General features: G+C 41.3%; 106 protein-coding genes and 2 tRNA genes (1 of these 108 running past the window's edge). 47 read left to right on the top strand and 61 right to left on the bottom strand.

Going from position 1 to position 115,343, the window contains the following annotated elements; all coding sequences use genetic code 11:
* Both JFU56_RS16140 and JFU56_RS16135 read right to left on the bottom strand, forming a co-directional pair.
* Window positions 1-435 carry the 5' portion of an acyl-CoA desaturase gene (locus JFU56_RS16140; RefSeq protein ID WP_198438300.1) on the bottom strand. It extends 696 nt beyond the left edge of the window, so the window shows 435 of its 1,131 coding nt (coding positions 1-435); the start codon lies at window positions 433-435; its stop codon lies beyond the left edge, outside the window.
* 10 nt (window positions 436-445) lie between these two features.
* The gene (locus tag JFU56_RS16135; RefSeq protein ID WP_198438299.1) at window positions 446-1,558 is read right to left on the bottom strand and encodes a ferredoxin reductase; all 1,113 of its coding nucleotides are present in this window, start codon (window positions 1,556-1,558) and stop codon (window positions 446-448) included.
* Window positions 1,559-1,969: 411 nt separating this feature from the next.
* Here JFU56_RS16135 and JFU56_RS16130 point away from each other — a divergent pair, with 411 nt between their 5' ends.
* The 8 genes from JFU56_RS16130 (at window position 1,970) to JFU56_RS16095 (ending at window position 10,159) form a co-directional block, all read left to right on the top strand.
* Window positions 1,970-2,323, top strand: coding sequence for a multidrug efflux SMR transporter (locus JFU56_RS16130; RefSeq protein WP_198438298.1), 354 nt, complete (start codon window positions 1,970-1,972; stop codon window positions 2,321-2,323).
* Window positions 2,324-2,401: 78 nt separating this feature from the next.
* Window positions 2,402-3,319 (top strand): LysR substrate-binding domain-containing protein, encoded by a 918-nt coding sequence (locus tag JFU56_RS16125; RefSeq protein ID WP_198438297.1) that lies wholly within the window; start codon window positions 2,402-2,404, stop codon window positions 3,317-3,319.
* A 116-nt stretch (window positions 3,320-3,435) separates the two neighbouring features.
* A complete protein-coding gene (locus JFU56_RS16120) occupies window positions 3,436-4,356 on the top strand; it encodes a carbohydrate ABC transporter permease (RefSeq protein ID WP_198438296.1) in 921 nt (306 codons plus the stop codon).
* An 11-nt stretch (window positions 4,357-4,367) separates the two neighbouring features.
* Window positions 4,368-5,306, top strand: coding sequence for a carbohydrate ABC transporter permease (locus tag JFU56_RS16115; RefSeq protein WP_198438295.1), 939 nt, complete (start codon window positions 4,368-4,370; stop codon window positions 5,304-5,306).
* Window positions 5,307-5,312: 6 nt separating this feature from the next.
* Window positions 5,313-6,593: an extracellular solute-binding protein gene (locus tag JFU56_RS16110; RefSeq protein WP_198438294.1), complete on the top strand. Its 1,281-nt coding sequence runs from the start codon at window positions 5,313-5,315 to the stop codon at window positions 6,591-6,593.
* 152 nt (window positions 6,594-6,745) lie between these two features.
* Window positions 6,746-8,248, top strand: a complete 1,503-nt coding sequence (locus tag JFU56_RS16105) for a CehA/McbA family metallohydrolase (protein WP_198438293.1) — start codon at window positions 6,746-6,748, stop codon at window positions 8,246-8,248.
* Window positions 8,238-8,990: an HAD family hydrolase gene (locus tag JFU56_RS16100; protein ID WP_198438292.1), complete on the top strand. Its 753-nt coding sequence runs from the start codon at window positions 8,238-8,240 to the stop codon at window positions 8,988-8,990. Before JFU56_RS16105 ends, JFU56_RS16100 begins: the two co-directional genes overlap by 11 nt.
* A 29-nt stretch (window positions 8,991-9,019) precedes the next feature.
* Window positions 9,020-10,159, top strand: a complete 1,140-nt coding sequence (locus JFU56_RS16095; RefSeq protein WP_198438291.1) for an ABC transporter ATP-binding protein — start codon at window positions 9,020-9,022, stop codon at window positions 10,157-10,159.
* Window positions 10,160-10,260: 101 nt separating this feature from the next.
* Here JFU56_RS16095 and JFU56_RS16090 read toward each other — a convergent pair whose 3' ends face one another.
* Window positions 10,261-11,073: a TauD/TfdA family dioxygenase gene (locus JFU56_RS16090; RefSeq protein ID WP_198438290.1), complete on the bottom strand. Its 813-nt coding sequence runs from the start codon at window positions 11,071-11,073 to the stop codon at window positions 10,261-10,263.
* A gap of 5 nt (window positions 11,074-11,078) precedes the next feature.
* Entirely contained in the window at window positions 11,079-12,242 is a 1,164-nt protein-coding gene (locus tag JFU56_RS16085; protein ID WP_198438289.1) for a hypothetical protein, read from the bottom strand.
* Window positions 12,243-12,548: 306 nt separating this feature from the next.
* Here JFU56_RS16085 and JFU56_RS16080 point away from each other — a divergent pair, with 306 nt between their 5' ends.
* Both JFU56_RS16080 and JFU56_RS16075 read left to right on the top strand, forming a co-directional pair.
* A complete protein-coding gene (locus tag JFU56_RS16080; RefSeq protein ID WP_198438288.1) occupies window positions 12,549-12,938 on the top strand; it encodes a diacylglycerol kinase in 390 nt (129 codons plus the stop codon).
* A gap of 2 nt (window positions 12,939-12,940) precedes the next feature.
* Window positions 12,941-14,554 (top strand): phosphoethanolamine transferase, encoded by a 1,614-nt coding sequence (locus JFU56_RS16075; RefSeq protein WP_198438287.1) that lies wholly within the window; start codon window positions 12,941-12,943, stop codon window positions 14,552-14,554.
* Between the two features lie 119 nt (window positions 14,555-14,673).
* Here JFU56_RS16075 and JFU56_RS16070 read toward each other — a convergent pair whose 3' ends face one another.
* Window positions 14,674-16,272 (bottom strand): trypsin-like serine protease, encoded by a 1,599-nt coding sequence (locus JFU56_RS16070; protein ID WP_198438286.1) that lies wholly within the window; start codon window positions 16,270-16,272, stop codon window positions 14,674-14,676.
* 338 nt (window positions 16,273-16,610) lie between these two features.
* On the opposite strand from JFU56_RS16070, the gene JFU56_RS16065 reads away from it, so the two are divergent.
* The gene (locus tag JFU56_RS16065; RefSeq protein ID WP_198438285.1) at window positions 16,611-17,177 is read left to right on the top strand and encodes a porin family protein; all 567 of its coding nucleotides are present in this window, start codon (window positions 16,611-16,613) and stop codon (window positions 17,175-17,177) included.
* A gap of 229 nt (window positions 17,178-17,406) precedes the next feature.
* On the opposite strand, the gene JFU56_RS16060 is transcribed toward JFU56_RS16065, so the two are convergent.
* A complete protein-coding gene (locus JFU56_RS16060; RefSeq protein ID WP_198438284.1) occupies window positions 17,407-18,354 on the bottom strand; it encodes a carbon-nitrogen hydrolase family protein in 948 nt (315 codons plus the stop codon).
* A 142-nt stretch (window positions 18,355-18,496) separates the two neighbouring features.
* Window positions 18,497-18,844: a helix-turn-helix domain-containing protein gene (locus tag JFU56_RS16055; RefSeq protein ID WP_198438283.1), complete on the bottom strand. Its 348-nt coding sequence runs from the start codon at window positions 18,842-18,844 to the stop codon at window positions 18,497-18,499.
* A gap of 102 nt (window positions 18,845-18,946) precedes the next feature.
* On the opposite strand from JFU56_RS16055, the gene JFU56_RS16050 reads away from it, so the two are divergent.
* The gene (locus JFU56_RS16050) at window positions 18,947-19,714 is read left to right on the top strand and encodes an SDR family NAD(P)-dependent oxidoreductase (RefSeq protein ID WP_198438282.1); all 768 of its coding nucleotides are present in this window, start codon (window positions 18,947-18,949) and stop codon (window positions 19,712-19,714) included.
* 92 nt (window positions 19,715-19,806) lie between these two features.
* Here JFU56_RS16050 and JFU56_RS16045 read toward each other — a convergent pair whose 3' ends face one another.
* The 5 genes from JFU56_RS16045 to JFU56_RS16025 all read right to left on the bottom strand — a co-directional run bounded on the left by JFU56_RS16045 (window position 19,807) and on the right by JFU56_RS16025 (window position 23,672).
* Window positions 19,807-20,400, bottom strand: coding sequence for a YceI family protein (locus JFU56_RS16045; RefSeq protein WP_198438281.1), 594 nt, complete (start codon window positions 20,398-20,400; stop codon window positions 19,807-19,809).
* A 649-nt stretch (window positions 20,401-21,049) separates the two neighbouring features.
* Window positions 21,050-21,193: a type B 50S ribosomal protein L36 gene (ykgO, locus tag JFU56_RS16040; RefSeq protein WP_045111930.1), complete on the bottom strand. Its 144-nt coding sequence runs from the start codon at window positions 21,191-21,193 to the stop codon at window positions 21,050-21,052.
* 1 nt (window position 21,194) lies between these two features.
* A complete protein-coding gene (locus JFU56_RS16035) occupies window positions 21,195-21,455 on the bottom strand; it encodes a type B 50S ribosomal protein L31 (protein WP_198438280.1) in 261 nt (86 codons plus the stop codon).
* A 262-nt stretch (window positions 21,456-21,717) separates the two neighbouring features.
* Window positions 21,718-21,802 (bottom strand) — tRNA-Leu (locus JFU56_RS16030).
* A gap of 283 nt (window positions 21,803-22,085) precedes the next feature.
* Window positions 22,086-23,672: an AbgT family transporter gene (locus tag JFU56_RS16025; protein ID WP_198438279.1), complete on the bottom strand. Its 1,587-nt coding sequence runs from the start codon at window positions 23,670-23,672 to the stop codon at window positions 22,086-22,088.
* Window positions 23,673-24,102: 430 nt separating this feature from the next.
* Between JFU56_RS16025 and JFU56_RS16020 the strand changes: the two genes are divergently transcribed.
* On the top strand, window positions 24,103-24,660 hold the full coding sequence (locus tag JFU56_RS16020; protein ID WP_198438278.1) for an RDD family protein: 558 nt from the start codon (window positions 24,103-24,105) through the stop codon (window positions 24,658-24,660).
* Window positions 24,661-24,783: 123 nt separating this feature from the next.
* On the opposite strand, the gene lptG is transcribed toward JFU56_RS16020, so the two are convergent.
* On the bottom strand, window positions 24,784-25,851 hold the full coding sequence (gene lptG, locus JFU56_RS16015) for an LPS export ABC transporter permease LptG (protein WP_198438277.1): 1,068 nt from the start codon (window positions 25,849-25,851) through the stop codon (window positions 24,784-24,786).
* Complete coding sequence (gene lptF / locus JFU56_RS16010) at window positions 25,844-26,962, bottom strand: LPS export ABC transporter permease LptF (RefSeq protein WP_198438276.1); 1,119 nt, start codon at window positions 26,960-26,962, stop codon at window positions 25,844-25,846. The genes lptG and lptF overlap by 8 nt, the downstream gene beginning before the upstream one ends.
* Before the next feature lie 195 nt (window positions 26,963-27,157).
* On the opposite strand from lptF, the gene pepA reads away from it, so the two are divergent.
* From pepA to JFU56_RS15990, 4 genes are all read left to right on the top strand, one after another.
* Complete coding sequence (gene pepA, locus JFU56_RS16005) at window positions 27,158-28,681, top strand: leucyl aminopeptidase (protein WP_019442205.1); 1,524 nt, start codon at window positions 27,158-27,160, stop codon at window positions 28,679-28,681.
* Window positions 28,682-28,924: 243 nt separating this feature from the next.
* Window positions 28,925-29,368 (top strand): DNA polymerase III subunit chi, encoded by a 444-nt coding sequence (locus tag JFU56_RS16000; protein WP_198438275.1) that lies wholly within the window; start codon window positions 28,925-28,927, stop codon window positions 29,366-29,368.
* A 33-nt stretch (window positions 29,369-29,401) separates the two neighbouring features.
* Entirely contained in the window at window positions 29,402-32,263 is a 2,862-nt protein-coding gene (locus JFU56_RS15995; RefSeq protein ID WP_198438274.1) for a valine--tRNA ligase, read from the top strand.
* A gap of 237 nt (window positions 32,264-32,500) precedes the next feature.
* A complete protein-coding gene (locus tag JFU56_RS15990; protein ID WP_198438273.1) occupies window positions 32,501-34,618 on the top strand; it encodes a GGDEF domain-containing phosphodiesterase in 2,118 nt (705 codons plus the stop codon).
* On the opposite strand, the gene rraB is transcribed toward JFU56_RS15990, so the two are convergent.
* Entirely contained in the window at window positions 34,613-34,975 is a 363-nt protein-coding gene (gene rraB / locus JFU56_RS15985) for a ribonuclease E inhibitor RraB (RefSeq protein ID WP_198438272.1), read from the bottom strand. The two genes, JFU56_RS15990 and rraB, sit on opposite strands and share 6 nt — an antisense overlap.
* A gap of 267 nt (window positions 34,976-35,242) precedes the next feature.
* On the opposite strand from rraB, the gene mrdA reads away from it, so the two are divergent.
* A complete protein-coding gene (mrdA, locus tag JFU56_RS15980; RefSeq protein ID WP_242065984.1) occupies window positions 35,243-37,186 on the top strand; it encodes a penicillin-binding protein 2 in 1,944 nt (647 codons plus the stop codon).
* Window positions 37,187-37,251: 65 nt separating this feature from the next.
* On the opposite strand, the gene JFU56_RS15975 is transcribed toward mrdA, so the two are convergent.
* The 10 genes from JFU56_RS15975 to JFU56_RS15930 form a co-directional block, all read right to left on the bottom strand.
* The gene (locus JFU56_RS15975) at window positions 37,252-37,665 is read right to left on the bottom strand and encodes a phosphate ABC transporter substrate-binding protein (RefSeq protein ID WP_198438271.1); all 414 of its coding nucleotides are present in this window, start codon (window positions 37,663-37,665) and stop codon (window positions 37,252-37,254) included.
* Between the two features lie 11 nt (window positions 37,666-37,676).
* Window positions 37,677-38,831, bottom strand: coding sequence for a porin (locus JFU56_RS15970; protein ID WP_198438270.1), 1,155 nt, complete (start codon window positions 38,829-38,831; stop codon window positions 37,677-37,679).
* Between the two features lie 397 nt (window positions 38,832-39,228).
* A complete protein-coding gene (locus JFU56_RS15965; protein WP_198438269.1) occupies window positions 39,229-39,642 on the bottom strand; it encodes a phosphate ABC transporter substrate-binding protein in 414 nt (137 codons plus the stop codon).
* An 11-nt stretch (window positions 39,643-39,653) separates the two neighbouring features.
* Window positions 39,654-40,835 carry a hypothetical protein gene (locus JFU56_RS15960; RefSeq protein ID WP_198438268.1) on the bottom strand — a complete coding sequence of 394 codons (1,182 nt, stop codon included), beginning with the start codon at window positions 40,833-40,835 and terminating at the stop codon, window positions 39,654-39,656.
* A 388-nt stretch (window positions 40,836-41,223) separates the two neighbouring features.
* Window positions 41,224-41,640, bottom strand: a complete 417-nt coding sequence (locus JFU56_RS15955) for a phosphate ABC transporter substrate-binding protein (RefSeq protein ID WP_242065983.1) — start codon at window positions 41,638-41,640, stop codon at window positions 41,224-41,226.
* Window positions 41,641-41,708: 68 nt separating this feature from the next.
* Window positions 41,709-42,125, bottom strand: coding sequence for a phosphate ABC transporter substrate-binding protein (locus tag JFU56_RS15950; RefSeq protein WP_242065982.1), 417 nt, complete (start codon window positions 42,123-42,125; stop codon window positions 41,709-41,711).
* Window positions 42,126-42,132: 7 nt separating this feature from the next.
* The gene (locus JFU56_RS15945) at window positions 42,133-43,488 is read right to left on the bottom strand and encodes a hypothetical protein (protein ID WP_198438267.1); all 1,356 of its coding nucleotides are present in this window, start codon (window positions 43,486-43,488) and stop codon (window positions 42,133-42,135) included.
* A gap of 51 nt (window positions 43,489-43,539) precedes the next feature.
* On the bottom strand, window positions 43,540-45,159 hold the full coding sequence (locus JFU56_RS15940) for a methyl-accepting chemotaxis protein (RefSeq protein ID WP_198438266.1): 1,620 nt from the start codon (window positions 45,157-45,159) through the stop codon (window positions 43,540-43,542).
* A gap of 321 nt (window positions 45,160-45,480) precedes the next feature.
* Window positions 45,481-46,473, bottom strand: a complete 993-nt coding sequence (dusA, locus tag JFU56_RS15935; protein WP_198438265.1) for a tRNA dihydrouridine(20/20a) synthase DusA — start codon at window positions 46,471-46,473, stop codon at window positions 45,481-45,483.
* A gap of 233 nt (window positions 46,474-46,706) precedes the next feature.
* Window positions 46,707-47,612, bottom strand: coding sequence for a LysR family transcriptional regulator (locus JFU56_RS15930; RefSeq protein WP_198438264.1), 906 nt, complete (start codon window positions 47,610-47,612; stop codon window positions 46,707-46,709).
* Between the two features lie 178 nt (window positions 47,613-47,790).
* On the opposite strand from JFU56_RS15930, the gene JFU56_RS15925 reads away from it, so the two are divergent.
* The 4 genes from JFU56_RS15925 (at window position 47,791) to JFU56_RS15910 (ending at window position 50,458) form a co-directional block, all read left to right on the top strand.
* Window positions 47,791-48,477 (top strand): pirin family protein, encoded by a 687-nt coding sequence (locus tag JFU56_RS15925; protein ID WP_198438263.1) that lies wholly within the window; start codon window positions 47,791-47,793, stop codon window positions 48,475-48,477.
* A 61-nt stretch (window positions 48,478-48,538) separates the two neighbouring features.
* A complete protein-coding gene (locus JFU56_RS15920) occupies window positions 48,539-49,159 on the top strand; it encodes an isochorismatase family protein (protein ID WP_198438262.1) in 621 nt (206 codons plus the stop codon).
* A 371-nt stretch (window positions 49,160-49,530) separates the two neighbouring features.
* Window positions 49,531-49,971 carry a zinc uptake transcriptional repressor Zur gene (gene zur, locus JFU56_RS15915; protein ID WP_242065981.1) on the top strand — a complete coding sequence of 147 codons (441 nt, stop codon included), beginning with the start codon at window positions 49,531-49,533 and terminating at the stop codon, window positions 49,969-49,971.
* Window positions 49,972-49,993: 22 nt separating this feature from the next.
* Window positions 49,994-50,458 (top strand): chemotaxis protein CheX, encoded by a 465-nt coding sequence (locus JFU56_RS15910; protein ID WP_198438260.1) that lies wholly within the window; start codon window positions 49,994-49,996, stop codon window positions 50,456-50,458.
* 132 nt (window positions 50,459-50,590) lie between these two features.
* Here the strand turns inward: JFU56_RS15910 and JFU56_RS15905 are convergent, their stop codons facing one another.
* From JFU56_RS15905 to JFU56_RS15875, 7 genes are all read right to left on the bottom strand, one after another.
* Window positions 50,591-51,193 carry a peroxiredoxin C gene (locus JFU56_RS15905; RefSeq protein WP_017222837.1) on the bottom strand — a complete coding sequence of 201 codons (603 nt, stop codon included), beginning with the start codon at window positions 51,191-51,193 and terminating at the stop codon, window positions 50,591-50,593.
* 255 nt (window positions 51,194-51,448) lie between these two features.
* Window positions 51,449-52,336: a radical SAM protein gene (locus tag JFU56_RS15900; RefSeq protein ID WP_198438259.1), complete on the bottom strand. Its 888-nt coding sequence runs from the start codon at window positions 52,334-52,336 to the stop codon at window positions 51,449-51,451.
* A gap of 89 nt (window positions 52,337-52,425) precedes the next feature.
* Window positions 52,426-53,073 carry a TetR/AcrR family transcriptional regulator gene (locus tag JFU56_RS15895; RefSeq protein ID WP_198438258.1) on the bottom strand — a complete coding sequence of 216 codons (648 nt, stop codon included), beginning with the start codon at window positions 53,071-53,073 and terminating at the stop codon, window positions 52,426-52,428.
* Between the two features lie 358 nt (window positions 53,074-53,431).
* On the bottom strand, window positions 53,432-54,505 hold the full coding sequence (alr, locus tag JFU56_RS15890; RefSeq protein ID WP_198438257.1) for an alanine racemase: 1,074 nt from the start codon (window positions 54,503-54,505) through the stop codon (window positions 53,432-53,434).
* 9 nt (window positions 54,506-54,514) lie between these two features.
* Window positions 54,515-55,942 carry a replicative DNA helicase gene (gene dnaB / locus JFU56_RS15885; RefSeq protein WP_198438256.1) on the bottom strand — a complete coding sequence of 476 codons (1,428 nt, stop codon included), beginning with the start codon at window positions 55,940-55,942 and terminating at the stop codon, window positions 54,515-54,517.
* 179 nt (window positions 55,943-56,121) lie between these two features.
* Window positions 56,122-56,439 carry a cytochrome c gene (locus JFU56_RS15880; RefSeq protein WP_017222833.1) on the bottom strand — a complete coding sequence of 106 codons (318 nt, stop codon included), beginning with the start codon at window positions 56,437-56,439 and terminating at the stop codon, window positions 56,122-56,124.
* A gap of 119 nt (window positions 56,440-56,558) precedes the next feature.
* Window positions 56,559-57,587: an AraC family transcriptional regulator gene (locus tag JFU56_RS15875; RefSeq protein WP_198438255.1), complete on the bottom strand. Its 1,029-nt coding sequence runs from the start codon at window positions 57,585-57,587 to the stop codon at window positions 56,559-56,561.
* Window positions 57,588-57,760: 173 nt separating this feature from the next.
* Here JFU56_RS15875 and JFU56_RS15870 point away from each other — a divergent pair, with 173 nt between their 5' ends.
* From JFU56_RS15870 to JFU56_RS15860, 3 genes are read left to right on the top strand one after another with little or no spacing between them, the layout of a single operon-like run.
* A complete protein-coding gene (locus JFU56_RS15870; protein WP_198438254.1) occupies window positions 57,761-59,482 on the top strand; it encodes an FAD-binding oxidoreductase in 1,722 nt (573 codons plus the stop codon).
* Window positions 59,483-59,493: 11 nt separating this feature from the next.
* Window positions 59,494-61,173, top strand: a complete 1,680-nt coding sequence (locus tag JFU56_RS15865) for a glycerol-3-phosphate dehydrogenase/oxidase (protein WP_198438253.1) — start codon at window positions 59,494-59,496, stop codon at window positions 61,171-61,173.
* A 20-nt stretch (window positions 61,174-61,193) separates the two neighbouring features.
* Window positions 61,194-62,840 carry an FGGY-family carbohydrate kinase gene (locus tag JFU56_RS15860; protein WP_198438252.1) on the top strand — a complete coding sequence of 549 codons (1,647 nt, stop codon included), beginning with the start codon at window positions 61,194-61,196 and terminating at the stop codon, window positions 62,838-62,840.
* Window positions 62,841-63,007: 167 nt separating this feature from the next.
* Here JFU56_RS15860 and rplI read toward each other — a convergent pair whose 3' ends face one another.
* The 4 genes from rplI to JFU56_RS15840 all read right to left on the bottom strand — a co-directional run bounded on the left by rplI (window position 63,008) and on the right by JFU56_RS15840 (window position 65,108).
* Window positions 63,008-63,460 (bottom strand): 50S ribosomal protein L9, encoded by a 453-nt coding sequence (gene rplI / locus JFU56_RS15855; RefSeq protein WP_198438251.1) that lies wholly within the window; start codon window positions 63,458-63,460, stop codon window positions 63,008-63,010.
* Between the two features lie 48 nt (window positions 63,461-63,508).
* On the bottom strand, window positions 63,509-63,736 hold the full coding sequence (gene rpsR, locus JFU56_RS15850) for a 30S ribosomal protein S18 (protein WP_006030173.1): 228 nt from the start codon (window positions 63,734-63,736) through the stop codon (window positions 63,509-63,511).
* 82 nt (window positions 63,737-63,818) lie between these two features.
* Window positions 63,819-64,193: a 30S ribosomal protein S6 gene (gene rpsF / locus JFU56_RS15845; protein WP_198438250.1), complete on the bottom strand. Its 375-nt coding sequence runs from the start codon at window positions 64,191-64,193 to the stop codon at window positions 63,819-63,821.
* A 438-nt stretch (window positions 64,194-64,631) separates the two neighbouring features.
* Window positions 64,632-65,108: a GNAT family N-acetyltransferase gene (locus JFU56_RS15840; RefSeq protein ID WP_198438249.1), complete on the bottom strand. Its 477-nt coding sequence runs from the start codon at window positions 65,106-65,108 to the stop codon at window positions 64,632-64,634.
* A gap of 186 nt (window positions 65,109-65,294) precedes the next feature.
* Here JFU56_RS15840 and JFU56_RS15835 point away from each other — a divergent pair, with 186 nt between their 5' ends.
* Window positions 65,295-65,861 (top strand): RDD family protein, encoded by a 567-nt coding sequence (locus tag JFU56_RS15835; protein WP_198438248.1) that lies wholly within the window; start codon window positions 65,295-65,297, stop codon window positions 65,859-65,861.
* Between the two features lie 152 nt (window positions 65,862-66,013).
* Here JFU56_RS15835 and rlmB read toward each other — a convergent pair whose 3' ends face one another.
* From rlmB to artP, 8 genes are all read right to left on the bottom strand, one after another.
* Entirely contained in the window at window positions 66,014-66,766 is a 753-nt protein-coding gene (gene rlmB, locus JFU56_RS15830) for a 23S rRNA (guanosine(2251)-2'-O)-methyltransferase RlmB (protein WP_198438247.1), read from the bottom strand.
* 26 nt (window positions 66,767-66,792) lie between these two features.
* Complete coding sequence (rnr, locus tag JFU56_RS15825) at window positions 66,793-69,312, bottom strand: ribonuclease R (protein ID WP_198438246.1); 2,520 nt, start codon at window positions 69,310-69,312, stop codon at window positions 66,793-66,795.
* Window positions 69,313-69,494: 182 nt separating this feature from the next.
* On the bottom strand, window positions 69,495-70,331 hold the full coding sequence (locus JFU56_RS15820) for a tetratricopeptide repeat protein (protein WP_198438245.1): 837 nt from the start codon (window positions 70,329-70,331) through the stop codon (window positions 69,495-69,497).
* Window positions 70,332-70,507: 176 nt separating this feature from the next.
* Entirely contained in the window at window positions 70,508-71,446 is a 939-nt protein-coding gene (gene mdh, locus JFU56_RS15815; RefSeq protein ID WP_198438244.1) for a malate dehydrogenase, read from the bottom strand.
* A gap of 275 nt (window positions 71,447-71,721) precedes the next feature.
* Entirely contained in the window at window positions 71,722-72,387 is a 666-nt protein-coding gene (gene artM, locus JFU56_RS15810) for an arginine ABC transporter permease ArtM (protein WP_198438243.1), read from the bottom strand.
* A complete protein-coding gene (gene artQ, locus JFU56_RS15805; RefSeq protein ID WP_198438242.1) occupies window positions 72,384-73,058 on the bottom strand; it encodes an arginine ABC transporter permease ArtQ in 675 nt (224 codons plus the stop codon). Before artQ ends, artM begins: the two co-directional genes overlap by 4 nt.
* Window positions 73,059-73,193: 135 nt before the next feature.
* Window positions 73,194-73,937: a transporter substrate-binding domain-containing protein gene (locus JFU56_RS15800; protein WP_198438241.1), complete on the bottom strand. Its 744-nt coding sequence runs from the start codon at window positions 73,935-73,937 to the stop codon at window positions 73,194-73,196.
* 71 nt (window positions 73,938-74,008) lie between these two features.
* Window positions 74,009-74,749: an arginine ABC transporter ATP-binding protein ArtP gene (artP, locus tag JFU56_RS15795; RefSeq protein WP_198438240.1), complete on the bottom strand. Its 741-nt coding sequence runs from the start codon at window positions 74,747-74,749 to the stop codon at window positions 74,009-74,011.
* A 333-nt stretch (window positions 74,750-75,082) separates the two neighbouring features.
* Here artP and argR point away from each other — a divergent pair, with 333 nt between their 5' ends.
* Window positions 75,083-75,544, top strand: a complete 462-nt coding sequence (gene argR, locus JFU56_RS15790) for a transcriptional regulator ArgR (protein ID WP_198438239.1) — start codon at window positions 75,083-75,085, stop codon at window positions 75,542-75,544.
* A gap of 131 nt (window positions 75,545-75,675) precedes the next feature.
* Here argR and JFU56_RS15785 read toward each other — a convergent pair whose 3' ends face one another.
* The 9 genes from JFU56_RS15785 to nudF form a co-directional block, all read right to left on the bottom strand.
* Complete coding sequence (locus tag JFU56_RS15785; RefSeq protein ID WP_198438238.1) at window positions 75,676-76,755, bottom strand: ABC transporter ATP-binding protein; 1,080 nt, start codon at window positions 76,753-76,755, stop codon at window positions 75,676-75,678.
* A complete protein-coding gene (locus JFU56_RS15780; protein WP_198438237.1) occupies window positions 76,755-78,386 on the bottom strand; it encodes an iron ABC transporter permease in 1,632 nt (543 codons plus the stop codon). The genes JFU56_RS15785 and JFU56_RS15780 overlap by 1 nt, the downstream gene beginning before the upstream one ends.
* A 145-nt stretch (window positions 78,387-78,531) precedes the next feature.
* Entirely contained in the window at window positions 78,532-79,551 is a 1,020-nt protein-coding gene (locus JFU56_RS15775; RefSeq protein WP_198438236.1) for a Fe(3+) ABC transporter substrate-binding protein, read from the bottom strand.
* Between the two features lie 250 nt (window positions 79,552-79,801).
* A complete protein-coding gene (locus JFU56_RS15770; RefSeq protein WP_198438235.1) occupies window positions 79,802-82,813 on the bottom strand; it encodes an efflux RND transporter permease subunit in 3,012 nt (1,003 codons plus the stop codon).
* 2 nt (window positions 82,814-82,815) lie between these two features.
* Window positions 82,816-83,634 carry an efflux RND transporter periplasmic adaptor subunit gene (locus JFU56_RS15765; RefSeq protein ID WP_242065980.1) on the bottom strand — a complete coding sequence of 273 codons (819 nt, stop codon included), beginning with the start codon at window positions 83,632-83,634 and terminating at the stop codon, window positions 82,816-82,818.
* 227 nt (window positions 83,635-83,861) lie between these two features.
* On the bottom strand, window positions 83,862-85,745 hold the full coding sequence (gene parE, locus JFU56_RS15760) for a DNA topoisomerase IV subunit B (protein ID WP_198438234.1): 1,884 nt from the start codon (window positions 85,743-85,745) through the stop codon (window positions 83,862-83,864).
* Between the two features lie 21 nt (window positions 85,746-85,766).
* Complete coding sequence (gene yqiA, locus JFU56_RS15755) at window positions 85,767-86,354, bottom strand: esterase YqiA (protein ID WP_198438233.1); 588 nt, start codon at window positions 86,352-86,354, stop codon at window positions 85,767-85,769.
* 124 nt (window positions 86,355-86,478) lie between these two features.
* Window positions 86,479-87,303: a 3',5'-cyclic-AMP phosphodiesterase gene (gene cpdA / locus JFU56_RS15750; RefSeq protein ID WP_198438232.1), complete on the bottom strand. Its 825-nt coding sequence runs from the start codon at window positions 87,301-87,303 to the stop codon at window positions 86,479-86,481.
* Window positions 87,304-87,526: 223 nt separating this feature from the next.
* Window positions 87,527-88,162, bottom strand: a complete 636-nt coding sequence (gene nudF, locus JFU56_RS15745; protein WP_198438231.1) for an ADP-ribose diphosphatase — start codon at window positions 88,160-88,162, stop codon at window positions 87,527-87,529.
* A 279-nt stretch (window positions 88,163-88,441) separates the two neighbouring features.
* Between nudF and JFU56_RS15740 the strand changes: the two genes are divergently transcribed.
* Window positions 88,442-89,785, top strand: a complete 1,344-nt coding sequence (locus JFU56_RS15740; RefSeq protein WP_198438230.1) for a TolC family outer membrane protein — start codon at window positions 88,442-88,444, stop codon at window positions 89,783-89,785.
* Window positions 89,786-89,962: 177 nt separating this feature from the next.
* Window positions 89,963-90,919 carry an LpxL/LpxP family Kdo(2)-lipid IV(A) lauroyl/palmitoleoyl acyltransferase gene (lpxL, locus tag JFU56_RS15735; RefSeq protein ID WP_198438229.1) on the top strand — a complete coding sequence of 319 codons (957 nt, stop codon included), beginning with the start codon at window positions 89,963-89,965 and terminating at the stop codon, window positions 90,917-90,919.
* Window positions 90,920-91,068: 149 nt separating this feature from the next.
* On the opposite strand, the gene glnE is transcribed toward lpxL, so the two are convergent.
* Window positions 91,069-93,936, bottom strand: a complete 2,868-nt coding sequence (gene glnE, locus JFU56_RS15730; RefSeq protein WP_198438228.1) for a bifunctional [glutamate--ammonia ligase]-adenylyl-L-tyrosine phosphorylase/[glutamate--ammonia-ligase] adenylyltransferase — start codon at window positions 93,934-93,936, stop codon at window positions 91,069-91,071.
* Window positions 93,937-94,127: 191 nt separating this feature from the next.
* Here glnE and JFU56_RS15725 point away from each other — a divergent pair, with 191 nt between their 5' ends.
* The 5 genes from JFU56_RS15725 to JFU56_RS15705 all read left to right on the top strand — a co-directional run bounded on the left by JFU56_RS15725 (window position 94,128) and on the right by JFU56_RS15705 (window position 97,497).
* Window positions 94,128-95,024 (top strand): DUF350 domain-containing protein, encoded by an 897-nt coding sequence (locus JFU56_RS15725; RefSeq protein ID WP_198438227.1) that lies wholly within the window; start codon window positions 94,128-94,130, stop codon window positions 95,022-95,024.
* 204 nt (window positions 95,025-95,228) lie between these two features.
* Window positions 95,229-95,642 (top strand): YjfI family protein, encoded by a 414-nt coding sequence (locus tag JFU56_RS15720; protein WP_198438226.1) that lies wholly within the window; start codon window positions 95,229-95,231, stop codon window positions 95,640-95,642.
* A gap of 22 nt (window positions 95,643-95,664) precedes the next feature.
* Window positions 95,665-96,357 carry a PspA/IM30 family protein gene (locus JFU56_RS15715; protein WP_198438225.1) on the top strand — a complete coding sequence of 231 codons (693 nt, stop codon included), beginning with the start codon at window positions 95,665-95,667 and terminating at the stop codon, window positions 96,355-96,357.
* A gap of 154 nt (window positions 96,358-96,511) precedes the next feature.
* Complete coding sequence (locus JFU56_RS15710) at window positions 96,512-97,153, top strand: hypothetical protein (RefSeq protein ID WP_198438224.1); 642 nt, start codon at window positions 96,512-96,514, stop codon at window positions 97,151-97,153.
* Window positions 97,154-97,176: 23 nt separating this feature from the next.
* Window positions 97,177-97,497: a hypothetical protein gene (locus JFU56_RS15705; protein ID WP_198438223.1), complete on the top strand. Its 321-nt coding sequence runs from the start codon at window positions 97,177-97,179 to the stop codon at window positions 97,495-97,497.
* Between the two features lie 83 nt (window positions 97,498-97,580).
* Here the strand turns inward: JFU56_RS15705 and JFU56_RS15700 are convergent, their stop codons facing one another.
* Window positions 97,581-99,089 carry a CYTH domain-containing protein gene (locus JFU56_RS15700; RefSeq protein ID WP_198438222.1) on the bottom strand — a complete coding sequence of 503 codons (1,509 nt, stop codon included), beginning with the start codon at window positions 99,087-99,089 and terminating at the stop codon, window positions 97,581-97,583.
* Between the two features lie 277 nt (window positions 99,090-99,366).
* Between JFU56_RS15700 and JFU56_RS15695 the strand changes: the two genes are divergently transcribed.
* The 3 genes from JFU56_RS15695 to JFU56_RS15685 all read left to right on the top strand — a co-directional run bounded on the left by JFU56_RS15695 (window position 99,367) and on the right by JFU56_RS15685 (window position 102,151).
* Complete coding sequence (locus tag JFU56_RS15695) at window positions 99,367-100,047, top strand: TIGR00153 family protein (RefSeq protein WP_198438221.1); 681 nt, start codon at window positions 99,367-99,369, stop codon at window positions 100,045-100,047.
* 22 nt (window positions 100,048-100,069) lie between these two features.
* The gene (locus tag JFU56_RS15690; protein ID WP_198438220.1) at window positions 100,070-101,344 is read left to right on the top strand and encodes an inorganic phosphate transporter; all 1,275 of its coding nucleotides are present in this window, start codon (window positions 100,070-100,072) and stop codon (window positions 101,342-101,344) included.
* A 159-nt stretch (window positions 101,345-101,503) separates the two neighbouring features.
* Window positions 101,504-102,151: a TIGR04211 family SH3 domain-containing protein gene (locus JFU56_RS15685; RefSeq protein WP_198438219.1), complete on the top strand. Its 648-nt coding sequence runs from the start codon at window positions 101,504-101,506 to the stop codon at window positions 102,149-102,151.
* A 163-nt stretch (window positions 102,152-102,314) separates the two neighbouring features.
* Here JFU56_RS15685 and yaaA read toward each other — a convergent pair whose 3' ends face one another.
* The 3 genes from yaaA to JFU56_RS15670 all read right to left on the bottom strand — a co-directional run bounded on the left by yaaA (window position 102,315) and on the right by JFU56_RS15670 (window position 105,342).
* Window positions 102,315-103,094: a peroxide stress protein YaaA gene (yaaA, locus tag JFU56_RS15680; protein ID WP_198438218.1), complete on the bottom strand. Its 780-nt coding sequence runs from the start codon at window positions 103,092-103,094 to the stop codon at window positions 102,315-102,317.
* A 66-nt stretch (window positions 103,095-103,160) separates the two neighbouring features.
* The gene (locus JFU56_RS15675) at window positions 103,161-104,276 is read right to left on the bottom strand and encodes a PilT/PilU family type 4a pilus ATPase (protein WP_305798250.1); all 1,116 of its coding nucleotides are present in this window, start codon (window positions 104,274-104,276) and stop codon (window positions 103,161-103,163) included.
* A gap of 31 nt (window positions 104,277-104,307) precedes the next feature.
* Window positions 104,308-105,342, bottom strand: coding sequence for a type IV pilus twitching motility protein PilT (locus JFU56_RS15670; RefSeq protein WP_198438216.1), 1,035 nt, complete (start codon window positions 105,340-105,342; stop codon window positions 104,308-104,310).
* 31 nt (window positions 105,343-105,373) lie between these two features.
* Here JFU56_RS15670 and JFU56_RS15665 point away from each other — a divergent pair, with 31 nt between their 5' ends.
* From JFU56_RS15665 to hemW, 6 genes are all read left to right on the top strand, one after another.
* Window positions 105,374-106,069, top strand: coding sequence for a YggS family pyridoxal phosphate-dependent enzyme (locus tag JFU56_RS15665; protein ID WP_198438215.1), 696 nt, complete (start codon window positions 105,374-105,376; stop codon window positions 106,067-106,069).
* Between the two features lie 57 nt (window positions 106,070-106,126).
* Window positions 106,127-106,954 (top strand): pyrroline-5-carboxylate reductase, encoded by an 828-nt coding sequence (gene proC, locus JFU56_RS15660; RefSeq protein WP_198438214.1) that lies wholly within the window; start codon window positions 106,127-106,129, stop codon window positions 106,952-106,954.
* A 109-nt stretch (window positions 106,955-107,063) separates the two neighbouring features.
* Window positions 107,064-107,609: a YggT family protein gene (locus tag JFU56_RS15655; RefSeq protein ID WP_198438213.1), complete on the top strand. Its 546-nt coding sequence runs from the start codon at window positions 107,064-107,066 to the stop codon at window positions 107,607-107,609.
* 90 nt (window positions 107,610-107,699) lie between these two features.
* The gene (locus tag JFU56_RS15650; protein WP_198438212.1) at window positions 107,700-108,128 is read left to right on the top strand and encodes a DUF4426 domain-containing protein; all 429 of its coding nucleotides are present in this window, start codon (window positions 107,700-107,702) and stop codon (window positions 108,126-108,128) included.
* A 156-nt stretch (window positions 108,129-108,284) separates the two neighbouring features.
* The gene (locus JFU56_RS15645; protein WP_198438211.1) at window positions 108,285-108,911 is read left to right on the top strand and encodes an XTP/dITP diphosphatase; all 627 of its coding nucleotides are present in this window, start codon (window positions 108,285-108,287) and stop codon (window positions 108,909-108,911) included.
* Between the two features lie 56 nt (window positions 108,912-108,967).
* Window positions 108,968-110,104, top strand: coding sequence for a radical SAM family heme chaperone HemW (gene hemW, locus JFU56_RS15640; RefSeq protein WP_198438343.1), 1,137 nt, complete (start codon window positions 108,968-108,970; stop codon window positions 110,102-110,104).
* Between the two features lie 113 nt (window positions 110,105-110,217).
* On the opposite strand, the gene glsB is transcribed toward hemW, so the two are convergent.
* From glsB to trmB, 3 genes are all read right to left on the bottom strand, one after another.
* Complete coding sequence (gene glsB / locus JFU56_RS15635; protein WP_198438210.1) at window positions 110,218-111,135, bottom strand: glutaminase B; 918 nt, start codon at window positions 111,133-111,135, stop codon at window positions 110,218-110,220.
* A 156-nt stretch (window positions 111,136-111,291) separates the two neighbouring features.
* The gene (locus tag JFU56_RS15630) at window positions 111,292-111,630 is read right to left on the bottom strand and encodes a 50S ribosome-binding protein YggL (protein ID WP_019442120.1); all 339 of its coding nucleotides are present in this window, start codon (window positions 111,628-111,630) and stop codon (window positions 111,292-111,294) included.
* 13 nt (window positions 111,631-111,643) lie between these two features.
* Entirely contained in the window at window positions 111,644-112,384 is a 741-nt protein-coding gene (gene trmB, locus JFU56_RS15625; RefSeq protein ID WP_198438209.1) for a tRNA (guanosine(46)-N7)-methyltransferase TrmB, read from the bottom strand.
* Between the two features lie 151 nt (window positions 112,385-112,535).
* On the opposite strand from trmB, the gene mutY reads away from it, so the two are divergent.
* The 4 genes from mutY to JFU56_RS15605 all read left to right on the top strand — a co-directional run bounded on the left by mutY (window position 112,536) and on the right by JFU56_RS15605 (window position 115,341).
* Window positions 112,536-113,630 (top strand): A/G-specific adenine glycosylase, encoded by a 1,095-nt coding sequence (gene mutY / locus JFU56_RS15620; RefSeq protein ID WP_198438208.1) that lies wholly within the window; start codon window positions 112,536-112,538, stop codon window positions 113,628-113,630.
* A 1-nt stretch (window position 113,631) separates the two neighbouring features.
* The gene (locus JFU56_RS15615) at window positions 113,632-113,901 is read left to right on the top strand and encodes an oxidative damage protection protein (RefSeq protein WP_017222783.1); all 270 of its coding nucleotides are present in this window, start codon (window positions 113,632-113,634) and stop codon (window positions 113,899-113,901) included.
* Window positions 113,902-113,966: 65 nt separating this feature from the next.
* Entirely contained in the window at window positions 113,967-115,124 is a 1,158-nt protein-coding gene (locus JFU56_RS15610; protein WP_198438207.1) for a murein transglycosylase domain-containing protein, read from the top strand.
* A gap of 144 nt (window positions 115,125-115,268) precedes the next feature.
* Window positions 115,269-115,341: transfer RNA gene (locus JFU56_RS15605), tRNA-Phe, on the top strand.
* Window positions 115,342-115,343 lie beyond the last annotated feature (2 nt).

Raw genomic sequence — 115,343 nt, 5'->3', positions numbered from 1 at the left:
ATAACCAAAATCACGATCTTTGCCGACAATATTAGTGTAAGTATGGTGTTCGTAATTATGCACGCGCTTCCATGATTCCGAGCTACACGCATTATCCCATTCAAACGTTTGCGAGTTCAGCGTTGGATCATTCATCCAATCATATTGACCATGCAGCACGTTATGGCCAATTTCCATATTATCTAAAATCTTCGATGCGCTTAATAGCAGCACGCCCACTCCCCAGAAATACAGCGACATAAAACCCAATACCAAGCAAATACGTCCCGCAATTTCTAAGCTACGCTGCAGACGAACAATCTTTTTAATATAACGTTCATCCGTACTACCTACTTGTTCCATGGCTTTGGCTTTTACGCCATCAAGATCTATTGCCAACTGTTCTAACTGCTCTTCATTTAATTTTTGACTAAATTTTGTATCTAACGTTGCCATCATCTTATCCCTATAAATTAATCACGACATCAGTCACTGGTACACTGATACAAGCTTGGATATCTTCTTCACCGGTATCTGAATATGTTTTTGTTTGGCTGTTATAAACCACGCCACTTACTTTTTTACATTTACATTCTTGGCAAATACCCATACGGCAGCCATATTTAGCTGGTACAACATTATCCTCGGCGAGCATTAACAGTGTTTTCTGATTGTCTTCATCAACAACCACATCTTTATTGGTTATAGCAAACGACACGTTACGCACGACATTCAAATCGACATTACGAAAACTGGCTAAACCAAACTGCTCAAGATGCAGTGCACCTTCAGGTAGACCCATGTCCAATAATAATTCTCGAGTACTATCCATCATGCTATTTGGACCACAAATATAAACTTCACTATGCTGTAAGTCGCTCGTCACGGCATTGATATGGGCTGCAGAACAATGGCCATCTCGCTCACGTTGTAATAATTTCAAGGTGAAGTTGTTATGCTCTAACTCTAATGCCACTAAGCTGCCGTTTAATGCATGTTGATTAGCACGGGCAAAATACAATAGAGTGAAGTTAATCGTCGGGTTATTCGCAACATGTGATAACAGCAAGCTATGAAAAGGCGTAATGCCACTGCCACCAGCAATAAATATCACCTCTTTCTTTGCTGCCTTTTTTGATAAACGGTTCAATACAAAGTCACCTTTCGCAGGTGAAATACCTAATAAATCGCCTTGCTTAATCGCACTTGATAACCAGGGGGTAACACGGCCTTCAAATTGCTTTTTAATGGTTAAGGTGATGGTTTTATCTTGCTGGAACTGCGCTAACGAAGATGAAATAGTAAAAGGACGTTTAATGTAACTGCCATTCTTTTTTACTTGCAGTTCAATATATTGACCAGGCTGGAATGAAAATCCCTGTTTATTCACTTTACCTGAAATCGCTAATGTTAATGAATACATATCATTATTTTCAGTCTGCATTTTGACGACTGTCGCAGCAAACATCTCACCCATAAGTACGGAAATCGGTTTAGCAGAAAATGGGGCGAAGTAAGCCTTAAACGTATCGTTATTAAATAACGTCAGTGATAATTTATTGGTTAAAACATTAAGCATATAGCGGTCTCCCTAAAAGTTGAAGTGAGCTTACACCCGTACTCTAGAATGATCCATCAGTATTTACACTTAAATTGAAAACTTACATAAATTGAAATTAGCCTGTTTATACAACACCTTATAAACAAGCGGTCAAATTAACAGCCTGAACAATAAGTGCACAAGTGTCCCCTCAAATGTTTACCAAGTGATTTCAGTGAGTTATTTATAACTAATTACTAAAAAACCAACTCACGGATGTACAAAATCAAGATCCTATATCAACATATACAAATCACTTACCGCTTATACCCAAGCATTAATTTAAATTAACAGCTACATCAATAAATCTAATACTGACGCGCTGGATACTGTCATGTTATTCAGGTATTGTGGCGCGCTCATTAATATTGATAGAAACGATAAAAAGCCATGCTGAAAATACTGACAACCATGCCACCTAATTTATTACTGCTGCTTGCGATAATCTTTGAGGTGATCGCGACTTCGCTATTACCAAAAACTCAGCAATTCAGTCAACCATTAATAAGTGCGATTGTATTAATTTGCTATGCGTTGGCATTTTTTTTACTGTCGATCACCATCAAATCAGTGCCGATTGGTATCGCATATGCGGTCTGGTGTGGGGCTGGTATCGTACTTGTCACTATGATTAGCTGGTTGTGGTATGGCCAACAGCTCGACTGGGTTGCCATCTTAGGAATAAGCTTGATCTTACTCGGCAGTGTCATTATTAATGTCTTTTCAACCACGATTAGCCATTAATAAGTAGTCGTATCAATGAGTTTCATCATACTGTCATAAAAATACACTACCTTAGCTATTTTATGGTTAAGGTTATGTATGCTTCCACCACAACGTTCATTATTAGCTTTCGAAGCAGTATCTCGGCTCGGCTCAATAGGCGCGGCATCGCGTGAACTGCACGTGACTCAAGCCGCTGTAAGCCAACAGCTAAAAAATCTTGAACTATTCCTTAATTGTACTTTGTTTATTCGTAATCAACGTGGCGTGACATTAACCCAAGCCGCACAGCAGTACTTACCCGTGGTATCTGGATCACTGCAACACCTTAAATTACAAACTCAAATACTATTTGGTCAACAACAATCTGATGTCTTGCGCATTAAAATAAATACATCATTTTGCCACAATTGGTTAATCCCCAAATTAGCTAATTTCACCAATAAATTTGCCTTTATTAAATTAGATCTGACGTTAGTTGATTGGCCATCTCGACAGCCCTGCAGTGATGCCGATGTTGAGATCACCAATGGTTTTATCGACAGCGAAGACACTCAAGCAAAACGCCTATGCCAAGAGCAATGGAGCATGGTGTGTAGCCCTGCATTCAAACAACAACATTTTGATGCACTAGAAAAAAATGATATTTCGCAACTGCCCGCCATTCAAGTCAAAGGTTATGAAGAAAGCTGGATGCAATGGTTATGTCATCATGATATTCCGCCCGTCTCACCTAATATTCAACTCGAAATAAGTAATTCACTACATGCTTTAGAAGCCGTAAAGCAAGGCATTGGCTTAATGCTAGTTCGCTCGTTAGTCGCGGAAAAAGCACTGGTATCTGGCGAACTGGTGCTGGCGATGGAAGGCAGTATGCCCTCAGATTCAAGCCATTACATCATTACAGCCAATAAGCGTAGCGCCAAAGTAAATTTTTTTTGCGATTGGCTAGAGCAACAATACAGCAGACAACCAAATAGCAATGATGCTAACCCAGTAGTTTTTTCTAATGCGTAATCGATATAGCCATCACTTTTTCTTATGTCTGACGATGGAAAATATGATGATGACACAAGCAAATTTGTCACAGTGCCACTCTATGATGCTTCCATACAGTTAAGGACAAACTCAGCATGAAGATTAATTCACACACACTATCACGTGCCACCTCCCACACTATGTCGCGTACTATGTCGGAGAAACTAAAGGTACTATTATTTATAGCGCCTTTATTGATCCCGCTATTGGCTTTTTGGATTGTGCCATTTGGTTGGAGCATCTACATCAGCTTTACTGACTGGGATTATATCTCCCCAGAATACAGCTACGTCGGTTTTGAAAACTATCAATATATGATTGAAGATAGTTACTTTACTGAGGCGCTTTACAATACCTTCCTGTTTTCACTGGGCGTTGTTATTCCGACGGTGATGTTAGGATTGGGCTTTGCCTTATTGCTGCATAAAAACTTTCGCGGCAGCCAACTTTACCGCGCAGTGATTTTCTCACCTTGGATCACGCCAACAGTGGCTGTATCTATCGTCTGGTCATGGGTATTTGAAACCAAATCAGGTTTAGCAAATTTACTGCTCGGCAAAGTGGGCATCGACCCGATACCTTGGTTAGAAAGTGGTGATACAGCAATGACTGTCGTGGTGATCGTAACAGTCTGGCAAGCAGTTGGCTGGACCATGTTATTTTTCATTAGTGCATTAAACAAGATACCAGAGTCACTCTATGAAGCATCATTAATTGATGGCTGTAGCCCACTAACTCGCTTCATTAAAATCACTTTACCACTGATTTCGCCAACCACGTTTTTCCTTATTATTGTCAACATGATCAATTCGGTACAAGCCTTTGATCAATTCCAAATATTAACGCAAGGCGGCCCAAGCGGCAGTACCCGTACACTATTATATTTGTTCTATCAGCAAGCATTTGAGCAATATGATATGGGCCCAGCAGCAGCAACATCACTCATCATTTTAGCTATCACCGGTGTATTAACATTGATTAATACCGAGATGGGTAAACGCTGGATATATTACTAAGGAAAATACGGATGAGCACTCAATCTATTGATTTACCCTTGGGACATGACCAAGGTAGCGAAGCAAAAATAACAGCAAATAGCAAAATGATAAAACCAGCAACACCGATGAATGCATTAATGAAATCATTCGCTAGCTTGATAGTAAAACACGGCTTTTTAAGCGCGTCTGGTTTGATTATGGTGTTCCCGTTTGTATGGATGATATCGGGTTCAATGAAAACCAACGATGAGATATTTAGTAATCCACTGAACATCTTGCCGGACACATTTCATTGGCAAACATTTGTCGACACATTTGAAAGTGCGCCGTTTGGTTTGTACATAATGAACAGTTTCAGCGTAGCATTTTTCACTACGCTAATCGTCATGATTAACTCGGCAATGTTTGCCTATGCCATCACCCAACTTAAATTTAAGTCGCGTACCGTGCTCTATTTCATCGTCATGGCTTGTTACATGCTACCCGGCGCCGTGACTTATATTCCGTCTTACATTACCTTGGCGAATATGGGCTTACTTGATAGCCACACCGGTTTAATCATCTCGAATGCCGCCAGTGTATTCGGGGTATTTTACCTGCGCCAAGTATTTTTAAAAGTGCATCCATCACTGATTGAAGCGGCCCGAATTGATGGCGCTGGAGAAATTAAAATTCTTTGGGCAATCGTGCTACCACAGTGCAAAGCAGCGTTAGCTACCTTGTTCTTGATTACCTTTATTACTAACTACAACAGTTATATGTGGCCAAGCCTACTTATCACCTCACAAGATCTTAATTTGATTGCAACGGGGATCAGGCAGTTCTTTATTGCCGAAGGTAACTACGGCTTAAACTGGTCACAGATTATGGCAGCAAGCACCATTGCAGTAATGCCACTGTTGATTCTATTCATTATTTGTCAAAAAACAATTTTGTCCGGCATTGCCGATAACGGCGTAAAAGAGTAAATAAACATGAAACTGAAAACATTAGCAATTGTATGTTCTAGCTACGCAGTGGGCGCATTTTCGTTCGCAGGTAGCGCAATGGCGAAAACCGAAGTGGACTTTTGGTATTCTGGTGGCTCAAAGCAGCAGCAGTTAATGACCTCTCTGGTATCTGAATTTAACAGTAGCCAGCAAGACTATGTCATTAAGAGTGCGCAGCAGGGTAATTACGATGAAACATATCAAAAATTACAAGCTGGTTTAGCATCAAAAACCGCACCTGAATTTGCCTTACTTTATTCTAGCCAAGCGAAAATGATGGTAGCGCGAAATCTGACTCGAGATATTCGCCCTTACATGGATAGCAGCTTTAACTATGCTGATTTTCTTGATGCATTTCGCGATCAAGTCACTGCCGAAAATGGTGAGGTCTACGGACTTCCCGCTTATGGCACCACGCAGATCTTCTATTACAACAAACAAGTATTAGCTGATCATGGTTTCACCGCAAAAGACTTAAGCACATGGCAAGGTGTAGCGAAAGTGTCTGCTGCTGTCACCAAAAAAGATGCTAAAGGTAACACGACATTTTATGGTTGGGAGCCGATGTGGGGTGAAGAAAATTTAATTGATGCGGCCTATTCTAATGGCGGAAAAATCATTAGTGATGACGGCAAAACAATTTTAATTAATTCTCCTGAGTGGATAACCGTTTGGAATAGTTTCCGTCAGTGGATCCATGAAGATGAAACAATGCGTATTCATCACGGTGGCCAAGGCTGGGAGTACTGGTACAAAACCATTGATGATGTAGTGAAAGATCGTGCGTTGGGTTATACCGGTTCATCAGGCGATCAAGGGGATCTTGATTTCACTAAACTCGGCGCGACGACGCAACCAGGTTGGGGGAATAACCCAGCGGCACCACAAGCGGGCGCAGTAAGTTTTGTGATGCCAAAAGGCACTGATGATAATGCTGCACAAGGTGCTTTCGAATTCATGAAGTTTTACACATCGGCAGAAAATACCGCTCGTTGGTCTATGACCACAGGTTATATCCCAGTACGTAAGAGTGTAAAACAAGTGCCAGCATACCAAGCTTACACGGCTAAGAACCCACAAGCCTTGATCCCATTGCTGCAAGCAAGTACAGCAAGTCAGGACTTCTTTGACCCAACGAAGGGCAAGATCACGGATGCACTTTCTATTGCTGCAGATCAGATCTTGATTGAAAATATTCCAGCTGAAAAAGCGCTTAAGCAAGCGGCTAAACGTGCGCAGCGCGCACTAGACCGTGCGAATCGCTAAACTTACCTATGCCTCTATATAAATAAAAAGAAATAGAAGCATAGATAAAAAAACTAAATAAATATAAGACTAAAAATAAAAGTAAAAGTAAATATTGGTGGTGAGTGTTCAACATTCATCACCAACATAACTAATAACAGCAAGGATTTACCATGTTGAATTTTACCGGTGAATTGGTCTTTGGCCATCGCGTTTTGAATTTTAATGTTAGCGCTAATATTAACACCCTCACCCTAACTGGTACGACAGTTAAAAAAGGCTTTTTATATGCTTATCTGTATGACAGTGAGCAGCAATTACGCGCTAATTTATTATTTCAAAAAACCGATAAAACGCTAATTTTAACGTCAGAATCTGCTTCACTTGGCGGTATTGCAGGAAACCTCCCTGCTGGTGATTGGCAATTACACTTATACAATCTTGAAGGTGAAAACCGCACACCAAAGGCGATGCACTATGCTATTGATATTAAAATAGATGTTGAGTTAAATGAGCCGTTCCCCCCTGAGTGCAGCAGCAACGACCAATTACTCGCAATACCGACTAAAACCTGCTTGCTCGCTAATACAGGCTCGCCGCTAGACCACAATATTCATTTTGATTACCAGCACAGTAAAAATAATAACGCAGCTTGGTATCGCGGTGATTTACACGCTCATACCTTATTATCCGATGGACATAATACCCTTGCAGCAGCGGCACAAATAGCCGAGCAACAAGCCCTCGATTTCTTTTTTATTACCGAACACAATATTTGCCACCCTGCATTACCCGCTACCGACAAAACATTAATTTTACCTGCGATTGAGGTCACGACAGACCAGGGGCATTTTAATGTTCACGGCCCTCGCCGTATGCTCAATATGTTCAATGCCGCTTATTCAAGTGCTGCGCTGATTGAACAAGGTCTTGGTTTAGTCGGCCGCGATGAAGGGAATATCAGCATTAATCATCCGATGATGAAACCATGGCATTGGCATTACCAAGACATCGCACTAAATAAAGTAAATACCTTGGAAGTTTGCTGTGACCCAACATGGCCGACATCACCGAAAGCCACAGAGGGCGCATTAACCTTACTCACACAGTTATGGAATTGTGGCCATCGCATTGCAGCCGTTGGCGGTAGTGACTCACACTTAGCACCTCATGAACGTAACGCTAATGCAACGGAACCGTCTATTTATGGCGATCCAAGTACGTTTGTCTATGCCGATACGCTATCAGGTAACGGTATTTTACAGGGCTTACGTCAAGGGCATATTTATCTAGAACGCCAATGTGGTTTGGATTTTCAAATTAATAATGGCACGGTATTACCGGGTCAGGATGTCGGTAATAAGGTTATCGATTATCACCTCGCCATTACAGATAAACGCACTGCATATTATGCCGAATGTATCGCTGATGGTGAGGTGATAAACCGTATAAAACTAACCAGCGAAGCGCGTCATTTCCAAGTGGATATGAGCAACTATGCTTGGTTACGTATTGATATTCGTCGCGCTACATTGAGTGAAAACAGCGACAGCTGCGTCGCAGCATTTGAAGGGCTCATAAACCCGATTTATAACGCGACCAAAACTATCTTTAGCCACCCTCAGGTAAATACTTGGGGCGAATTAATGGAAGAGAAAAATACCCATGGAAATTAAAGGATTACTATTCGACAAAGATGGCACCTTACTCGAATTTCATCAAATGTGGCTACAAGTAGCCAAAGGCGCCGCGGCAGATACCCTTAACGCTTATCCAACTGAAAGTAGCTGCGATAATCATCAAACCAACGTAGATATGACTACTTTGCTCGCAGCCATTGGCGTGTACGGTGACTATGTTGATAATCATGGACTGCTGGCTTCCAACCCTGTCGAGGACACAGCTGAAGCCTGGTATCAATTACTGCAATTAAGCAGTGATAAAAATATATTCTGTCAGACCGTAAAAAAACTATTCAATAAACAAGTAGAAGATAACCCAGCCCTGATCCAAGCTTTGCCCGAGGTTAAAGACAAGCTAATGGAACTAAAAGCACAAGGCTTCAAATTGGGTATTGCCACCGCAGATAGTAAAGACGCCACCCTCTACAGTTTAATGCAGACTCAACTACACGATTTATTCGACTTTGTTGGTTATTCCGATGGCGATATTGCGCCTAAACCAGCCCCCGCATTATTGAATGCTTTTTGCCAGGTCTGCGATTTAGCACCGCAGCAAGTGATCATGTTTGGCGACACCGTCTCTGATATGAAATTTGGCCGTAATGCAGGCGCGAGCACCATAGGTGTTTTAACGGGTACAGCAAGCGAAGACGAATTGCAGCCTTATGCGGATATCGTCTTGTATTCAGTTGCTGACTTTAATACTGATTTGTTGATGACAATTAATCAGCGCTAATAATAACCACAAATAATACGGAAATCATAATGGCTGAAGTAATATTACGTCAGGTAGAAAAAGTGTATCCAAATGGATTTAAAGCTGTTCACGGTATCGACCTTACGATCCATGAAGGTGAGTTTATGGTCTTTGTTGGTCCGTCGGGCTGTGCAAAATCAACGACGTTACGCATGATCGCGGGATTAGAAGACATCAGTGATGGCCAGATCATGATCGGTAACAAATGCGTCAATAATTTACCGCCGAAAGATCGCGGTATCTCTATGGTTTTTCAAAACTACGCTCTATACCCGCACATGTCTGTATATGAAAATATGGCGTTTGGTTTAAAGCAGCAAAAAATCAATAAACGCGAAATAGAACGTCGTATTAGTGATGCGGCTGAAACATTAGAAATTACACATTTATTGGACAGTAAACCCGGTGAAATGTCAGGTGGTCAACGCCAGCGCGTAGCATTAGGGCGAGCGATGGTACGTAAACCCGATGTATTTTTATTTGATGAACCTTTGTCTAACTTAGATGCTAAATTACGTGTATCCACCCGTATCAGTATTGCCCAATTACATCATAATTTAAAAGCCGAAGGCCAGAATGCAACGATGATTTATGTCACACATGATCAGGTTGAGGCAATGACACTCGGTGATCGCATTTGTGTGCTTGATCAAGGTAAAATAATGCAAGTTGATACGCCAATGAACTTGTATCACTCACCCGCAAATAAATTCGTCGCTGGCTTTATTGGTTCACCTGCAATGAATTTACTCCGCGCGACAGTAAGCCAAGAAAATAATGCAACTTACATCCAGTTAGATAATGGTGCTCAATTTTTATTACCCAGCGACAAAGCGGAAAAAGTGACGGATAAAATCGGTCAACAAGTTTGGTTTGGATTACGCCCAGAGCACATATCTCTCGTTGCGCCATCTGAAGAAGCAGCAACAGCTCAAGAACAGAATATTGAACTCACCTACATCAAAGTCGTGGAATCGATGGGTAATGAAATGTATCTCTATTGCGCATTAGGGCAAGAACAGATCATTGCCCGTTGTCATTTTGATCCAAAGATTAATATTCAGCATAGTGAAAGTCACTATATGCATTTTGATATGTCGCATTGCCATTTGTTTGATATTGATACTGAGCTCGCACTCGTTAATTAACCATCATTCATATTATATGAGCCAAAAAAAGAGCTGTACGGCCACCGTATTGCTCTTTTTTCACATCTAATGATGACATAATATTTATTACACGACGTAAATTAAACAACAGTCACGCGATGTAATTTACGCGGGTTATCGGCATAATCAATCACCGCATAATGTTGTGTACTGCGGTTATCCCAAATAGCTAATGAATTCGCTTGCCACTTAAAACGCACTTGATATTCGGGCTGTCTAGCCATGGTAAATAGCTTGGCGAGTAAAACATTACTATCCTCGCGATCCATACCAATAATATAACGGGTGAATTGCTCGTTAATAAATAAGATCTCTTCCCCGGTGTCAGGATTGCGCGTGATAACCGGATGCGCGACAGGTGGATTTTTTGCTGATACCGCAATGACATCTTTCTGCCAATCTTCAGTGATCTCACTACTTTCAATACCGTCAAAAGCAAACAATGCATGCATCGCGGATAATTGACGTAACAGGTTTTTGTCTTGTTCTGGCAATGCGTTAAATACTGCCGTCATCGAGGTCCACAAGGTATCACCGCCACAATGAGGGACATGCTGTGCATGCAGCAGCGAGGCGATTGAAGGTTGCTGACGCCAGGTTAAATCCGTATGCCAAAAACTTTCTAGCGGTGGCTTACCTTTAACAGTTTCAATAATACTGACTTGCGGCGCTTCCTCGACATGTGGGAAAAAAGGATGTGTCGGCTCCAACTCACCAAAACGTGCAGCAATTTTTAAATGTTGCTGCGGTGAAAACTTTTGATCGCGAAAAAAGATCACCTGGTGGGTAAACCACGCCTTATAAACGGCTGCAAATTCTGTGTCGTCACAATTAACCAGATCCACATTGTGGATCAAGGCGCCAATATGCGGAGTAAGCAACTCAATGTGCATGCAGATTACTCTTCAATCGATGACGTCATCGTTTCAACATCCGCATCCGTGGCTATACGATTTAAGTCCGTCACAATTTGCTGTTCAACTAATTCATCAGCTAAGTCATCACTCTCAGTCTCAGTCTCAACCAAAGCACCTTTGACTTTTTCTGTTAGGCTAATAATAAGCTCGGCCTGTTCGTCATTAAGCACTTTTTGTTGGTGTAATTTATTACGCAGGGCATTATCAAAATACGCAATTTGTTCGATATAAGTTAAGCTCGAAATATCTTTTGAAAATAACTTAAATGCCACTGTCGCAATCGCGTCACGATAACGTAAGGCAATTTTTTCACTTTCCGAACGATCGACACTGTTGATCCAATTAACTTCCGTTGTCACATTATTAGCACGACGCAGATCGTCTTCTACTTTGACAATAATGGCATCAAGAATATGCTGTTCACGTGGCGAAAATTCAATTGCATCTTTTAATTGCACGATACGCTGCTGGATTTGAGCATATGTTTCTGGGATCAAGTCTTGATCCAGCTTTTTCATTTTCTTTACCAACGGCGTATAAAGATTACTTTTTACAATTCTAATTTCAAGCTGTAACAAACGAGCTTGTATCTTCGCGCTACTTTTCTCATAACCGTCTGTTGACTCATCATCTTCAATATCTTCAATTAAGTCAGCAGTACTTTCATAAATATCATCTAATTCATTCTGCCATTGACCATGAACAAGCGGCGACAAGTAGTTCATATCCGCAAGTTGTTGGGTTAAAAATACAGATACTAATGTTTTGATACGCACAGCGTTATCTAACGCTTCTTGCGCTTCTTCAATTTTATCGGTTACTTTACTTTCTGATGGTCCACCAAAAAAGCCTTGATCGTTAGGATCAAATTTCGCCACTAAGGTACGCATTGAACGCACAGCTGAATTAATTTTTTTCCAGCTATCTGGTGCAAAGAACACATAGTCTTCATCCTTTCCGGCGTCATATTGCTGTTCAACATGTTCCGCTAGCGCTTTGACTTTTTGTATTGCCAGTGCCGCTTCATCCATGACTTCAACTGCAGCATTATTATCATCAACGCCACCTTGCGTTGATTCAGATGACGCACAACCTGACAGTCCTGCAGCCGATATAAGCATCGCTGCACACAGGGTTTTCTTCATGTTGTTCATCCCATCTTTACGATATAAAAATATGGATATTACCTAACAGATAGCAAGGTCACAATACAAAAACATGAAATCCGAGCGAATAACACATTTATAAGTACTAACCCCTACCTTTAGGGTAATCCCCTCGGAGTAAATTGACTTACATATATAGCCTATATCGTCGCTACATCGTCATTTTTATCTATATTACCGCTTACAGACGCTTACAGTTTCTAGCGATATATTACACGATCATGCTGTCTTAACTCAGAGTGTGAGCATGGTAGTGATTGAAATTAATATAAAGGCGATGAGCGAATGAACCAAAGTAATACAACAGACAATACCGGCAAACCAGGAACCACAGGGTTAACCCGTATTATTAAAGCGACTCAATATTCATTTAAAGGGCTATATGCTGCATTTAAATACGAATCAGCTATCAGACAAGAGTTATTATTACTGCTTATTTTAACGACCATAGCGCTGCTATTAGACGTTACAAATATAGAAAAGATACTATTGATAGCCTCATTGGTACTGGTGATTATTGTCGAACTCATTAATTCAGCCATAGAAGCCGTTGTCGATCGCATCGGTACTGAATACCACCAATTAAGTGGCCGTGCAAAAGACATTGGTTCTGCGGCGGTATTTGTTAGTTTATGCCTAAGTGTATTCGTCTGGTTGATGATTTTGGTGCTATAACAATGAAAAAATTCCGCATTAATATCAGTATGACTAAATTCCTATTATTGTATTCAGTATATTTTGGTTTTGTCCTCAACATCCCGATTATCTCTCGTTTAATAGATATCACCGCCAATAGTAACCTCGGTCTATTTGCCTATTCAGCACCGCTATTAATGACTTGTGCATTCGTGGTCATTTTTTCGTTATTTGCACTGCCTTATTTTGCCAAGCCATTTTTTATACTCGTTGTAATATCTTCCGCTGCAGCTTGCTATGCGACCTTAAAATATGGGGTGTTATTTGACTACAGCATGATTGAAAATTTGATTGAAACCAATTCCGGTGAAGTGATTTCCTATGTCAATTTAAGCTCCATGCTTTATCTATTTTTTGCGGGTATTGTGCCCGCGATATTAATTGCCTTCGTGCGATTTAATACCCAAGAGCCATTACTGACACGTATTTTAAAAAGGATCGTATTAGTCGTTATCGCGATGGTGATCGGATTGTTAATTATAATTTGTTTTTATAAGGATTATGCATCTGTCGGTCGTAACAATGCTTATCTCAATAAAATGATAGTACCCGCGCATATCTTTAATAGTGTCAAGTATCTCAAAAATGAATTCTTTACAGAAAAATTGGCTTACAAGCGCCAAGGTGAAGACGCAGTATTGTCTCCAGTAAAAAATGGCAAGCCAACTTTAATGGTCCTCATTGTTGGTGAAACAGCACGTTCAATGAACATTGGCTATAATGGTTATAAACGTAATACCAACCCTTACACGCAAGATATGGGTATCATTTCTTTTCAAGATGTCTCATCTTGTGGCACTGCAACCGCACATTCATTACCTTGCATGTTCTCAAATCTAAACCGCAGCAACTACAACAAAAGCAGAGCGAATAGCCAAGATGATGTGCTAGATGTATTAACGCATGCCAACGTTGACGTTCTTTGGAAAGACGATGATGGTGGTGATAAATCTGTCGCCAAAGGCGTCAAACTTATCAACATAGACATAAACCAAAAGACCAAGCTTTGTAATGGCGAGAGCTGTTATGACGAAGTCATGCTAAATACATTTGATGATGAAGTCGCCAGTATGCAAGGCAATAAATTAATTGCGATGCATTTAATTGGCAGTCACGGGCCCACTTATTTTAAGCGCTATCCCCAGCAACGAGAGTTGTTCACACCAGCATGTAATAAAAGTGATATTGAAAATTGCACTGACGAAGAAATCGTCAACGTCTACGACAATACCATTGCTTATACAGATTATATTATTGCTGAAACGATCAAAAAACTGCAGAGTTATGCAAAAGATTATAACGTGGCCTTGCTGTATATGTCTGATCACGGTGAATCATTAGGTGAAAAGGGGCTATATCTACACGGTACACCTTACGCATTTGCCCCTGAAGAACAAACTCACATACCTTTATTCATGTGGTTACCGCAGCAATATGCTGATGCAAAAGGCATTGACAGAGGCTGTTTAATGGCAAAAGCCAAACAAGGTAGTTTCTCACACGATAATTTATTCCATACTTTACTGGGATTGTATGGTGTTGAGAGTCACGTGATTAATCCGCGCTTAGATATGACCGCGAGCTGTCGATTGTAGGGTTCCGAGTTTATAACGAGCGTATTCGCCAGCGCAAACTTGCTAGTAAAAGACTCCCCGATAATTGCTTATTCCATTATCGGAGGGTCTTTTCACATGATAAAAATTACTCTACAAAGTTAAATAAAGCGTCGTCTTACTAAGGTTAATAAACCTAACGGAAGTAAATAGACCCAATTAATCGCCCCGCCACTACCGCTTGAGCTTCTTTCGACTGCATTACCGTCAGGTCGAACAGATTGACCAGTAACTGAGTGGGTTAAATTACTGATGATAACGCGATCACCTCCATGAGCAACACCTCTATCTTTCTTATATTCAAGTACCACCGTATTACTATGTCGTGGTAAATTAATACCCACGGATCTCGATTCTATGCCACTGAATCGAGTATACAAACTGCCATTCGTATATACGTTCAAGTAATCATAATTTTTTTCCGTGGATACATTCATGTCGAAAGATAAACTACCAACAGCTAAACCAGAAATGGTCATTTGTGCAAATTCATTATCATTTAATAGCGGACTTTGTAATGTATTACTATTGCCAATCCATGCATTAGGCGATGAATAAACGTTGGTATTAGCAATTCTCACAACGTTACTAACACTTACGCCAGCCACTTCAGTGCCAATATAGGATAAGGCAAGCGCTACGCTACTGATTTGTGGATGATCCGTAGAAAGACTTACTGACACCTTTTCAAAATCTAATGTACCTACCGTATAGAGGATCGTTACAGCGCAACTTTCATTAGATCTAAGCTCTGCGCAACTGTTCGCTGTAATCACACCACTAGAGCCATTAATCACCGCGCCAGATGTATGGATGCTTTGTCCTGTGGTATTACGGATAGAAAATGTATGGGTATATAACCCAGCAGTCTTAGCACCAACAAATTCTAATTGATGGAAGCTCAACCCCTGTGTCTTACCCGCTATCCAGTCGGTGAAATGGCTAACATTAGCATAAACACCATAATTACCCGCCTCAGCACAACCTTCGCCCCAACTAACGATCCCCAATTGTTCAAAACCACCAGCACTTGCAACTACTATCGGACCACCACTATCACCTTGGCAAGAGTCGTAACCGCCACTCACAAACCCAGCACAAAATGCATTATCTTCACTGCGAATAATATTAGGGCACAAGCTTTGCTCAACTAAAGGCACAGTAACTTGATATAACTCACTTTTAAATTGGGTGTAATCTCGACTCGGATCCTGATCACCCCAGCCCATCACCGTTAATAACTCCCCCGCAGAGAGGTTGTTACGTAAATACTGGTCAGCTAAATTAACCGCGGTATAATTGACATCATTCTCAAGTTCTAAAATCGCAATATCATTACCAGTGGAAACATCTACATAACCTTCATGCACGTAAACTTCTTTAACGCTATACCTGTGTTGTACAGCATCTACTTGCACTAAATCAGAAATGCCAATAACAGCATCCAAATCTTGTCCTTCTTTCCCCTCAACACAATGCGCAGCTGTTAATATATAGCGCTCGCCTATAAAACTAGCGCCACAAAATTGGCCATTATATACATCTCGGTTTTTAGACACTAAAGCAACCATAAATGGCCAACTATCGCTATCACTTTTCGTGCCGCTAATGATCCTTTGACTCATTTCTTCAGACGCATGAAGTTGACTCAGCGAGAGTGGTGCTAAAAACAAAAATGAAAGTATTCTCTTAAAATGCATAACCTAGTCCTTGGCCAAACGGTTTACGATTGATTTGATTTATATTACATACCCACCGATTATACATGAGAATGATTATCATTACCTATGATGTTAGTATAAACATATCTATACATGATTATTATAGGTCATTCATATAAAAGCAAAAAACTACCGTACTGCTAAGCATTAGCCCTAAAGTTAATTAAACCAGTATGAATAAACCAGCCTGTAGATTCACACAAACCCTGACAAATCCTGACAAAACTCCAGTTTCGTTAACTTGCTTAAAATTTGGTCTTATCTATAATCCACCACCATAAAATACTATATAAAAACATATAACCAGCAGGTATCTCATGAAATCGATTACTACATTAAGCACTTTAGCCGCGCTTCTATTAGCGACAAACGTTCAAGCAAACCAAGATGTTTCTGGTTTCTACATTGGCGCAGGTGCTGGTTCGACGCACGCTGAAGCTGAATACAATTCAATATCAAAATCGGCTTCAACTGATGGTTCAACGCTGAAATTCATTGGTGGTTATCAATTCAACCGCATCGTTGCAATTGAAGCTCAATATACTTCGTATGGTAAAGTGAAGGTTTGGTCTGACTATAAATGGGAACCTAAAACAGTATCTCTAGCAGCAAATCTGGGCTACACATTTGAAAATGGTTTACGTCCATTTGCTATAATTGGCCTGTCTTCTTTGGATTTAGATCAAAATACTAAATACTTAAATGATAGTAGCGCGACAGCTCTTCGTTTTGGTGCAGGTCTAGAATATACACCTGCAGCATTATCAGGCGTTAGTTTCCGCGCTGGTTATGAAGGCGATGCTTTTGCTATTGAGACTAACACTGCTTCAGATATAGATGTACTTATTGGTTCTGTATATGTAGCTGCATCTTACAAATTCTAATTTTGTAAATGTATAGAAATGGGACTAATATTGCATTAGTTCCATTTATTACATGAATTCCATTCTCTAAATTCTAGAGTTTGAAAACCTCCGAACCAACTTCCATACGCATCCAGACAGTTACAACAAAACACAATTCCGCTTCTATCAATACCAATAGTAATAAAGGAAATCTAAGATCAATACTATCACTTGAATCGCGCAGCTACCGCTTACTTGTATTGAATGCTCATTTAGGGTCGTCAATAAATTGAATTGGGGATTGAGTTCGACGATCTAATTCAAAATGGAAAATATCAGGTCGATTATAATGACCTGCGACATCCAGAGCTTTACGAGAGTCTCTTGCAGCTCCCAAATCAATATCAAAATATAAAAAACTTTTTTCCTTATGCAAAGGCCCTGCGACTACTCCGCCAAAAGGCTTAACCACCACAGCATCACCAGGGTTTATCCATTCTTCTGCAGGAAATAACTTATCTCGTTCTGGAAAAGAATCAGGAATATCTTTTCCTTGCAAAGCAGTTGCGGTACTAAGCACCCAGCAGCCCCCCTCTCGAGCAATATGATTCATCGACGCGATCCAGTTATCACCACTATCCCAGGTTGGGGCGATATAAATATCTATATCCTGAGCAAACAAACTATACCGTGCAAGAGGCATATAGTTCTCCCAACAGATCAAGCAACCTATCCGACCAACAGCTGTATCAACGACTCGTAAGCCACTGCCATCACCAAACCCCCATACCATTCGTTCAGGGTTTGTCGGCATGATTTTTCGGTGGCGATTGACAATTTCACCATTAACATCAATCACAACAACGGTATTAAATAATGTGCTACCGCTAAACTCGGAGTCAATCTCATTCATCCCTATAACCACAACAAGCTCACGTTTTAATGCCACCTCACAGATAGATTCAAGGCCACCATTCGCGATATCAACAGCATTATTTCTTAATTTAGTATGGAGAGTATTGCCAAGCGCCATATCACCACCGGGGCGAAGACGCCATATCCAAGAAGGATAACCAGGAAGAAACGTTTCAGGAAAGACGACAAGTTTGGCACCTGCGTCAGCGACCTCATTCATGATCTCTATCGCCTTATTAAGACTACTTTTAAGATCAAGAAGCACTGGTGGTTTTTGTGTGATAGCTACTTTGACAGTCATTTTAAATGAACTCTTAGCAGAGAAATATACAATAAATCTAGTTCATAAAACAGATATCGTAAATGACAGCTTGTAGGTGAGAGTCAATTAATGATCAGGCAATACTGCTAGCAACTTTATAACTGAGGCTTCAGTATGTTCATCACACATTATATTGGTGATCGATCTCATTTTGCAGAGCGTCGAGTTGCGTCAAAATATCGAGGAATTTTGTACCAAACTCCGTAACATGGTATTCCACTCTAGGCGGTAGTTCATTAAAGCTTACTTTCTCTAAAATACCAAATTCAACATTACGTTTTAAGCATTGGTTTAAGACTTTTGTCGTTAACCCTTCAACATTACGAACCATCTCACCCGGCCTGTTAATGTCATGCGCCAATAACTGATACACAGTCAATGACCATTTACAGCCATAAATACTTTCGACCATTCTAGCGCTATTTTCTGGTGCCGTTTTTCTTACAAATATTTTTTCTTTGTTATTCATAAAGATGTACCAATAAGTACCTGAGTTACCAATTTGTACTTACTATTTAATGAGTTAATTAGCATCTAAGATTACCACATACCAAAACTTAGGAGCAAGAAAATGACATTTACTCAATCAGGCATCGCACTCATCATTGGTGGCACAAGTGGCATGGGCTTTGAAACCGCAAAGCAACTTGCAGCGCAAAATATTCCTGTGGTCATTGTGGGTAATAATATCGACAAGCTAGATAACGCAGTATCTACGCTTAGCCAGATCGGTAACGTATCAGGTATTCAATTAAACCTTTACGATAACGAAAGTGTTGCACAATTTATTCAAAAACTAACCGAGCAAGAAACAAATATTGGTTACCTCGTTAATGCAGCGGGTTACTTTAACCCTAAACCTTTTACTGAGCATACAGAACTGGACTATGACCAATATCATGAGTTAAATAAAGCGACATTCAAAATCAGTCAAGCGGTATCAAAAAACATGATCAAAAATGGTGGCGGTAACGTGGTTAACATCGGATCCATGTGGGGGAAACAAGCAATTAAAGCCACACCGTCTTCAGCCTATTCAATGGCAAAAGCAGGATTACACGCCCTAACTCAACACATGGCGATGGAACTAGCTGAACATGGCATTCGCGTTAATGCGGTATCACCCGCTGTTGTTAAAACACCTATTTATGAAACATTTATCAGCCCTGAAGATATGGATGCAACATTAGCTAGCTTTAACGCTTTCCATCCCATTGGCCGCGTTGGCACGTCAGAAGATATAGCCAACAGCATCTGTTTTTTACTATCCGATCAATCAAGCTGGGTAACAGGCGCTATCTGGGATGTAGATGGTGGTGTTACTGCAGGTCGTAATTAAGTCGATATACCAAGAGTAGTAATACATTAAAAGAGTATTACTACTTTAACTATCTAATACTTACTATCTTTTAGCTTAAATTAAACATACGATTAAGACTCTACTTTTACCGCTTCGATTTCAATCGTGATTGTTACTTTATCACCGTTGCTAGGTACCGCGGTAATGCCGAAGTCCTTTCTACTAAGCTCTGTTGTAGCTGAGAACCCAGCCTTATAACCAGACGCTTGAGATTGCCCTGCTTTATTCATAGTCGCATCTAGGACTACACTTTTAGTAACCCCCATTAATGTAAAATCACCCGTAATCATCAGTTTACCATCGCCTTTATCTTCAACTTTTGTACTTCTAAAGTTGGCCTTTGGTAAGGACCCGTTTTTAAAGAACACCGCCAGCGTATTGTTGCTCCATGCTTCATTCCCAGCTAGATTCAAACTGGTGATATCTATAGTTGCTTCGACACTGGAATTTTTCAGGTTATCGGTATCAATCTCTATATTGCCCTCGAACGTCTTAAAGAATCCTATAGAGCGTGAATAACCCTGATGGTCAATTTGAAACATCAGCATGTTATGAGGTGCTGACTTAGTATCAAATGTAAAACTATCGACAGCATACGTAGATACACTGAATAGTAGAGAACTACCCAGTGCGACCAGGCTGAAACAAGAGTGGAGTGCTTTCATAATAATGATTCCTTATTCAGTTAAAAATAGGCCAATATAAGAGCAAGTTAACTGCCCATGTATATAGAAAATGGAAGATAGAAATGACATATTTCATCGTCTCTATATTCCAATAGCAACACCGTATACGTCGACCACTCCACAAACAACCCTCCGAATGGGTAGAAAGGCTGTTTTTACATTAAATTACAAGACCATACACTTCTTGAGGTTATATCGATTCCATTTCGAACATGCGACTCAATAAGCAATGAAATGAATGGTCAACTAAATAACAAAAGCTAATGACTGCGACAGTGTTGCATCAGTTCCTACAAGCTAGCCTTACGTAAAAATTATGCATGTGAAAGCACCTAGTGTGGATAGGATCAAATTATCTAGGAGTCATAAGGATAGTATATTGGGAAGTATGCATAAGCATATGGTGTAAAATAAAATGCAGATAATTTGTTTTGAACAATGAATAACATTGTGCCAAATATGACAAAGCCCCAACTTTCGTTGAGACTTTATTGTATCTGGTATGATGCCGAGGACGGACTTAAACCGTAACTCCTTTCGGAATAAGATTTTTAATACCTTGAGACGCCTTTCAGTAATGATACATCTTTGGGTCTGGTTAGATTACTGACTACAGTCGTATTAAGACTCAAGAACGTTTCTTCGTTCCTCCCTGAACAGCTTTGAATCTCGGATTGGCTTTACAAATAACATAAACACGACCACGACGTTTCACAATCTGGCAATCAGGGTGTCTCTGCTTGGCGCTTTTAAGTGAGCTTAAAACCTTCATATCAAACCTCCTTTTGACTCTTTAATCCACCAAAGCGGCGATTAAACTGTGCCACACGACCATCACTTTGGATCGTTTTTTGTTTTCCCGTATAAAAAGGATGCGATTCGCTTGATACATCCAGTGGGACGTATGGATATGTAATGCCCTCAATTTCTACAGTTCGATTAGTTTTCAACGTCGAACCAACAATAAAGAATTTATCTGCTGCGATATCGTGAAAAGCGACTTTCTGATAATCCGGGTGTATACCTTGTTTCATTACGACCTCAATTGCTATGTTATAACATAACAATTAGTCTACCACGCTGTAAATGAGAATCAATAACAATTAGAGCTGAAATTCATAGCGTAATAAAAAGCATTTATTACCTGCTTTGCCGGAGGGACATTTTAATCCGATGATTTCAGTATCAGATACTTCGAGTTCTGTTGATGATGAATTAAGGAAATATGAGGTAAGCTTTTCATTGTGCCAGATACAACAAAGCCCCAACTTTCGTTGAGGCTCTATTACTTAAATATGGTGCCCGAGGGCGGACTTGAACCGCCACTCCTTTCGGAAGAGGATTTTGAATCCACCGCGTCTACCGATTTCACCACTCGGGCATAGCTCAGTATTATACATAGCAAATGATGCCAAGCAAGGCGTTTCTCAATATCACCAAAGTAACTGCTCAAAATTAAAGCAAACTGTAACTTAAAGAGTAATCCTAAGTGGTATTCAATATTCAAAGCCTTAAATATCAACGATCACTAGCCACATAAAGACAGCTTTACTGCAGATATTAATTTGAACTAACAAATATATTTGGCATAAAAAAACCCGCAATAATCGGTTATCCAACTATTACGGGCCACTTAACACCTAGGCTTCAGCTAAGTTAAAGGGTTAAGGCGTATAGTAAGTTGCCGCACCAGGACCAACTGGTAAACCGAAGACAAATACCCAAAGGTAGAATAGGATACTCCAACCAACCATAAAGCAGATTGAATAAGGTAGCATAGTCGCGATCAGCGTACCGATACCTAGATTCTTCATATAGCGCGTTGCAACAGCTAAGATAAGACCGAAGTAGCTCATCATCGGCGTAATAATATTCGTTGCAGAGTCACCAATACGATATGCTGCTTGAATCGTTTCTGGTGCATAGCCAACTAGCATTAGCATTGGGATAAAGATAGGTGCTGTTACTGCCCACTGCGCAGATGCCGAACCAATCATCAGGTTAATGAAGCCACACATTAGAATGAATGCGAAGAACAGCATTGGACCTGTTAGACCGATATCTTGTAGGAAGGTTGCACCACCTACAGCAAATACTTGGCCAAAATTAGTCCACTTGAAGAAAGCCACAAATTGCGCAGCGAAGAATACAAGAACGATGTACATGCCCATAGAAGACATAGACTTAGACATTGCATCAATCACATCACGGTCAGTCTTCATTGAACCGGTTACTTTACCGTAAACAAAACCAGGAATAGCAAAGAATACGAAAATAAATGCCACGATACTCTTAAGGAATGGCGAGCCCGCAATCGTGCCAGCTTCTGAACGTAAAACACCATCTTCAGGAACAACAGTCCAAGCTAGAAGCGCTGATACAACCAGAACGGCAATACCTGCTAGTTTAAGACCTTTCTTTTCAATGCTCGTCAGTTTACCCATTGAATCATTTGATAGGTCTTCTGACGCATCTTCATCATTATATTTGCCTAATTTAGGCTCAACAATTTTTTCTGTTACGAATGCACCAGTGATCGCAATGAAGAAAGTAGAAACAAACATGAAGTACCAGTTTGCTTCAGGACCAACCGTATAAGATGGATCAATCATTTGCGCAGCTGTTTCTGTAATACCAGACAACAGTGGATCAACCGTACCAATCAGTAGGTTTGCAGAATAACCACCAGAGACACCAGCAAATGCAGCAGCAAGACCAGCCAACGGGTGACGGCCCAGAGAATGGAAAAGCATTGCAGCAAGTGGAATCAATACTACGTAGCCAAGTTCAGATGCCGTATTAGAAATGATACCTGCAAACACAACCGTCACAGTAACCATACGCTTAGATGCGCCCATGACCATACCACGCATAGCAGCAGACAATAGGCCTGAGTATTCAGCGATTGCAACACCAAGCATAGCAACAAGAACAGTACCTAATGGCGCAAAACCAACAAAGTTCTTCACTAGGTTGGTAACAATAAGCTCTAAGCCTTCTGCATTGAATAGACTCACAACGTGAATCATGCCATCAGCAGCGCGACCTTTAGCGCCTTCTGGACGAGGATCCATGACTGAAACCTCAAAGTAACCCGCGATACCGGAAGAGACTAGAATTGCAACACAGAAGATTGCGAAAAGCGTGATCGGGTGAGGTAATAGATTGCCTAAGTATTCAACTCCATCTAGGAACCGAGTAAATAAAGGCTTCTTTAGTGAGTTATTTTTAATTGAAGCAGATGAACTCATCTGTCTCTCCTTGTTATTGTTATCCTGATTTAACGACGATGTTTAAATTTCGGACGCAGGATACTGACAAACGAGCCAAAAAAGTATGCAAAATGTTAAAAAACATTGTTAATTGTGTGACAAATCATACTTCTAAACACTCATCGCACACAAAACAAGCAGAATACTTCACTGCCAAATGAGGTATAATCACACGTTTACACTAATTTACACATGAAAACCCAACGAAAACCCCAGCACTTGTTAAGTTTAATTTCATAAATAGCCCCCATCCTTGGTTATTACCAAAGTGCATATTCCCTGTGAAATAGAAATCCACTCTTTAGAATGTAACCCACCAGCACAATTTATTTATCACTACCAAGGGCATGTTTTTTTGCTACACTGTTTCCACTTTCGAGATAACCCTGAAGACATGGCTGGATTCATAATGGCGAAGAAAAACAAACTTAGAAAACCAAAACAAACTCCTGCAGCAGAAGTAGGTGAAACCGCATCAATTGCCACTTTTGGCCCACGTATAGGCGCACTCGTTTATGACGCATTAATTGTCATCGGTATCGCGGCACTTTCTAGTGCAATCGGACTTGGTATTGCCGAAGCACTTATTGCAACGGGTGTAGTAGATATTGCAGGCCGTTATGTTGATAGCGCCGCCTATGCTGGCAACCAGATTTGGTTTGCAATCTTAGTATGGGGTTCTGTCGCTGGATTTTACTTATGGTTCTGGACACACGGCGGTCAAACTGTGGGTATGCGCGCTTGGCGTCTACGCGTACAAAATGCTGATGGCAGTTCAATTAGCCTAACGCAAGCCGCGATTCGTTTAGCAACGTCAGCATGTGGTCTAGGTAACTTACAAGTACCGTTTGATATGAAAAATCGTGCCTTTCAAGACCACTGGTCAAACTGTAATGTATTACGTTTAAGCAAAGATCAAAACGGTTCATTATTACGTTATGCCGACAAATTAAAACAGAAAAAATAATCGCGTTACATTCTGCTCAATAGTACCTGTAATTAATCAGCAGACACAAAAATGGCAACCAATAGGTTGCCATTTTTATATTAATTCATCGATGATATATCATCAACGCAGTCTTATGCCTAGCTAACCGTGTTTTCTTAACTGCACAATAGCAATAAAGGTAAAGAGCGCACTGGGGACTACCGCGCCAAGAAATGGCGGCAGTGAGTACACCAGACTAATTGGGCCAAAGGTTTCACTGGCAAGATAAAAAGTAAAACCAGCAACTACGCCCATTAAAATACGCGCGCCCATAGTCACCGTTCTCAGCGGTCCAAATACAAAAGACAACGCCAACAACACCATCACACCAATCGATATCGGCTGGAATATTTTACGCCAGAAAGCTAATTCATAGGTGTCAGCATCCTGCTTGTTACTGTCTAAATAAGTAATATAAGAGTACAGGCCTGATATTGATAAATCTTCCGGTTCAATCGTTACCACATCTAACTTTTCTGGTGTCAGCGTTGAATCCCAACGCAATGAAGGCTCATCCGTCACAAAAATACGGTCCGGCTCAAAGTGAGTAATGCGAATACTGGTTAGTGCCCAGTGATCTTCAGTATAAACAGCTTTACCAGCCTGCGTAGTCTTAACTAACCGCTGGTTATCGGCAAACTCATAAATAGTGACATCATGTAATTCACTGCCGTTATTCACTTTACCGATATTAATAAAGTTTTCTTTATCCTTGGCCCAGACCCCTTTTTGAGCACGAATAATCGATTGACCTGAAATCGATTCGCCACGTAATTGCGCCGCTTTTTGCTCTGTATAAGGGGCAACATATTCGCCCATCAACATCACGATCAGCATCATCGGAATTGCCGTTTTCATTGCAGAAAGTACAATTTTAAAACGTGATTGCCCTGCAGCTTGAATAACAACGAGCTCAGAGGAACTAGCCATGGCACCTAAGCCAATTAGCGCGCCTAATAGCGCTGCCATTGGAAAGAAAATAGTAATTTCGCGTGGCATTTTCAGCATCACAAACATAAACGCTTCAAGTAAACCGTATGAACCACGGCCCACAGCCCTTAATTGTTCGACGTATTTAATTACCGCAGATAAACCCGTTAAGGTAAACAAACAGATCATAGTGGCAAATAAAATCGCTTTACCAATATAGATATCTAAAATTTTAATCACTGTTTTGACCTCGAGTAAAACGTAGTTTCAACTTATGCACCGCATGATGATACCAAGAGAAGTTAGCTAAATTAAACCAAACAGCCAAGGCCAGCACCCCGAGATGGACGATCCAAAAACCAAACGTTAGCGGTAATTTTTCATCTAAAATGGCAGAGCGGGCAGCACTGAGTAGCATAAAGTAAGTTAAAAACATCAATAGCGCAGGGAACAGTTTCGCATAACGACCTTGGCGTGGATTCACCATCGCTAACGGCACCACTAATAATGTTAACAGTGGAATAGCAACCACTTGCGCGATACGCCATTGCAACTCAACTTTATGTTCAAATTCATTTGAATTCCATAACGCTGATGTTGGTAAAGCTTTGGTCTTACGGCCTCGCTCGCTCACGTCTTGCTCTTGTATTAAGACCCGATAAGCACTGAAATCAACAATACGGAAATCCGGTTGTGATAACTCGCCTTCATAACGTAGCCCTTGGCTTAACTTAAGCCACTGTGACCCCTGTTTTCCAGACTCAACATTACCTTTATCTGCAAGCACCACAGATGGACGTTCACCTTCTTGTGATGGTGATTTCGCAATAAATATTTTACGCAACGCTTTATCATTGTCATAAGATTCAACGTACACCACAGCGCGGCCACCATCAAGTGACTCAAAACGGCCTTGTTTAAGGGTCGCTAAACCAGCATCTGCATCGACATTTTCTAATAATTGTACCCGACCTTCTTCCGCTGTTGGCGCATAAACAAATGCATTAAATGCCACCAGACCAATTGTCACAGAAGACAATAATAACGACGACATTAATATGCGACTAGGGGTGTAACCACAAGCCGTTAATATCACCATTTCACTTTCGGCATACAATCGCCCATGCGCAAATAAAATACCAATGAACAAACTCACGGGTAAAATTAATGTACCCAATGCAGGCATAGTGTACAGCAACATCTCCATCACTAAATTAGCAGGTAAAGAACCCGTCATTACCTTCGAGAGCAGCGCAACAAACTGCTGGCTCACAAAGATAAGTGATAAGATGAATAAAACAGCGATTTGTGATTTCACTGTTTCAGCAAATAAATATCGGAAAATTATCACTTAAAACCTATATTAGACTAATGTTTTGTATGAAATGCAGCTCATAATTAGGTAGACTCAGCTACAAAGGCAGTATAAATACTTAACTGCACACCCATTTTATCTGAAAATGTTTAGTTTTTGATTAACTAAATACGTATAACCCCCTATTATGTTATAAATATTTGATTTTGTCTTTAGGAAACCGGAGAGTCCATGGAGTTCAATGTAAAAAGTGGTAGCCCTGAGAAGCAACGCAGTGCTTGTGTTGTTGTCGGAGTATTCGAACCACGTCGTTTATCACCAGCAGCAGAACAACTTGATAAGATCAGTGACGGCTATTTAAGTTCCCTACTACGTCGCGGCGATATCGAAGGTAAACCTGGTCAAGTATTACTACTTCACCATGTACCTAACGTGCTAAGTGAACGTGTATTATTAGTTGGCTGTGGTAAAGAACGCGAATTAGATGAGCGTCAGTACAAGCAAATCATCAAAAAGACAATGGACACCTTGAACGAAACCGGTTCTATGGAAGCAGTTTGTTTCCTACCTGAACTCAATGTTAAAGGCCGCGATACCTATTGGAAAATCCGCTTTGCCGTTGAAACAGCACGCGAAAGTCGCTACCGTTTCGATCAACTAAAAAGCAACAAAGAAGAAACGCGTCGCCCATTACGTAAAATGGTGTTCAACGTTACTTCACGTCGTGATTTACCAACAAGTGAAAAAGCAATTGCTCACGGTCTAGCAGTCGCAAGTGGTATGCGTCTATGTAAAGACGTAGCAAACATGCCGCCAAACATCTGTAATCCTGTTTATCTTGCAAATCAAGCACGCCAACTAGCTGATGAAAGTGACAAGATCACGACTCAGATTTTGGGCGAACCTGAAATGAAAGAATTAAAAATGGAATCTTACCTTGCTGTATCTCAAGGTTCAGCAAACGAAGCTAAGATGTCGATTATTAATTATCAAGGTAACCCAGATAAAGATGCAAAACCTATTGTCTTAATTGGTAAAGGTCTGACATTCGATTCAGGTGGTATTTCATTGAAACCAGGCGCTGGCATGGACGAAATGAAATATGACATGGGTGGCGCTGCAGGCGTACTTGGTGCAATGAAATCATTAGCTAAATTAGATTTACCAATTAACGTTATTGGTATACTTGCTGGTTGTGAAAACATGCCAGGCAGCAATGCTTATCGTCCAGGTGACATTATTACGACAATGTCAGGTCAAACTGTTGAAGTATTAAATACCGATGCTGAAGGCCGTTTAGTATTATGTGACGTATTAACCTATGTTGAACGTTTTGATCCAGAATTAGTAATCGACGTAGCAACCTTAACCGGTGCTTGTGTGGTTGCACTGGGCCATCACATCACAGGTTTATTATCGACACACAATCCACTAGCACATGAATTGTTGAATGCTTCAGATCAAGCAGCCGATAAAGCATGGCGTCTACCTATCACTGACGACTTCCAAGAACAAATTGAAAGTCCATTTGCTGATTTAGCAAATATTGGTGGCCCTGGTGGCGGTACAATCACGGCAGCCTGTTTCTTATCTCGCTTTACTAAGAAGTACAACTGGGCGCATTTAGACATCGCCGGTACTGCTTGGGTAAGTGGTAAAAACAAAGGCTCAACGGGTCGTCCAGTGCCGATGTTGACACAGTTCTTACTTAACCGTACAGAGCGCAGTGAAGTACAACAAGCTGACGAAGCGTAATTACACTCTTGCATGAGAATATAAAAAATCACGCGGTGAGTATGTAGCCTAGTCTATAAAAAGCCTACGCTATAAATATCTAAAAGGTCGCTATTGCGGCCTTTTTTAGTTTCTGCGACAGAATAACCCCACAGTATATCCAGATATTACCCCAACAACTGTATTTTCCCGCCCCTGCTTTGTGTTATTATACGCAGTTATGTTTTAAACTTTAACTGTTCGTAATTTGGCGTAAAACTACCGATGAAAAAAGTCACTTTTTATATCATGCAAGAATCTAAAAATGACGTTGAGGCTAACATGCCACAGCATCATGAACTTGCGTGTAAACTGGCTGGTGAGTTTTATCAGCAAGGACAACGCGTCTATATCCATGCCAACGATGAATCGGCAGCCAATCAGGTTGACGAATACCTGTGGCAATTAGATGCGAACAGTTTTGTACCACATAATTTACAAGGTGAAGGTCCACGTAATGGCGCGCCCGTTGAAATTGGTTTTCAACCTCCCCGCCACCGCTATCAGGTACTTATCAACCTGCACGACCATACACCGCAATTTGCAGTTAACTTTAATCAGATTATCGATTTTGTACCGCATCAAGACGGCTTAAAACAACAAGCTCGAGAGCGTTACAAACATTATCGTCAAACAGGGTTACAGCTGTTAACTGTGAACGCCGAATAATCAATCAACCATTGAGAATTAGAAAGCAGACCTATGGAAAAAATATACAATCCCCAAGCCATTGAGCAAGCGCTTTACCAGAACTGGGAAGAGCAAGGTTACTTCAAGCCAAACGGCGATCTAACAAAAGATGCATACAGCATCATGATCCCACCGCCAAATGTCACTGGTAGCCTGCACATGGGTCATGCCTTCCAACAAACGATCATGGATGCGCTAACTCGTTACAAGCGTATGCAAGGTAACAACACGTTATGGCAAGTTGGTACCGATCACGCTGGTATCGCAACACAAATGGTTGTTGAACGTAAGATTGCAGCTGAAGAAAACAAAACGCGCCACGATTATGGCCGTGATGCTTTCATCGACAAGATCTGGGATTGGAAAAACGAATCAGGCGGTAACATCACGCGTCAAATGCGTCGTTTAGGCACATCTGTAGATTGGGATCGCGAACGTTTTACGATGGATGACGGCCTGTCTGAAGCAGTAAAAGAAGTATTCGTACGTTTATTTAAAGAAGATCTTATTTACCGTGGCAAGCGCCTAGTAAATTGGGATCCAAAATTCCACACAGCTATTTCTGATCTTGAAGTTGAGAGCAAAGAAAAGCAAGGCAGCATGTGGTACTTCCGCTACCCACTAGCAGACGGCGAAACAACTGCTGACGGTAAAGATCACATCGTTGTAGCGACAACACGTCCAGAAACAATGCTAGGTGACTCTGCGGTTGCAGTACACCCGAAAGACGAACGCTATGCAGCGCTTGTTGGTAAAGACATCATTCTTCCTATTGTTGGTCGTCGCATCAAGATTGTTGCAGATGACTATGCTGATATGGAAAAAGGCACGGGTTGTGTAAAAATCACACCTGCTCATGACTTTAACGATTACGAAGTTGGTAAGCGTAACAACTTAGTGATGTTCAACATCCTAACTGAAAACGCTGATATCCGTGAAGAAGCGGAAATCATCAACTCAGACGGCACAGAAAACACTGAACTAACGTTCACTATTCCTGCTGAATACCAAGGCATGGAACGTTTTGCTGCACGTAAAGCAATCGTAGCTAAGTTTGAAGAGCTTGAGCTACTAGAAAAAATTGAACCACATACACTACAAGTACCTTACGGCGATCGTAGTGGTGTTGTGATTGAGCCACTACTAACAGACCAATGGTATGTTAGTGTTGGTCCAATGGCGAAAGTAGCAACTGACGCAGTTAAAGATGGCGAAATTCAGTTCGTGCCAAAACAGTACGAAAACATGTACTTCTCGTGGATGAACGACGTACAAGATTGGTGTATCTCACGTCAACTTTGGTGGGGTCATCGTATTCCAGCTTGGTACGATAACGAAGGGAATGTATTCGTTGGTCGTGATGAAGCGGAAGTTCGTGCAGAAAACAACTTAGGTCCAGAGATCGCATTACGTCAAGACGACGATGTGCTTGATACTTGGTTCTCATCTGCGCTTTGGACATTCTCAACACAAGGCTGGCCACAGCAAACGCAAGATCTTAAAGTGTTCCACCCAAGTGATGTACTGGTAACAGGTTTCGACATCATCTTCTTCTGGGTTGCACGTATGATCATGATGACGATGCACTTCATCAAAGATGAAAACGGCAAGCCACAAGTACCTTTTAAAACTGTTTATGTAACAGGTTTAGTACGTGATGAAGCTGGCGATAAAATGTCAAAATCAAAAGGTAACGTACTTGATCCACTAGACATGATCGACGGTATCGACCTTGAGTCACTAGTAGAAAAACGTACTGGTAACATGATGCAGCCACAACTTGCTAAGAAAATTGAAAAAGCAACGCGTAAAGAATTTGAAGGCGGCATTGAAGCTCACGGTACTGACGCATTACGCTTCACATTAGCAGCAATGGCATCGACTGGTCGTGACATTAACTGGGACATGAAACGTCTTGATGGTTACCGTAACTTCTGTAACAAACTATGGAACGCAAGCCGTTACGTATTAATGAACACAGAAGAACATGATTGTGGCCAAAATGGCGGCGACATGGAATTCAGTCTTGCAGATCGCTGGATCCAGGGTCAATTCCAGGAATCAATCAAAGCTTACCGTGAAGCAGTTGATACTTACCGTCTTGATCTTGCAGCAAACATCGCTTACGAATTCACATGGAATCAGTTCTGCGATTGGTACTTAGAATTAACTAAACCAGTATTTGCACAAGGTACGGAAGCGCAACTGCGTGGTACACGTCATACGCTAGTAACGATCCTAGAAGAGTTACAACGTTTGATGCACCCAATCATGCCGTTCATCACTGAAGAGATCTGGCAGCGTGTTGCACCACTTGCTGGTAAGCACACTGAAGGCGCAACGATCATGCTACAGGCATTCCCTGAGTTTGATGCAGACAAAGTTGATGCGCAATCAATGCAAGATCTAGAATGGGTTAAGACATTCATTATCGCTGTACGTAATATTCGTGGCGAAATGGACATCAGCCCAAGTAAGCCTATTTCTATCTTGCTTAAAAACGTAGGACCTGAAGAGCAACGTCGTCTAGACGAAAACCAACAGTTCCTAAGTTCATTAGCAAAATTAGAAGCTATTACAATTCTTGATGATAACGAAGAAGCGCCAATCTCAGCAACCTCTCTATTAGGCGACATGGAAATCTTAATTCCAATGGCTGGTCTAATCGATAAAGATGCTGAAATTGCCCGTATCAACAAGCAAATGGAAAAAGTCCAAAAAGACTTAGACCGTGTTTCAGGCAAGCTAAACAACGAGAAATTTGTTGGTAAAGCACCAGAAGCAGTAATTGCCAAAGAACGTGAAAAACTAGCGGAATTTGAAAGCACTATTGCTAAACTTGATGCTCAAAAAGCACGAATTGAATCGATCTAATCGTTAAAATCGTACTTACCTAAAAAGGGACAGCTGATTAATCAGCTGTCCCTTTTTTATTTATTATTTCTAATCAATACGTCATAGACATCACAAATAACCCATCAACATCCCGTAAAAATATTCCCATCCCAACCCTTAAGATGTAAAATAATTGTTAACAAGGTTAAATTGTAGTTATAAACACATCAGCAGCTTAGCTATAAATGTCGACACCAAGGAATGGAGTGATAGGTTATGGGTAGCACAGACTCTCTGAATCATATATTGATCAATGCAATTCAACATCTGCCAATTGGCATTTTTTGGAAGGATATTCACGGTCAATACCTAGGCTGTAATCAACATTGCCTATCCTTATTTGATTTGCCATCAGAGCAATTCATTATTGGTAAAACAGATACACAACTACAACCCGCATTTAAAGAAAAACAGTTTCCCAACGAAGCGCTTATGCAAACCGATCAAGAGGCGCTAATCCACGGGCGCAGTGTCATTGCCAGAATGATGCAAATGGAAACGATCTATGGACAAGGCCAATTTGAGATTACCAAAATTCCACTGCACAGTAACAATGGCAACATAATAGGCTTACTGGGTATTGCGATTGATGTATCAAGTAAATTTCGTTCGGAGAAAAAATTACAAGAAAAAACAGCCTTACTAAACTCTATTTTTGATGCTCTACCTGACTTTGTTATTTATAAAGACATGCAAGGCCGAATCGTCGAGTGCAACCGTGCAGCACTCAAATTAGCGAAAAAGAAGAAGGCCGATGTAATCGGTAAAACCATTACAGAAGTGCTGCCTGCATCAACGGCAAAGGTCAGTATCGATTATGATAGCCAGTTAAAATCAAACTATAAAAGTGCTAATTACAAAATGGAATTTGAATTAGCAGGCCGACAAGTCTACGTCGATGTGCACAAACACCCTGTCATTCAAAATAATGAATTAGTCGGTACCGTCAGTATATCTCGAGATATAAAAGAGCGCCGTAATACCCTAGAAAAAATTGCAACACTAACCAAACACGATCAATTAACCAAACAATTAAACCGAGCCACATTTCTACAAGAACTTGAAAATATCAATCCGCAGCACGACTGGGGGATGATCCTCATTGATATAAAAAAACTGGGTAAATTAAACAGCCAGTACGGTACAACCATCGGTGATAAAGTACTTGTATATGTTGGTAAGATGATCAAGGAGATGGCACCTAACTCCGCCCATTTAGCCCGCATACAAGGGGATAGGTTTGCTATTTTAACCGACCAAGTTAGCTCGCCAAATCAGCTTAATTACCTGTGTAATAAATTGATCGACAGACTTAATAGACAAATAGAAATTCAAGGCCACGTCATTGATCTCGCGATATGCATTGGTGCGACTAGCTACCCTGATACTATTCAAAATACCAATCAATTACTCACTTGCAGTGAACAGGCATTACTGCGATCACGTAAACATATAGAACAAAGTTACACCTTATTTGATCCTATATTAGAAGCGCATGCAGAGGCAGAAAAATGCTTAATAGACGATTTAAAACAAACGATTAATGATAAATCTATCGATCTATATTACCAGCCAGTTATCGATGCAAACAGTAAAGTCGTACTTGGGGTTGAAGCACTAGCGCGCTGGCATCACCCAGAGCAAGGACTCATCATGCCCATTAAATTCATTGAACTTGCTGAAAAAAATAACTTAATCGGTCAACTCGGTGAAGTGGTATTAGAAAAAGCCTGTCAGCAACTTGCACAATGGCGAGCACAAGATATTGATATTTTTATGGCCGTCAACTTATCACCGATCCAATTTAACGATCCACAACTTATTAGCAAAATAAAACATTACATTGAATACTACGATATACCAGCACATCGGCTAGAAATCGAAGTGACCGAAAGTGCATTGATGGAGTCAAATCAAACCGCAGAACACATGTTAGAGGAATTAATTGAGCTCGGAGTGCGTTTGTCTATCGATGATTTTGGGACTGGATATTGCTCGCTATCTTATTTAAAAAATATGCCAGCGCATAAACTAAAAATTGATAAGTCATTTGTCGATGAACTTGAACTCGATAAAACCACAACGGCTATTACACGCTCAGTGATCAGTTTAGCGAGGGAATTAAATATTACCGTGACAGCGGAAGGTGTCGAGGAAGAGTCGCAGATGCAGTGGTTACAAGCACAGCAATGTGATCAATTTCAGGGGTATTTATTTAGTCGCCCGTTACCGAGCGACAAATTTTGTCTGTGGTATAAAACACACCATGCCACACACAATAATATTACTTATCAGCAACCAACAAAAACAGCGATGCCATTGCAGGTATTATGATGCATCTTCTTCGAAGAAAGTGCCCCAGCCGTCATAAGTAACATCTTGTTCGATAGACATTTTAAGTAGTGCTTCGATATCACGAGTGATGGTATCGATATCCAGTTCCGTTTCAACAATACAGTCGAATGCGAATACTTTTTGGCCGTCTTCTAGCTCAACTTCTTCAGGATCTGATACATCGTAGCCCAGCTTAAATGCAGCAATCGCCGCTTTTTCTAGCTGTGCAAAATCATCACCAGCAAAATGATGTTCAATAGAATAAACAGCATCAGGATCACTGCCATCTTCTAATAGGTTATCAATGATCTCTTCGGCTTCAACTTTCAGCTCGGCAAATTCTTTTTCAAAATCCACTAGGTTAATCTCTTTAGTTATGATGTATGAAGAATACTCTGGTTTTAATATTCATGCCATTAAATTATACCCAAAATAACGCCTCAAACATAGGGCAAGATAACCTGATAGAATGGCTTAAAGTGTATTATTATCACTATTTCATCGCTATTTCGGCACTTAATTAAGGCTAGCTTGTCTACAGCTAATATCGATATTATTTCAAATTTATCACACGCTAATATGAATGATTTAGCGTGTTGTATTATGTATTAGGTTAACCATATTGTGATCAAAACAACTGTAAGCACAAAACGTATTCCCATAGAGAATCCTGAAGATACCCTTGCACTTTTCTCACGTAGAGCTGCCGCGTCAGTGTTTATGATCGTAGCGATGACCGCTGTGCTACTCGCTAATTTATACCACTTGCAGGTATCTGGTTACAGTAAATACGTCGGACGAGCGAATAACAATCGCATTCGAATTGTGCCAATTCCGCCTAATCGAGGATTGATTTATGATCGCAATGGCATCCTATTAGCTAAAAATGTACCTATTTATTCACTTGAAATTATCCCAGAAAAAATAGTAAGCATAGACAATACCTTAGCAAAATTACAAACGCTATTTGAATTAAGTGATGATGATATCAGCGACTTTAAACAGTCAATGCAACACACTCGGCACTTTAAATCTGTGTCGCTTGTCGACCAGTTAACCGAAAAACAAGTCGCCATGTTTAGCGTACATAAATATCAATTTCCTGGCGTCTTTGTTGATGCTTTTCTCGAGCGTTATTATCCGTATAGAGAAAATTTAACCCACATATTAGGCTATGTCGCTAAAATTAATGATCGTGATATCAAACGATTAAAGCAGCAGCATAAATATAAGCAATATCGTGCGACCAGAACCATAGGTAAACTGGGCATTGAGCGATCTTATGAAGAAACCCTGCATGGCCAATCAGGCTTTGCAAAAGTCGAAGTCAATAACCAAGGCAGAGTGATCCGCACATTAGAGACTGTCGCACCAATCCCAGGTAAAGATATAACCCTCAATATCGATATTAACCTTCAGCTATATGCTAACAAGCTACTGACCGAGAAAAAAATAGATCCACTCACAGGCAAGCCTGTACTTAAACATAAACGTGGTGCCCTGGTGGTATTAGACCCTAGCGATGACTCCATTCTGGCTATGGTGTCCAGCCCAAGTTATGACCCGAACTTATTTGTGCATGGTATCTCATCAACCAAATACAAGGCACTATTGGCAGATCCCGACCGACCGTTATTCAATCGTGTCACGCTAGGTACTTATTCTCCGGGTTCTACAGCCAAGCCTATGATTGCTGCGGCAGCATTAGCTGAAGGTGTCATTACTCCTGATACCAAAAGAAACGATGCAGGTTGGTGGCGCATCCCCAATACCAATACTCGAAAATGGCGAGATGATATACGTTGGGGCTTTGGCGAAGTTGATATTTACAAAGCGATAGAAAAATCGGTAAATACCTACTTTTACCCTATCGCTTATGACATGGGGATTGATCGCTTATCCGCTTGGATGAACAAGTTTGGTTACGGCCTGCCTTCGGGCGTTGATATTAATGAAGATAGCCGCGCAAATATGCCAACGAGAGAGTGGAAACAGGCTCATTATAAACAATCTTGGTATCAAGGCGATACGATCCCAATTGGTATAGGACAAGGCTATTGGACAGCAACACCACTACAAATAGCCAAAGCGACCTCTGTTGTGGCGAATAAAGGCTTAGTGCATAGACCGCATATCGTTCGTAGCATTGTTGAAAATAGTGTTGATACCCCGATTACTTTCAACGACTTTGCTAAACTTAACGGCGTAAAACCTGAAACATGGGATATTGTCCAGGAAGGCATGCGCCGCGTGTTGGTGACAGGTACAGGTCGTAAAGCGTTTAACAATGTGGCTTATGACGCCGCGGGTAAATCAGGTACGAGTCAGGTATTTGGGCTCGCTCATGGCGAAAATTATAATGCCGAGGAGTTAACGGAGCGTTTACGAGATCATGCTTTATTCACTGCTTTTGCGCCACTGAAGTCGCCGAAAGTCTTGGTGACAGCGGTACTCGAAAATGGCGGCTGGGGTCGACGCGCTGCGCCCATGGTCAGAAAAATAATGGACTATGTATTAATCAAACCAACATTAGCACCGCAATCAGCGCAGCTACATAAATCCTCTTAGATAAAAAAAACCTCCGTGTTATGCGGAGGTTTTTATATTTATTCATTATGCACTGAACGTTAAGATTAAGGTGTAAATACGACTTTTACACTGTCATCTACTTCTGACGAGTCAATATAAGCAATCGCATTCGCATGTGATGCTACCTGGCTTTTAATCAGTGATGATGAGCCAATAGTCTTTGGCGGTTTACCTTTACCGGTAAACACTAAACGTGACCAATAAGCTTGTAGTTGTGAGTCACTTTTACCTGTCACACCACCGTGGAATTCGCCACGAATAGCACTGCCACTCGCTTGCTCAATCACTTGTGCTTTGGCGCCATTAGGTAATTTTTTCGATTTACCTAAATACAATTTAGATACTTGTGCTTTCGATAGTGAGTCAGGGCCTGTTGGGTTAACAATAACCACCACACCAGCTTGTGCTACACCCGAGATTAATGCTGCTGTTAAGGCAACTTTAGCTAATAGTTTCATCAAAGTTCCCCTTAAAATACTGCATCAAATGATACGGTGTAAACAATAGTATCTTCGTTAATTTGACTACCCAAACTATCGAGATTTGAACTCAAGCCGCCGGATGTGCCATCAAAGCCATCAGCATAAGTAACATCGGCTTTTAGTGCGAGGTTAGAGCTAATGTCATAACGCGTACCAATGCTGTAAGCATTACGCTTCCAGTTAAAAGCTGGTTCATAAGGAAGAGCTCTCTCACTATCATCCGTCGTTTTAAGGAAAGCATAAGTCACGTAGGGAGTGAAATCGCTAATACGGTAACCTAGGGTGATATAACCAGACTCTGTATCCGAGTATTGACCTTCAACATCAGAAACCGCAAACTCTGAGATCGCAAGTAATGAACCGTTATCATAACTCAAACCAACACCAGCAAAATAGCTATCTTCTTCATCAAAAAAGGTTGATCCGTCTTTACTATCAAGTGTTGTTTGGTAATACGTAGTACGGAAAACCCACTCTTCATAAGCAAACGATGCTGAAGCGCCGAGAATATCTTTGTAGTCCACTTCGCCGAGCGCTGCTCCAGTGTCACGGTCAGCATGACCATAACTTGCTTGTAGTGTGACAGCAACATCACCCATATCAAAATCGTAAATCGCATCAACCCCATCAAACGATGACAGTGGCACAATACTGTAAAGTTCACTTGGTGGTGAAGCCCAAGGTTGTGCGAAACCCACTTCTAAATAATCAGAATACATATACAATGGCACACGTAAGCGACCGATACGTGTAACAAAGCCATTATCAAAATCATGGCTTAAGAATGCCCATTCCATTTCAGTAGACCAATCATCACTACCGCGAGCAACGAGCTGAGCAACAATTTTTGTTTGCTCTGTTAATGCGAACGAACCTTGCAGGCCAAGTTTGCTGCCTTCAGAGAAGTCGGCATCTTTATCGTAGCCATTATATCCAGCATCGTTATTAGCCACACCAACTTTACCAGTGAAGAAACCATTAATAGACATCCGATCAGATAGCGAGTCATACGAGCTCTCTTCCTGTAACATTGCTAATTCCTGCTCAAGTTGAGCAAGACGCTGCGAATCAGTTGGTGCAGCCATCACAAATTGCGATGCACAAACAGCAGCCAGTGGTAGCATTATAAATGCTTTTTTCATCTAAAATCTCCTTATCCTAATACACTTAGTCCATTTTGGATTTATTCAAAACTGGTCATACAAGACTTAAATTCACGCTAAAAAATTCATAAATTAGTATGATGGTATTATTCATGCTTACAGATTTCTTTTAGTGATCTACATCTCACCGTTAAAACTTGTTGCGATAATGTGACTAGTTAAATTGAACTTTTCACCTATGCACATACCTATTAACATTAATTAAACATTGTAAATACCCCGAACGCTATAGATCCCGCAGATTTCAATAATGATTAATATCGTGCTTTACAGTAAGTGTTATTGCCTCACTGTTTAACTATAAAACGAAATTGCAGTTAAAAAAATACCGAACTTATAGCTCGGTATTTTTCAAATCAATTATGCAGTACAGTGATTAAGGTTTAAATACCACTTTCACTGAAGCATCAAGGTCGGCTTCATCAATATAACCAATCGCGTTGATATTCGACGCCACTGAGTTTTTAACCGACGCCGATGAGCCAAGTGCTTTTGGTGGCTTACCTTTACCTGTAAAGACTAAACGTGACCAGTAAGCTTGTAATTGTGCATCGCTTTTACCTGTGATTGCACCATGAAACTCGTCACGAACAGCATTACCTTTAGCTTGCTCTAGTACGCTTGCTTTACTGCCATTCGGTAATTTTTTCGATTTACCCAAATACAGTTTTGATACTTGAGATTTTGATAATGCATCTGGGCCATTTGGGTTACCAATAACCACAACACCCGCTTGTGCAACACCAGAAAATAATGCTGTGGTTAGCACAACTTTAGCTAATAAATTCATTATGCTATTCCTTAAAATACAGCGTCAAATGAGATGGTATAAACGATAGTGTCATCGAATTCTTGCGTGTTAGCATACGCAGGGCTTACGTTCGATGCTAATGATCCAGTGGTATCACCAAAGTCACCGGCGTAAGTTACATCTAATTTTAATGCTAAATTGGCGCTAATGTCATAACGTGTACCAACGCTATACGTACTGCGCTGCCAAGTTAATAATGTCGTGTCGACAGAACTAGCCGCTCGTTTTTCATCATCCGTGGTTTTCAAATATGAATAGCTAACGTAAGGCGTGAACGCCTCAACACGGTAACCCAGCGTGATGTATGCTGACTCAGTATCCGCATAAGCACCTTCAACTTTTGAGATGGTATATTCAGAAATAGCAATTAACGAACCATTGTCATAACTAACACCCGCACCAATAAATTGAGCTCGTTCATTTTCAAACGCTCCCAATAGCGGCAAACCAGTGTCAGCCGAACTTAGGTCTGTTTGAAAATAAGTACCGCGGAATACCCACTCTTCATAAGAAAGCGTGGCAGATAAACCGGCAATATCACTAAACTCAACATCAGTACCCACAGAGTTATCTTCAGCAGAAGAACTGTCATTACCATAGCTTGCTTGCAATGCTAATATTGCATCACCTAGATCATGCTGGTAAGTAACATCAACACCATTGAATGAAGTAATAGGTGCAATGGTGTATACGTCAGCAGGCGGTGTCGCCCAAGGCTGTGCATAGCCCACTTCTAAAAAGTCTGAATACATATATAGCGGTAAACGTAAACGACCGACACGCGTAACAAAACCGTTATCAAAATCATGGCTTAAAAAAGCCCATTCCATTTCAGGCGTCCAATCATCGCTACCACGGCCTACAAGCTGTGCAACAATTTGAGTTTGATCTGTTAAAGCAAATGTACCTTGCAGACCCAATTTGCTGCCATCAGCAAAGTTAGGTGTTGTCGTGGCATTATCAAAACCAGCATCATTGTTAGCAGCGACCATTTTACCGGTAAAGAAACCATTAATCGTCATACGATCTGCAAGTGAATCATAAGAACTCTGCTCTTGTAACATCGCAAGTTCTTGTTCAAGTTTCGCTAGGCGCTCTGCGTCCGTTGCTGCATAAGCAAATTGCGTTGCACAAACGACAGCCAGTGGTAACAACGTAAATACTTTTTTCATCCGTCAATCCTAGGTTAATAACCAATCATCATATTGTTTTATCATTTTTATTAAACATTAATAAAAACAGATAAAACCAAACAAAACAGGATCTTATAGTAACATAACGGCTTGAATTAGTGGATCTTACACACGCTGACAAAAATGTAGAATAATCGCTCTATTCGGTGCCTTCGCAACCAAAAAAATAGCTAAACAATTGAAGTTAACGCTACGCCGATAAATAGATTAAAAAGGTATACCCCTTAATAACCTAGCTAAGCTCGGTTTTTTAGTTTCGGTGTGGATGAAATAAAAATAAAAAAGAAATAATAACGAGATAGGAAGGAAAGTAATGAGTCAGCGGCGTTAATAAACACCGCGACTCAAACGTTATAACTTAATAATGTTACGGTCGGTAGACAATTTTGACTGAATCATCTGCTTCAGTAATATCTAAATAGCCAATCGCATTCTTATCACGGGCAATTTTACGACGTAATAAGTGACTAGAAGAGACTACTTCAGGCTTTTTGCCTAATCCCGTAAACACATTTTTAGACCAGTGGGCATTAACTTGTGCTGGCGTACGACCAGTCACTAAAGCATGAAAGTCTTTATGTAACCTTGACTGCTTTGGTAACTCATACACTTTAGCTAAGTCCCCGCTTGGCAATTTTTTAGTCTGGCCAAGATATATTTTTTTAACCTGAACTTTAGTCAGTTCATCGGGACCTAATGGATTAACGACCACAACTATCTCAGCCATTGCTGATGAGATAAAAAATGGTAATAGAAATAATATTCCCTTAATCATCTTCTGCATTTTTTCCTCCATGAAATTTGTAATCAATTATCCCCCAACCGCTAAATATTAAGGGGGAGAACATCGCGTTAAGGTCGGTAAGCAATTTTGACACTGTCATTCACTAACGATTCGTCAATGTAACCTATCGCATTCTCATTATTGCTAACCAACGACAATATCAATTCAGGTGTGCGTACTGTATGCGGCGGCTTGCCTTTACCGGTGAAAATAAGACGCGACCAATATGCTTGTAACTGTGATGTATTTTTATGCGTGACCTTCTGATGAAACTCACGTTTTATATCACTGTCATCTACCATATCGATGATATATGCCTTACCCTGGCCAGGAAGATGTTTACTCTTCCCTAAATACAGTTTGCTGACTTGTATTTCTGATAAATAATCTGGACCTAACAGATTAACGATCACCACAACATCAGCTCGCGCACTCGCAATTAACAACAACGACAATAATGCACCTTTAAGTAGAGCACTCATCATCCTCACCCTAAAACACCATGTTCAATGATGTGGTGTAAACCATCGTATCGTCTTCGATTACATTAGACTGATTAGCAAGAACGTTACCTAACTGGTTGACAATATTGTCACTTAGGCCACCGGTAGCACCTGAACTACCAAAGTTACCACTATAAGTAATATCAAATTTAAGCGCCATGTTGGCATTAATGTCATAACGAAGACCAGCGCTATAAGTTGAACGCTGTGCATCAAATACAATTTGATTCACGGGGTTTAATACGCGTTCATCATCATCCGTGGTATCCATCATTGCATAGGTCATATAAGGCGTGATATTACCAAATCGATAAGCAACTGATACATAGGCTGAGTCAACGTCTTGCCAGTTCCCTTCAGCGCTGCTAGCAGCATCAGGACCACCGCCATCTACCTGAGACTTAGTCCATTCGGCCACGACAAGTAGATCACCATCGTCATAGCTTGCGCCAAGACCAATGAAACTGGTATCAGCATCGGTGAAATTGACTAAAGGAATAGCCGTACCCGGTACAGTAGCATCGCCCGAATTCAGCGTTGTCATCACATAACTCGCACGTACGCTAAAGCTGTTATAACTAAAAGTACTCGCGAAACCGATAACATCGTCATATTCAACATCAGTACCGAAGTCTGTTTCTTCATCGGGATCAGAGCCAACGCCGGTATACGCTTGGAATTGCCACTCAGCTTCATCAAATGGGATGGTATAGACAAAATCAATGCCTTCGTATGAACTAACCGGTACGACGGCATAAACTTCTTCAGGTGGACGTAACCAAGGCTGAGCAAAGTTAACTTCTAGATAATCTGAATACATATACAAAGGCACACGTAAGCGACCCGCTCGCACCGTTAAATCGTTATCAAAAGTATGACTTAAAAAAGCCCACTCCATTTCAGGACGCCAATGTTGTTCTGCGCGAGAAACCAATTGCGCAACAAGGAAGGTACTTTCTGTCACTTCAAATGAGGCTTGTAGACCGACTTTCGTTTCAGGTACATAATCTAAAGTTTTATCATAGCCTGCGTAGCCTGCATCATTTGAAGCCATGCCTGCGCTTAAGGTGAAAAAACCATTCACAGTGACATTGTTAACACGATTAGTTTCTGCTTGCTGTTCTTCGAGTACAGATACCTGCTCTTCAAGTAATTGCACACGACGCAATTGTTCTGCAGAGGCGTAACTTGAGGATAGTGCAGCTGAGATACAAACAGCTAAAGATAGTGTTGCGGCAGGGGTTGTTAAGCGAGTTGATTGTCGGGTTAATAATCGAATTGGTCTAACTGTTGATACTGTCTTTGATATCGTGTTTGATCCATCAATAGCAATTTGCTTGCTCATAAAATTTCTCTCCTTAGAAATTTCGTGTAGCAAGCAAATTGTCGTTACTTACTACACACTAAATTGATTTGTTGCTTGTCTTAATTGTTGTGTAGCAGCCTCGATTGCTTGTGTTATCTCGTCCAGCACTTCGGTATCTTCAGACACTTGTGTTGCTATCGAATGAGTTTCATCGATATAACCATGTATCAGTTTTGTCGTTTGCGCCTGCTCTTCCGTCGCAGATGCAATTTGCTCATTGACGACATTGATGGCTTCAACTTTACCCGAAATACTGGTCAGAGAATCGCCCGCACTCGATGATTGCTCGACGCCCATATCCGCTTTACTCATCCCACGTTGCATCGCTTCCACAGCACCTCGTGAAGCACGTTGCAGTTCTTCCAATACTTGTTGGATCTCTTGAGTTGAGTCTTGTGTGCGAGAGGCTAAAGTTCGAACTTCGTCTGCAACAACAGCAAAGCCTCGTCCTTGTTCACCCGCACGCGCCGCTTCAATAGCTGCATTTAATGCTAACAGATTGGTCTGATCGGCGATACTGCGGATAGTGTCGAGGATCAAGCCGACATTACTAGTATGAGAGTCTAATTCGTCGATAACTTTTGAGGCAGTTTTCACCTCATCAGCCAGTTCGTGTATGGCTTCGATGGTCTTTTTAACAACCACGGTTCCAGTCTCTGCTTCGCTGTTTGCACTGCTCGCTTCTGCCGAGGCATTAGATGCATAATCAGCAATATGCCTTACAGTCTCAAACATTTCATTCATCGAGCGAGATACCTGATCAATCGACTGACTTTGCTCTTGAATACGAGATTTAGACGTACAGCTTGATGTCGCTAATTGTGTCGACGCTTGTGATAGTGAATCGATTGAATTAATCGTTTCGCTGATACTGCAATGCAGCTTGTCTAAAAATTGGTTAAACCAATAAACAAGATCACCCACTTCATCTTTATTTGCGTAATCAATACGCACAGTCAGATCACCGTCGCCTTCTGCGATTGCTTTTAACGAATCAGACACTTTACGAATACTGCCAGTGATCGATACTGTCAGCCAATAACACACTGCCAGCACTAAAATAATTACACCGACACCTAACATCACACCGCGGTTACGACTCTTATCAGAACTCGCTAATGACGTTTCAATCAAGGCTGTAAAATCTGCTTGGCTATCTTCTTTAAACTTGCCTAGGTCAGCTAATAACTTTTCTAAGTTAAGGCTATTTTTTTCTGCCAAATTAGATAAGTTATCCATAGATATAGAACCAGTAATCAAGCCATTAGCTAAGTATTTAGCAGAATTGTAATACTCTTTAGCTTCACTCTTAATTAACAATAACTCGCTACGTTTATCGGGATGAATAGAGTTAATAAAATCTAATTGGGTAATCAGATCAGCATAAACCTCATCAGCACTTAGCAGCATATCTTCATCACCAATGGTGACAGATGTTTCAATGGCTTGCGTTATCTCGGCAATCTTACTATTACTGATCGTTGCCGCTTCAAGTACTGGATAATAAATGGCAGAGAGTTGTGATAAACGTTCTTTATTTTCTTTCACCACCTGAATATTGGCGAACAGATAAGTTAAGAAACTAACGACAACAACCGCCGAAAGAATACCGATCTTATGCTTGATTTTTAATTGGGTGGAGAGTCCCATTTCATACCTCTGTAGCGTTTGTAAGTTAGTTTGATATATGATGACAATACCAATTCAGTCCCTTTGATCTAACTTATAGATCGGACAATATCCTCAAAATCTCTAATACCTTATCGGCCTTAAAATGAAAGTCATGACCTTTTTTTGTATATTAGATGTTATTAAACCGTTAGTATTAGACTATTTATACTACCTGAATAAATTAGCCCAAACGAGCCTCTGTAGTTAATAAGTAACCACATTCTTACAAATCATACAAAAAAAAAGCTTATTATATAAATCATAATAAGCTTTATTATTTTAGTTTTTCAAATCAATCTCTTAGCATCTAGGCACTAGTCGCAATGCCTCTTGTACAACCTCAACACCTGCGCCTTTTTTATGTCCTTGCTCACTCAGATGACGTTTCCACGCTCTTGCACCCGGTAAGCCAAGGAATAAACCCAGCATATGACGATAAATATGCGTTAAACTTCCGCCATTACGAATATGGTTTTCAATATACGGCAACATCAGTTCAGCATAATCATGACGGCTTAGCGTTGATTTTTCTGCGCCATAAACTTGTTCATCAATCTGGCTCAACAAGAAAGGGTTATGATACGCTTCACGCCCCATCATCACACCATCAACATGGCCTAGATGTAATTGCGTGTCTTCTAGTGTTTTAACACCGCCATTAATACCAATGAATAACTCAGGAAAGTCCTGTTTGATATCGTAAACGCGTTGATAATTCAGTTCTGGGATCTCACGGTTTTCTTTCGGGCTTAAACCACTTAACCAAGCTTTGCGCGCATGTAAGGTAAAGTCATTACAACCTGTTGCTGCAACCGTCTCGATAAACGTTTGTAAAAATTCATATGAATCTTGATCATCAATACCAATGCGGGTCTTAACGGTAACTGGAATATCCACCACATCTTGCATGGCTTTAACGCAATCAGCCACCAGCGTTGGTTCTGCCATTAAGCATGCGCCAAATTTACCGCTTTGCACACGGTCTGATGGACAGCCCACGTTCAAGTTAATTTCGTCATAGCCGCGTTCTTGAGCCAGCTTCGCACTTTGTGCTAGGTCGATAGGATTACTACCACCCAGCTGTAACGACACCGGATGCTCTTCTTGGTTGTAGGCAAGGTAATCACCGCGACCATGAATAATCGCACCTGTAGTGACCATCTCGGTGTACAACAGGGTATTTTTGGTTAGCAAGCGGTGGAAGTAACGGCAATGACGATCAGTCCAATCCAACATTGGCGCAATAGAAAAACGCCCAGGGGCATGAACACTGGTAATAGCTGGCTTGGTCATTGCTTTATTATCTCTTATCTGGATGCGTCAGTGCACTTAATGTAAGTGCGCTATATCGTGAACTTATTTAAAATCAGCGTTACAACGTAGCCATGGCCACGAAAAACAAGGGGGCGATCATACACCCTGAAGGCAGTACTTTCAAAAATAAAGATCGCTCTCACCTATTTACTCATATCAGTGCTAATACCAGTCCTAACAATATCCCTCATAACAGTGCTAATAACAGCAACTTATTTTAGCTTTAACGCATCGCCATAGATCTTGATGGCAAAATCAAGAAAGGCCCTCACTTTCGGTATCTTAGCGCGATGGCGTGGATACAAAGCATAGACATCAACAGACTCCATGCCCCAGTCTGGTAGCACACGCACTAACTGTCCGGAAGCCACTTCTTCACGGCTCATATAATCGGGCAATACCGCGATACCTAAACCATCCACTAAAGATTGTTTGAGGATAGCAAAATCATCCACCAATAACCGCGGCTTACAATTAACGTTAAAAGCCTCACCTGCTGTCGACACTAGGTTTAACGTTGGATCATTGTTCGTTGGGTTCATCACTAATAATTGATGGGTTAACAATTCGGTTACCGTTTGTGGTTTGCCGTGTTTGGCCAAATAAGCAGGACTAGCAAATAACGAGCGTGTGGCGGTACCGAGATTTTTAGCCATCAACATCGAGTCTTCTAATCGGCCAACGCGGATCACCACATCAAACCCTTCTTCGATAAAATCAACACGCCGGTTAACGAGATTAAGTTGCACGTTTAATTCTGGATATTGATGCATAAAGGTCGCTAAAGCCGGTCTTAATATCTGCTGCCCTGTCGATATTGATGCGCCAACTTTTAATTCACCTTTATAGCTATGTAATAATTCCGATACCGATGCCTTGGCTAAGTCCAGTTCTTCATGCACCCGCTTACAATGTACTAAATAGCGTTTACCCGCTTCAGTTAAATGCTGTGAACGCGTCGAGCGTTCTAACAAGGTGATATTTAATTGCTGCTCTAACCGTGAGACTTTACGGCTCACATTCGCTTTGGGGATACTGAGTCTGTCTGCTGCAAGGGTAAAACTGCCTGTTTCTACCACCGCTAAAAACACCATCATGTCGTTTAAATCATTTTCCATGTTATCAACGCCTGTCCATTGTTGTTGAATATGGAATTATCATATCAATAAGTCAGTATTTATCAAACAACCTTAACGTCCTATTATTAATTTCAACAACGCGATGTTAACAACCACACCAAATAACTTCCGCGTAAATAATACCAAAATAAAATAACTCAAAAACATGGAGCAGAACATGCAAATACTCAGTAGAAAATCATTACCCCTCGGCGGTTTTGCTGGTTTAACAGAACATCGCTTAGTCACGGATAGACGTGTATTTGGTCGTAATAAAGTAGCCAATACATTCGATGGTATCGGTAATTTTGTTTACCTCGCTGATGCGCAATTTAATCCTCGCGGTCAAACGCATATGCACCCACATAAAGAAATCGATGTAATTTCTATCATGATAGACGGCCGTGTAAGTCACGAAGGTTCGCTTGAACACGGCCAAAGCTTAAATGCGGGTGAAGCACAAATACAACGTGCCGGTGGCGAAGGTTTCTCACACAACGAAATCAATCCAGATAACAGCAAAAACCGTATGTTGCAGTTATGGGTACTACCCGATGAGTCAGGCCAACCTGCGGGATACAAACACTATAAATTAAATGCTAATGGCGTGACCCGTATCTATGGCGGTGCGAAGAATCAAAGCCAGACTTTTGATAGCAAAACAGCCATCGACATAGTGCGCTTGGCTGCAGGAGAAAGCATACATTTCACGCATGAAACACTCGCTTATGTCAGTAAAGGCAACGTGGCATTCGCGGATAAAAATAGCACCTTCGACGCTGAAGATGGCGATTTGATCCGGAGTTATCAAACAGATCTCACGGCGAACACAGATGTCGAGATAGTTGTTATTAGCAATCAATAACCCGTTATTTAATTATGCATTTCAACGATCAAATTTAACGATAAAGTAAAAGGAAATTACCATGAATAAATTTGCAGAAACATTAACGATTGATAATGCCGTATTGGCGATGATTGACCATCAAACTGGGCTACTCGTTAGCTGCCGCGATCAAGACCCACATTTGATGACCGAAAACATCAAAGGCTTATGCGCAATGGCAAAAACAGTCGGCATGCCTACGGTGACAACAGCAAGTATGCCAGATGGTCCGAATGGCCCAATCATGTCTGAAATAACCGATATTTTAGGCCATGACATTATAGAACGCGCAGGTGAAATTAATGCATGGAAAAGCCCAGCATTCAAACAGGCCATCGAGGCAACAGGGCGTAAGAAAATCATCATGGCGGGAATAGTGACCGATGTGTGTTTAATGTTCCCCGCTATTTCAGCCGTCGCAGAAGGTTATGATGTTTATGCTGTCGTCGATGCATCAGGTACATGGAATAAAGCGGTTGCAGACGCATCCATTCATCGCATGACACAAGCAGGTGTAAAAGTAGCAACGTGGGCATCGGTACTGGCTGAGGTGATGGATGATTGGCGCAGTGAAAAAGGCATGGAACTGGGGGGTATCTTAGGCCAGCACACCACTTATCGCTGGGTATACAACAGCTTTTTACAAGCGAACCAATTGTAAAGCTAATCGAACTTCATCATGTTGAGCGCGCATAAATATGCCCTGCATACAGCGTTCAACATGATCTTTTATTGAGGAATAAAATAAGGTAAATAGATTACAAAAAATAGCGTTGTAACCTAGTTATAATCATAATCTACCTATATTTTGCTAAAGCTATAGGTATAAATAGAGATAATAAAATATATCGTTATAAACGACTTATTAAGCAGTATATAATATTATGATACCGGTATCTTTTACACCTTGATTATATAACACTAAAAAAACCACTATAAAAGCCCGCCTCTAGGCTATTTTTAACGTATTCCAATTAGCAAACCCACCTCAATGTGTTAGCATTATCCTTTCTCAGCCATTTAATGATCCCTATGACAGATTCAGCGAACAATTTACTCTACAGAGCCCAACAGCTTTGTGTTACGCGTGCGGTTCGCTTCACCCCTATTAGGCAGCAGATCTTTTTATTAATGGCACAGCACAATGCCATGATCAGCGCTTACGATCTACTTGCTCAGCTGCAGCTATTAGAACCAAATGCCAAACCGCCGACGGTATACCGTGCCCTCGACTTTCTATTAGAAGAAGGTTTCATCCATAAAATAGAATCAAGCAATGCTTTTATTTTATGCCCGCATTTTGGAGAAAAACATCCTTCACAGCTACTCTTATGTAAGAGTTGTGGTGGCGTGATTGAATTGCACAATACCGAAATCGAAGAATTGCTGCAATCACTTGCAGATGAGCATGGTTTTGCAATTACGACCAAGACAGTAGAAGCACACGGTATCTGTGCCGATTGTCGTAAATAATTAAATTTCAGGAACAAGAACGATGCGCGTAGAATTTATTAATCCATTTATTTCATCTTTATTAAACGTATTGAATACCATGGCGCAAGTGGAGTTAACTCCAGGCAAGCCAAGACTTAAAAAAGATGATAAAGCGAAAGGTGACATCTCCGGTATTATGGGAATGATGTCTACTCAAGCTAAAGGTTCATTTGCACTGACATTTGATGAGCCACTCGCATTAGCTATCATGAATAACATGCTTGGTGAAAAGCCCGCTGCTATTGATGCTGAAGTCATTGATATGGTTGGTGAGATCACGAATATGGTTACCGGTGGTGCAAAACGTATTTTAGCCGATAAAGGCTTTGATTTTGATATGTCTACGCCGATCGTGGTATCGGGTAAGGGTCATACTGTGACACATAAATCAGAAGGGCCTAAATTGTTACTGCCACTCACAAGTAAATTCGGCAGTGCTTCAATTGAGATATGTTTCGATAATTAAGCTATTTCAATAATTAAGTTATATTGTGAAGCAAACGCCAATCAATACCAAATCCCAGATACTAAAAAGCCAATCTCAATGAGATTGGCTTTTTATTAAGACTTAATTTTTACTTAACAGAGTAAGTAAGAATTATAGGCTTTTAGCATTTTTAGTTAGGTATTTAGCAACGCCTTCTGGAGATGCGTCCATACCTTCTTTGCCAGCTTCCCATTGTGCAGGACAAACTTCACCGTTTTTCTCGTGGAAGTTTAGTGCATCAACCATACGTAGCATTTCATCGATGTTACGGCCTAAAGGAAGGTCGTTAACAACTTGGTGACGAACAACACCGTTTGTGTCGATTAGGAAAGAACCACGGAAAGCAACACCAGCTTCTGGATGTTCAACGTCGTATGCTTTACAGATTTCGTGCTTAACGTCAGCTACTAGTGGGTATTTAACTGGACCGATACCGCCATCTTCGATAGCAGTGTTACGCCATGCGTTGTGGCTGAATTGTGAATCGATTGAAACACCGATTACTTCAACGCCGCGCTTTTGGAATTCTTCAAGACGGTGATCAAAAGCGATTAGCTCTGATGGGCAAACAAATGTGAAATCAAGAGGGTAGAAAAATAAAACTGCTGATTTACCTTTAGTGAATTCAGTGAAGTTAAAGCTATCAACGATTTCGCCGTTACCTAGTACTGCTGCAGCTGTAAAGTCAGGTGCTTGACGTCCTACTAAAACCATTTTAATCTCCTAAATTAATTAAATATTTGCTTATTTACGGCATAATTTTTACATTAAATATAATCTTAAACCAATTGCTTTACCCAATCATTTTGATAGGTTAAAGCTATCGGTAATTAAGCGTTCATAAGATAAAATTTATTGAAATATAACCATAGCATCGCACTTTCTTGTTGTCATCTCGTGTCAGCTGTTTTTATTAAGCTTGTGATAATGACGACGTTTAATATGATGGACATAATGCAGAACCTAAACTTATAGTCCGCGCTGCCACTCTTTACGCAATTTACTGTGCTCTGGTGCTTCAATCGCACTGCGCACTTGCGCTAACAACTGCGCTTTATCTTTCCCTAACGTGCCCTTCAAAGACAAATAGTTAGAGGCATGGTCAGATCTGAATACCGTATTATTCAATTCCAAATTCTCTAGCAGCATCTGCATTTCCAGAAATAATCCGTGTTGATCGGGTAATTGGAAACCATTTTTAAAATTGTGCGCAAATTTAGCTTGGCCCAATGGAAAAGACACCACTAACGTGGATAAATAATCTGGTTGTGCTTCATTCATCAAGCGAGCTGAGTTTAATGCATGCTGTTTGGTAAATTCAGTACCACCAAGGCCATTTAATATCATCACCGAGGTTTTAATGCCTGCGCCTTTGAGTTTGTATAACGCATCAAGTTGTGAATCGTACGTTTCACCTTTTTCGACTAACGCCAGCACCTCATCATCACCACTTTCACAACCAACATAAACAATACCGAGTCCTAAATTACCTAACTCATAAAGCTCAGCCAATGATTTACTTTTGATGTTACGCGGCAGGCAATAGGCACTCACTCTTTGCACATCGGGCATGTGTTTACGGATCAGTAATAAGATCTCTTTTAAACGTTTAAACGGTAACGTCATCGCATCGCCGTCTGCTAGAAAAACACGCTGATGTTTTTGACCACTGGCAACAACACTTAAAATTTCAGCTTCGATGTCATCGATTTTTTTAGCGCGAAATTTTTTCTGTGGTTGCGTATACATATCGCAAAAAGTGCAGTTATTCCAAGAACAACCATTTGCGACTTGTAAGATCAATGAACGCCATTCACTCGGCGGACGAAATACAGGTTCAACATAAGAGATAGGCATAAAACAGTTCCATTATTTGAGGGTAAGCATCCGCTGCTAATTTAAGGAGGGTAGCAGTGTTATGGGCTCAACACTGCTAATTTATTCGATTATTCTGCGTTTAACTGACTCTTAAGGTCATAACCAGAAAGATGTGCGTAATGAGTCAAATATACAGTCGCTAGCACTTTTGCTTCACGAACGTATTTATCTGCTGATTCAGGCTCTTGTACTGCTAGACGTAAAATAGAGCCGACAGTACGTGGCAAGATAACCGAGATCATCTTAATCTGCTCAGCACTAATCTCATCAGAAACGATGCTTTCCATTTGCTTTTGAATCACTGCAGAATGGAAATCAAGCGCTGACTGATCAATACTTTTTAGCTCAGGTAAGGAATCTACACCCGACCAAACAGCCATATAACCCGGTTCTTTACGATAAAATTCAGCGTATACCTCAATAACCAATTCAATGCGTTCTCCAAGTGGTAAATCACTTGGTACAGCCGAGAATCGTAATTGCAGTGCTTGAAGGTGACGCTCTGCTAAAGCACGAATTATCGATGCTTTATTTGGAAAATAACGGTACAACGATGTTCTGGTTAAACCTGATGCTTTTGCTATATCAGAAGGCGTAGCATTAGCAATACCAATTTCATCAAACAAAGCTGCCGCAGAATCAATTATTTGCTTTACTCTTTCAAGGCTTCTTTCCTGCCTCGGAAGATTTCTTTGCGTCGTGTTATTTTCTGTCATATGCCCTCATCATTGCACAAATTAAATTATATAAAGTGGGATAAATTAAGCTTAATAATAACCTTTAGTTACATCAATCAAATTTACACTTATTCGCTAAATATCGCCGAAATAAAACAGTAATTTGCTATTATCGGTGCTGTTACAACCCTAATTGAGTATATAGAGTCGTGACTCTATACTATAATAGCCTAATTAATTCACAAAATGCAGATAATAAGTGCAGCTAATACCTAATATACTGCATTAATATTCATGACCATCTGTTATTTATGCATATAATAGCTTGATATAACTTGACTTTCTTTAGCTTACAAAGCGGTAACATCAATATGACAATTCACTAATTTTTATAAATTTATAAATATTTTAGCGATACCCGTTGCGTAAGCTTAGTGACGAGTTCATATGCGATGGTACCTATGTGTTCAGCCACTAATTCAGCGGGTAACCCGGCGCCCCACATGATCACTTTATCACCGACTTGGTCTTGGCAATCAGCGCCTAAGTCCACCGTTAGCATATCCATCGATACACGGCCAACAATCGGTACGATACGGCCGTTAATTAAAACAGGTGTGCCTTCAGGTGCCATACGTGGATAACCATCACCGTAACCGACAGCAACAACACCCAATCGCGTATCTTTAGGTGCGCTCCAAATACCGCCATAACCGGTTTTTTCGCCTTGCTTAATATCATGTACTGCAATCAAATCAGTGGTTAATGTCATCACCGGCTTGAGGTTATGCTCGACGGCCGTTGCACCGATCATCGGTGATACGCCATACAACATAATACCAGGACGGATCCATTCACGACGTGCAGTCGGCCACGCTAAAACACCAGCTGAATTGGCAATCGAGTGTTCCCCTTCTTCACCTGCGACTAATTCATCAAATAAATCAATTTGGCGCTGGGTAATACTTGGATCAGCTTCATCAGCACAACTAAAATGCGTCATCAACCGAGCAGGTTGCACCACATTAGTATTATTCTTTAAACGCTCAATCGCACGCTTGCAGTTATCCGGGCGGATACCTAAACGATGCATGCCAGTATCCATTTTCAACCACACATGAATCGGCGCATCTAAATCCGCCTCTTCAAGCTCAGCCAATTGCTGTTCAATATGCACCGATGTCTGAATATTATTGGCAACTAAGATCGGTAACTCGTCTGTTGAAAAAAAACCTTCCAACAGCAAAATTGGTTTAACAATGCCGCCACTACGTAGCGTTAATGCCTCTTCAACACGTGCCACTGCAAATGCATCGACCGCTTTCAATGATCTCGCAACAGCCAATAAACCATGACCATAAGCATTCGCTTTCACAACGGCCATTATTTTACTGTTTGGGGCAATGCTTTTTATCTGTTTAACGTTATGCTGCAATGACTGCAAACATATTTCAGCCGTTGCTGAACGCATAGCTATTCCTTAGTAATCATCATCATAAGCAGGACCAGTAAAGTTATCAAAACGTGAGAATTGACCGTTAAAGGTCAGTCTGACTTTACCAATCGGGCCGTTACGTTGTTTACCGATAATGATTTCGGCGGTGCCTTTATCTGGCGAATCATCGTTATAAACTTCATCACGATAAATAAACATAATTAAATCGGCATCCTGCTCAATCGAACCGGATTCACGTAGATCCGAGTTAACAGGGCGCTTATCTGCACGTTGCTCCAACGAGCGGTTAAGCTGTGATAAGGCAATAACAGGACATTTAAGTTCCTTGGCAAGGGACTTCAATGAACGCGAAATTTCTGCAATTTCCAAGGTTCTGTTTTCACTTAACGCGGGTACACGCATCAACTGTAGGTAATCGATCATGATCATACTGATACCCCCATGATCACGCGCAATACGACGTGAGCGCGAACGTACCTCGGTCGGAGTCAAACCAGAACTATCATCAATGTACATTTTCCCCTGCTCTAGCATGCTTTTCATGGTTGCAGATAGACGCGCCCAATCATCATCATCTAACTGGCCGGTACGTACTTTAGTTTGGTTAATCTTTCCGAGTGACGCGAGCATACGCATCATAATCTGTTCTGCAGGCATCTCCAGCGAGAAAATAACCGCTGGTTTATCTTCGTTTAATGCCGCGTGCTCACATAAGTTCATCGCAAATGTCGTTTTACCCATCGATGGACGAGCTGCAACAATAATCAAATCAGACGGTTGAAAGCCCGTTGTCATGCCATCAAGATCGTTATAACCAGAAGCCACACCTGTCACACCATCATGTGGGGTTTGGTAAAGCTCTTCGATTTTATCAACGGTTTCTTGCAGGACACTTTCTAGATTTTTCGGGCCCTGGCCTTCACTCTGTCTTGATTCTGCAATTTGGAATACTTTACTTTCCGCTAAATCAAGCAGGTCGGTACTTTTACGCCCTTGTGGCTCATAACCTGATTCAGTGATATCACTCGCAACAGCAATAAGCTCACGGATCACCGCTCGCTCACGTACGATGTTTGCATACGCAGTAATGTTCGACGCACTTGGGGTATTTTTAACAATATCACCCAGATACGCAAAGCCACCAGCATCATCAAGCAGCTCTTCGTTATCTAGCCATTCCGATACGGTAATAATATCGAGAGGGATATGTTGATCCACCAACTTAGCCATCGCTTCGAAGATAAGTTGATGTGGGCGGCTGTAAAAATCTTTCGCCACAATAAATTCGGTTACACGATCCCAGGCTTCATTATCAATGAATAAGCCACCTAAAACCGATTGCTCAGCCTCAAACGAATGCGGCGGCACTTTTAGCGCATCAACAGCACTGTCTTTTTTATTTTTATCTTTTGAAAACTGATTTTGAAACTGATTTTGACGTTTATCGGCCATGCTAGCACTCACGAAATTTAGTGTGATTAACCATTATCCTCAAAATATCCCTGTAGGGGAAATGAAATAACCTGAGAAGCAGTAAAAATTTAGTCGAGGGAAGTGTTTGACGGTTTTTGGTTAATAAAAAAGCCTCATCATGAGGCTTTATGCGCTTATTAGTAGCAATTCACGCACTACTATTTAAGGCTTGAGAAGTATGCCGCAACGTTATTGATGTCAGCATCAGATAATGCCATTGCTTGTCCACTCATCACTGGTGCCATGCCGCCAGTACGTTGACCTGTTTTATACGCTTTTAATGCATTAACTAAATACATTTCTTTTTGACCCGCTAGATTTGGGTACATAGGGATTGCAGAAATACCTGCTGCGCCGTGACAAGCTGCACATACTGCTGCTTTTGCTTTGCCAGCAGCAACATCACCACCCGCGGCCATAGATAAAGAAGGTACTAGACATGCTAACGCGACGATCATTGTTGTAATTTTTTTCATCATATACTCACTAATTGCATCCTGCTGTGAAGCAGTATAGGGTTTATCTTTATAATTTATGCCAAATTTTAGACTTCATACTCAACAATTGAAAGGCTTGTGCATCAGAAATCATTGGTTTAGCCTGATTTATGTGAACTAGATTCTCTATAAATACTCGGGGTTTGCCCTGTCCAGCCCTTAAAACTCCGAAAAAATGAACGGGTTTCACTAAATCCTAACTGCATAGCAATATCATCTACTGGTAATAATGTTTCAGTTAAATATTGCTGAGCTAATAATAATCGCGCTTCATCTAGTAATTTTTGATAACTGGTTTGTTCTTGCTGTAATTTTCGCTGTAATGTCCGTTCGCTCATATTTAACTGACCAGCAACCATATCTTTACGGGTGATCCCCTTGGCTAATAAAGTGCGGATAATATCTTTGACTTGAATACTAAAACGATGTGAATCACCCAAAGCTGAAACTTGTCCTGCTGCATGTAACTCTAAGGTTTGTAACAAACCAGGGTCAGGCTGTCGCAATGGGATATCCAAATAATCACGAGGCAAAATAAGACTGTTATTGGGTTGAGAAAATAACACAGGGCAATCAAAAACCTGCTGGTAATGTTGAAGCTGTGCAGGCGCTGGTTTTGCCCGCTGTAAATGCACTGCTAACGGACCAACATCTTGTCCCGACAGCCAACGAGCATAAGCCAGCCAAGAGGCAAACACGTTATCGACCATCTGCTCGCGCACATCTTCAAACGTATAAGCACAATGCCAGTGAATGCTTAATTGCTGTGGCAGATACTCAATGGACGTAACGCCCATGTCTCCCACCAATTTTTCATAAGGTTGAATTCGCTCTAATACTTGCGCAAGTGTTGCACAGGTCATCGTGATATAACCCAATACGCTGTATGAACTCGGTTCAACAAATACACCACTCTTTAAACCAAATAATGGATCGTCCGTGGCAATGATAAGGTTGGCTAAAAAAGCCTGCAGCTGTTCACCACTAATACGTTCGTTTTCTTCTGTCAACGTCGCTGCAGATATGCGACTCGCCACTAGTAACGCCGGAATATCGATATCCAATGTCTCGACATAGCGCAAATACTGTTTTACCACTGGCACTGATGCCGAACCTAACCCCACCATAACTGAATCATCCTTATTCAATACGTATTATTGAGTATAGCGAGCTTTACCCTAACGTATTGTGAGTTAGTCCTAATTTGATACTTATCTTGGCTTAATACGACAATGCGCTCAACCAAGCTTTGCGCTTAAACTTATGCTACATACCATAATATAACAAGGAAGATAACCGCATGAAACGTTGGAATGGTTGGGGCGATGAAGCCAATAAATTAGATTTACCCAATACAGCTGATGCTTTTTTACTGGCAAAAGTCGGCACGACAACACCACTCGTCGATGCACAGCTTAGCGATGTTATAAAGCAAGTGCCTGAATCAAGATTGCCGACTCACCGCTTAATTAATCGTGATCCTGAAATCCGTATTCGCCATGCTCGAGGCCAAAGTCTACCGGACTGGTTAGCCATGCGCAGCGGCGATTTTGAATATTTTCCAGATGGTGTTTCATTCCCAGAAAATAATGACGACTTAATCGAACTGCTGAGTTTCTGTCAACAGCAGCATATTCTGGTGATCCCCTATGGCGGCGGTACCAGTGTTGCAGGCCACATTAACCCCTTCGCCTCACAACAAGCCATATTAACCGTAGATATGGGTCGTATGAACCGCCTCATCGCATTGGATACCGACAGCCAGCTAGCCACATTTGGGGCTGGTACACCTGGGCCACAAGTCGAATCTCAATTACGTGCTCAAGGTTATACGCTGGGCCATTTCCCACAATCTTTCGAACTTTCAACCATAGGTGGCTGGGTCGTCACGCGATCGAGTGGTCAACAGTCTTTACGTTATGGCCGTATCGAAGAATTGTTTGCCGGCGGTGAAGTCATTACCCCTGTCGGCCTGTTGGATATTCCCACTTTTCCCGCATCAGCAGCAGGCCCTGACATTAAAGCCTTATTGATGGGTTCGGAAGGTCGCATTGGCATTTTATCGACGGTTAAAGTACGCGTACGTAAACTGGCTGAACAAGAAAATTTTTACGTGACCTTCTTCCCAAGTTGGCAGCAAGCTAAAGAGGCCGCGAAAACCTTAGTCCAATCAGATATTCAATTGTCGATGTTACGCCTAAGCAATGCCATCGAAACCGAAACCCAACTCGCCTTAGCAGGACATGGAAAACAAATAGCCTTACTGGAAAAAGCCCTCTCTTTATTTGGTACGAAAGAAGGCAAGTGCATGATGACCTTTGGCTTAACGGGTACCGCATTCCAATGCAGCAATGCATTAAAACAATTAAAAAAAATAACCAAAGCACATCAAGGTTTATATACCGGTTCATTCATGGGTAATAAATGGGCGGAGAAACGCTTTACCATGCCCTACTTCCGTGAGGCTTTGTGGCAAAAAGGCTATGTGGTTGATACGCTCGAAACAGCCACCGATTGGCATAACGTCGATAATCTATTAACTAAAATAGAAACCAATCTCCGCACTGTCTTAGCACAAGATTTAAATGCAGAAGAGGCTCCACAGCTACATGTATTTACTCACTTATCCCACTTTTACCAGCAAGGATCGAGTATCTACACCACCTATATATTCAAAGCCGGTAAGAACTATAAGCAAACCTTAGCGCAATGGGCAAAACTAAAACACTCAACGTCAGAGATCATCGTCAATAACCGAGGTACGATTAGCCATCAACACGGTGTCGGTAAAGATCATCAGCCCTATTTAGTCACAGAAAAAGGACCGTTGACGATCAAAGCGATTCAATCTCTGTGTGATACTTTTGATCCACAACAGATCATGAACCCACATTGCCTTATTGCTTCAGCTGAAGTCTCAACATCAGAACTTAAGACAGAAGTAGGACCAGAGTCAAAACAAGATCAAGTCATCGACTTGAACGAAACGAGCACTCAAAAGCAGCAACAACAAATCAGCTAAGAGGGTTTTTTATGTATCAGCCATTAACAAGTTTGACTCGAGACCAGCAACTCGAAAAGCTCCAACTCAATAAGGATAATACCGTCTGGGATATGATCGTCGTTGGCGGGGGTATTACCGGTGCAGGAATCTTATTAACCGCTAGCCAAGCAGGACTTAAGGTATTATTAATCGAAAAACAAGATTTTGCTTGGGGCGCATCAAGTAAATCATCAAAAATGGTACACGGCGGCTTACGTTATCTCGGCAGTGGCCAATATACCATGACCAAAGACGCTGTAACTGAACGGGAAAAACTACTAAGCGAGTTACCCGGTTTAGTCAATCCACTGCAATTTTTGATGGGCCATTATAAATCTCAATTTCCTGGGCCTTTCGTGTTTAATAGCTTACTGACCATTTACGATTGGATTGGTGGCAAGCGTAATCACAGTTATATTAATCATGGTATTGCCGACTTTCATGTACCAGGGATTGAGCAGCACAAATTACGCGGTGCGACCCAATTTGCAGATGCGGTGACTGACGACGCAAGGTTGGTAATGCGAGTATTACAAGAAGCGCAAGAGCTTGGTGGCACAGTGATCAATTACCTTGGCGCTCAACAGCTAGTTAAAACCGCCGAGCAAGTCACAGGTATTCGCGTCGCAGACCAAGTGTCTGGACAAGAATTTAACTTAGCCGCAAAAGTAGTTATCAATGCTACAGGGCCTTGGACCGATAAATTACGCCAACAGATGCAAGCCAAAAAAGCCATTCGACCTTTACGTGGCAGTCACTTGATCGTGCCCAGTTGGCGATTACCATTGGCCTACTCTGTCAGTTACTTCCACCCTGAAGATAAGCGCCCTATTTTTGCATTTCCTTGGGAAAATAGTACTGTCATTGGCACCACGGATCTTGACCATCATCACGATCTAGAACAACAACCTTGCATTAGCCAAAACGAAGTTGATTACCTTCTCAACGGGATCAACAAACAATTCCCGCAAGCCGATATCAACGAAGCCGACGTGATATCGACTTATGCCGGGATCCGCCCCGTTGTCAGTAACAGTGCCAATACCAAAAATGATGTCAACAATACTAAGCCGTCAGATGAAAAACGTGAACATTCGATCTGGAATGAGCAGGGCTTGATAAGCGTGGCGGGCGGTAAGCTAACGACCTTCAGACTAATCGCGCTTGATGTATTAAAAGTGGCGCAACATTACTTACCTGATATGAATTTAGTGGATCTACAAACGAGCAAATTGTTTAAACCTATTACCGTAACGCCCCCCGTGGACAGCAATTTACCTCAACAGCAAATACAGCGTTTAAAAAGTCAGTACGGTAACAATTATAGTTACTTGCTTAATCATGCTCGTCACGATGAGCTAAAATCAATTGGGAGTACCAACACCTTTCTTGCTGAATTAAAGTGGATTTTACAGCACGAAATGGTGGTACACCTTGATGATCTATTATTACGTCGAAGTCGCATTGGCTTATTATTACCTAAAGGTGGCGAGCAGTTGTTTGCGCAATTACAGCCACTTTGCCAACCCGTATTACACTGGGATGATAACCAATGGCAACACGAAGTTGAACGCTATACAGACATCATTCAACGTTATTACGGGTTACCGCAACAAAGAGTTGCTTTAGCTGCGTTTAACGATGATCCACCCCGTGTAGTTGCACACTAATTCAGTCGGAGATAATTTACATGGATAGTCGAGCTCCTACATCAATAACATCAGCGTCGGTACGCAGTGCATCAAGCTCGCGAGCACCCGAGCAGCAGCTACAACAGCAAGGTTATTTACTCAGCATTGATAATGGCACGCAAAGTGTGCGCGCACTGCTGTTTGACACTCAAGGTAATTTGCTCGCCAAAGGGCAACAAGTGATCACCCCCTACTTTTCAACGCAACCCGGTTGGGCTGAGCAGGATCCTGATTACTATTGGCTAGCAGTCAAGCAAGCCTGTGACTTACTTTGGCAAGATCTATCCCAATACCCTGCGATCAATAAACGCGATATTGTCGGCATGTCGATCACCACGCAGCGCGGCACAGTGATCAACCTCGACAGTGAAGGCAACGCATTACGCCCTGCGATCATCTGGCTAGATCAACGTCACGCTCAGCAAGAAAGTATTCAGTGGCCTTGGAACTGGTTATTCAAAATTGCCCGTGTCGAAGATATTATTCAACGCTTCCAAGAAAAGTCCCAAGCTATTTGGATCCGTCAAAATCAACCTGACATCTGGCGTGACACATCCAAGTATTTGCTGCTGTCTGGTTTTCTAAATTATAAATTCACCGACAATATTGTCGATTCCATCGGTAGCCAAGTCGGTTATATCCCATTTGATTATAAAAAATTAGCTTGGTTAAAAAAATCCGATTGGCGCTGGGATATGCTCGCCATCGATCCAAGCATGTTACCTAAACTTATTGAACCCGGAGAACTTGTCGGCCATGTGTCTGAGGAGGCCGCGATCCATACCGGTATTCCAGCTGGCTTACCGGTTATCGCGTCAGCCTCAGATAAAGCCTGTGAAATTATCGGCTCTGGTGGTGATCGTCCGCATATCGCTTGTTTAAGTTATGGCACCACAGCAACCATTAATATCACCACAGATAAATATGTTGAAGCGACGCCACACTTACCGCCTTTTCCCTCGGCAATACCACGTCACTATTCCTCTGAGATCATGATTTATCGAGGCTTTTGGCTAATCAGTTGGTTTAAAAAAGAGTTTGGATTACGTGAGCAGCATATTGCCGATGCCGAGGGTATCGCACCTGAAGTATTATTCGATCGTTTAGTCGCTAAGATCCCAGCGGGTTCTATGGGACTGATGTTACAGCCTTATTGGACACCAGGCGCGCGTGATCCAGGCCCTGAGGCTAAAGGCGGTATTATTGGTTTTGGTGATGTACATACCCGTACGCATATCTACCGGGCGATATTAGAAGGCTTAGCATACGCATTACGTGAGGGCAAAGAACGTATCAGCAAACGCAACAAGGTCAAAATAACCACACTGCGAGTATCAGGCGGTGGTTCGCAAAGTGATGTCGCCATGCAGTTAACAGCTAATATTTTTAATATGCCAGCAGAGCGACCGCATACCTTTGAAACATCGGGATTAGGTGCAGCGATTGTGACCGCCGTGGGATTGGGAATTTATAGCAGTTTTGATCACGCAATTGCTGCGATGACACGGGTAAATGAAATATTTCAACCTCAACCTGAAGTCGTCGCGACTTATGATGCGCTGTATAACCAAGTGTATTTGAAAATGTATAAGCAACTGCAACCGTTATATAAGTCGATTCGTGACATAACTGGTTATCCAAAATAGTAGGTTATTAACAATCGTCTGTTATTCGCCATAACGGTTTAGCCTTGCTAGCCGTTTAGTGATGCACGTGAACTGTTTTGTCGTAAAATACTAAATCGCAGGCATAAAAAAAGCCATGACCGAGGTCATGGCTTTATTCTGCAGTTAATTTAAAGTTAAACTTTAAATTAAGCTTCAGCTACGATTTGTAGGTTTACTGTAGCGAATACTTCGCTGTGTACTTGGATGCTAATTTCGAACTCACCAAGAGTACGTAGAGCGCCTTCAGGAAGACGAACTTCGCTTTTAGCAACTTCAACACCAGCAGCAACGATCGCATCAGCGATGTCACGAGTACCAATAGAACCGAAAATCTTACCTTCGTCACCAGCTTTAGTTGCAATAACAACAGCTTCTAGAGCGTTGATTGTTGCAGCTTTAGCTTCAGCAGTTGCTTTAACAGCAGCTACGTTAGCTTCTAGTTCAGCACGACGTGCTTCGAAAGATTCAACGTTAGATTTAGTTGCTAGAACAGCTTTACCTTTCGGTAAAAGGAAGTTACGAGCATAACCAGCTTTAACGTTAACAGTTTCGCCTAAGTTACCTAACTTAGCGATCTTGTCTAATAAAATTACTTGCATTACCTTTCCTCAGAAATGTAGAGTTAGTCTTGACGACCAAACAATAGCTTACTTATGTAAGTCAGTGTATGGAAGTAGAGACAAGTAACGTGCGCGTTTGATCGCACGACCAAGTTGACGTTGGTACTTAGCACGTGTGCCAGTAATACGACTTGGTACAATTTTACCGCTTTCAGTTACGTAGTTTTTTAACGTAGCGATATCTTTATAATCAATCTCCGTAACACCTTCAGAAGTGAAACGACAGAATTTACGACGACGGAAAAAACGTGCCATAATGAAAATCTCCTAAAATCTTCTCAACAAATTGGATAACTAAATGTTATCCAACAAACAAATACCTATAGCTAAAACGCTATTATTCAGCAGCAGCTGGTGCTTCAGTAGCAGCAGTTGGCGCTTCACGGCGTTCTTCTTTAGCTTTAGCCATTGGAGAAGCTTCAGTAACTACACCTTTAGTACGCAAGAACATGTTACGGATAACAGCGTCGTTAAAGCGGAAGTTATTTTCTAGCTCATCAATAACATCTTGGCCAGCTTCAATGTTCATAAGAACATAGTGAGCTTTATGAAGTTTGTTGATTGGGTATGCTAATTGGCGACGACCCCAGTCTTCTAGACGGTGGATTGTACCATTTGCTTCAGTAATGATAGCGCTATAACGCTCAATCATGCCTGTAACTTGTTCACTCTGATCTGGGTGAACCATAAATACGATTTCGTAATGACGCATCGTAAGCTCCTCACGGGTTTAATCAGCCTCGGCTCTGGCTTAGTCGGTCCATCGAGGCAAGGAACGTATAGAAAAATGACTAATTTTGAGACCGCGAATTATATAGTGTCACTCACCACAATACAACTCGACAACGAAGATAATCGTAAATATTTATAGCGAGAGCCAAAACAGTGGAGCATTAGACCTAAAGTACTAATCAAAATTCATCTTTTAATTATTGATAAATAAAAGTATTAATAACAAATAGTGATTTCAATTTTAATCATCAACCTGTCCAAAACAATGAATAATATGTGCCATATTAAATATCACTCAGATAGAAATTAACGAAAACATTTACAGTAAAACAAAATGTTATTAATACTAAACAAGGAATTGTTATGATCAGAATACTATCGCCGTATATGCTCTCGTGTATGTTACTCGTCTTGTTTGTTATGAGTTTCTCGAACGCTCAGCACTCGCTTTCGAGCGCATTCCAACGTGGGGAATTCCATCTTCCAAATACTCTGCCGTTACAGTAACAAAGTCATAACGCTGATAATAATGTTGCAGATGAGCCTGCGCTGATAAGTATAAGTCCTGTGCTGGCCACACAGACTTAGCAGCATTAATACCGCGATCTAGTAGTTGATGGCCAAGTCCCTGCCCACGTGCAGAGGCAGCAGTAACCACACGACCAATCGCAACATCAGGGTAGCTCACGCCTGCCGCCAATATACGCAGATAAGCTAATAACTCACCTTGGCTATTATAATGCAGTACATGACGCGTCTCGGGATGAAGATCTAAACCATCAATATCTTGATAAGGACAATCCTGCTCGACCACAAAAATAGCCGCGCGTAATTGCAATACATCATAAAGCTGTAAACTCGACAACTCACTAAACTGACGACACATCCAAGTCATAACTCATCCCATATACTAAAATTAAACATCAGTTAGCATAATAACAATAATCTTACCTTACGGATCAAATTTGGTTCCAATAAACTAGATTCGATAAATAAGTGCGAGTAAATCTTGATTGTTACGCTAAGGATTGATTATCATCTAGGTCTAAATCCAGTTAACTAACTAATTTATAGAAGTCATATGCAACCTGAACCGTCATCATCTCGTCAATATGTTGAACTTGCGACGTTAGCTCAACGCTTTCAAGCAGCCATATTAGATAAAATCGTTTTTCCGACTATTATGTTAGTCCCATTTATTCTCGGTTTTGATTTACTCAATCTAAGCGCAGGAATCGATGAAAGCTTTACCATTTCATTCGCGACTCAAGTCAAAGTTTCGTTACTTGAAATACTGCTATTTATGGCATTAAACAGCTACCTACTAAAAGAGTACGGCCAGACCTTAGGTAAACGTATTGTCGGTATTGCCGTGGTTGGAGAAAATGGCCAGCGCCTAAGCTTGCAAGACATTATTCTCAAGCGTTACCTGCCATTTTGGGCTGTTGCTTATCTGCCTATTTTGGGCTTTGTTGTTACTATCAGTAACTTTTTGGCTATTTTCAGAGGTGATAAACGCCGTTGCCTACATGATGACTTAGCGAAAACATTAGTCGTGAAGATGCCAAAAGGTAGCAAAATTGCCAGTAATAACGTGCACGTAAATAGTGATGGAAAAAGTGAAGCGTCTGACGTGATGGATGCTTAATCGCGGTTAACACGTAATTAAATAGCACAACATTGAAGAAAATAAAGTAAATAAAAAGCGTCCATTGATTGGACGCTTTTTTTATATCAACAAATCCTATAACACCCAGGTTAAAGCAAATAGCCAAACCTGAGGTTAGCAAGGAAACGGCTTTATTTAGCCTGGCGTTGACGCACAACTTCAAACAAACAAATACCAGTAGCAACTGATACGTTCAAGCTTGAAACGCTACCTGCCATTGGAATGCTAATAAGCTCATCACAATGTTCACGTGTTAGACGGCGTAAACCTTTCTCTTCAGCACCCATCGCAATAGCTAATGGACCTGTTAGTTTAGGCTGATACAAATCTTGCGTTGCTTCACCTGCAGTACCCACGATCCAAACGCGACGCTCTTGTAGTTCACGCATAGTACGTGCAAGGTTAGTCACGGCAATCAGTGGCACAGTTTCAGCTGCGCCGCATGCTACTTTACGAACCACAGACGTCAGTTGTACTGATTTATCTTTTGGTACGATAACAGCGTGTACACCAGCCGCATCAGCACTACGTAGACAAGCGCCTAGGTTGTGCGGATCAGTAACACCATCAAGAATCAATAATAATGGGTGTTCTTCTTTCTCTTCAATACGGTTAAGTAACGTATCAAGATCTGACTCGTTTAACTTTTTACCTTCAATAACGCGTGCTAATACACCATTATGACGGCCACCGTCACACTTGTTATCAAGTGTTTTACGGTTAACTAATTGCACTGCAATACCAATATTATGTAACTCTTCTAATAGTGGCGTTAGACGGTCATCTTCACGACCTTTCAGTGCATATACTTCAATGAAGCGCTCTGGTTCATGCTCCAGTAATGATTTGACTGCATGAATACCGAAAATTAGTTCACTGCTCATTGTATCTCTCTACCTTATTACTATTACTATTTATTGGCTTTTTGCTTTGAACGTTCGGCTCTGCCGGGACGTGATTTAGCCTTAGCTTTTACTTTTTTCTTCGCTGGTTTCGTTTTGCCTTTCGGTTTAACGTCATCAACGGGTGATGTGCCTTTTTCAACAGCATCACCTGTTTGCGGCTTTAACTTTGCAGCAACGCGCGCTTGTTCAGCCGCACTAGCCACAACATCACTATTGGTTTTTAACTTTAATTTCGTCTTTTTAGCTGGCTTCGCTTTTGTACCTTCAGCTTTACGTTTACCAGAAAATTCTGCTGGTTTACGCTTACTACGACGTGTGTGTGTTACCGCACCCGCTAGCTCAAGGTCAATTTTCTTGTCGTTCATGTTGATCGCTAATACTTTAACTTCAACTTGATCGCCAATGCGATATTCAACGCCACTTTTCTCGCCACGTAATGTTTGACGGCCGCCATCAAAGTTATAATAATCACCGCGTAAGCTAGATACATGTACCAAGCCATCGATGTTTAAGTTTTTGATACGAACAAAGAAACCAAAACCAGTTACCGCTGCAATGACACCATCAAAGGTATCACCTAGGTGATCTTGCATGTATTCACACTTCAAGAAGTCTGATACATCGCGGGTTGCATCATCAGCACGACGTTCTGTTAATGAACAGTGCTCACCTAATGTTTCAACATCACTCACCTGGTAGCAATAACCACCAGTGCTAGTCCAACGTTTAGTTAATGGCGAACCTGCTTTAACAGCAGCTTGGTTAGCAAGTTCAAACTTGATTGCACGATGCAATACTAAGTCAGGGTAACGACGAATTGGCGACGTAAAGTGACCATAGGCTGTTAGTGCTAAGCCAAAGTGACCGTTATTCTCTTCTTGATATACCGCTTGTTTCATTGAGCGTAATAGCATCGTTTGGATAAGTTCTTTATCCGGACGATCTTGAATTTTGCTGATCAAAGCAGCGTAATCTAGTGGTGTAGGTTTCAAACCACCACCTAACTCTAGACCCGTTTCACTTAGGAAACTTCTGAAGTTAACTAACTTTTCTTCGCCTGGAGTATCATGCACACGCAATAACGCAGCGGCTTTATGCTTACTCACAAAACGTGCAGATGCAACGTTTGCTAAAATCATGCATTCTTCAATTAGTTTATGCGCATCGTTACGTACCACAGGTACAATCTTGTCGATTTTACGATGTTCATTAAAGACGAAACGCGTTTCTAGTGTTTCAAATTCAATCGCACCACGTTCTGAACGTGCTACTTTTAATACTTTGTACATATCGTGTAACTGGTGCAAATGTGGCACGACAGCTTGGTATTCTTCACGCAAGTCTTTGTCGCCATCAAGAATGTTAGCCACTTTGGTGTAAGTTAAACGCGCATGTGAATTCATCACCGCTTCATAGAACTTATAACCAGATAAACGACCTGCATCAGAAATAGTCATTTCACAAACCATACATAGACGATCTACATGTGGGTTCAATGAACATAAACCATTTGATAGTACTTCTGGCAGCATTGGCACTACTTGCTCAGGGAAGTAAACTGAGTTACCTCGACCTTGCGCTTCCAGATCTAAATCTGAATTAGTTTGTACATATGAACTTACGTCAGCAATCGCTACCCATAAACGCCAGCCACCGCTTTTTTTACGTTCACAAAATACCGCGTCATCGAAATCACGTGCATCTTCGCCATCAATTGTTAGCAAAGGTAAGTCACGTAAATCAACACGATTTAATTTCGCATCTTCTGGTACTTCTGGTGACAATTTTTTCATGTCATCAATAATATGCTCAGGCCATACGTGTGGAATATCATGGGTGCGGATCGCAACCTGAATTTCCATACCAGGTGCCATATTCTCACCGAGTATTTCAACTACTTTACCTAACGCAGGTAAGTTATAAGTCGGTCGTTTTAATACTTCAACAACAACCATTTGACCAGCTCGAGCGCCAAGGCGTTCTTCATCACTGATACGTACTTCTTGTTTAATACGGCTGTCATCTGGACGAACGAATGCCACGCCTTTATCTAAATAAACACGACCAACAAGTTGCAGTGGTTCAGCATCTAATAGACGAACGAAACGGGCTTCTTTACGACCTTTAAATTCTTCTTTTACTGGCTGTGCCAGAATACGGTCGCCATGGAATAACGTCGACATTTGACGGATAGAGATAAATAAATCTTTACCACCATCATCTGGACGGAAAAAACCAAAACCATCACGGTGACCTAATACTAGGCCTTCCAATAAATCTAAGTTCTCAGGTAACTCATACGTTCTGTTACGAGCAAAAATTAACTGTCCATCACGTTCCATCGCACGTAAACGACGACGTAAAGCTTCTTCGTGTTCATCACCCGCTAATTTTAATCCGGCAAATACTTGCTCACGATTAATCGCTTTATCAAGGCTACGAAGATAATCAAGAATAAATTCTCGACTAGGAATAGGGTTGCTGTATTTTTCCTGCTCGCGCGTATGGAAAGGGTCTTTACTCATAGAAGGTCCAAATTGGTAGGAATATCGTTCGGATTATATACCCAAACTACGTTGGGATACAGTTTTGTACCATAACTAAGTCGGTATACAGGAAGGATTCTGTTAAATAGAGAAATAATCGAATCAAAACTAACTCCAATTGACTATTTCGTTAGTTTCGCTGGCATTTTAGTGAGCGTTGTCTATTGGTATTTAGCCGCATTCTTGGCTGCAATCACCAAACGTTCAGGCATTAAATGTTCCAATCGCGCTAACAAAAATGCTAATTTTTGATGCGTTTTGGCATCATCCGTGACGGTACTATAGAGGTAGCTGTAAGCCGTTTGGTAATCATAAGGGCTGCCGTAACCTTGCACTAATAACTCCGCCCATTGTATTTTTGCGGGCAGGAATCCTAGTTTTGCAGATTGCTCAAACAAAGGTAAAGCACGCTCAATATCTTGCTGCACAAAACGCCCTTGCACATAATAACGACCCAGTTGTTCTAACGCCCTAGGCTGACCTTGTCTTGCTGCCGCACGCATGAAATAAATACCTAACTCAGCATTTTTATCCACACATACACCCCAAGCGAGCATATCGCCCCAAAGAAATTGGTAGGTCGGTAATTTCACTAATTCAGCACGTACTTTAATATCAGCAACTAGCTGACATTGATCCGCTCGCACCCTTTTTAGATGCGTATTTTTGCCAATCAATTCATTGAGTTCATCATCAGTATATAGCTCAACCGCACTGGGATAATCACTGTATTTAGTGTTACCAGCCTCTTCTGCAGCCACTGCCAGTTTGCCACTGTCGGTAATACGTTGTTCTTTTTCGCCTACAGGCTTATTTGTTAGCGACTTATTTGCCGCCTTATGACTGCCAGTAGGTTTACTTGAAACGAGCGTGTCACCGCTATTTTCCGCTGCCAGTACATTTACACCAGACACAGATACACTCGCCATAACCACGTATAATACCGCTTTCAGGTGACGGTAATTTTTTGTTAATTTCATTATCTGTGTTGTAAGCATATCAATTAACCTAAAGCGATGTGTAAGGTGAGCATAGATGATGTGTGGCGATCAAAATTACTGTGATAATAGATATATCGACCAAAATAGCATTTTCTTAAATAAAAAAAACCCAAGTTACGATAACTTGGGTTTCTATTTTAATCACCATTAACCTAAGCGGTTAATGATAATCATTAACCAGCAACGAACTCTTCACCTAACGTGATGTTCGCTTTTAGTTCTTCTAACATTGCATCGCGTGCGTTTGTTTCAAACTCGCTTAGCTCACCGTATGCTAGTACTTCTTCAACGCCGTTTTTACCTAGTAATACAGGTTGTGCGAAGAATGTTGCGTGCTCAGAACCACCGTCAACATAAGTACACTCAACGATACCTTCTTCACCTTGTAATGCGCGAACAAGAGAGAGACCGAAACGTGCAGCTGCTTGACCCATAGAAAGTGTCGCAGAACCGCCACCCGCTTTAGCTTCAACAACTTCAGTACCCGCGTTTTGAATGCGCGGTGTTAGTGTTGCGATTTCTTCAGCTGTAAATTCAACGCCTTTAACTTGAGAAAGTAGCGGAAGAATTGTTACGCCTGAGTGACCGCCGATAACTGGTACTTCAACATCAGCAAGTGAAATGCCTTTAAGCTCGCTCACGAAAGTTTCAGAACGGATAACATCCAGCGTTGTAATACCGAATAGTTTACGTTTGTCGTAAACACCGGCTTGTTTAAGTACTTCTGCAGCGATTGGCACAGTTGTATTTACTGGGTTAGTAATAATACCGATACATGCATTTGGACATACTTCAGCACATTTACCAGCTAGATTTTTGATGATCCCAGCATTGATATTGAATAGATCTGAACGGTCCATACCTGGTTTACGAGCAACACCCGCAGAGATAAGTACCACGTCAGCACCAACAAGTGCATCAGTTGGATCCATACCAGCAAAACCAGCAATAGTAACGTCTGTAGGGATGTGGCTTAAATCAACAGCAACACCCGGTGTAACTGGCGCAATATCATATAGCGACAGTTCAGAACCCGCAGGTAGTTGAGTTTTCAAAAGTAGGGCTAAAGCTTGACCGATACCACCAGCAGCACCTAATACAGCGACTTTCATAGACGTCTCCATTATCTTAATTGTTTATTGTTGAATACAATATTCACAAATTCCTTTAATCACAGCTACCTTACTGCAACATTGACGAAAAAACAATTAACAACACGGATATGGGGGGTAAATAAGTGAATTACATAGGCGTTTTAAAGCGTTAGCTTTCTATCTAGCAGGGTTAAGCTTTCAGGTGAAATAGCATGAGGTAACTTGGCAATATTGACTCACCTATTGCAATGCTAACCTGAGAACAGCAAATAAATGAGTCAATAACAAAACAATTAAGACTGGAACGCGAGGGCTTTTTTCTCTAACTGTTTAAAGATTAATACCAAGATACCGTTCATACCCAAGTAGATAATACCCGCTGCAGAAAAGGCCATTAATGCATCATAAGTCTGACCATTAATTTGATTCGCATACCCCATCACATCCATGATAGTGATCGAGCTGGCCAATGAAGTACCTTTCAGTACCAAAATCACTTCATTAGAATAAGACGGTAATACACGACGTAAAGCATGCGGCACAATAACCGCTAACGTTTGTCCACGGGTCATCCCCAATGCTTTACACGCATCCCATTCACCGCGCGGCACTGATTCAATCGCACCTTTAAATAACAGCGATGAATAAGCGGCGGTATTAAATGCTAAGGCAATAATCGCGCAAATTTTCGCTTGGCTTAAATAGTCCCACAAGAAGCTATTTTTAATCACTTCAAACTGCGACGGTCCGCTGTAAACCAAAAATATTTGGATTAATAATGGCGTACCAGTAAAGATTAAAATAATAGTCTGGGCTAATAGGTTTAATCCAGGGATCTTATTCACCATCGCTAACGTTAGAAACACCGCAATGATAGAACCAAAAAATAAACTGAAAAAGGTAATTTCAAGCGTCGTGCTCAAGCCGTTAAATAATAACCAAAAGTGCTCTAATGTCATTTTTCTACTCCGGCATCAAAACGATTAATGTAATTATCAAGGTGCTTTAACATCCATTGGCTGATCAAGGTAATAATCAGATAAATCGCTGCGGCCGCCACCAAAAAGGTGAATGGTTTATACGTACTGCCTGATAATAAATCTGCCTGTTTCATCAAATCTGTCACGCCGATTAACGACACTAACGCCGTATCTTTTAATAATACCATCCACTGATTACCTAAACCCGGTAATGCTAGGCGCCATGCTTGTGGCAAGGTGATACGTAAGAAACAACGAACAGGTCCCATACCAAGTGCTTGTGCGCTTTGCTGCTGACCTTTTGGAACAGATTGAATGGCGGCGCGTAACGTTTGCGACGCATAAGAAGCAAAGATAAGTGACAGTGCCACCACACCACTCCAGAACGGACTGATGTCATAAAATTCATCGGTTAATAAAAACAGAATATGCGTGCCACCGAAAAACACAAAAAAGACAATCAAGATCTCAGGTAAGCCACGTAATATCGTAACAAATAGGCCAATCGGTTTAGCTATAAGTGGGTTCTTTTGCATTTCTGCAACACAGAATAAAATAGCGAGAACCAAGCCAACCAACAACGATGTTAGCGCAAGGCCAAGGGTGATTTTTGTTGCATCCAATAATAATTGAAGCTGCAAAAGATCCATAAAAACTCCGGACGTAAAAACAAAAAGTGCCCCTAAAAGGCACTTTAAAATGAATTATCTCGTTACCATAATAACTTGGCTATTATGCCCTGATATTACACCGCAACTCAGGCCGAGATTAAACACTGTTATATCTTATTTAGCAAAGTATTTTGCGTAAATTTTATCGTAAGTACCATTCGCTTTAATTGCTTTCAAACCGCTGTTCAATTTAGTCAATAATTCAGCGTTATCCTTACGAACTGCGATAGCAAAACCAGCACCAAAATATTTTGCATCAGTCACGGCTTTACCGACGGTTTCGTAGTTACCATCACTGTGTTTGCTCAACCAATCGTGTGCAACTGCAGAATCTGCGAATACACCGTTGATACGACCATTTTTAAGGTCTAGGAATGCTTTTTGGTATGATGGGAAGTTAAGTAGCAATACTTTTTCATCCGCATATGTGTCAGTCATATAAGCTTGGTGAGAAGTACCATTTTGTACACCTACAGCTTTACCTGATAAATCAGCAACGACATTATATTTGCCTTTTTCAGCAACAAGAACTGCCGAGTTTTCATAATAGACATCAGAGAAATCAACTTGCTTTTGACGTGCAGGCGTGACATCCATTGCTGCAATAGCGGCATCATAACGACGGAACTTCAAGCTTGGAATAAGACTATCAAATGATTGATTAGCAAAACTACATTCCGCTTTTAATTCAGTACAAACTGCGCGAGCGATATCAATGTCGAAACCTTGAAATTCATTGTTTTCATCCATCATTTCAAACGGAGGATAAGTCGCTTCAGTAACGAATTTAATTTGTTCAGCTGCAGTTACTTGCGCCGCTGCTGACGTTAGAATTAATGCTGTTAGTAGTTTTTTCATTTGGTACGACCTGTTCCTAATGTTTAAATAAGCTCATGTTTAAATAAGCTAACAATTTAAATTTTAATGAATTAATGCTTCAAGTAGTTTGTAAATTGTGGCGTTTGCGGTTGCTGGAAGTGTTCAGCACCACCAAACTCAACAATTTCGCCGCGTTCAAGATAACAAACCTGACTAGCGACTTTACGCGCGAAGTCCACTTCGTGCGTTACAACAACCTGAGTAATACCGGTAATTGCCAGTGATTTAATGATTTCAGCTACTTGATTGGTCACCTCTGGATCTAACGCCGCAGTCGGTTCATCAAATAACAAAACTTCTGGTTTCATCATTAAAGCACGTGCAATCGCGACACGTTGCTGCTGACCACCAGATAAGGCTAATGGAAATACATCGGCTTTATCTGCTAGTTGTAATTGCTCAAGGATCTTCATGGCCTCTTCACGAGCGTGTTGTTTTGTTTGCTTTAAAATTTTAACTGGTGCTTCAATTAAGTTATCCATCACAGACATATGTGGCCATAGGTTGTACTGTTGAAATACCATGCCTACTTTCTGTCTTAGCATCTGACTACGTTTGGTTAATTTCTTGTCACTTAACTTAGCTGAAAAATCAAATTTTTCACCAGCAATCGTGATCTCACCATTATCTGGCGTATCCAATAAATTAAGGACACGCAGTAAAGAACTCTTACCTGCACCACTTGGGCCAAGCAGTACTAAAGTCTCGCCTTTGGCACATTTAAGGTCGATGTTTTGTAACACATCAAGTTGACCCCAAGATTTACAGATGTTTTTTAGTTCGATGCTCATAATGATAACTGAATATAATTGCACTAGATGCGAGTATAATAACCGAATAAACTTCAAAATCAACATATATATTCACTTTAATTCGGTTTTTATGCAAAAACACCGAATTAGCCAAATAAGCTAGATAAAATATACCCTGCTGGTATCATATGCATAATTATTCAGTTCATCGTGACTCAAGTTCATTTTCTATTCACATAAGTGATTTAGTCACTGATTTTATAAAAAATTATAAATGGCTATAAAAGTTAGCTTGGGTTTTATTATAAAATCACATTGAATTGCGTATTAGCAGCTTGAATTATAGATGAATCAACTGACATGGTAAAAAATATGAGCGAAAAACAAGATCAGTTAGTAAAAGCGTTTAAAGGTTTACTAAAAGAAGAGCACCTAGGATCACAAAGCGAAATCGTCGATGCGCTTAAAGACCAAGGGTTCGATAGTGTTAACCAATCTAAAGTATCACGCATGCTCAGCAAGTTTGGCGCTGTGCGTACGCGCAATGCAAAAGATGAAATGGTGTACTGCCTGCCAGCAGAATTAGGCGTACCAACCATTAGCAGCCAGCTAAAAAGCTTAGTATTAGACATTACTCATAATGAATGCTTGATTGTGATCCAAACCAGCCCCGGTTCGGCACAATTAATCGCACGTTTATTAGATTCATTAGGGCGTACAGAAGGCATTTTGGGTACTATCGCAGGGGATGATACCATTTTCATTACCCCTACGAGCACCACCATTATTGCTGAAGTAGATAATGCAGTAAAAGAGTTATTCGAATACATCTAGCTCGCGCAGTAAAAACCGCAATGAATGATCATGTTTGATGTTTCCCACACCAAACATGATTGAAACCAGCCTGAGCTTTAGTGAATCGTTTACTTAGAGGCTTAGTGAATCATTTTGCTTAATAACTTCGCTTATGAAACGGAGTCACGGTCAAACAAGACCAAATCATGTTCTGCTACGGTCACATTCACCATATCGCCGATCTGCATCGGTTGCTGCATCGATACCGATAATTCCAAACAGCCCTCCGTCAATGAGGTATCTGTTAAGCAAATAGTGCAATGCGTCGTCATGCCTAAGAATTGCTGTTGGCTAATCGTAGCGATGCCCTGCTCCACAACTTGTAATTGTAATTGCTGTGGGCGTATGGCTAACAGTTTTTTCTCACCAACCGCGACGGTTAATGCTTTTTTACTGCTGATCACACCTAATACTGTTTGCACACTGTGCGCATCTAATACCACTGCATCTAAGTAATTTACTTTACCTAAAAAATCAGCCACAAAACGCGTAGCAGGTTGATTATATAGCTCACTTGGCGTACCAAGTTGCTCAATCTTTCCTTGATGGAAAACAGCTAAACGGTCAGCAAAAGCAAATGCTTCTTCTTTACTGTGCGTAACAAAGATGGCACTCATATTGTGTGATTTAAGCAAACCACGCATCTCTTCAATCAAATGATGACGCACTTGGCTATCAATATTAGAGAAAGGTTCATCGAGCAATAACAGTTCCGGAGAACTCGCCAGCGCACGGGCAATCGCAACACGCTGCTGTTGACCACCCGACAACTGATGCGGATAACGGTCAGAAAACTCGGTCAAATTAACTAATTTAAGTACGTAATCTAACGTCTCTTTTTGCTTAGCCTTGGTTTGTTTATATTGGCTAAACAAGACATTATCAGTCACCGTCAAATGTGGGAATAACGCGTAATCCTGAAATATCATGCCGACTTTACGCTTTTCAGGCGCTAAGTTTAGCTCGGCATTATCAACCACATGACCATTAATTTCGATACTACCTTGCGTAGGCGGTAATAATCCAGCAATCAATTTTAACGTGGTGGTTTTACCACAGCCACTTGGCCCTAACAGGCATAAGATTTCATTTTTGCCGAGTTCTAAATCCAGTCCTGTTAAAATATCAACGCCAGCATAACTACAATGTAGATCTGAAATACGTAAAGCAAGTGAAGAAGATGTCGTCATCAGTGCTGTTGCTCCAAAGAACGGTTTAAGAAAATAAGCGGGATCAAACCAACTAACACAATCACAATCGCCGCTAACGCCGCCTGCTCTAACATTTCATCAGAAGCAAACTGGAATACGTAAGTAGCCAATGTTTCATAGTTAAATGGACGTAATAGCAAGGCTGTTGGCAGCTCTTTCATTGACTCAATGAACACCAACAAAAAGCCAGCCAATATGCCTTTACGGATCAGGGGAATATGCACTTTACGGATCATACTATTGGGACTGTGTCCCAATGTACGCGTCACCATATCCAACGACGGCGATATCTTATCAACACTGCTTTCTATCGAGCCCACGGCAATCGCCGAAAAACGAATAAGATACGCAAAAATAAGTGCAAAGGTCGTACCGGTAAAGACTAAACCAGGAGTCCAGCCCCACAACAGTTCAGTGATGTCATTGAGTAAGAAGTCAGCCGAGGTCAACGGGATAATAATACCAATCGCCAATACGGTACCAGGTAATGCATAACCCATGGTACTAATACGTGCCGGGACCGTGGCATACTTAGTGCCGATTAAACGGCGATATAATCCCAGTAATACAGCGCAGAAAACCGCTAAGCTCGCAACAATAACTGCCAAGATTAAGCTGTTAGCACTGTATTGGAAAAATTCTTCAGTCCAAGATTCGGCAAAATAATGCCATGCATAATTAACCAATACAGCGAAAGGTAATAGGAAACCAGCAAAGACCAACAGCCAACACCAAGCCATCGCGAACAACTTAGCGCAACCTGTTAATTGATAACGTACTTCTTGTTCGTGTAGCATGCTTTTTTGAAACACTTGCTGCTTACGACGTGCAAAGCGCTCTAAACCGACAAATAATAAGATCACCGATAATGTCATTACTGACAATTGCGCAGCCGCCGTTAAACTGCCATAACCAATCCAAGTATCATATACTGCGGTGGTTAAGGTATTAACGGCAAAATAATTCACCGTAGCAAAATCAGCCACCGTTTCCATCGCGACTAAGGATAGACCGACTGCGATAGCAGGACGTGCAAGCGGTAGCGATACACGTAAACAGCTAGATAGCGGTGAACTACCCAACATACGGCTGGCTTGAATAAGGCTGGTTGATTGTTCGAGAAATGACGTACGCGCTAATAAGTACAGATAAGGGTACAACACTAAGGCTAAAACTGTTGCGGCGCCGGGAATCGTACGGATATCAAAGAACCAATAATCACTGGCATTTTCCCATCCAAATACACCACGTAAAGCGATTTGCACCGGACCAGCATAATCAAACATATCGGTATAAATATAAGCGACGATATACGCAGGCATCGCCATCGGTAACATCAACGCCCACTGTAAACTTTTACGACCAGGGAAATCACACATGGCAATAAGCCAAGCGGCTGGTAACGCGATAATACTGCTAATGAAACAAACGAGAAAAACAAGAATAAGGGTATTTTGCACATAATCGAGGAGCACGGTATCAATAAGATGCTGAAAAACATCTGCACTAGGGCCTATAGCTTGATAAAACAAAGCTGCAATAGGTAGCGCTAACATGATCGCAATAAACCAACTACTAGAATGCCAAGAAAAGGCTAACTTATGATTCATGGACGGAAAAATAACTCCTGTTTAGATACGCGAAAAGGTTGGCGAGTTACAAAGTAACTTTACCAACCTTTAAATCAGTCTATTAACAACTCATTAAGCCGCAATATCAACTGTTAACCCCTAACAATTTAGGGGTTTATGTATTCTACAAGTCGAACTTAACTTCATCAAGTAGTCTTAGTGCAGCTTTACGATGTTTTGCAATTTCAGCTACTGGCATGTAGTCCGCATTGAACTCACCCCAAGATGAAACTAATTCAGATGCTTTGATTCCGGCTTTAACAGGGTATTCCATGTTAACTTCAGCATACATTTCTTGTGCTTTTGCGCCAGATAGGTATTCCATTAGCTTAACTGCATTACCTTTATTCGGTGCATATTTCGCTAATACCATACCAGAAACATTCACGTGTGCGCCGTGGTTTTCTTGGTTAGGGAAGTTAATGTTAACCGCTTCAGCCCAAGCAACTTGCTTTGGATCTTTCAGCATTTTACCTAAGTAATAGCTGTTACCAAGTGCAATACTACAAACACCTTCTTTAATTGCTTTAACTTGAGCACGATCGTTACCTTGTGGTTTACGTGCTAAGTTAGCTTTAAGACCTTCTAACCATACTTTCGCTTCAGCTTCACCATGATGCGAAATCATTGATGAAATAAGTGCTACATTGTATGGGTGTTTACCTGAACGAGTACAGATTTGACCTTTATATTTAGGGTCTGCAAGTTCTTCATAAGTGATGTTAGCAACGTCGCCATATACTTCACGTGATGTGTAAATGTTACGAACACGCGATGTAAGTGCAAACCATTCGCCATCAGGGTCACGGTATTGCGCTGGAATGTTATCTTCTAATACGTCGCTTGATACAGGTTGTGTAACACCGAAATCAACAGCTTCAACTAAGCGGCTAATATCCGTTGTTAGTAATAGATCGGCTTTTGATAAGCGACCTTCACGTTTCATTCTATCTGCAAGTCCTTTCTTCGCAAATACAATGTTCACCTTTACACCAGTATCTTTAGTATATTGTTCAAGGATCGGATTAAGCAAATTCGCTTGGCGATTTGAATAAATATTAACTTCTTCACTAGCAAAAGCCGTTGCGCTCATGAGTGACGTTGTTAATGCCAAAGCAGATAGACCAAATATTCCTTTTTTCATCCTTACCTCTAAATACGAATTGTTTACATTATGGAATGGAGTCTATAAGAATCATGCAGGGAGTACAAGTCTAAATGATAACAATTATCACAAAGATTTAATGTAGATCAATAAAGCCAGTCCGTTTTTATGTGTGGATAAAAACGAACTGTAAACTCAAGTTTATGTCGGGAATAATAAGTTAAAGACTTGTCGTCACTCCCCCGTCCAATTCAACTAGACAATCTAGGGCATGTCGTTAAAACGACAATTAAAGTTCACGACCATGACGAATTTTCCATTCAAGGACATAGGCGTATAATGCCGGGATAACGATTAAGGTGACCAACATCGAAATCACACAGCCCCAGCCAACAACAAGCGCCATTGGGGACATATAGTTATCATAACCGCCAAGACCGTATGCCAAAGGCACGAGACCAACAACGGTGGTAATTGTCGTTAATAAGATCGGTCGCACACGGCTTTTAGTACCAGTGATAATAAAGGCAATCACGTTGCTACGATCTAGCGCCGCTATCGTTGAGCGGAAATGCCAAATCAGCACCAAGCTGTTATTCACCATTATCCCAATTAACGCAATCATACCTATGATAGAAAAAAAGCTAAGCACCTGATTATGTAGAAACAAAATAAATAACGCACCGGCGATACCAAATGGCACGACCGTCAATACCATCAAGGCTTCGGTAATACGGTCAAACAATAATAATAACAGTATGCTAATACCTGCAAACGCCATTAAAATCGCAATACTAAAACCCCGCTGCGCCTCAGCAGTCTCTAATATTTGCCCTGCTGCGACTAATCTTGCGCCCTCATAATCTTGCCCCATAAATGCAGCCATTACATCATCAAATACGGCTATCGGATCTGTCATTGTAGGGTCGATACCGGAAGATACACGAATAACTCGTTCACCGTTATAATGGCTAATCTGCGATGCTGACGTCGTATCAATCCAACGAATGAGTTTGCTCAACGGCACTAAATTACCATCACTTGCTCTGGCATTTAAGTTATTCAGCTCTGCTAACGTTTTATCATTATCTTCTAAACTGATGCGGAAAAAGACTTCTTCTTCACCATTAAAAATACGTGAAATACGCTCGCCCTCTACCGCATATTTAATTAAATCACCCACTGTCTGTGCGCTAATACCGTAATAATTAAGCCACTGATACTGTAATTGCGCTTCTACACGGGGCTGACTATCGTGCAAGTCACGACTCACACGACTCGTGCCATTAAGTTGCTCTAAAAATATAACCAAATCATTGGCTAACTTATCACGACCAAGATCAGTGCCCCCGACAACTTTAATATCAACAGGACGACCGACTGGGGGACCACCGCCGTCAATATCAAACTCAATTTGTGCTAGACCTGCGATTTGTTCGCCAGCCTCTTCCCACTCAGCAACGATATCTTCAGCACTGCGATCACGACTATTTACCGGCGTTAATGAAATAACCCAATAGCTACCTGGGGTACCTATTTCACCATACCAAGAAGCGACTTCAGCGGTATTGCCAAATAATGCTTCTAGTTTTTGGGTTCGCAGCCAGACTTCATTCAGTGATAACTCTGGATCGGTTTCGACACCGACTTCAATTAAATAAGCGCCGTCGGTAGGGAAAAATAAGAAACTTAATTGTTTATACGAAAAACTACCTAAACCGATACATAACAATAAAGAGACACTGAGCACCCATTTACGCTTTGTCAGCAACCATACGATCGCATTATTAATATAATTAAACTGGGTTTCGTTACTTTGCTTTACACGCTTACTGTTAACGAGTACGCCTTGTAAATGAGCGGGAATAAAAAACAGTGCATCAATGAAAGAAAAACACAGTGCCACAATCACCGTCAACGGGATCACATACATCATTTGGCCACTGTTACCCGGTAAGAATAATAATGGGATAAAGGCTATCATGGTACTCAAAATACTGGCGGTGATAGCAGGAAATACAGCTTTAACACCATTACTAACAGCTTTTTTAATTGGCTGGCCTTCTTCCACCAACGTAATGATCTTATCACTGACTACCACAGCATCATCAACGATAATACCGATAATCAAAATAAGCGCAGATAAGGTGTAAGCATCTAAAATCTGACCTAACGCTGGCAACAACGCTAACGTCCCTAATAAACAGACTGGGATGGAAACCGCCACCCAAAAAGCAATTCGCTTATCAAGAAACAGCGCCAATACCACCAGCACCAAAATTAAGCCAACTAAACCATTGTTACGGACAATATCTGATTTAGCGCGAATTTCATTGGCAAGATCAAAACCCACATCCAACTTATACTTATCACCAAATTGCAGTTCCATTCTTGCTAATAAATCACGAACTTGTGCCGACGTAGCCAGTACATCGGCACTTTCATCGGTGCGTAAATCAAACAAAATACTTTTTTGACCATTGAGAGAACCAAACACTTCGGCTTTTTGGAAGGTGCTACTAATATCCCCTGCAACATCTTTCAATTGAATATTCGGCATAAAACCAATAAACATATCAGCCAATTTATTTATGTCATCAAGTTCAGCAATCGTGATGAGCTCAGGGTTATTTTGTAATAACTCTAAACGTCCACCACTAATTAACACATTACGTTCAGCAATTAATTGCGCAATTTCCCCCACTGTTAAGCCATAACGCTTTAGCTGTACAGGTTCTAAGGCAATTAAAAACTCGGGATCACGTAAATCAATCGGATGCACTTGGCCAATACCATCAACACGGCGCAAGGCAAGCTCTAAGGTTTTTGCTCTTTCCCTTAATGAACCATAGGATAAATCACTGCTAATACCGACAACCATGAAATCCAAGCTGTACGATTTTTTAATCGCTAATGTCGGCGCATCAGTTACCCCTGTAGGTAGGTCCGATACGCGAGAAATCGCATCGCGAATATCTTGATAAACAATATTAGGATCAGATACATCGCTGTTCAACGCAAAATCAATCGAAGATACCCCCACTTCAGACGTCGAGTTAAATTCTTTAATCCCAGATATAGATAACAGTTCTTTTTCTAATTTACTGGTGACATTACTCTCGATATCCGATGCCGAGGCGCCCGGATAAACCGTGGTGATCGTGCCATCACCCATATCAAAGCGCGGTTTCTCGGCTAACGGTAATTGAGTCAACGCAAATAACCCTAAGCCGATTAATACCAGTGTGAGTATCTTAGCGGCGAGTCGGCGCTGACTTAATAACGTTAATAAAGATTGCATGTTTACACTCCTTGCTCAGCTAATTTAACACGCGCTTGCATACCCGGCTTTAACTCCAGACGGCTGTTTTCAAGTAACACTTCCACCAAAAATCCCGGTTCATTAGTCTGAAACGCAGGGGCAAGTATCACCACTTTACCAGTAAGCGTTTTGTTGTCTAAAGCAGGGATAGTGACATGCACAACGTCCTCGACATTAATCGTTAGTACATCTGATTCGAGCAGATAAAAACGCACTTTCACCTGACTCATATCCACCAAGGTATAAAGCGCTTCGCCAGTGGGTATGAACTGACCGAGTTCCAAATTTCGAGTCAAAATAATGCCTGAAAACGGGGCTTTGACTTCCGACTTCTCTTGTTCACGTTTTGCCATTGCCAACTTGATCTTATCGACTTCAACTTGTGCTTTATTGGTATTGGTCTTTCGACGCTGTTCATCAAATGCACTCGCTGAAATACCGTTCGTTTTATATAAGGCTTGATAGCGTTGTAATTGTTTTTCTTGTATCTTAAGTTCATTCAGGCTGACCGCTAATTCAGCCTCAGCCAGCTGTACATTCAATAAATTATCAGCAATCGATAACTTCGCTAACGCTTCACCCGCGCTCACCTGGTCTCCTATATCTTTATTAAACTCATCGACAATGCCAGTGACTTCATTACTGATGATGACACTCCGAGCAGCAACAAGCTGCCCAGTCACATAATTATCAGCTAACAGATAAGGTTCAGGCTGAATTGCCATTTCAGCGGTTGCATTCGTAGCTGTGATTGATAGCATTAACAAGGTTAAATATTTAAATAGATGATGAATTTTCATGTCGCCTCGAACGTCCATATTAATAAGTGATAAGTCAGCAAAGAATGCACTAACGCACCTACTTTGCTCATTTCCGATAGCATACAAAAGTCGATGTGAATAAAAGATGAATAAATAGGAGTTATTCTTATTTGCTAAATAAAATGTAAAAAAATAGCTGCAGTTGCTGCAGCTATTGAACAAATAAGTATTGTAAAGGGAGGTATAAATTATGCTTTAAACAACAGCTATCTAGGCATATCGCCTTTGTCTTCTAACCAAGTTCGACGGTCTGCAGAGCGTTTTTTCGCGAGCAGCATATCCATCATAGCTAATGTTTCATCTGCATTATCAACCGTTAGCCGTACAAGACGACGAGTGTTAGGATCCATCGTAGTTTCACGCAATTGCAGTGGGTTCATCTCACCCAATCCTTTAAAGCGTTGCACATTAACTTTACCGCGCTTTTTCTCAGCTTCAATGCGATCAAGAATACCGTTTTTCTCGGATTCATCTAATGCATAAAACACTTCTTTACCGATATCAATACGATATAACGGCGGCATAGCAACAAATGCATGACCCGCATCAACCATCGATCTAAAGTGCTTATAAAACAAAGCACACAACAAAGTCGCAATATGCAGACCATCGGAATCGGCATCCGCTAAGATACAAATTTTGCCATAACGTAATCCAGAGATATCATCCGAATCAGGGTCAATACCCAACGCCACAGAAATATCATGTACCTCTTGTGAAGCCAATACTTGCGACGAGTCCACTTCCCACGTATTTAAGATCTTACCACGCAGTGGCATTACCGCTTGAAATTCACGATCTCGGGCTTGCTTTGCTGAACCACCAGCAGAGTCACCTTCCACTAAGAACAGTTCAGAACGCATTGGATCTTGGCCAGAACAATCGGTTAGCTTACCCGGTAATGCAGGACCACTAGTCACACGTTTACGCGCCACTTTCTTACTTGCTTTTAAGCGTTTTTGGGCGTTATTAATACACAAATCAGCCAGTAATTCCGCCAAATCGGTATTCGAGTTTAACCACAATGAAAACGAATCTTTAACCACACCAGACACAAAGGCCGCGCATTGACGCGATGACAAACGTTCTTTAGTTTGCCCAGCAAATTGTGGGTCTTGCATCTTCACCGATAAAATATAAGAACAACGCTCCCAAATATCATCCGGTGTTAACTTAACGCCACGGGGTAATAAATTACGGAATTCACAGAACTCACGCATCGCATCAAGTAAGCCCTGACGTAAACCATTAACATGGGTACCGCCAAGTGCAGTCGGGATCAAGTTAACATAACTTTCAGTAACCGATTCGCCACCTTCAGGTAACCAGATAACCGCCCAGTCAGCCGCTTCGTTATTTGCAGAAAAACTGCCGACAAACGGTGATTCAGGTAATGTTGGCCACTTATCTAGCGACTCCATTAAGTAGTCTTCGAGGCCTTTTTCAAAGCACCAAACATGTTTTTCTTTATTAACTTTATCGTCAAACTTAATGTTTAAACCAGGACACAATACCGCTTTAGCGCGTAAATTATGCATCAAACGTTTAGACGAAAAATTACCCGAGTCAAAGTAGCTCGCATCCGGCCAAAAATGTACCTTCGTCCCCGTAGTACGAATGCCAATAGTGCCAATCACTTCTAACTCAGAAACCTTTTCACCGTGTTCAAAAGCGATTTGATAGATTTGACCACCACGTCGAATGGTAATTTCAACGCGTTTAGATAAGGCATTTACAACTGAAATACCTACACCGTGGAGACCACCGGAAAATTGATAGCTGTCGTTCGAGAATTTACCACCCGCATGTAACTTAGATAAAATCAGCTCAACACCACTCACCCCCTCGACGGGGTGAATATCGACCGGCATACCACGACCATCATCGCTCACTTCTAACGATTGATCTGCATGCAAAGTAACAGTAATGTTCTGCGCATGACCAGCCAACGCTTCATCGACACTGTTATCGATAACTTCTTGGCCAAGGTGGTTAGGGCGTACTGTATCGGTATACATACCGGGTCTACGACGTACTGGTTCGAGACCATTTAGGACTTCAATCGAGCCCGCGTTATATTCTTGAGTCATGAGTTTCTTTTATGCTGTTCGTTACATCTGCTTGAATGCAAGAAAGGTTAAAATATCGCTAAGATAACGTTCAAATCCGATAAAGGCATGATCGCCGCCCTGCTCTACCGTTAATTTTGCCGCATTATATTTTGCTGTTGCTTGCTTATAGTCTAACACTTCATCGTCGGTCTGTAACAGTGCCCAGATCGTTTCTGGCTTAACTAATACAGGGCAATCTAATGCGCGCAGTTCATCAATATGCTCTTCGCCAAGAATAAATGTGTTTTGAGTATACGGATTTGTGTTTTCACCTAAAAAATCCACCAGCAATTCATACGGCTTTACCGCAGGATTGATAATGACAGCCGGACAGTCAAATACTTGATTCACTTTCGTCGCATAATAGCCACCCAGTGAACTACCAACAACACCTAACTGATACCCAGGATAACGCGCAACGGTAGCTTGGATCTGCAACCATGCCTGCTGTGGATAGGCGGATAAATCCGGTATCTCAATAGTAATCTCAGGATGATGTAATGCGAGGAAATCCGCCATTAGTTGTGCTTTAAACGAATTTGGCGAGCTATTAAAGCCGTGTAAATAGAGCAGTAGCATAGGAGCCATTTGTTAACCTCTAATATAATAGATAAAAGCAGAATGAATATAGGGTTGGACGAGGTGTTCGAATACATCAATAAATAAATCAGGACCAGATAGTCCTGAATATCAGCTATATTTAGAATCGAGGTTAATAACCTTTAGAATCAAGATCTGGATTAAAATCATTGCTCGACAAACGCCAAACCTGACTGTTAATCGAACCATCACTGTGTAATTGTAAATAACGCCAACCCGGAGCACGGGAGTCTAGCGTAAATTCATCACAATTAGGTTTGAATTGGAAACAGGTTGATGGTGATGCCATAAAATGGATACCGTCATAAGTCTTGTCAATTTGTTGATGAACGTGACCAAATAATACATGTTTAGCTTGTGGGTGTTTCGCCAATACCGCTAAAAATTCATCTGCATTACGCAAGATGTGTTGGTCTAACCATTTACAACCAACCGGATAGGTATTGTGATGTAATACCACCAAAGCATGTTTATCTGCGTGAGCACTGAGTTGTTCATCAAGGCTTGCAAGCTGTTCAGGTGATAAGTAACCCGCTGGAGAGCCAGTTAACTGTGAATCGAGTAAAATGATTTGCCAGTCACCAACCACTTTCGACTTATCAGGTAATACGCCTTCGGCTTTGAGTGCCTCAGCCATTAACGGAATATTGTCGTGATTACCCGGTAACCAATAACAAGGTTTGTCTAGGCGTTTAATATGGTGCGCAAAGTACTGATAAGAAGCAAGACTATTGTCTTGAGAAATGTCACCCGTGGCAAGTACAGCATCAAACGGTTGTTGATTCTGTAAAATAGCATCGATAACATGACGATAGCTCAGCTGTGTTTTAACCCCCAGCAGATCTTTTTCTGCCGTGGCAAACAAATGAGTATCCGTCACTTGTAATAAATTAATCACGTCGTGCTTTACTGTTAACTTAGAAATATCCGCACTCACAATAATCTTTAACCCTTATCCTTATGTGTTGTCTAGTCATGACGAATATAAATAGTGACTGTCACTATAACGTCAATCGACATGCTGATTTCAAGATTACTTAGTTATTATCATACCGCAATAAACACGCGTAAATCTGTTGACCAGCACACATTTCCACAATTCTAATCATCATATATTCAAACGACTTAGCGATGGAAACGCTCGACTGACTATTGTAGCGCTACAGCCAAGACTTTTGCAATGTTTGAAAATTCAATTGTAACCACTGGATACCAATAATAGTCGATGCGTTATTTATTCGCCCAGTTTGCACCATATTATAAGCAGTTTCGCGACTGACCACATGCACACGTATATCTTCGCCTTCACTCTCGAGGCCATGGACGCCATGCGCGGTGCTACTATCGACCTCACCAACATACAAATCAAGTGCTTCACTGGTGCCACCAGGACTCGCTAGAAACTGCATAATAAAATCACAGCGGCCAATTTCAACACCAGCTTCTTCTATCGCTTCGCGTTTCACCACTTCGGCTGAATCTTCGCCTTGCTTATCGATCATACCGGCGACTAGTTCCAGTAACCAAGGTTGTGAACTTGATTCTATCGCTGGGATGCGGATTTGCTCAATCAATACAACTTCATCCCGCACGGCGTCATAAGGAATCACCGCAGCCGCGTTACCACGTTCGAACACTTCACGGATAATTTCATTACTCCATCCACCCGAAAAAAGTCTATGTTTAAAGGTATAAGTGTTAATTTTAAAGAAACCATTAAAAACCTGTTCTTTGTTTATGATCTCAATATCAGCAATATCATACTCCGATTGTATTTCTAACTTTCGACTTTTCATTTACATCTCCTCAAATATACTGATAATAAAGGGTTACGGTGAATACTATGTGGGCAGCTAGGTTTAAGGATAATTCCTAGTAATTGTACTAATTTATGCAATATCGCTATTGATCCAACGTTTAAAACTCGAGCTTTGAGATAACGCCTAGTATAAGATGAACGTCTTCTATTAATCTAACTATCCTTTTTGGATAATTATTAATTTGACTAAGCAGTTATCATTACATATGTTATGCGAGCTCATAACGGCAACTATTTATACTTAAGGTAACCACTAATGAAGTTTAATAAAATTCTTCTAGCCTGCGGTCTGGCATTTTTTGCTCATTCAGCAAGTGCTGATAATTTACAGCAAATATTTGAACAAGCCTTGACCAAAGATCCTCTTTACTTAGAAGCACAAGCAAACCGTGATGCAGCACTAGAGAAGATTACTGAACAAGAAGCATCAAACTTACCACAAATTGGCCTAACTGCTGATTTGGGTTACGGTATTACGAGCGATACAACAACGGCAAGCGACACCGCTAACCGTAATGCACTTACAGGCACCGTGGGTATTGGTCTAACCCAATCATTATATGAAGAAAGTAACTTCATCAATGTTAGCCAAGCAGCGAAACAGGCAGAACAAAGTGAATTAGCCGTTCAAGCAGAGCTACAAAGCCTGATTTTACGTGTATCGAATGCTTACTTTAGCGTATTAACCGCTAACGATACGCTAGAATTCTCTAACCGTAATAAAGAAGCGGTAGAGCGTCAATTAGAACAAACGACGCAACGCTACAATGTAGGTCTAACCGATAAAACTGACGTATTAGAAGCACAATCAACGTTTGATTTATCCGTTGCAGAAGTAATTAATGCTGAAAATACTTTAGCGAACAGTTATGAGTCTCTGACTGAAATTACTGGTTTAACCCATACCGATATTTCACCACTTAATACGGCCCGTTTTAGCCCTACAGCGCCAAACGGTCAACGTAATAACTGGTTAGACACTGCTAACAACCAAAACTTATCAATTCAGATCCAACGTATTGCTAAGCAAATCGCTGAAGGTAATGTTGAGTTAGCCAGTTCTGCAGATAATATGTCATTAAACCTAGTGGCAAATGCAGGCGCAGCTTACACTGGTTATGGCGATGATTATAATAATGGTGGTGATGGTCTCGAAAGCACTGTTTCTTCTGCTAATGTAGGCATCGAATTTAGCATGCCGCTATACACAGGTGGCGCAGTAACATCGACAGAGAAACAAGCTGTTTATCAAGTTACAGCAAGCCAAGAACAATTAACCAAAGCGAGTCGTGAAGTACAAACGCAAATTCGTACTTATTACAACAATGTAACGGCCGGATTAAGCTCTATTAAAGCGTATGAACAAACAGTTAAATCATCTGAAAGTGCACTAGAAGCAACAGAAGCTGGTTTTGGTGTGGGTACTCGTACGATTATCGACGTATTGAATGCGACGAAAAGCTTATACCAATCAAAGCAATCATTATCAGCATCACGTTATAACTACATCATTAGTATGTTACAGTTAAAACAAGCCGCTGGTACGTTGAACGCTGAAGATATTATTTTAGTTAATGCTGGGTTAGAAACGAGCAACTAAATAACTGCGTTATCTAGAATACTAAGGCGACCATTTGAGTCGCCTTTTTTATATCTAAAATCCACTGTAACAGCAACAGAACATCAATAAAAATACATATTAGGCACTTAGTATCAAAACTTAACATTAAGTAATTACTAATATAGCTAGTATCAACTCGCGCGAATGAGAATTGCAATGACAAACAATCGTAAAGTCGAAAAATCGATGGTCACCAAAGAAAATACCAAGTTTGAATTAAGTTTCCTGCACCCTAAAAACTGGCCGTTACTATTGGCCGCCACTTTGTTGTGGTTTATTTCTTTGTTACCCAACAAGGTGCAGAATGTATTGGGCCGTGGATTAGGTCGCTTGGTCATGAGAATTATCCCTAAGCGTCTAAAAACAGCGCAGCAGAATCTCGCCTTAAGCTTCCCAGAAAAATCAGCGGATGAGATTACAGCACTAGCAAAAGAAAATTTTGAATATACCGGGTTAGCCGTAATTGATACTGCAAACGCTTGGTTCTGGCCAGATTGGCGTATTAAACAGAATATGGTCATCGAAGGACAAGAACATATCGACCAAGCTAAGGCTGACGGCAATGGTATGTTGATCTTGGGCGCACATTTCCTATCGCTAGAAATATCTGCGCGTATTTTTGGTTTATTACGACCTGCTTATGCAATCTACCGTCCGAACAAAAACCCATTGATGGAATATCTACAATGCCGTGGCCGTACACTGTCAAATAAAGGCTTAATCAACCGCCGAGATATTAAAGGCATGTTACGCGTACTCGATGAAGGTGAACCATTATGGTATGCACCTGATCATGACTACGGCCCACGTCGAAGTGTATTCGTGCCGTTTTTCGCCGTAGATAAAGCGTGTACGATCACGGGTACGACCGTGTTTGCTTCGGGTAGCAATACCAAGACTTACCCAGCATCTTCTTGCCGCTTACCTGATGGGCGCTATAAGTTAACGATTCGCGCACCTTTAGAGAACTTCCCTACGGGCAATGAAATTGAAGATGCTAAGGTCTGCAATAAAGAATGTGAGCAATCCATTTTAGAACAGGTGCCACAATACATGTGGTTACATCGCCGTTTTAAAACGCGTCCAAAAGGTGAGCCGAGCTTGTATAAATAAGCCGATAGCTGACAGTTAACGATGTAATTCATTACGTCAGTAGCCCAGAACTAAAACTAAAAAAGCGCTTGATACTGGAAGCATATTCCCTGCATCAAGCGCTTTTTTAATTACTTTCTTTAGTTATTTTTCTAATTAGAAATGGGGGGTTATTCAACTGCAAACAGCTGCTGCCAATAGTCAGTCACGATTTTGCGCTGGGCAATAAACGCTGTATTCGCCACGATGCCCTTTTTACCGAGTAAATTAAGACGGTGGATCTCATCACGCATCTGGCAATAACTGGCAGTTAAGTTGGAGCCTAACTCTTCGCTAATAAGCCCCTCTGACACACAGCGACTAATAATACGAACATTATCAGGCCATAGCTGGATCTTCGGCATCTCAGCCGCATGATTTAAGACGATATACTGCATCATGAATTCAATATCAGTAATACCGCCCGCTGACTGTTTAATATCAAATTCATCAGCTGTAACTTTTAACAAATGGTTACGCATTTTCAGACGCATTTCGACCACTTGTTTTTGCAATTCAGCGGTATCACGCGGAGTAGCAATAATACTGCGCTTCACCTCGCTAAAGCGTTTTTGGATCAGCTTATCACCATAGACAATACGCGTACGGACAAGTGATTGATGCTCCCACGTCCAAGCCTCTTTACTCTGATAATCTAAGAATCTCGATACCGGACAAGCTAGCACACCCGAGCTACCAGAGGGACGTAAGCGCATATCAACTTCATATAAAATGCCGGTACTAGTGCGAGTACTAAAGATATGAATAATACGTTGTGCAAGACGCAGATAGAACTGACGACTATCAATCTGTTTAACGCCATTGGTCATGCCAGCGGTTTCGCAATTATGAATGAACACCAAATCTAAGTCCGAGCCATAACCTAATTCAATACCGCCAAGCTTACCGTAAGCCACAACAGCAAAGCCTTTCTCACCCGTTTCGACAACGTTATGTGGCACACCGTGTTTTTCTTCCAGTTGTTGCCATGCCAGATTAACCACGTTATCAATCACCGCTTCCGCTAACCAGGTAAGGTGATCACTGACTTTCATTAGCGCTAATTCACCAGCAATGTCAGTCGCCGCAATACGCAGTAATTGAGTTTGCTTAAATTGGCGCAAGGCCTCTAACTGCTGTTCATGATCTTCTTCCGGAATACGCAGCATAAACTGACGTAGTTCACTGCGATATTGGTGTAACGGTGTTGGATGATATAGGTGCGATGGCACCAACAACTCATCTAATAAGATTGGGTGCGTCGATAACTGCTTTGCCACCATCGAACTGGCGCTACACAAGCGGAGTAATTGCGTTAAAGCTAAGTCGTTTTCTGCTAACAATTCTAAATACGCTGTACGATTTAAAATCTTCAATAACAGCGCGATAATACGTGGGAATAAAGCCACGGGATCATCCGCTTTAAGAATTGAAAATAATAGTTTAGGTAATAATTTCTCGATGGTTTGGCGACCACGTGGTCCTACCGCTTTGCGTTCACAATCACTTTTAAAATGAATTAAGTCACGCGCAAAAGTTTGCGCATCCTGTTCGGCTAAACCATATTCGGCAAGCAAGGCTACCGCTTCATCGGCAGATAATTCTAAATGCCATAAATCTAATGACGGTAAAGATTCTTCATGATCATCGTCATCACTACCAATAACTTGACTAAACTCCGCGTTGATCTTGGCCATCACCTGATTAACGTCGACGTAGAAATGCTCCCAGTCAGGATAATCTAATACACTAATTAAACGGCTACGATCTAAGTCTGACTGCGGCAAGGTTTGAGTTTGCGCATCATTAATCTGCTGGAGAACATTCTCCACTTTACGTAAATAACAATAACTTTCGGTCAATACGGTATAACTCTCATTCGAGAGTTCGCCAATCGACAGCAATACTTTGAGGGTCGCTAATAACGATTTGATTTGTAGTACTGGTTCTCGGCCACCACGAATAAGCTGGAAGGTCTGTGCTATAAACTCAACTTCACGAATGCCGCCACTACCAAGCTTGATATTATCCTTCAAACCTTTGCGGCGTACTTCAGCTTTGATCATGGCTTTCATATTACGCAGCGCATCAATCGCACTAAAATCCACATAGCGACGATAAATAAACGGACGTAACATCTGTTCTAGCTCAACCCGTGTTTCGGCATTCCCCCCCAACGCTCGGGCTTTTACCATGGCATAACGTTCCCAGTCACGACCTTGATTCTGGTAATACTCCTCAAACGCATTAAAGCTCATGACTAAGGGGCCTGAATCACCAAACGGACGCAAACGCATATCCACACGATAAGCAAAGCCATCAGCAGTAAATTGATGCAAGGCGGCAATTAAGCGCTGCCCTAGGCGTTGGAAGAATTTTTGATTGGCGACGCTGCGGCCAGCACCAACTGTCTCGCCCGTTTCAGGGTAAGTAAAAATCAGGTCTATATCCGATGAGAAGTTAAGTTCACCACCGCCTAATTTACCCATGGCTAAGATAACGAGCTGTTGCTTGACGCCTTCAGCATTAACAGGTGTCCCCTGCTCTTTACACTGTAATTGATACAACCAATCCAATGCACCTTCAATCAGACTATCGGCCAAATGCGAAGTATGGGCTAAACTTTCTGTTAGCTCGGCAACTTGTAATAGCTCTCGCCAAGCGATAATACACATATGAAAGCGGCGAAATTTTCGAACCGTGCGTAATAAGTTTGCTTCTGAATCACAAGCCGTTAACTGGGCATTTAAATGATGCTCAACTTCCGCGGTACGTGATGCCTGTAAAAGTAAACCAGACTGCCAAATATCGGTAAGTAAGCCAGTGTTGTTAATACAACTTTCAGCAATGAAATCACTTAACGAAAATACCCGCTGAGTTTGGGCTATTTGCTCGGCTGATAATAATGCGAGATCAGCGCTATTGCGGTCGCACCAACGTTGCCAATACCTACTTCCAGTATCTGCTAATACATCAACAATTTGACATTCTGTACTCATACACGACATCCATATAATTAAGGCTTGAGATCCAATTAATTTAACAAATTATATCAGCTGTTTATATCAACAATGCACATCTAGACAGGCTATGCCTTACATGCTATTAATTAGCGATATTAATTTATTTAGTAAACTTATCATTAGTAAGCGATGATGGCAGCTAAAATCGTAAAAGAAGGTAACCTTTAATGTCAGTTTTTGAAACGATCCTATCCTCAGATCTACTGCTATTTTTAGCCGTAGATCTGATCATCGCCTTAGTACTTTTATCCGCCATGCGATTCTTTACTGGCGCTGTCGACAAGATAGATACCATTAATGAATTAGCCACCCGCGATAACTTTGCTTTTGGTATTAGTTTAGCTGGCGCTACATTTGGTTTAGGCATCGTGTTGTCAGGTGCAATTTCAGGGGAAAAAGCAGCAACCTTGCCGTTAGAAATAGTCGGCATAAGCCTTTATGGGTTAGCCGGATTAGTACTGATCAAACTGGGGCGTTGGATCCATGACCGTGTATCGCTTAATAAACTGGATAAAAATACCGAAGTTGCCGAGCGTAATGTCGCCGTAGCGATTGTCGATGCGTGCGCCTCCATTGCTACTGCGATAATCATTCGTTCAACACTCGTTTGGGCTGAAGGCTTAGAGCTAATTACCTTTATTGCGATCTTCACTGGTTTCCTGATATCGCAAACCATCATGCTATTGGTGACGCGTTACCGCGAACACCGTTATTCACGTGGTAATCTCGGCACGACAATGCAGCAAGCCTTTAAAGACAATAATATTGCCGTTGCCCTGCGTCATGGCGGCTACCTTATTAGTGTTGCGATCTCGGTAACGATAGCCAGCAATTATATCTATTATGATAGCGCCAGTCTGATGACAACATTAGGATCGTGGATGCTGTTTAGCCTCGTCATGTTAACCACCTTTACCATCTTAGCGATCATCGCCAAGAAAATTATTCTTAATGGCGTGAATATTAATAAAGAAGTGGATTTACAAAATAACGTCGGCATCGCTGCGATGGATATGGCAATTAATTTATCAATCGCCTTTATCCTAACAGCATTATTAATTTAATCCCTTGGCGCTGCTTTAAAGCGCGCTAAGATTTTAGTTCATTGATGACAGTGAACTTTCACGCCGTTTACGCACCAAATAAAGTAACCGGATTATCTATAAGTATTATAAAATAATATAAATTAAGCATCAGCCACTTGACATATTATGTCTTGAGGCTTAAAGTTAATATCACTTAGACATAATATGTCAAAAAGGAACAAGATGAACATACATAAAATTGCAAATTATCTTAATGATCTTGGCGACAAGTCTGATACTGGTTACAAGTTTGACTGCACCCCTATTTCGGGTGATGTTGATGTACTACGTGTCGACGTTGAAGGTCGTGAAGAAATTCCAATTTTTGTTTCTGTCACCGATGAGCAAATTCTTTGTATTGCTTATTTATGGGGCGAAAACGAAGTTAAAACAGAAAAACGTGTGGATATGTTAGAAGCGATGTTAGAGCTGAACATTCCAATGCCACTGTCATCATTCGCTAAAATTGACGATATGTATGTGGTATACGGCGCGTTATCAGTGCAATCAACCATTGCCGATATCGAACACGAATTAGTTGTATTAAGTGATAACAGTCTTGAAGTTATTACTGAATTATCAGATTATTTAGTTTAACCCTACTTCGAAGGAGAAGTTTATGAGCATTTTTAAGAAAATAATGACCGCGATCCGCGGCGGCGCCCGTGAAGTAGGTGAAGGTATTGTTGATGCAAACTCAATGCGTATCTTTGAACAAGAAATTCGCGATGCAGAAACTCACTTAACCAACGCTAAACGTAATTTAACTGACGTAATGGCGAAGCAAATGCAGTCAAGTCGTGAACTTGAACGCGTTAAAGCAAACTTAACTGAGCACGAAGGTTATGCAGTACAAGCATTAAATGCAGGCAACGAAGCATTAGCATTAGAAGTAGCTGAAAAAATTGCTCAACTAGAGCAAGAAGTTATCGAACAGCAGCAAAACCTAGATAGCTTTACAAGCAGCGCAGCAAAACTGAAAGATTTAGTGAAGAAAAGTGAACGCCAGCTAGCTGAACACCAACGTCAATTAACCATGGTTAAGACAACTGACAGTGTACAAAAAGCGACATCAGCAATCACGGACAACTTTAGCGCAAGCAATTCAAAACTGCTAAGTGCAAAAGATTCACTTGAGCGTATCAAGCAAAAACAGCAAGATTTTGATGATCGTATGGTTGCTGCAGATGAACTACATGCTGAAGGCAGTGATCAATCACTTAAAGCGAAACTAGCTGAAGCCGGTATTGGCCAACAGCAAAGCAACGCAAACTCAGTACTAGAGCGTTTGAAAGCCAAGCAAAATAGCTAAGTTTAACGACTAATCGAGTTATAAATTAGTTAGTCAGTTAATCCCCAATAGGAGCAGTCACCGTGGAAACACGTGCTGTTCCTATTTGTCATTCTGCTAAACCATAATTTTTAATGGTTTAACACTTAAATGGTTTAATACTTTAGGAGCCATGATGAGTTTCTTCAAAAATTTATTTAAAAAATCTGCACCAGCAACTCCAACCCGCGAACTCAATCACGTCAGTAAATTAATTCTGGGTGATATTATCGAATTTAGCGACAGTTTCACTTTACCGAGCGAAGTGCGTAAGCAAAAGTTTGAAGTGATCGCGATTGAAACATTTGAGTTTGAACACCAACACTACCCACGTTTTAAACTGCAAGGTGAGCAACAGACTTATGTTTGGTTAACATTGCCTGGTCACGACCGTAACAATTTCCAACTCAGCCTAGAACTAACCCGTGAAGAAGTATCACAATTATTCGATTTAGACTTATTCAGTGATGTATTTGAAGCCGGTTTCACGGAATTACCAAGTCAACAGCCCGTATCCTTAGGTGATTGGCATGCTGAGCATTATTACCAGCAAGATATTGCAACGGTTGGTTACCACCACAGAACAGACTTTAGAACCTCTGCACCTTCGCAATATGCCGATGAAAATCCAGGCCGTCAATTTGAGTTCTATCATTTACATGATGCTAAAGAAAACAAACTAATCGATATTATGGTTTATAACACTGGCGATACAGATGTGTACTTGACCGTACAGCTGGGTAATGACAGTATTACAGGATACTGGCCAATAGCATAAATACAGTACAAGGCAGATTGAAGATGGTTAAATCACGTGAATTACCGGAAAAGTGGCAATCATCACAAAAGGCGATGAAAGCAGTTCAAGTGGCATTTGATATGGATGAAAAAATCCAATACAAGATCCGTAAAGCGGCACTCGATCATAACTTAAGTCCCTCAGAACAGATCCGAGATATTCTCGGTTTAAGCGTCAATAAAAGACCCAAAAGACCACGCCTCACCGTTTCATTAAATAATCAAGATTACGTTGAGCTCGCTGAAAAGTATGGTTTAAAACCAGAGCAACAACTAGAAATTAAGAAGTTAGTTATTGAAGATTTAGTTAAGTTTTCTGAATAGCCAGCCTCTTTTAGGCCTAGAGCTCAGCAATCAGTGACATCATATGCCCCTGATTGCTGCGTTCTACATGTTATATCTTAGTCTTAATCTTCTAACCAGTATGGTCGCATCGTTAACGCTTGTAGACGCGTCTGTTCCAACGCATCCAGTAATGAACGCTGTTTACGTAATATTAGCTTTTCAATTTGCACTGTGATTGCTGGCGGTTGCTGCTGTGCAACATCCATAAGTACCTGCAATATCGCGAGATCATCAATACCCTGTAAAATATCTTGCCAAGGTAATCTAAATTTATCACGGCGCTCTGGTCGATAATGATGGCTAAAACAATGCCCTATTAATAAATTCTGCCTCAGCTTTTCTTGCAAGCCTAAATAATCGCTCAACGTAAGTACCGGTGCAGACAATTGCGAATCAAGCACACTCTGCCAGCTTGTTTGTAAATGCGCATTGGCAAACGATAATACGTTAGCTGTATCGAGTTTCACACTCGATAAGCCTTGGCTTAATAGCTGACTAACAGACAGCATTATGCTGGCATATCTTGGGCTATTAAATAACGTTTCAATGTCGGTAAAATCAACATAACGTGTTTGCAGTGCTTCTAGCTCTTTACCAATACGCTTATATTCAGGGAGCTTTCGCATAAACTGACCGTTCGTCAGCATTACCTGATGTAATTGAGAGGCACAACTCACCGCAGATAATTGCTGCTGTAACCACACTAATTCTGCTTTGCTTAAATCGATATCAGGCAGTATAGCGGCATAACTTTGCATCGTTTGTAAGATCAAGGCTACTGCGGCATCCACTTCAGCAAGCGCAGTAATGTCCTGTGTTTCTAGATACTGTTGTTCATGATGCTGCCAATGCGCATAACTTTGCGTTAGTGTCGCCAGAAAAATATCCGTTAAACTCTCTGTTTTTAAGCCTTGGCAGGCAAGCGTAGGCATCTTTAATGCCAGCGGTTTAATCTTCGGCGTATAAAGACCCGCAAGCTGATAACCACGCTTGGCTTTACTGACATTGCCCAAGCGTACATTGCCTAATTGGGTTATTTGCTGCGCAAGCGTAAACAGGTCGGTAATATCACCACGTACCAGTTCAAGTTCGATTTCACAAATAGGGTAACTTTGCTCACCACTGCGCGCCATACCTTGATCGAATACCACTTCAATTTCAGCGTCATTGGCTAGTTTAATATGCCACATTGTGCGCTCGAAGTCGGTGGTAAACAGATCCACTAAATCCGCTTGTAATTGTGCGATATTAGTACCATTTGGCCAGATTTCAGCGGGGAAATCAGCTAATGTCGGCACATCGCCGAGTAAAGGTAAATTATATTCTGGGCGCTGATGTAACCCGCCACGCACAATACCCGCCGTTTTTATCGTTTGCTCGGCAAAATTTAAACTTTTTCGCGTGCGTAAACCAAAATCAAACTGACGAAATTGGGATGTCGTTGTATCAAAATAAGTATTAGATAAAGGCTTAATAGCCTGTTCGATTATCACATAGTCCGCGAGTAGCATGGCTAATTGTGATTTAACCTCTGGTTTAACAACAAATTTTATTTCAACTTCCGTACTCATCTGGCCTCGCTAGACTTATCAACGATAAAATAATGCCGTCATAAAATAAAATACTCGGCACTTTAAGAGACAAAATTTACCAATTATTTTAAAAGCTGTCTAAGGTTAAATCTTCAATTCGTGAATAATATTTACAGTAAAAAACAAAAATATATTGATTTTAGTCTAATTCAATCACGAATAAGGCAATTTTTATATTGCAAACTCCTGAGAGTTGTTTAACATTCGCGACATCTTTAAAAGTGTCATCTTGTTGTCACATACATGGATTATGGCTATGCCAGTAAATACTATTTTAGGACTTTTTGCTAAGTCACCGATTACACCGTTACAAGAACACATCACGAAAGTGCATGAGACTTGTGAATTGTTAGTGCCATTCTTTGCTGCAACAGCAGAACAAGATTGGGATAAAGCGGAAATCATTCGTCAGCAAATATCTCAGTGTGAGAAAGATGCAGATGTATTGAAACGTGAAATTCGTTTGAAGTTACCACGCGGTATCTTCATGCCTGTTGATCGTACCGATATGCTAGATCTACTTACTCAGCAAGATAAAATCGCCAATCGTGCGAAAGATATTGCTGGTCGTATGATCGGTCGCAACTTGCAACTTCCAGCTGAAATTGCTGAAGACTTCACAATTTATCTAAAACGTTGCATTGACGCGACGGCACAGGCTAAGAAAGCCATTAATGAGCTAGATGAGTTGATTGAAACTGGCTTTAAAGGCCGCGAAGTTGACCTTGTAGAAAACATGATTAACGAACTCGATAGTATCGAAGATGATACCGATGCAATGCAAATTGTACTGCGTCAAAAATTACGTTTAATCGAAAATAACTACAATCCAATTGATGTTATGTTCCTTTACAAAATCTTAGAGTGGGTGGGCGGATTAGCTGACCAAGCTGAAACTGTTGGCGCTCGTCTTGAGCTCATGCTAGCGCGTAATTAAGATCACTACAGGTATATAAATAATGGAAATCATTCAAGCATACGGCCCTTATCTATTGATGATGGCAGCAGTCTTCGGCCTTTACATGGCATGGGGCATTGGTGCAAATGACGTTGCAAACGCAATGGGCACATCTGTTGGAACTAAATCACTCACAGTAAAACAAGCAATTCTTATTGCGATGGTTTTTGAGTTTGCCGGGGCTTACTTAGCCGGTGGTGAAGTAACTGATACCGTACGTAAAGGTATTGTTGACCTTGCGGTCTTTAAAGAAACTAACCGTCCAGATGCTTTAGCATTTGGTATGATCTCAGCACTACTTGCTGCAGGTACTTGGTTAATGATCGCTTCAATCTTTGGCTGGCCGGTATCAACAACACATTCGATTGTTGGTGCTATTGTTGGTTTTGCCCTAGTTAGTGTTGGTCCTGAAGCAGTACAGTGGGGCAAAGCAGGTGGTATCGTAGGGAGCTGGGTTGTCACACCAATACTCTCCGGTGTCATCGCCTATGTCACCTTTATGAGTATTCAAAAACTCATTTTTGATACCAAAGATCCACTCGCTAATGCGAAACGTTATGTGCCTTTTTATATGGCATTAACAACGTTCGTGATCGCAATGGTAACCATTAAAAAAGGTCTGAAACACGTAGGTTTACACCTAACAACAACTGAAGGTCTTATTGCTTCAGCTGTGATCAGCTTACTTGTTGCAATCGCTGGTGCCCTGTATATCAGCAAACAGAAATACAGCCCAAGCAATGATAAAGACATGCACTTCTCAAACGTAGAGAAAGTGTTTGGTATCTTAATGATCATCACTGCTTGTGCAATGGCATTTGCGCATGGTTCAAATGACGTAGCGAACGCGATCGGTCCACTGGCAGCAGTTGTATCTATTGTTGAGCACGGTGGCGAAATTGCTGAAAAAGCTGAGATCACCTGGTGGATTTTACCACTGGGTGGTTTAGGTATTGTGATTGGTCTAGCGACTATGGGTCATAAAGTAATGTCTACCGTTGGTACCGGCATTACCGAGCTAACACCAAGCCGTGGCTTCGCAGCGCAATTAGCGACAGCAACAACCGTTGTTATTGCATCTGGCTCAGGTTTACCTATCTCAACAACGCAAACCCTTGTGGGTGGCGTGCTGGGTGTGGGTATGGCGCGTGGTATCGCGGCATTGAACCTAAATGTAGTAAGAACAATCGTAGTATCTTGGATTGTAACTTTACCTGCGGGTGCAATCTTATCAATTATCTTCTACAAGATCTTAGAAGCTATCTTTGTAGTGTAATTGGTTAGATTATTATTAAAAGGCCATCAATTTATTGATGGCCTTTTTTGTAAATCCATTAAATTTCTATTTTCTGACGGTAAATGGTATCTGAGGCTTGTCGAAATCCAATTTTATACTTACTATGCTTATCAGAATATTTCGTCTACAGGACATCTTGTGAAGATTAAACAACTCATTATAGCAACTTTGCTAACACTCGTTAGCTTATCGAGCTTTGCGAAAGAAACACGTTACATCAGTGACGACGTGTCTATTTTTATGCACTCAGGCCCGGGGACTCAATACCGTATCATCGGCACAATTAAAGCTGGCGAAGCGGTAACCTACTTACAAACTAATGCTGGCACGAACTATGTGCAAATCACCACAGATAAGAATAAAACAGCTTGGATTGACGGTGCTTCACTGTCACGCCAGGTTAGTTTAAAAATTCGTGCGCCTAAGCTACAAGCTGAACTGGCAAAAACGAAAGAAGCATTAGCAAAAATCAATAGTAAAAATTCAGCGGCAATGGCTGAATTAACGAATGCTAATCGTGATCAGCTTGCTGAAAAACAAGCAGGCATCGCTGCTCAAGCGAATAACATCGACTCTCTGACAGCCGAAAATACGGCATTGACTGAAGAAGCGGTACGTTTACGTGAAGAGAACGAGCAATTATCTACTCGCCTAGATACTAAAGAAGAAGACGAGCAACACCGTTTCATTATTCTTGGTGCGCTTATTCTTGCAGCGGGTTTAATTGCGGGATTAATTATTCCATCAATTAGTTTCCGTCGTAAGAAAAATAGCGGCTGGGATTAATCGCTTAAGTATATTCATGACTGAGTGATCTCGTCACTGAGCTACTTAACAATACAGTTAAGTCACATTAAGCGTAGATAAAAAAAGGATATTCACTTGTGAATATCCTTTTTTATTAGCAATAACTTATAACAACCATTTATAGCAGTAAACCCAAGGCTCATTACTTAAATATTTCATCTCGTTTAAACACCAATTCAATATCGGTTGATTCCGCTTCACAATAGTAATAACCATCAGTATCAAATGCTGTTAGCTGCTCAATATCTGTTAACTGATTTTCAATAATGTAACGCGCCATCAGACCACGGGCTTTTTTCGCATAAAAGCTAATGATCTTAAATTTACCGGCTTTGCAGTCTTTAAATACCGGTGTAATAACACGGCCTTTTAAGCGTTTCTTTTGTACTGCTTTAAAATATTCATTTGATGCTAAGTTAATTAATACTTTATCGCCTTGTGCTGCCAGTGTTTCGTTAACTTTATCAGTAACAATATCACCCCAGAACTGATACAAGTTAGTGCCACGGCCATTCGCTAGCTTCGTGCCCATTTCGAGGCGATATGCTTTAATCAAATCAAGTGGTCGTAATAAACCATATAATCCAGATAAAATACGGAAGTGTTGCTGGGCAAATATCATGTCATCAGCAGTAAACGTTTCTGCGTCTAAGCCAGTGTATACATCACCTTTAAACGCAAATACCGCTTGTTTGGCATTTTCAGGGGTGAATTCACTCGACCATTCAGTAAAGCGAGCCGCATTTAATCCAGCTAATTTATCACTTATTTTCATCAGTGAAGATAAATCAACAGGCGTTAATTGACGGCAAACATCAATCAACTCAGCCGAATCAACCGTTAAGTCAGCTTGGCTATATTCCTTAACAACAGGCGGCGTTTCAAAATCGAGTGTTTTAGCCGGTGATACCACTATTAACATAACTCTTCCTTACTTGTCTTAAACTGAAATGTTCGTAAACTAAAATGTGCTCATAAACGGTAACGATTACAAGGCTTCAATTGTGATGCCATCAAGCATACCATTACTGCTCGCTTGACCTTGATTTAACTTGATCATTAAACGTAAATCATTAGGTGAGTCAGCATAATGCAGGGCTTCGGTATAACTGATCATGCTGCTATCATAAAGCGCTAGTAACGCTTGATCATAAGTTTGCATCCCCAACTCGACTGACTTCGTCATTATTTCTTTAATTTTATGCAGCTCATTTTTACGGATCAATTCACTCACTAATGGGCTGTTCAATAATATTTCAAATACACCGCGACGACTGGTGCCCCCTTGTACGGGAATTAATTGCTGCGCAACAATCGCTTTCAGGTTAAGCGACAAATCATATAACAACTGCGCATGTTTCTCTTTTGGTACTAAGTGCAAAATACGATCGATAGCTTGGTTGGCATTGGTGGCATGTAACGTGGCCATACATAAATGCCCCGTTTCAGCAAACGCCAAGGCAAATTCCATGGTTTCTTGCGAACGGATCTCACCAATTAATATCACATCAGGTGCCTGACGTAATGAACTTTTAAGTGCATCTTCAAACGACTCGGTATCAATCCCCACTTCACGCTGAGTAACGATACAATTTTGATGTTCGTGGACAAACTCAATCGGATCTTCAATCGTTAAAATATGCCCCGATGAGTTTTGATTACGATAACCCACCATTGCAGCTTGCGTCGTCGACTTGCCCGAGCCTGTCGCACCAACAACGAGCACGAGGCCACGTTTTTCTAATGCAGTCTGCTTTAACACGGCAGGCAGGTACAAGTCATCCATCGCCGGAATGTCAGTTTCAATCCGGCGGATCACCATACCGGCTTTTTCTAATTGCCAAAATGCGCTAACACGGAAACGGCCAATATCGGGGAAAAACAGACCAAAATTAGACTCTTTAGTCTTGCAGAAAGAGGCGTATTCATCTTCAGACATCGCTTCTTTAACCAAGGCTAGCGACTGCTCTGATGTTAATTTATGCTCTGATATTGCTCGTAATGAGCCGTGTACTTTCACTGTTGGCGCAATACCCGCAGAAATATACATATCAGAGCCTTCGAGCTTTTTCATCGCACTGAAGAGTTGTGGTAGCATTCCCATGTTATTCATCCTTAAAAACTTTTATTCATATTTAAAAACTTTGTTGATCAACCGCTCTAATGCGCGCTTCTTCCGTCGAGACAATACCCATATTAACCAATTCACGTAATGATTGATCTAATGTTTGCATGCCGTGCATCATACCGGTTTGGATCACCGAATACATCTGCGCGACTTTATCTTCACGGATCAAGTTACGGATCGCAGGTGTACCAAGCATGATCTCATGGGCAGCGACACGGCCACCACCAGTACGTTTTAATAACGTCTGCGAAATTACCGCACGCAGTGACTCGGACAGCATAGATCGCACCATGTCTTTTTCTTGTCCTGGGAATACATCGACAATACGGTCAATGGTTTTCGCCGCAGAGGTTGTATGCAAGGTGCCAAATACCAAATGTCCGGTTTCAGCCGCTGTTAATGCTAAGCGGATAGTTTCTAAGTCTCGCATCTCCCCCACTAAGATAACATCCGGGTCTTCACGTAATGAAGAACGTAATGCGGCATTAAAACTTTTAGTATCGCGGAATACTTCACGCTGATTAACCAAGCTTTTTTTATTCTGATGTACAAATTCAATCGGATCTTCGATAGTCAAAATGTGCTTATGCTGATGCTCATTAATATGATCAACCATCGCTGCCAGTGTCGTCGACTTACCAGAGCCAGTCGGCCCGGTCACCAAGACTAAACCACGTGGTAGGTTAACCAAGTCATGCAGAATATCAGGTACACTTAACTCGGCCATGGTTTTTATTTCGCTGGGAATAGTACGAAACGTTGCTGCTGGACCACGGTGTTGGTTGAATGCATTCACACGGAAACGAGCGACGTTATTAATTTCAAAAGAAAAATCGACTTCCAAATGTTCTTCATAGTCTTTGCGTTGTTTATCATCCATAATGTCATAAATCAGCGCATGTACTTGTTTAGCATCAAAAGCAGGTAAGTTTATTTTACGTACATCACCATCTACGCGGATCATCGGTGGTACACCCGAAGAAAGGTGTAGATCTGATGCGTTATGCTTTACACTAAATGTAAGTAACTCTGTAACATCCATATTCTTTTTAACCTCATTTGCAAGTAACATCATGAATAGTATATCAACACGATTACAACAGGTTCTAGCTCAAATTGACAACGCGGCAAGCACATCTTGCAAAAAAAGGTCTGAAATTAACCTGCTTGCAGTAAGTAAAACCAAACCCGTCGAACAAGTGATGGCGGTTTACGCACTCGGGCAACGTAAATTTGGTGAAAACTACCTGCAAGAAGCGATAGAAAAGATCACTTACCTGCAGCAAGACGGTCGTTATGACGACATTGAATGGCATTTTATTGGTCCCATTCAATCAAATAAGACCCGCCCAATCGCCGAGCATTTTGATTGGGTGCAAAGTATCGACCGCTTAAAAGTAGCGCAGCGACTCAATGATCAACGTCCTACTGAAATGGCAAAATTGAATGTCTGTATTCAAGTCAACATCAGTGCTGAAGACAGTAAATCAGGTGCGAACTTAGAGCAAGCACGACAGCTCGCAGAGCAAGTGACCCTATTACCCAATTTGGTATTACGTGGGATCATGGCTATCCCAGAAAAAACAACTGATCTCGATAGGCTAAAATCACAATTTAACCAGCTTGAATCATTGTATTTATCACTTCAGCACCAATATAACCAAATAGATACGCTATCGATGGGCATGACCAACGATATGGAACTTGCTATTGCGCAAGGCAGCAACATGGTACGTGTAGGCACTGCCATTTTTGGTGCGCGCGGCTGATCACTCAGCGTCTATGGAATTAGACACTAATAATCACGTATAAGGAATTAAACAATCATGATCACGAATAAAAAAATCGCCTTTATCGGTGCAGGAAATATGGCGAGCAGCCTTATCGGCGGTATGATCACAGATGGTTATCCTGCTGAGTTAATTTATGCAGCAAGTCCGACACGTACACGCTTAGATGTACTCGAAGAAAAATTTGCGATTAATACCACGCAAGATAATCACTTTGCAGTCGCTGAAGCCGATATTATTATTCTGGCCGTCAAGCCACAATTAATGGCCGACGTTTGCTCTCACCTAGCAGAGCAGAGTAGCGATTATCGCGGTAAGTTATTTGTTTCCGTTGCTGCGGGTGTCACCGTTGAACGTTTACAGAGTTTACTCGCTGACAACCAACCTATCGTACGTACGATGCCGAATACACCAGCATTAGTACAAAAAGGCATGACTGGATTATTCCCATCACCAGAAGTGTCAGATGAAGATATCAAAACGATTGACCAAGTCATGATGGCCGTTGGTAAAACCTGTTGGGTTGATAATGAAGCGGATTTAAATACCATTATTGCCGCGACAGGTAGTTCACCAGCGTATTTCTTCCTGTTTATGGAAGCCATGCAAGAAAGCATTATCAACATGGGATTCTCGCAACAACAAGCGAGAGAATTAGTACAACAGGCAGCGGCAGGTTCGGCTGAATTAGTCATCCAGAATCCGCACATTGATTTAGCTACATTACGCCAAAATGTAACATCAAAAGGTGGCACGACAGCTGAAGCGATCCGCACTTTCGAAGAACAAGGCCTACGTGAAACAGTGAACGCTGCGATGCAGGCTGCGGTTTCTCGCGCAGAAGAAATGCAAAAACTATTTTAATAAATTGATTTAATGAACAGACACAACCGCATAATGCTGTTGCGTCTCTAATCTGACTGGAACTGCTTAATGCAAATAAGCAGTTCACCATTAACTTAAAGGGTAATTTATGAACGCGGCTAACTTTTTGGTCAGTATCTTATTTGAAACATACATCCTAATCATCCTGCTACGCGTATGGTTACAACTCGCTCGTGCTGATTTTTATAATCCAATGAGCCAGTTTATTGTTAAAGCAACACAGCCTGTTGTACGACCATTACGCCGTGTGATCCCAAGCTTGGGTGGCTTAGACTTAGCATCAGTGGTATTTGCCTACGCAGTCGCCTGTGCGATGATTTACACTTTATTCGGAGTACAAACAGGGGCTGTAGCACCAATCCAAGATGTACTGATTTTCGCTGCCATCAAATTGGTTAAACAATGCTTTAGCTTGGTATTCTACGTATTAATTTTACGTGCCATTTTAAGCTGGGTTAGCCAAGGTAACAGCCCAGTTGAAAGTGTATTATCACAATTAAGTGAGCCTATCTTATCGCCAATCCGTCGCATTATCCCTGCGATCGGTGGTCTTGACCTATCTATGCTAGTGGCAATTTTAGGTCTACAATTTTTACAAATCCTAATTGGTGACCTTACTGGTATTCCCTTCTAGTATCGCAATGCCATTTTAGTACTATTATTCCATTAGTAACGCTAAATTAATGCAGAGCCAGTCTCTGCATTAACCTTTTAAGGAGCTCACATGCCAGCATTATTCAAATCTTTATTACTCTCAATGACCTTACTTATCTCAGCAGCTGCCAATGCGGAACAAATGCAAAAACTCGGTGATTGGGATGTACATTACATTGCTTTCCCAAGCACGTTCTTAACTGCTGACGTTGCTTCTGAATATGATATCGACCGCAGCAAATACTTGGGTATTATTAATATTTCAGTACTCGATAGCGATTCATTAAAAGCGCAATCGGTTAAAATGACGGTTACTGCGCGTAATTTACTGGGTAATATTCGAGAACTAGACGTGCGTGAAATACGTGAACAAGATGCAATTTACTACATCGCAGAAGTACCGCACCGTAATGAAGAAACCTACCGTATCAAGGTTACCTTAAGCAGTGGCAATCAAACCCAAGAGCTAAAATTTCAACAAGGGTTTTATGTTGATTAAGCTTTATCCATGATCAGCAATCCTGTATAACCGGACTGCAAATAAGAATACGATGATTAAATGATAGCGCGATGCCAGCGTTCATTTAATCAATCGTTTTTTAACTCTCTTTAATAAATCACTATTTTTAATAGTTTTTAAATAATAAGGCGCACCATGTCTAAAGTTGTTCTCGCTACTGGTAATCCAGGCAAAGTTCGTGAAATGTCAGCACTACTTGCTGAGTTTGGTCTTGAAGTGCTTCCACAAAGTGATTTCAATATTGTTGAAGCTGATGAGACTGGCACCACCTTTATTGAAAATGCCATTATCAAAGCTAAACACGCGGCAACATTAACAGGATTACCTGCAATTGCTGACGATTCTGGTTTAGCGGTTGATGCCTTACAAGGTGTACCAGGTATCTACTCGGCACGTTATGCCGGTGTTGATGCTAGCGATCGTGATAATTTATTAAAGTTATTAGATGCACTTAAAGGTGTACCGACAGCCCAGCGTACAGCTCGATTCCATTGTGTATTGGTTTATATGACCCATGCCGAAGATCCTACGCCACTTGTTTGTCACGGTACTTGGGATGGTGTCATCACCGAGCAACCAAGTGGTGAAGACGGCTTTGGTTATGATCCAATTTTCTTTGTTGAGTCAGAAGGCTGCACATCAGCAGAACTGACTAAACAACGTAAGAGTGAATTAAGTCATCGTGGTCAAGCTCTGACTGCATTGCTCGCGGCAATGCACGAACAACAAACTCGATTAGCTGCACGATTAACAGCACTATAATGGTTACTCCGCTAATGACAGAGCCACTAACGACAGCAACTGATTCAGTATTATCGATGCGTTTACCGCCGCTGAGCTTGTACGTGCATATTCCTTGGTGTGTACAAAAGTGTCCGTACTGTGATTTCAATTCACATACCCAAAAAGGCAAGATCCCGGAAGCTGAATACATTGCCGATCTGCTTGCAGATCTACGCAGTGAATTACCACGGGTATTCCAACGATCATTACATTCGATCTTTATTGGTGGCGGCACGCCGAGTTTAATTAGCGCTGAAGGTATTGGTCAAATACTCGATGGGGTTGAAGCGATGATCCCATTTAGTGACAATATCGAAATCACCATGGAAGCCAATCCAGGCACTGTCGAAGCCGATCGTTTTCACGGTTATGTCACTGCAGGTGTTAATCGAATTTCCATTGGTGTGCAAAGTTTACAAGCTGAAAAACTCAATCTATTAGGGCGTATTCACGATCCTGATGAAGCGATCCGCGCAGCGAATATTGCCACTGAATCAGCACTCAATTCATTCAATTTAGATTTGATGCACGGTCTACCGCATCAAGATCTTAACGATGCGTTATATGACTTAAACAAAGCGGTTGAACTTGCGCCTCCGCATTTGTCTTGGTATCAACTAACCATTGAACAGAACACCCAATTTCACTCTAAGCCGCCGACCTTGCCGGATGAAGATATTCTCTGGGATATTTTTGAGCAAGGCCATGCATTGCTCAGTGAAGCCGGTTATGAACAATATGAGATATCGGGATATGCCAAAGTCGGTAAGCAATGTCAGCATAACTTAAACTATTGGCGTTTTGGTGACTATATCGGTATTGGCTGTGGCGCGCACGGTAAGCTAACAGAACCAGAAACCGGTCAGATAGTTCGCCGTAGCAAAGTAAAGCATCCTCGTGGTTATATGGACGCTGATAAATCATTTTTAGACAATGAACACGTTGTTGAGCAAGACGAACTGCCATTTGAGTTCTTTATGAATCGTTTTCGCTTAATTGAAGCGACACCGAAACAAGACTTTTGTGATTTTACCGGATTACCATTATCGACGGTAAGTGAACAAATTAAGACGGCGATCCAAAAAGGCTTATTAACTGAAACTGCAACACATTGGCAAGTAACCCAACTCGGTCATCGTTATCTCAATAGCTTGTTTGACCTATTTATCTAATTAGCGATACTCGATTAAAAGAAAAGGGGCGCAATAATCAATTATTGCGCCCCTTTTGCTATCTTAATGACTTAGATTCAATCCATAACAGCCACACTCAGCAGCCGTTAACGTTAAAATATAGAATGACCAAAACGTTCACTAAACAGCTCTAACGCTGCCGTTCCTACCAGTGAATTACCTGATTCATTCAGTTCTGGTGACCACACACAAACGGTTAATTCACCTGGAATAACGGCAACAATACCGCCACCCACACCACTTTTAGCTGGCATGCCAACGCGGAAAGCAAAATCACCTGATTCATCATACAAACCACATGTAGCCAGCAAGGCATTCAGACGTCGAGTACAACGCTCATTAACCAAACTTTTATTTCGATGGCAAGGTAAGCCTCTTTTAGCGAGGAAGGAGAATGCAGTCGCCAGTTCCACACAATTCATGTTGATCGCACAATAGCTAAAATAGCTCTGTAAAACGGTTTCAACATCGTTGTTAAAATTACCGTGAGACTTCATCAGATAAGCGATCGCCGCATTACGTGCCATGTGCTCAAATTCAGAATTAGCCACATCATGATCAATATAAATATCAGTAGAGTTTGCCAATTTACGTAATAGTTCCAACATGCGTTGCTTAGGTGCCGACAAACGGCTTTGCAACATATCAGCCACCACTAATGCACCCGCATTAATAAACGGGTTACGCGGTTTACCTTTTTCAAATTCTAACTGGATCAGCGAGTTAAATGCTTGACCAGAGGGTTCTCTTCCCACTCGAGTCCACAGTTCATCTTCCGAGAAACGCGTCAATGCAGCGGTTAGCGCAAAGACTTTCGAGATACTTTGAATCGAAAATCGCTCGTTCGCATCACCCGCGGTAAACACGTCACCATTGGCCATACACACAGCAATACCCAACTGGTTGGGATTTACGTTCGCTAACGCAGGAATATAATCGGCTACATGACCTTCACCAATTAACGGACGAACAACGTCGAGCAATTCTTCTAGAGATGCGTTAGAAAGCATAAATAACCTGTCTTAAATGAGGTGTTCGAAGTGCTATAGAAGCGGGAACAAAGTGGAAAAATAAGTTATCAGTGTGCAGAAGTAAGATAACAAATAACCGACTGCGTCAGTAATGGTACTGAACGAACAGTCGGTTTCAGGGATTAATGAAGTGGCTTATATGCCTTCTTCACCGTACCATAAATCGAATAACGGGCTAACAATAAGGTTTTGAACACCTTTTGCTTCTAACCAAGTCTTAACTTGCTCACGTTGCTCTTCAGTACATTTACCATGAGTTTCAGTACAGATCATACCGTCCCACTCTAAATTACCGTCAGCAGCAAAAGCCAGTTTATTTGGATCAATAACTTCAGCAATTAAGCCATCTAAGATAGCGTCAATTTGGTCTTCAGTTGTACCTTCAACAAAATCCCAAGACAGATCAAAACCTAACTCTTGAAATTCATCAACACGTAGTTTCTTACGTAGACGACGATTACGATTTGTAGCCATTATTACCTCGAATTTACTTAGTACGTTTATAAATAATATCCCAAACGCCGTGACCTAAACGGTGACCACGTTGTTCGAATTTAGTTAATGGACGCCAATCAGGACGTGGAACAAAGTTCCCTTCTGCAGCAGTGTTTGCATAACCTGGTGCAACAGCCATTACTTCAATCATATGCTCGGCATAGTTTTCCCAGTCTGTAGCCATATGGAAGATACCACCTAAGCTAAGTTTTTGGCGAATACTTTCTGCAAAACTAGCTTGTACGATACGACGTTTGTGATGACGCGTCTTGTGCCACGGGTCAGGGAAGAATAATTGCATGCCAGCTAAGCTACCATCAGCAATACAATCCGCTAATACTTCAACAGCATCATGGCAGAATACACGTAGGTTAGTTACACCACGTTCGCCAGCAGCCATTAGACATGCGCCAACACCTGGTGAATGTACTTCGATACCGATAAAGTTTTTCTCTGGAGAAGCGGCAGCCATTTCAACTAAAGATGCGCCCATACCAAAGCCGATTTCTAATGTTACTGGGTTATCGTTACCAAACACCTCAGCAAAATCTAACATGCCCATGTCATGATCTAGGCCCATCGTTGGCCAAAAATCTGTCATCGCGGCTTCCTGGCCTTTAGTTAAACGTCCTTCACGTAAAACAAAACTTCTCACTTTACGGATGCGTTTACCGTCTTCTGTTAATTCAGGTTCTGCTATTCTTTTATGCTCAGTTATTTTATGTTCAGTCATTTTTTATCCAGTCGCCGTTATGACAGGTTAATCGCCATAATCTATATAAATTTATCTGTTAATTCGGGCATTATCCAAAGATAGCTGAATTTGGCAAGTTTTGTGTGGCATAATTTCAGCCTAATTTGCTCATAATTGCTAAAAATACCCGATGACATCGCTATTAGAAAATAATAAAGACACATTTGCCCCGCGGGTACTTGCTTGGTTTAAAGACTTTGGCCGCAAAGATTTGCCTTGGCAGCAGTATAACTTACCTAACGAACTGCACCACGACCCTTACCCTACATGGTTAAGTGAAGTGATGTTACAACAAACCCAAGTCAGTACCGTGATCCCCTACTTCACCACATTCATGGAAAAATTCCCTACCGTGACTGATTTAGCAAATGCACACATCGATGAGGTTTTACATTTATGGACTGGTTTAGGTTATTACGCTCGTGGCCGTAACTTACATAAAGCCGCGCAATTAATTCGTGATGAATATCAGGGGATATTCCCAACCGAATTTGAACAAGTATTAGCACTGCCTGGTGTTGGCCGATCAACAGCCGGTGCGGTATTGTCATTATCATTAAATCAACCGCACGCAATTTTAGATGGTAACGTGAAACGCGTATTAACCCGCTGGGGCGCGATTGAAGGTTGGTATGGGGTAAAAGCTGTCGAAAATACCCTATGGGCGCTATCTGAAGAGCTGACGCCAGTACAACAGACCGCTAATTATAATCAGGTGATGATGGATCTCGGTGCAACGGTTTGTACCCGCAGCCGACCAGACTGTGATATTTGCCCCGTGAATGAGGATTGCAAAGCCCGTGCGATGGGCACGCCTACTGCATTCCCAACACCGAAACCGAAAAAGACCATTCCGGTACGCACAGTACAAATGCTGCTGTTAAAACAAGGTTCAAGCCTGTGTTTACAACAACGACCACCGACTGGCATCTGGGGCGGATTATGGTGTTTCCCTGAACGTGATGACAAATTATCACTCGAAGAGCAACTGGCGCAATTTGGTATCAGTGAATTTAGCACGCAAGAATTAGCCGAATTTAGACATACCTTCAGCCACTTCCATCTGGATATCAGTCCCTTGTTAGTGGAAATAAAAGCCACAACAAGTACGCAAATAATGGAATCGGAAGGGACTCTTTGGTATAACATAGAGCAACCGGCAACTGTGGGATTAGCAGCTGCAACTAAAAAATTATTAACATCTCAAGCATTGAGAGAGGCATAACATGGCTAGAATGGTTTTCTGCACACGCTTACAAAAAGAAGCGGAAGGTTTACGTTTTCAACTTTATCCAGGTGAAGTAGGCAAACGTATTTTTGATCATATTTCCCAAGAAGCATGGTCTGAATGGCAGCAAAAACAAACTATGCTGCTAAACGAAAAAAAATTAAACATGATGGATGAAAATGATCGCATATTTCTTGAACAAGAAATGGTTAAGTACCTGTTTGAAGGTCAAGACGTAATCATTGAAGGCTTTACCCCAAAAGCTTAATTCCTATTGCCTAGCGCGGGCTCCTAACGCTAGGCAAATTTCCAACCCAAAGAACCAATCACCCTATGGCTATATTCCGCATACTATTAATCGCTGTCAGTTGCAGTGTTTTAGCAGCTTGCTCGATGAGTGACTATCAGCACTCCGTCGAACTCGCCGCGCTCAATAACAACACGCAAGCCTTAGAACGCCTTTCTTATCAGCAACCGAATTATCGCGCCAAAACAGCAAAGTCCAACGAAAAAGACAATACTGCGCTGCACACTCTCAAAAATAACTATCGCAGCGAAGTAACCAACCTCTGGGGCGATAACAATACTGCATTCTCAAGCAATTACCGTTATATCAAATACACCAATGACTACCGTAGCCGTGCAATTATCGATTTCCAGCAAGGTAGCGTGCGTGTCGAGACGCTAGAACAACAAAATAGCCCGCAGTATCTCAAGCAAGCGATTGAATATACACTACTCGCCCCCCTGCAGCCTAAATACACCGATTTTTATAACAGCTACACATCTGAAATTAAAGGCACGCCTTTTCTATACCAGCAAGTGAAAGACAACGACGGCAAGGTAATGAAGTGGCATTGGCGCGCGTCACGTTATGCTAACTACTTAATTAAGCATAAAAGTAAACAAGTGACGATAAATGGCAATAATGTCACTAGCGTGTCTTTTGCGCTCACCAGCAATCATACTCAAATCCGTAAACAGCGCTATCAAGCCCTGATTAATCAAGCAGCTCGACGTTATAGCATCGATAAAAACACCATCACAGCGATGATCCAAGTCGACAGTTTATTTAATCCCTATGCACTCAACAGGAATGGTCGCATTGGTTTAATGCAAATATCTAGCTCGATTGGCGAAGATGTTTTCCATCAACAAAAGCAATATCCCTTTAAGCCACAACCAAACTGGTTGTTTAATAACGCCAACAATCTAGATATTGGCGTGAGTTATTTAACTTTATTAGACAAGCAGTACCTTAAAGAGATTAAAAACCCGAAATCTCGCTACTATGCCATGCTGGCAAGTTATATTGCCGGACCTCAGAATATGCTGCAAACTTTCTCAAAGAACAAAAAAGAGGCATTTCGTATCATAAATGACTTATCTTCTTATGAGGTGTACCAAAGTTTCACTAATGCTCAGTCTCGTCGCGATATAAAGAACTATGTGTCTGCGGTAAACAGTCACTTTCGTCAACTCAGTCATTAAACATCAACCTAGCCATTAAACGTCAACAAAACACACTTATTGCTGATTAATCAGACAGCACCTAGGCTTAATGGGTATTTTTTTGATTAAACAAGGCGAAACAGTTGACGGGTCGGCCTAAATTCTATTTAATGACGCTCCATTGCCCGAATAGCTCAGTTGGTAGAGCAGAGGATTGAAAATCCTCGTGTCCCTGGTTCAATTCCGGGTTCGGGCACC

It is taken from the genome of Moritella sp. F3 (genome assembly GCF_015082335.1).
In the GTDB taxonomy this organism is placed as follows: Bacteria; Pseudomonadota; Gammaproteobacteria; order Enterobacterales; family Moritellaceae; genus Moritella.
Note: the sequence above shows the minus strand (reverse complement) of the source record. Positions and strands in the feature narration are given on the sequence as shown.

Excerpts from the sequence above, each read along its gene's own strand:
- JFU56_RS16135 (WP_198438299.1), bottom strand. The coding sequence starts at position 1,558 with ATGCTTAATGTTTTAACCAATAAATTATCACTGACGTTATTTAATAAC.
- JFU56_RS16130 (WP_198438298.1), top strand. The coding sequence starts at position 1,970 with ATGCTGAAAATACTGACAACCATGCCACCTAATTTATTACTGCTGCTT.
- JFU56_RS16125 (WP_198438297.1), top strand. The coding sequence starts at position 2,402 with ATGCTTCCACCACAACGTTCATTATTAGCTTTCGAAGCAGTATCTCGG.
- JFU56_RS16120 (WP_198438296.1), top strand. The coding sequence starts at position 3,436 with ATGAAGATTAATTCACACACACTATCACGTGCCACCTCCCACACTATG.
- JFU56_RS16115 (WP_198438295.1), top strand. The coding sequence starts at position 4,368 with ATGAGCACTCAATCTATTGATTTACCCTTGGGACATGACCAAGGTAGC.
- JFU56_RS16110 (WP_198438294.1), top strand. The coding sequence starts at position 5,313 with ATGAAACTGAAAACATTAGCAATTGTATGTTCTAGCTACGCAGTGGGC.
- JFU56_RS16105 (WP_198438293.1), top strand. The coding sequence starts at position 6,746 with ATGTTGAATTTTACCGGTGAATTGGTCTTTGGCCATCGCGTTTTGAAT.
- JFU56_RS16100 (WP_198438292.1), top strand. The coding sequence starts at position 8,238 with ATGGAAATTAAAGGATTACTATTCGACAAAGATGGCACCTTACTCGAA.
- JFU56_RS16095 (WP_198438291.1), top strand. The coding sequence starts at position 9,020 with ATGGCTGAAGTAATATTACGTCAGGTAGAAAAAGTGTATCCAAATGGA.
- JFU56_RS16090 (WP_198438290.1), bottom strand. The coding sequence starts at position 11,073 with ATGCACATTGAGTTGCTTACTCCGCATATTGGCGCCTTGATCCACAAT.
- JFU56_RS16085 (WP_198438289.1), bottom strand. The coding sequence starts at position 12,242 with ATGAAGAAAACCCTGTGTGCAGCGATGCTTATATCGGCTGCAGGACTG.
- JFU56_RS16080 (WP_198438288.1), top strand. The coding sequence starts at position 12,549 with ATGAACCAAAGTAATACAACAGACAATACCGGCAAACCAGGAACCACA.
- JFU56_RS16075 (WP_198438287.1), top strand. The coding sequence starts at position 12,941 with ATGAAAAAATTCCGCATTAATATCAGTATGACTAAATTCCTATTATTG.
- JFU56_RS16070 (WP_198438286.1), bottom strand. The coding sequence starts at position 16,272 with ATGCATTTTAAGAGAATACTTTCATTTTTGTTTTTAGCACCACTCTCG.
- JFU56_RS16065 (WP_198438285.1), top strand. The coding sequence starts at position 16,611 with ATGAAATCGATTACTACATTAAGCACTTTAGCCGCGCTTCTATTAGCG.
- JFU56_RS16060 (WP_198438284.1), bottom strand. The coding sequence starts at position 18,354 with ATGACTGTCAAAGTAGCTATCACACAAAAACCACCAGTGCTTCTTGAT.
- JFU56_RS16055 (WP_198438283.1), bottom strand. The coding sequence starts at position 18,844 with ATGAATAACAAAGAAAAAATATTTGTAAGAAAAACGGCACCAGAAAAT.
- JFU56_RS16050 (WP_198438282.1), top strand. The coding sequence starts at position 18,947 with ATGACATTTACTCAATCAGGCATCGCACTCATCATTGGTGGCACAAGT.
- JFU56_RS16045 (WP_198438281.1), bottom strand. The coding sequence starts at position 20,400 with ATGAAAGCACTCCACTCTTGTTTCAGCCTGGTCGCACTGGGTAGTTCT.
- ykgO (WP_045111930.1), bottom strand. The coding sequence starts at position 21,193 with ATGAAGGTTTTAAGCTCACTTAAAAGCGCCAAGCAGAGACACCCTGAT.
- JFU56_RS16035 (WP_198438280.1), bottom strand. The coding sequence starts at position 21,455 with ATGAAACAAGGTATACACCCGGATTATCAGAAAGTCGCTTTTCACGAT.
- JFU56_RS16025 (WP_198438279.1), bottom strand. The coding sequence starts at position 23,672 with ATGAGTTCATCTGCTTCAATTAAAAATAACTCACTAAAGAAGCCTTTA.
- JFU56_RS16020 (WP_198438278.1), top strand. The coding sequence starts at position 24,103 with ATGGCGAAGAAAAACAAACTTAGAAAACCAAAACAAACTCCTGCAGCA.
- pepA (WP_019442205.1), top strand. The coding sequence starts at position 27,158 with ATGGAGTTCAATGTAAAAAGTGGTAGCCCTGAGAAGCAACGCAGTGCT.
- JFU56_RS16000 (WP_198438275.1), top strand. The coding sequence starts at position 28,925 with ATGAAAAAAGTCACTTTTTATATCATGCAAGAATCTAAAAATGACGTT.
- JFU56_RS15995 (WP_198438274.1), top strand. The coding sequence starts at position 29,402 with ATGGAAAAAATATACAATCCCCAAGCCATTGAGCAAGCGCTTTACCAG.
- JFU56_RS15990 (WP_198438273.1), top strand. The coding sequence starts at position 32,501 with ATGGGTAGCACAGACTCTCTGAATCATATATTGATCAATGCAATTCAA.
- JFU56_RS15975 (WP_198438271.1), bottom strand. The coding sequence starts at position 37,665 with ATGAAACTATTAGCTAAAGTTGCCTTAACAGCAGCATTAATCTCGGGT.
- JFU56_RS15970 (WP_198438270.1), bottom strand. The coding sequence starts at position 38,831 with ATGAAAAAAGCATTTATAATGCTACCACTGGCTGCTGTTTGTGCATCG.
- JFU56_RS15965 (WP_198438269.1), bottom strand. The coding sequence starts at position 39,642 with ATGAATTTATTAGCTAAAGTTGTGCTAACCACAGCATTATTTTCTGGT.
- JFU56_RS15960 (WP_198438268.1), bottom strand. The coding sequence starts at position 40,835 with ATGAAAAAAGTATTTACGTTGTTACCACTGGCTGTCGTTTGTGCAACG.
- JFU56_RS15955 (WP_242065983.1), bottom strand. The coding sequence starts at position 41,640 with ATGCAGAAGATGATTAAGGGAATATTATTTCTATTACCATTTTTTATC.
- JFU56_RS15950 (WP_242065982.1), bottom strand. The coding sequence starts at position 42,125 with ATGATGAGTGCTCTACTTAAAGGTGCATTATTGTCGTTGTTGTTAATT.
- JFU56_RS15945 (WP_198438267.1), bottom strand. The coding sequence starts at position 43,488 with ATGAGCAAGCAAATTGCTATTGATGGATCAAACACGATATCAAAGACA.
- JFU56_RS15940 (WP_198438266.1), bottom strand. The coding sequence starts at position 45,159 with ATGGGACTCTCCACCCAATTAAAAATCAAGCATAAGATCGGTATTCTT.
- dusA (WP_198438265.1), bottom strand. The coding sequence starts at position 46,473 with ATGACCAAGCCAGCTATTACCAGTGTTCATGCCCCTGGGCGTTTTTCT.
- JFU56_RS15930 (WP_198438264.1), bottom strand. The coding sequence starts at position 47,612 with ATGGAAAATGATTTAAACGACATGATGGTGTTTTTAGCGGTGGTAGAA.
- JFU56_RS15925 (WP_198438263.1), top strand. The coding sequence starts at position 47,791 with ATGCAAATACTCAGTAGAAAATCATTACCCCTCGGCGGTTTTGCTGGT.
- JFU56_RS15920 (WP_198438262.1), top strand. The coding sequence starts at position 48,539 with ATGAATAAATTTGCAGAAACATTAACGATTGATAATGCCGTATTGGCG.
- zur (WP_242065981.1), top strand. The coding sequence starts at position 49,531 with ATGACAGATTCAGCGAACAATTTACTCTACAGAGCCCAACAGCTTTGT.
- JFU56_RS15910 (WP_198438260.1), top strand. The coding sequence starts at position 49,994 with ATGCGCGTAGAATTTATTAATCCATTTATTTCATCTTTATTAAACGTA.
- JFU56_RS15905 (WP_017222837.1), bottom strand. The coding sequence starts at position 51,193 with ATGGTTTTAGTAGGACGTCAAGCACCTGACTTTACAGCTGCAGCAGTA.
- JFU56_RS15900 (WP_198438259.1), bottom strand. The coding sequence starts at position 52,336 with ATGCCTATCTCTTATGTTGAACCTGTATTTCGTCCGCCGAGTGAATGG.
- JFU56_RS15895 (WP_198438258.1), bottom strand. The coding sequence starts at position 53,073 with ATGACAGAAAATAACACGACGCAAAGAAATCTTCCGAGGCAGGAAAGA.
- alr (WP_198438257.1), bottom strand. The coding sequence starts at position 54,505 with ATGCGTTCAGCAACGGCTGAAATATGTTTGCAGTCATTGCAGCATAAC.
- dnaB (WP_198438256.1), bottom strand. The coding sequence starts at position 55,942 with ATGGCCGATAAACGTCAAAATCAGTTTCAAAATCAGTTTTCAAAAGAT.
- JFU56_RS15880 (WP_017222833.1), bottom strand. The coding sequence starts at position 56,439 with ATGAAAAAAATTACAACAATGATCGTCGCGTTAGCATGTCTAGTACCT.
- JFU56_RS15875 (WP_198438255.1), bottom strand. The coding sequence starts at position 57,587 with ATGGTGGGGTTAGGTTCGGCATCAGTGCCAGTGGTAAAACAGTATTTG.
- JFU56_RS15870 (WP_198438254.1), top strand. The coding sequence starts at position 57,761 with ATGAAACGTTGGAATGGTTGGGGCGATGAAGCCAATAAATTAGATTTA.
- JFU56_RS15865 (WP_198438253.1), top strand. The coding sequence starts at position 59,494 with ATGTATCAGCCATTAACAAGTTTGACTCGAGACCAGCAACTCGAAAAG.
- JFU56_RS15860 (WP_198438252.1), top strand. The coding sequence starts at position 61,194 with ATGGATAGTCGAGCTCCTACATCAATAACATCAGCGTCGGTACGCAGT.
- rplI (WP_198438251.1), bottom strand. The coding sequence starts at position 63,460 with ATGCAAGTAATTTTATTAGACAAGATCGCTAAGTTAGGTAACTTAGGC.
- rpsR (WP_006030173.1), bottom strand. The coding sequence starts at position 63,736 with ATGGCACGTTTTTTCCGTCGTCGTAAATTCTGTCGTTTCACTTCTGAA.
- rpsF (WP_198438250.1), bottom strand. The coding sequence starts at position 64,193 with ATGCGTCATTACGAAATCGTATTTATGGTTCACCCAGATCAGAGTGAA.
- JFU56_RS15840 (WP_198438249.1), bottom strand. The coding sequence starts at position 65,108 with ATGACTTGGATGTGTCGTCAGTTTAGTGAGTTGTCGAGTTTACAGCTT.
- JFU56_RS15835 (WP_198438248.1), top strand. The coding sequence starts at position 65,295 with ATGCAACCTGAACCGTCATCATCTCGTCAATATGTTGAACTTGCGACG.
- rlmB (WP_198438247.1), bottom strand. The coding sequence starts at position 66,766 with ATGAGCAGTGAACTAATTTTCGGTATTCATGCAGTCAAATCATTACTG.
- rnr (WP_198438246.1), bottom strand. The coding sequence starts at position 69,312 with ATGAGTAAAGACCCTTTCCATACGCGCGAGCAGGAAAAATACAGCAAC.
- JFU56_RS15820 (WP_198438245.1), bottom strand. The coding sequence starts at position 70,331 with ATGCTTACAACACAGATAATGAAATTAACAAAAAATTACCGTCACCTG.
- mdh (WP_198438244.1), bottom strand. The coding sequence starts at position 71,446 with ATGAAAGTCGCTGTATTAGGTGCTGCTGGTGGTATCGGTCAAGCTTTA.
- artM (WP_198438243.1), bottom strand. The coding sequence starts at position 72,387 with ATGACATTAGAGCACTTTTGGTTATTATTTAACGGCTTGAGCACGACG.
- artQ (WP_198438242.1), bottom strand. The coding sequence starts at position 73,058 with ATGGATCTTTTGCAGCTTCAATTATTATTGGATGCAACAAAAATCACC.
- JFU56_RS15800 (WP_198438241.1), bottom strand. The coding sequence starts at position 73,937 with ATGAAAAAACTACTAACAGCATTAATTCTAACGTCAGCAGCGGCGCAA.
- artP (WP_198438240.1), bottom strand. The coding sequence starts at position 74,749 with ATGAGCATCGAACTAAAAAACATCTGTAAATCTTGGGGTCAACTTGAT.
- argR (WP_198438239.1), top strand. The coding sequence starts at position 75,083 with ATGAGCGAAAAACAAGATCAGTTAGTAAAAGCGTTTAAAGGTTTACTA.
- JFU56_RS15785 (WP_198438238.1), bottom strand. The coding sequence starts at position 76,755 with ATGACGACATCTTCTTCACTTGCTTTACGTATTTCAGATCTACATTGT.
- JFU56_RS15780 (WP_198438237.1), bottom strand. The coding sequence starts at position 78,386 with ATGAATCATAAGTTAGCCTTTTCTTGGCATTCTAGTAGTTGGTTTATT.
- JFU56_RS15775 (WP_198438236.1), bottom strand. The coding sequence starts at position 79,551 with ATGAAAAAAGGAATATTTGGTCTATCTGCTTTGGCATTAACAACGTCA.
- JFU56_RS15770 (WP_198438235.1), bottom strand. The coding sequence starts at position 82,813 with ATGCAATCTTTATTAACGTTATTAAGTCAGCGCCGACTCGCCGCTAAG.
- JFU56_RS15765 (WP_242065980.1), bottom strand. The coding sequence starts at position 83,634 with ATGAAAATTCATCATCTATTTAAATATTTAACCTTGTTAATGCTATCA.
- parE (WP_198438234.1), bottom strand. The coding sequence starts at position 85,745 with ATGACTCAAGAATATAACGCGGGCTCGATTGAAGTCCTAAATGGTCTC.
- yqiA (WP_198438233.1), bottom strand. The coding sequence starts at position 86,354 with ATGGCTCCTATGCTACTGCTCTATTTACACGGCTTTAATAGCTCGCCA.
- nudF (WP_198438231.1), bottom strand. The coding sequence starts at position 88,162 with ATGAAAAGTCGAAAGTTAGAAATACAATCGGAGTATGATATTGCTGAT.
- JFU56_RS15740 (WP_198438230.1), top strand. The coding sequence starts at position 88,442 with ATGAAGTTTAATAAAATTCTTCTAGCCTGCGGTCTGGCATTTTTTGCT.
- lpxL (WP_198438229.1), top strand. The coding sequence starts at position 89,963 with ATGACAAACAATCGTAAAGTCGAAAAATCGATGGTCACCAAAGAAAAT.
- glnE (WP_198438228.1), bottom strand. The coding sequence starts at position 93,936 with ATGAGTACAGAATGTCAAATTGTTGATGTATTAGCAGATACTGGAAGT.
- JFU56_RS15725 (WP_198438227.1), top strand. The coding sequence starts at position 94,128 with ATGTCAGTTTTTGAAACGATCCTATCCTCAGATCTACTGCTATTTTTA.
- JFU56_RS15720 (WP_198438226.1), top strand. The coding sequence starts at position 95,229 with ATGAACATACATAAAATTGCAAATTATCTTAATGATCTTGGCGACAAG.
- JFU56_RS15715 (WP_198438225.1), top strand. The coding sequence starts at position 95,665 with ATGAGCATTTTTAAGAAAATAATGACCGCGATCCGCGGCGGCGCCCGT.
- JFU56_RS15710 (WP_198438224.1), top strand. The coding sequence starts at position 96,512 with ATGAGTTTCTTCAAAAATTTATTTAAAAAATCTGCACCAGCAACTCCA.
- JFU56_RS15705 (WP_198438223.1), top strand. The coding sequence starts at position 97,177 with ATGGTTAAATCACGTGAATTACCGGAAAAGTGGCAATCATCACAAAAG.
- JFU56_RS15700 (WP_198438222.1), bottom strand. The coding sequence starts at position 99,089 with ATGAGTACGGAAGTTGAAATAAAATTTGTTGTTAAACCAGAGGTTAAA.
- JFU56_RS15695 (WP_198438221.1), top strand. The coding sequence starts at position 99,367 with ATGCCAGTAAATACTATTTTAGGACTTTTTGCTAAGTCACCGATTACA.
- JFU56_RS15690 (WP_198438220.1), top strand. The coding sequence starts at position 100,070 with ATGGAAATCATTCAAGCATACGGCCCTTATCTATTGATGATGGCAGCA.
- yaaA (WP_198438218.1), bottom strand. The coding sequence starts at position 103,094 with ATGTTAATAGTGGTATCACCGGCTAAAACACTCGATTTTGAAACGCCG.
- JFU56_RS15675 (WP_305798250.1), bottom strand. The coding sequence starts at position 104,276 with ATGGGAATGCTACCACAACTCTTCAGTGCGATGAAAAAGCTCGAAGGC.
- JFU56_RS15670 (WP_198438216.1), bottom strand. The coding sequence starts at position 105,342 with ATGGATGTTACAGAGTTACTTACATTTAGTGTAAAGCATAACGCATCA.
- JFU56_RS15665 (WP_198438215.1), top strand. The coding sequence starts at position 105,374 with ATGAATAGTATATCAACACGATTACAACAGGTTCTAGCTCAAATTGAC.
- proC (WP_198438214.1), top strand. The coding sequence starts at position 106,127 with ATGATCACGAATAAAAAAATCGCCTTTATCGGTGCAGGAAATATGGCG.
- JFU56_RS15655 (WP_198438213.1), top strand. The coding sequence starts at position 107,064 with ATGAACGCGGCTAACTTTTTGGTCAGTATCTTATTTGAAACATACATC.
- JFU56_RS15650 (WP_198438212.1), top strand. The coding sequence starts at position 107,700 with ATGCCAGCATTATTCAAATCTTTATTACTCTCAATGACCTTACTTATC.
- JFU56_RS15645 (WP_198438211.1), top strand. The coding sequence starts at position 108,285 with ATGTCTAAAGTTGTTCTCGCTACTGGTAATCCAGGCAAAGTTCGTGAA.
- hemW (WP_198438343.1), top strand. The coding sequence starts at position 108,968 with ATGCGTTTACCGCCGCTGAGCTTGTACGTGCATATTCCTTGGTGTGTA.
- glsB (WP_198438210.1), bottom strand. The coding sequence starts at position 111,135 with ATGCTTTCTAACGCATCTCTAGAAGAATTGCTCGACGTTGTTCGTCCG.
- JFU56_RS15630 (WP_019442120.1), bottom strand. The coding sequence starts at position 111,630 with ATGGCTACAAATCGTAATCGTCGTCTACGTAAGAAACTACGTGTTGAT.
- trmB (WP_198438209.1), bottom strand. The coding sequence starts at position 112,384 with ATGACTGAACATAAAATAACTGAGCATAAAAGAATAGCAGAACCTGAA.
- mutY (WP_198438208.1), top strand. The coding sequence starts at position 112,536 with ATGACATCGCTATTAGAAAATAATAAAGACACATTTGCCCCGCGGGTA.
- JFU56_RS15615 (WP_017222783.1), top strand. The coding sequence starts at position 113,632 with ATGGCTAGAATGGTTTTCTGCACACGCTTACAAAAAGAAGCGGAAGGT.
- JFU56_RS15610 (WP_198438207.1), top strand. The coding sequence starts at position 113,967 with ATGGCTATATTCCGCATACTATTAATCGCTGTCAGTTGCAGTGTTTTA.